The organism is Microvirga antarctica (assembly GCF_017921815.1).
In the GTDB taxonomy this organism is placed as follows: Bacteria; Pseudomonadota; Alphaproteobacteria; order Rhizobiales; family Beijerinckiaceae; genus Microvirga; species Microvirga antarctica.
Window position 1 is genome coordinate 114,129 of the sequence record NZ_JAGEMM010000008.1, and the last position, 91,082, is coordinate 205,210.

Genomic DNA, 91,082 nt, shown 5'->3' on the forward strand with positions numbered 1-91,082 from the left:
ACCGTGTCCGACACGCGCGTCATCGAAGAGGACCGTTCGGGCGCAACGCTCGCCGACCGGCTTCTGGCGGCTGGTCACACGCTCGCCGACCGGGCGATTGTGCCGGACGACGTCGTGGCCATTCGCCAGACGGTCAAGGCGTGGGTAGACAGCGCGACCGTCGACGTGGTGATCACCACGGGCGGCACGGGTTTTACCGGCCGCGATGTGACGCCGGAAGCGCTGGAGCCGATGTTCGACAAGCGCATGGACGGGTTTTCGGCGGTGTTTCACCGCCTGTCCTTCGACACCATCGGTACCTCGACCGTGCAGTCGCGAGCGACCGCCGGGTTGTGCGGCACCACCTTCGTGTTCGTTCTTCCCGGCTCCCCGGGGGCCTGCAAGGATGCCTGGGACGGCATCCTGGCCGACCAGCTCGATTATCGGCATCGCCCGTGCAATTTCGTCGAGATCATGCCGCGGCTGAACGAGCACCTGAAGCGCGGCTGAGCCTGCGCTCACCCCTCAACTGAAGGCCGGGTCGCGCTCGATCGCGGCCGTGAGGCGAACCGGTTGGCCGGATTTTGCCTCGCCGAGGAGGATGCGGCGGTGAATGAGATCGCCGCTGCGGATCGCGCGCGGCGCGAACCTGTCCCTGATCCGGTGGACCATGTCCCTGAAGACCCCATGGCTGCGCTTGAAGCGGGCGCGCCCGGGTCGATCGGCGTTCAAACCGACGAACCGGTCGAGGACGCGGATCCAGCCCTCCTGCGGCAGATCGCCGTCATCGAGGCATAACAGCCAGTCGTGCCGGGCCAGTCGGCCCGCCTCCGCCCAATGCCCTGCCGGCGAGAGCCTCAGGACCGCACCGGCCGCCTCCGCCACCTGCGCGATCCCCTCATCCTCACGATCCGCAAGAATCACCGCATCGGCGATGAGGCCGGCAGTCACGGCCGGAACCAGGGAACTCAAGGTGACTGCCAGGGCTTCAGGTCCATGGGTGACGCGGATGAGAACAGTGATCATGCGCACACCATAACGTTTTTTAGGAACAGTGTCGCCTCGAAGAAGACTTGATTTCGTTCCACTTATGTTCTCTGTTCTTGAAACGTTCTCATTCCTGGATCGGGAGGTCGTCCATGTCCCTTCGCGGCACGCAAAGCACCGGCGCTCTCCCGTCCGCATCGACGGGTCCCCTTTCCCGCCTCGATGCGGCCGATGCGGCGCGCCGGCGGATCGTCGACCCGGCGCACCGAATCGATTCCGAGCGGCGACGGGGACGGGGCGCGGTGACCAATCCGACCGGCCGCTTCGAGCCGGCGCAGCGCGAGACCTTAGAGGACGGCTGGGCGTTCGAGGACGAATTGCCCCCGCTGACCACCGAGGTGATCATCGAGAAGCCGCGCACCATCATTGCGCGCAACGATTCGCCCGATATCGGCTTCGACCGCTCGATCAATCCCTATCGCGGCTGCGAGCATGGCTGCTCCTATTGCTTCGCGCGCCCGACCCATGCGTTTCAGGGCCTGTCCTCGGGTCTCGATTTCGAGACCAAGATCTTTGCCAAGCCCAGCGCGCCCGATCTCCTCGAAAAGGAACTGCGTGCCAAGGGCTACAGCCCCAAGACCATCGCCATGGGCTCGAACACCGATCCCTATCAGCCGCTGGAGCGCCGCCTGCGCATCACCCGGTCGATCCTCGAGGTTCTCAACCGGACCAACCACCCGGTGGGGATCGTCACCAAATCGGCGCTGGTGACGCGGGACATCGACATCCTCAGCCAGATGGCCGACCGGCAGCTCGCCAAGGTGGCGATCTCGATCACCACGCTCGATCCCAAGCTCGCCCGCAAGATGGAGCCGCGGGCGGCCTCGCCCGCCAAGCGGCTGGAGACCGTGCGTCGATTGTCGGAAGCCGGCATTCCGGTCACTGTTCTGGTGGCGCCGATCATCCCGGCCATCAACGACCACGAGATCGAGGCGATCCTGAAAGCGTCCTATGCGGCCGGCGCCCGGGAGGCGGGCTACGTGCTGCTGCGCCTGCCCTACGACCTCAAGGAGCTGATGCGCGACTGGCTGGCCGAGCATTACCCCGACAAGCTCAATCACGTCTTCTCGCTGCTGCAGGAAGCGCGCGGCGGCAAGGATTATGATGCCGGCTGGGGCGTCCGCCAGAGCGGCGTCGGCCCCTTCGCCTGGATGCTCGGACGCCGCTTCGAGACCGCGACCGCAAGGCTCGGCATGAACACGCGCCGGGTCCAGCTGCGGACCGACCTGTTCGTGCCGCCGTCCAAGGACACGGGCCAGTTGTCGCTGTTCTAGAGGATTCTGAAGCAAGATCGATCTTCAACGCGCGCCGAGAAACGTGCTCGGCTTTAGCGCCCACTCGCCGCGTTCAGGACGCTGAGGATGTCGATCCCGACAAATTTGAGAACAAAGACCAGGCAGATCAAAAACACGCTGTAGGAAAAAGCCGCGACCACGCCGCCAGGAATTTGTTGATACCACCGCAGGGATTGTTCGATCTTTCCGGCGATCGCTGATTTCTGGATATCAGGGGTGGCGCTTGTGATGATCTGATCTGCATACGATCCAAGGATCGCTTCAGCCTGCTGGCGATAATCGTTGAGCCGAGAGCCCGTGGTCTCGCCGATGAGGTAGCTGCTGCCCTCGTCGTGATTGGGAACCCGCTTCTTCTGGCTCCTGAAATCCATCATCCACGAGCGTTTTCTCTGTTTGTAGAGCGCATATGAAATGAGCCCGACGAGATCGTCGTCTCGGGTCACCAGTTTTTCGTAGACCGTATTATACGGCGCTTCCGCTGCACTCATTTTCTGCGAACTGCATTCCGCAAAGTCGATTCCGCTGCCCGTAGCGCGTCCTGGTAGACATCATTCCGGATGGTCCGGCTGGTGACGCGTCCCGGGTAGTCGCGACGCGTGACGATGGCGTCCGACTTGCCCGCCAGTTGCCCACTTGCCTCGTCAGGGCGAATCAAGCTTCTTGCTTCAGACCGGTGATTTGACCGCCATTTGAGCCAAGACATGGCTATCTCCGTCAATGCGTTACAAACTTGCAACGGATGCGGTGCGATTGCAAGAACAGCCGGAGATATGCCGAGCCCATGAATCTCAAGCGCGAAAGACATTATCGGAAACTTGGGTACGCGTGCGTTGCCGGCCTCGACGAGGTCGGCCGCGGGCCTTTGGCCGGGCCCGTCGTGTCGGCCGCAGTGGTGCTCGACCTCAAGAATGTGCCGAAGGGCCTTGCCGATTCGAAAGTGCTTAGCGGCGAGAAGCGCGAAGCTCTGTTCGCGGAGATCCTCGCCAGCGCCCATGTGGGAATCGCCTCGATCGCCCATGCGGATGTTGACAGCATCAACATTCGCCAGGCCTCGCTCAGGGCCATGTGCCGGGCGCTCGCCGCGCTGCCGTGCACTCCCGACATGGCGCTGGTGGACGGCAACGATCCGCCCGATCTGCCCTGCCATGTGGAGGCGATCATCAAAGGCGATGCCAAGATCGCCTCGATTGCGGCGGCGTCCATCGTCGCCAAGGTCGTGCGCGACCGCCTGATGGTGCGGCTGGGCGCGATCTATCCGGTCTACGGGTTCGCCACCAATGCCGGTTACGGCACGCGGACCCACCTGTCGGCGCTCGCCAGCGACGGCCCATGCCCGTTCCACCGCATGACGTTTTCGCCTCTGCGCCAAGGGTTACTGGACCTGTAACCAAACTTAACGCGCGTTAACCTCAAAAACTCAATAATATCAATGAGTAGGCAAAGTTTGCCGACCTCACATTTCATGTCTTTTTGGTGGCTTGGAAACTTCGTCTTTACCCTAACGGTCCATGATCCGGATTGTCAGTTGCGTAAACGGTGATCACCCATGGGTACCTCGCGTACCGGGGCCGCCGGCGCCGCCTCCCGGATTGTTGTCTCGCGTACCGGGCGGCTTGCGTCGGCGCCTCGGACGGGGCTCAAAGCCCCTTCGTCCGCCTTGCCGCGTTCTTCGTCGAAAAAAGGTCCCGCCCTTACAAGCGTACCTGATGTCGATGCGGTTCTTCCCCTCAACCAGATCCTCCTCGGGGATTGCATCGCCTCATTGGCGAGCCTTCCGCCGGAGAGCGTGGACGTGGTCTTCGCCGACCCGCCCTACAATCTTCAGCTCGAGCAGGCGCTGACGCGCCCCGACCAGAGCCTCGTCGACGCGGTCGACGATGACTGGGACAAGTTCGCGAGTTTTTCCACCTACGACACCTTCACCCGCGCCTGGTTGCAGGGCGTGCGGCGCGTCATGAAAAAGAACGCGACCCTGTGGGTGATCGGCTCCTACCACAACATCTTCCGGGTCGGCGCGACCCTGCAGGATCTCGATTTCTGGCTGCTCAACGACATCGTCTGGCGCAAGGCCAATCCGATGCCGAATTTCCGCGGCCGTCGCTTCACCAATGCGCACGAGACCATGATCTGGGCCTCGAAAAGCGCCGATGCGAAGAATTACACGTTCCATTACGACGCCATGAAGGCCGCTAATGAGGACGTGCAGATGCGCTCCGACTGGTTCATCCCGCTCTGCACCGGCGACGAACGGCTGAAGGGCGAGGATGGCCGCAAGGTGCATCCGACCCAGAAGCCCGAAGCGCTGCTGGCGCGCGTCCTGCTCTCCTCGTCCAATCCCGGCGATGTGATCCTCGATCCGTTCTTCGGCACCGGGACCACGGGCGCGGTCGCCAAGAAGCTGGGACGCAACTTCATCGGCCTCGAGCGCGATCCGGCCTATGCGGCCGCAGCGCGAGCGCGGATCGACGGGGTGTCGGCGCTGTCCGGCGTCTCGATTGCCGCAGCGCCGGAAAAACGCGGTGAAACCCGTGTGCCATTCCTCGCGCTCGTGGAGGGCGGACATGTGCTGCCCGGCGAAAAGCTGGTCGACGAGCGCCGCCGGTTCGAGGCGATCGTGCGGGCCGACGGCACCCTGACGCTCGGTCCGATCATCGGCTCGATCCACAAGATCGGCGCCCTGACCCAGGGTCTGCCCGCCTGCAACGGCTGGACGTTCTGGCATGTGGAGCGGGGCGACAAACTCGTCTGCATCGACGATTTCCGCGCAACCGTCAGGTCCACGCTCGGCTCGTAGAGCCCTTCCCTGCCGGTGGATCGCCCCCGGCAGGACCTCTCCAGATTTGAAGATCGCCTGTCCTAAACTGACGGGCTGCCGCCCGAACGCGACCGGGGGATGGTGTGGGCCGCCACTATGGCCTCACATGCAATGGTTCCTCATGCCAGATCGTCCACAGACCTTTAGCATCGTCTCATGGCTCCTCCTCCTGTCGGCCCCTCCCGCACAGACGCCGCGCAACCGGCCTGGGACGATCTGCGGATCTTCCTGGGCGTGGTGGCTCATGGATCGATGAACGGGGCCGGGCGGGCGCTCGGCCAAAGCCAACCCACCATCGCGCGCCGGATCCGGGTGCTGGAGGACGTCCTCGGCGTCGCCCTGTTCGAGCGCGGCCCGAACCATCTGGCGCTTACGCAGGCGGGCCGCGCCGTGCTCGAGGCAGCGTCTCCCATGGCGGAAGCCGCCGGCGCGGTGCCGCGGCTCGCCGCCGCCTATCGGGGCGATTCGTCGGCCCCCGTGCGCATCACCGCCACCATGTCGCTGACGCTGTTCCTGTCCCATCATGCGGCAGAAATTGCAGCAGCCATCGGGCCGATCGCGCTTGCGTATCTGCCGACCCGCCGGAGGCTCGATCTCGCCACGGGCGAGGCCGACATCGCGCTTCGCATGCGAAGCCTGCCGGACAGCGACAGCCTCGTGGCCCGCCGGATCGGCCGCATCGCCTTTGCGGTCTATGCCCGCTCGCCGGACGTGGCAGCCGTCATCGTTCCGCCGGAAGACCCGCTTCTTTCGCAGCAGGCGGCGCTGATCGCGCGCTTTGCCGCCGGACGCCCAATTGCTGCCCGCATCGGCGACATGCCGATCCGCCACCAGGCGGCAAAATCAGGGCTGGGAGCAGCCGTCCTGCCCTGCTGGCTCGGCGACACCGATCCGGACCTCGTGCGCGTCCTGCCGCCCCCGGACGACATGATCGAGGACGCCTCCCTCGTGATGCACCGCCGCAGCCGCGACCTTCCCAACGTCAAGACCGTCGCGCAGGCCATCGTGGCCCTCTTCAAGACGCGGCGGGATCTTCTCGCGGGTCTCGCGCCACGTGATCGGGGCCCGGCTTCCTGATCGAACCGTCAGCGTTCGTCCTTGGCTTTCGGCGTTTTCACAGGCGCGGCGCCGGAGCCGAGCGCATGCGCCAGCACCTTCTTCATGACGCCGGGCAGCGCCTCCTCGTGAAGATCGCGCCGCAGGGTCCAGCGCAGGTCGGCCGGCGCCGGCGTGCCCTTGGGGACTTTTGCCAGAAACACCGTCAGTTCGAGCGGGAAATGGGTGAAGACGTGACGGACGATGCCGGGCAGGCGCTGCCAGCGCGCTTCCATGGGGGCGTCCAGCATGGCGTGGGCGGGCTCGTAGGATGGCTCCCAGGCGCTGGTCGGCGTCTCGACCATGCCGCCCAGCAATCCCTGCGGCGGCCGTGTGCGCAGCAGGATCCCGTCATCGGCCCGCAGCACCACGAAGGCCGCGCCGCGCCGCAGGTCGCCGCTGACCTTCTTGAGTTTCTTCGGATAGAGCTCCTGTGTGCCGGCAGCCCTTGCCTCGCAGGGGACCATCCACGGGCAGAGCGCGCAGGCGGGCCGTTTCGGCGTGCAGATCGTGGCGCCCAGATCCATCACCGCCTGGGCGAAATCGCCCGGACGGTCATCCGGCACCAGTTCAAGCGTCAACGCGCGAATCAGTGGCTTGGACTTGGGCAGAGCTTCTTCGATCGCAAACAGGCGGGACATGACCCGCTCCACATTGCCGTCGACCGCTGCCGCCCGCTGGTTGAACGCGATGGACGCGACCGCGGCAGCCGTATAAGCCCCGATCCCCGGCAGGGTCAGCAGCTCCGCCTCGGTTGCGGGAAACCGGCCCCCGTGCCGTTCCATGACGGCGATGGCGCAGGCGTGAAGGTTGCGGGCACGCGAGTAATAGCCCAGGCCTGCCCAGGCCTGCATGACCGCGTCGACAGGCGCCGCCGCGAGATCCGCAACCGTGGGAAAGCGGTCGAGAAACCGGAGATAGAACGGTTTGACCGCCATGACCGTGGTCTGCTGCAGCATGATTTCGGACAGCCAGACCCGATAGGGGGCGGCGATCTCGCCGGGCTCGGCCCGCCAGGGCAGGCTTCGACGGTGCCGGTCGTACCAGGTCAGCAGATCGGCAGCCGCTGGTCTGGCTTGGGGCTTGGTGGCGCGCGGCGCGGGCGTTAGCATGGGTTGTGGATAGCGATCCTGACCGAATAATCCAACGCTGCTTTGGATCAAATGACCATGCGTAAGCCAAGGCCGAGGGCAAAGCCCCTCGCCGATTTTCTTGATCTGTGTCTTGGCCCAAGTCTGGCCAGGCAGGGCTTTGCCACATCGGACATCATCGTTGCCTGGCCGGAGATCGTCGGCGAGCGCCTCGCGGCCTTCACCCAGCCGCTCAAGATCGAGTGGAAACGGAAAGGCCCGCATGCCGACCCGGACGCGAAGGCGGACCCCGCCACCCTGGTGGTGCGCACGGAGAGCGCCTTCGCGCTCGAGATGCAGCATCTGGCCCCCATCGTCATCGAGCGCGTGAACACCCATTACGGCTGGCGCTGCATCGGCCGCCTGATCCTGAAACAGGGACCCGTGCAGCGCACCGAAAAGATCAAGCGCCGTCCCCCCAGCCTCAGCGACGACGACCGGGCCCGGATTGCCGCCGCCACGCGGCCGATCGCCGAGGACGGTCTGCGCTCGGCCCTCGACCGGCTCGGCGTCGCAATTGTGGGCGATGCCCCGCCACGCACGAAAGCGTGACGCAGGGGGCGCTTGCCACACATCCGATCTCACTCTACCGCAAGACGCAATTTTCCTCAGGAGCACTTTCCCCGATGATCACCCGGCGCCAAACGCTTCAGCTTCTCGGAACCGCCGCTGCCACAGCCTTCGTGCTGACGAGCCTGCCTGCTTTCGCCCAGAACGTCGCGGTCTCGGACCTCGCCGTCCCCGGGCCCATGGGCGACATCGCCCAGGGTCCGGCTGACGCCAAGGTGACCATCATCGAATACGCCTCCATGACGTGTTCCCATTGCGCCAGCTTCCACAACACCACCTATCCGGAGCTGAAGAAGCGCTATATCGATACCGGCAAGATCCGGTTCATCCTGCGGGAATTCCCCCTCGACCCGCTGGCGACGGCCGGATTCATGCTGGCGCGCTGCGATGGCGAGGCCAAATATTACCCGATCACCGACCTTCTCTTCGAGCAGCAGAAGAACTGGGCCTTCACCGACAAGCCCCTCGATGCCCTGCGGCAACTGCTGCGCCAGGCCGGTTTTTCACAGGAGAAGTTCGACTCCTGCTTGCAGGATCAGAAACTTTATGACGCGGTGAACGCTGTGAAAAATCGCGGCGTCGAACAGTTCAAGGTGGACTCGACCCCGACCTTTTTCATCAATGGTCAGCGTCACCCCGGAAGCCTGTCAATCGATGAGATCGAGAAAGTCATCAAGCCTCTGCTGGGAGAGTAATCTCCCGCACCCCGCCTGGGCGGGGCAGGCCCGAGGAGCGCGTCGATGAAATTGACGCGCCTTCGCGTTGCGGGGTTCAAGACCTTCGTCGAGCCGATGGACTTCCTGATCGAGACCGGGCTCACCGGTGTCGTCGGGCCCAATGGCTGCGGCAAGTCGAACCTCGTCGAGGCCTTGCGCTGGGTGATGGGAGAGAACTCCCACAAGAACATGCGCGCCTCCGGCATGGACGACGTGATCTTCTCCGGCTCCGGCGGCCGTCCGGCGCGCAACACCGCCGAGGTGATGCTCACCATCGACAATGCGGAGCGCACGGCCCCCGCCGCCTTCAACGATTCCGACCAGCTCGAGATTTCCCGCAAGATCGAGCGTGACGAAGGCTCGACCTACCGGGTCAACGGCCGCGAGGTGCGCGCCCGAGACGTCCAGATCCTGTTTGCGGACGCGGCGACCGGCGCGCGCTCGCCCTCGCTCGTCCGCCAGGGGCAGATCAGCGAGATCATCTCCGCCAAGCCTCAATCCCGCCGCCGCATTCTCGAGGACGCGGCCGGCATCGCCGGGCTGCACGCGCGCCGGCACGAGGCCGAGCTGCGCCTGAAGGCCGCGGAGGACAACCTTCTGCGGGTCGAGGATGTGCTGCGCGAACTGGAGACTCAGGTCGACAGCCTGAAACGCCAGGGGCGGCAGGCCTCCCGTTACAAGACGATTTCGGCCGAGATCCGCCGCCTCGAAGCGCTGCTCTTCGCCATCGGATTCGCTGATGCCCGCGAGCAGGCGGCCGCGTCCGAGCGCCAGGCCGCCGACGACCTCAAGGCAGTGGCGGAGCGCACCGAGGAGCAGGCCCGTGCGGCGACCGCCCAGGCCATCGCGGCCCACGGCCTGCCGGCGCTGCGCGATGCGGAAGTGAAGGCGGCAGCCGCCGTCCAGCGCCTCACCCACGCCCGCAACGAGCTCGATTCCGAGGAACGCCGCGCGAAAGAGCGCGTGACGGAACTCGAACGGCATCTGGGCGACCTCCAGCGCGATCTTGCGAGGGAAACCGCCCAGCGGACCGATGCCCAGACCACGATCGAGCGGCTGCAGGACGAGTCAGCCGAGATCGCGCTGTCCACCGACGGGGCCGATGATGCCCGCGCCGAGAGCCAGGAGCGCCTGCGGATCGTCGAGGCCGACCTCGCCGAGGCCGAGGCGGCCCTGTCCGCCCTTCAGGCGCAGACGTCCGATCTCAACGCACGCCGCGCCGCCCTCGAACGGGCGATTCGCGACGAGAGGGAGCGGGCCGCGCGGTTCACCTCCGAAAAGGAGCGGGTCGAGCGCGACATCGCAGCCCTGTCCGCCTCATCCGAGGACGGTCCGCCGATCGATCTCCTGCGGGAAGACATGGCCATGGCCGAGGACGCCGTGCAGGAGGCGGAGGCGACCGTCGTGGCGGCCCGCGAGGATCTGGCTGCCGCCCGCGAGGCTGAAAACCGCCTGCGCCACCCGCTGAACGAAGCCGAACGCAAGGCGCAGCAACTGGAAACCGAGGCGCGGACCCTCGCCAAGCTCTTCACCTCGGCGACCGACGATCTCTGGCCGCCCGCCCTCGACCAGATCACCGTTCAGAAAGGCTACGAGACCGCGCTGGGCGCTGCCCTCGGGGACGATCTCGACGCGTCCACCAATCCGTCCGCGCCGGCCCACTGGGCCGATACGGGCACCGGTGAGGACGATCCCGCCCTGCCCGAGGGGGCAGCCCCGCTTGCCACCGTCGCCAGCGCCCCCAGCGCCCTTCAGCGCCGTCTGCGGCAGGTCGGCATCGTCTCGCGGGCGGACGGCCTTCGCCTGCGGGCGCTGTTGAAACCGGGCCAACGCCTGGTCTCCCGCGAGGGCGACCTGTGGCGCTGGGATGGGTTGACCACGGCCGCCGAGGCGCCGTCCGCCGCCGCGCGGCGGCTGGCCGAGAAAAACCGCCTCGGAGACCTGGAGCGGGACGCGGCGGAAGCGCGCGAATCGGCCGATCATCTGCGCGCCGAGGCCGAGGAGGCCCTTGCCGCCGTCAAACGGGCGGCCGGCCTGGAAATGCAGGCCATCGAGATGGCCCGCCAGTCCCGTCAGGCCATCGACGGCGCCCGTCAACGCCTTGCCCAGGCGGAACGGCGCGAGGCCGAATTGGGCCAGCGCCGCTCCGCGCTTCAGGAGGGGCTTGCCCGCCTGTCGGCGAGCGAAAGCGAAGCGGTCGCGCGCGTTCACGAGGCCGAGGCCGCCATGGAGGATCTGGCGCCGGCGCCCGATCTCGAAAGCCGGCTTCTCGAGGAGCGCACCCGCGTGGCCGAACGGCGGGCCGCAGCCTCGGAAGCCCGCGCCGCACTCCAATCCCTCGTTCACGAAGCCGATCTGCGTCGAAGGCGGCAGGATGCGATTGCAGCCGATACCCGCCTGTGGAGCGAGCGGGCCGCCCGCGCTGCCCGCGCGCTGGAGGATCTGGGCGAGCGCGTCGAGCGGGCCCAGGAGGAACACGAGCGCCTGCTCGAAGCGCCGGACACCTACCTGATGCGTCGCCGCGCCCTCATGTCCGAGATCGAGGAGGCGGAGGCCCGACGCAAGGAGGCCGCCGATCGCCTTGCCGATGCAGAGACCAACCTCGCCGAAACTGACCGCACCGCCCGCGCCGCACTGGAAGCGCTAGCCGCCGCCCGCGAGGCGCGTGCCGGCTCGCAGGCGCGCCTTGAGGCTGCCACCGCGCGACTCACCGACATCACCCACAGCATCGCCGAAACCCTTGAGACGACGCCCGCAGGCCTGATCGAACTCGCGGGGCTGCAGGAGGGGGTGGCCCTGCCGTCTCAAGGGGAGATCGAATCAAAGCTGCACGGACTGAAAAGCGACCGCGAGCGTCTTGGGGCGGTGAACCTGCGGGCCGATGAGGAACTGACCGATCTCGAAGGCAAGCACACCAGCATCGCCACCGAGCGCGACGATCTGGTCGAGGCCATCAAGCGCCTGCGGCAGGCGATCGGCAGCCTCAACCGCGAAGGCCGCGAGCGCCTGCTGGCCGCCTTCGACGTGGTCAATGCGCATTTCAAGGAGCTGTTCACGACCCTGTTCGGCGGCGGCACGGCCGAGCTGACGCTGGTCGATTCGGACGACCCGCTCGAGGCCGGGCTCGACATCCTCGCACGGCCACCCGGCAAGAAGCCCCAGAGCATGACCCTGCTGTCTGGCGGCGAACAGGCGCTCACCGCCACTGCCCTGATCTTCGCGGTGTTCCTCACCAATCCCTCGCCCATCTGCGTCCTCGACGAGGTCGACGCGCCCCTCGACGACGCGAACGTGGAACGCTATTGCGATCTTCTCGACAGCATGGCGCGCCAGACCGATACGCGCTTCGTCGTCATCACCCACAACCCCATCACCATGGCGCGGATGGATCGGCTGTTCGGCGTGACGATGGCCGAGCGCGGCGTGTCACAACTGGTCTCCGTCGATCTGCAGAGCGCGGAGCGCATTCTCGAAACGGCGTAAGGCTTTCAGCGCGTCACAGTTCGGCCTCAAAATGCGCGCCGCATTCCAACAAGGCTGTGATCAACCCGCCGTTTGTTAAATTATTTCAAATACTTAAACGTTTCCCGCGCTGCCTTGACAGGGTGGACCCCCGCTCATATGTTGCGCGCGGCTTTCGGGGCCAGGCCGGAAGACCTTTTCCCGCACTGCTTTCAGGAGGAAAACGCCATGGCGGATCCAACGAAGCGGGGCGACGAGAACGGTCAGCGGCCGGACAGCTCCGGCGACGCCGATCTTTCAGCGAGACTGAAGTCACTCGATGCCCGGCTCGAAACCGTAGCAGGGCAACGCCGGGAGACGACAGAAACGCAAACCCGCAAGACGTCGGATTCCAACGCGCTTGGCCAGGCCCTCAGGCTTTCGGCGGAGTTCATTTCCGGAGTTGTCGCGGGGGGAATCATCGGTTGGCTCGTCGACCGGTTGTTCCAGACGTCCCCTTGGGGGCTCGTCGTCTGCATCATCCTCGGCTTCTGCGCCGGGATGCTCAATCTGTTCAGGGCGGCTGGGTTGGCAAAACCCGCGCGCCCCGATCAGAAGCGGTGACGGGTTTCGACGAAGACTGCCTTTTGTGACGACGCAACAGCGAACTGAGAGTGGACCATGGCGAGCCCGATCGAACAATTCCAGATCAAGCCCATCATACCCGCCATTGGTTTCACCAATTCGTCCCTGTTCATGATCGGCGCCGCAGCTCTCATCGTCGGCGGCCTGATGTTCGCCAGCCGCAAGCGCGCGGTCGTTCCCGGCCGCTCCCAGTCGGTCGCCGAGATGCTGCACGAATTCGTCGCCGGCACCCTGAAGGACGCGACCGGACAGGAGGGCATGAAGTTTTTTCCCCTCGTCTTCTCGCTGTTCATGTTCGTGCTGACGGCCAACCTGCTCGGGATGATTCCCGGGTTCTTCACCGTCACCAGCCACGTCATCGTCACCTTCGCGCTCGCCATGCTGGTGATCAGCACGATCGTGATCTATGGCTTCATGAAGCATGGCACCCATTTCCTCGGCCTCTTCGTGCCGTCGGGCGTGCCGGGATGGCTGCTTCCCTTCATCGTCGTGATCGAGATCATCTCGTTCCTGTCGCGTCCGATCTCGCTGAGCTTGCGTCTGTTCGCCAACATGCTCGCGGGTCACATCGCGCTGAAAGTCTTTGCGGGCTTCGTCGTCTCCCTGCTGGCAGCAGGCGGCGCCGTGGCATTCCTCGCTCCGCTCCCGCTCGTCATGGCGGTTGCTCTCATGGCGTTCGAGTTCCTCGTCGCCTTCCTGCAGGCCTACGTCTTTACGGTGTTGACCTGCATCTACCTGAACGACGCGCTGCACCCGGGCCACTAGGGCCGCGCCGAGTTACACCCCCGACTTCCCGGTCAAACACCCCTCAAGGAGATCACGATGGATCCGGTTGCTTTCAAATACCTCGGCGCGGGCCTTGCCTGCATCGGCATGGGCCTCGCCGCTATGGGCGTGGGCAACATCTTCGGTAACTTCCTCTCGGGCGCCCTGCGCAATCCGTCGGCTGCCGACGGTCAGTTCGCACGCGCCTTCATCGGTGCGGCGCTTGCAGAAGGTCTCGGCATCTTCTGTCTCGTCGTCGCCCTCGTCCTGCTGTTCACCTAATTCCAAAACGGTGACCGGGAAGGCGGAGCGCCGTGGGCGCTTCGCCTCGAGTCAGGTGACGGCGGACACTCCGCCGTCATTCGACGTTTTTTGAAGACTCTTCCATCCGTTACAGGATCGGCTCCATGGCTCAGGCTCAGGCTCAAACCCCTCACGCGACGACCGAGGCGCATGGCGGCGCTCACGCGGATGTCGGCTTTCCGCCGCTGAAGACGGAAACCTTCGCCGGCCAGCTCGTCTGGCTCGCGATCACCTTCGTGCTGCTCTATGTCCTTCTGTCGCGGCTGGTGCTGCCCCGTCTCGGCGGCATTCTCGAACATCGCCGTGCGACCATCGCCAAGGATCTCGACGACGCCGCCGCCATGAAGCAGCGCGCCGAAGATGCCGGCCTTGCCTATGAGACCGCCCTGTCCGAAGCCCGCGGCCGCGCCCAGGCGCTGGCGCAGGAAACCCGCTCGAAGCTGGCAGCCGAATCGGACGCCAAGCGCAAGGTGCTCGAGGCCGATCTCGGCACGCGCCTCGCAGAGGCCGAAGCCACCATTCAGGCCAAGAAAATTCAAGCCATGTCCAACGTCCGTGGCATTGCGGCCGACACCGCGACAGCCATCGTCGAGCGTCTGACCGGCAAGGCTCCGAGCGCGCAAGCAATCGATGCCGCCCTCGACCACGTGAAGGCCTAAGGAGAAACCCATGCTCGCCAGCGCTGAATTCTGGGTCGCCGTCGCCTTTGTGATCTTCTGGGGCATCATGTTCTACTACGGCGTGCCGGGTAAGATGATGGCCTCGCTCGACAAGCGCGGCAAGCGGATCGGCGAAGAGCTGGCCGAGGCCAAGCGGCTTCGCCAGGACGCCGAGGCGCTGCTGAAGGAATTCGAAAAGAAGCGCGGCGCCGCCGAGCGCGAAGCCGCCGAGATCGTCTCCCTCGCCCGCGAGGAGGCCGAGCGCCTCGCCGCAGAGGCCCAGGTGAAGATCGCCGACTTCGTGAAGCGCCGCACCGCATCGGCCGAGGCCAAGATCACCCAGGCCGAATCGCAGGCCACGGCGGAAGTCCGAGCGGCTGCTGTCGATGCGGCCGTGAAGGCTTCCGAGCGCGTCCTGCGCGACGAGCTCAAAGGCCCTGCCGCCACCTCGCTGCTCGAGCGCAGCCTGGGCGACGTGCGCGCCAAGCTGCAGTGATCCTGATCCGCAACGACTGCATCAAGGCCGCCCCTCAGGCGGCCTTTTTCGTGCCGGGCCCATGAGGCCGCGATGCTGCTGATCTTCGATTGCGACGGCGTGCTGGTCGATTCGGAGGCGCTCGCCTGCGCGGTCGACGCGGAGGTGCTCACCGCCCTTGGCGTCCCCTTCACGGCCGACGAGATCGCCGCCCGGTTCATCGGCGTCAGCCAGAAGGACATGATCGCGCGCATCGAGGCCGAGCGCGCCTGCACTCTCCCGGCGGATTTCCCCGATCGCCTCAACCGCACCCTCTACGCCCGCATGGAAACCGAGCTGCGACCTATCGCCGGGATTCGCGAGGCGATCGCTGCCCTGCCCTTCCGCCGCTGCGTCGCGTCCTCCTCGCTGCCTGAGCGGATTGCCTTCTCGCTGCGCCTGACCGGGCTCGCGGATCTGTTTGAGGACATCTTCAGCGCCAGCGAAGTGGCGCACGGCAAACCGGCGCCGGACCTGTTTCTGCATGCCGCGGCACAGATGGGCTTTGCCCCATCGGCCTGCCTCGTCGTCGAGGATTCGCTCGCCGGCATTGCTGCCGCGCGCGCCGCCGGGATGGCCGTCATCGGCTTTGCGGGCGGCGGTCATTGCGGACCGGGCCACGCTGACAGGCTGCGGGCGGCTGGAGCCCAATACGTCATCGACGCCATGGCCAACCTGCCGGAGGCCGTCAGCCGCCTTCGCGCAGCCTGACAGCCTCTTATCCGGCACGCCGACAGCAAATGGCCGGGACGAGCCCGGCCATCAGGATCCCATGTGTGATGGGGGCCTACTCGGCGGCTTCCGCCATCGGCGCGGGCTTCGTCCATTTCAGCACCGGACTGCGGGCGGCGCGGGTCTCGTCGAGGCGACGTCGCGGCGCGTGATAGGGCGCGCCGCTGAAGCGGTCCGTCTCGCCGCGACCGGCCGCCATGGCGAGATCGCGCAGAGCCGCGATGAAGAGATCGAGCGACGCCTTCGATTCCGATTCGGTCGGTTCGATGAGCATCGCGCCGTGCACCACGAGGGGGAAATACATCGTCATCGGATGATAGCCCTCGTCGATCATCGCCTTGGCGAAATCGAGCGTGGTCACGCCCGTATCCTTGAGCCAGGTATCGTCGAACAGCACCTCGTGCATGCAGGGCTTGTCGCCGAACGGCTGCGAGAACAGATCCGACAGGCTGGCGCGGATGTAGTTGGCGTTCAGCACCGCGTCTTCCGATGCCTGCTTCATGCCGTCCGATCCATGCGACAGCATGTAGGTCAGCGCGCGCACATACATGCCCATCTGGCCGTGGAAGGCGGTCATGCGGCCGAACGGCGTCTCGGCCGCGTCGGCGGCTTCCTCGACGAGGGTCAGCACGCCGTCCTTGGCGGTGACGAACGGCACCGGCGCGAAGGGCGCCAGCCGCGCCGACAGCACCACCGGGCCGGAGCCCGGGCCGCCGCCGCCATGGGGCGTCGAGAAGGTCTTGTGCAGGTTGATGTGCATCGCGTCGATGCCGAGATCGCCCGGTCGCGCCTTGCCCACGATGGCGTTGAAATTCGCGCCGTCGCAGTAGAAGTACGCGCCCGCATCGTGGATGGCCTTGGCGATTTCCACGACCTGGTTCTCGAACAGGCCGCAGGTGTTGGGATTGGTCAGCATGATCGCCGCCACGTCGGGGCCGATCAGTTTCTTGACGTCCTCCACATGCACCCAGCCATCGTCGCGGGCCGGCACCGGACGCACCGTGAAGCCGATCAGGGCGGCGGTGGCCGGGTTGGTGCCGTGGGCCGAATCAGGCACGAGCACGACGTTGCGGGTCTTGCCCTCGCCTCTCGCCTCGATGGCGGCCTTGATGGCCATCATGCCGCACAATTCGCCATGCGCGCCGGCTTTCGGCGACAACGCCACGGTGGTGGTGTTGGTGAGCGTCACGAGATAGCGCGACAGCTCGTCCATCACCTCCAGCGCACCGCGCACGGTGGAGACCGGCTGCAGCGGATGCACATCGGAAAACCCCGGCAGGCGCGCCATCTTTTCGTTGAGGCGCGCATTGTGCTTCATGGTGCAGGAGCCGAGCGGAAACAGGCCGGTGTCGATGCCGTAGTTCATCTGGCTCAGCCGCACATAGTGCCGCATGGTCTCAGGCTCGGACAGGCCGGGCAGACCGATCGGATCCTTGCGCTCCAGACCACCGAGGCGGGGCGTGAACGCCGCCGGCTCGTCCATGTCGACGCCGGTGGTCTGCGCATGTCCGATCTCGAAGATCAGCGGCTCGATCTGCGCCAGCGCCTTGTTGCCGGTGAAGGTCGGATGCGCCTCGGCGCTCGTTGCGCCGGCATTCGTGGGACGTCCCTGACGGTTCAGCATCACAGAACCTCCTGCAAGGCGGCAACGAAGGCCGCGCGGTCATCATCGGTGTTCACCTCGGTGGAGGCGACGAGAAGGAGCGTGTCGAGACCCGCACCCGGCAGCAGGCGCGACACCGGCACGCCGCCAAGCACTCGCCTTTCGGCAAGCTTTTCGACGACCTCGGCGGCGGGCTTCGTGAGCCGGATGGTGAACTCGTTGAAGAAGCTCCGGTTGAGAACCTCGACGCCTTTCACGCCCGCAAGCGCATCGGCGAGTTTGACCGCATGGGCGTGGTTGATCCGCGCCAACCGCGTCAGGCCGGCCTCGCCCAGAAGCGTCATGTGAATCGTGAAGGCGAGGCAACACAAACCCGAATTGGTGCAGATGTTCGACGTCGCCTTGTCGCGGCGGATATGCTGTTCGCGGGTGGACAGCGTCAGCACGAACCCGCGCGTGCCATCCGCATCCACCGTCTCGCCGCACAGGCGACCCGGCATCTGGCGGACATATTTCGACTTGGTGGCAAACAGGCCCACATAAGGCCCGCCGAAATTCAACGCGTTGCCGATGGACTGGCCCTCGCCCACGACGATGTCGGCGCCCATGCTGCCGGGCGATTGCAGGAGGCCGAGCGACACCACCTCGGTGAACACCGCGATCAGCAGCGCGCCGTGCTGGTGCGCCTTGTCGGCAATCGGCTTCAGGTCGCGCACATTGCCGAACACGTCGGGCGATTGCACGACGACGCAGGACACGCTGTCATCGATGGAAGCGAGCAGATCTTCGGTGGCCGCGACATCGGGCGCCATCGCCACCACATCGTCGCTCGCCATGGTCGACAGGGTCTTGACCACGTCGACGTAGTGCGGATGCAGCCCGCCCGACAGCACCGCCTTGCGGCGCTTGGTGACGCGGTGCGCCATCAGCACCGCTTCGCCCGTGCCGGTGGAGCCGTCATACATCGAGGCGTTGGCCACATCCATGCCGGTCAGCGCTGCCACCTGGGTCTGGAACTCGAACAGATATTGCAGCGTGCCCTGCGCGATTTCGGGCTGGTAGGGCGTGTAGCTGGTGAGAAATTCCGAGCGCTGGATCAGGTGATCGACGGTGGCCGGCACATGGTGCTTGTAGGCGCCGGCGCCGACGAAGAACGGCACGGACGAAGCCGGGACATTCTTGGCCGCCATCCGCGAGAGGATGCGTTCGACCTCGATCTCGCCCTTGCGGCGCGGCAGATCCACCGGCGCCTTCAGCAGGGCGTTCTTGGGAATATCGGCGAACAGATCGTCGACGTGGTTGACGCCGATGCGCGCGAGCATCTCGCCGCGATCGGTGTCGGTCAGGGGAAGATAGCGCATCGGAAACAACCTTGTGCGTTAGTGCGAGGGAATGCCCTTCACGACGATCTCCGTGAGCACGGAATTCGCGATGAAGCATTCCTGATGGGACAGGTGGTGAAGTTCGGCGATCTGCTCAGGCGTCGGCACCTTCTCGCCCGAGAAAGCGATGATCGGATCGAGCGTGACCTGCGACACGAAGAGCTTGCCGGCGGCATTCTTCGTCATCAGGCCGGTCGCCCGATCCTCGTAGCGATCGACGGTGAAGCGTTTCTTGCCCGCGACGGCGAGGAAGGTCAGCATGTGGCAGCTCGACAACGCCGCCACGAACGCCTCCTCGGGATCGACCGCATCCGCGCGCGACATCGGCAGCGGCACCACCGAGGGCGAGGAGGACGCCGCGACCTCGATGCCGCCGTCGAACCGCCACACATGGCCACGGCTGTAGCGCCCGTCGGAGAAGGACTCTCCGTTGCGGCTCCAGAGCACCGTGGCTGTGTAGGCGTGCGACATGGGCGTGCTTTCGCTTACGAGATCGACTTCACGAATTCCTGGTACTGCTCTTCGGTCATCAGCGCCTCGAGTTCCGCCGGGTCCTTGACGCTCATCTTGAGAAACCAGCCGCGCCCGGCCGGATCCTCGTTGACGGTCGCAGGCGCGGATTCGAGTTCGGCATTGACCGCCACCACCTCGCCCGAGACCGGCGCGTAGATTTCGCTCGCGGCCTTCACGCTTTCGACGACGGCAGCCTCGCCGCCCTTGGTCAGGGCCTTGCCGACGCTCGGCAGCTCCACGTAGACGACGTCGCCGAGCTGGGCCTGCGCATAATCCGAAATGCCGACGGTGGCGGTGTCGCCCTCGAGGCGGATGTATTCATGATCCTTGGTGTAGCGCGTGGTCATGGTCGATTTCCTTGCAGGTTAGCGCTTGTAGCGATGGGGAGCGAAAGGCATGGGGGCGACGCGGGCCGGAATGGGTTTTCCGCGAACGATCAGGTGCAGTTCGGTGCCGGGGGCGGACGCGTCCCGCGACACGTAGCCCATGGCGACCGGGCCGTTGACGGTGGGGCCGAAGCCGCCCGAGGTGACAAGGCCGACCTCACGCCCGTCGGGCGTTGCAATGATCGCGCCTTCCCGGGCCGGCGCCCGTCCCTCCGGCTTGAGGCCGACGCGGACGCGGCTTGCGCCGTCGCGGATCTCCCGCTGGATGCGCTCCGCCCCCGGAAATCCGCCCTCTTCGCGCCGCCGCTTCTGGATTGACCAGATCAGGCCCGCCTCGATGGGTGAGGTGGTGGTGTCGATGTCATGTCCGTAGAGGCACAGGCCCGCCTCGAGCCGCAGCGAATCACGCGCGCCGAGACCGATGGGCTTCACCTCGGGATCGGCCAGCAGGGCCTGCCAGAGGGCAGCAGCGTCGCTGGCCGAAACGGAAATCTCATAGCCGTCCTCGCCCGTATAGCCGGACCGGGATACGTGGCAGGCGAACCCCGCTACCGTCATGGGGCGGGACGCCATGAACGTCATGTCGGCGGCCTCCGGCGCGAGCCGGGCCATGACATCCGCGGCACTGGGGCCTTGGAGAGCAATCAGCGCGCGATCATCCGCCCGGGTGAGGCTGACGCCCGCAGGCAGGCGGCCTTCCATATGGGCGTAGTCGGCATCCTTCATGGAGGCGTTGACGACCAGCAGCAGCGTCCCGGAATCGGCGGGATCGAGGGGCCGGCTCACCATCAGGTCGTCGAGGATGCCGCCCGTGTCGTCGAGCAATTGGGAATAGCGCTGCTGGCCGGGCTTGAGGTTGACGATATCGGCCGGGATGAGGCTCTCGAGCGCCCGCGCGACGGTCTCGTGGCTGCCGTCGGCTGCTTTCAGAACCGCCTGGCCCATATGCGACACGTCGAACAGCCCCGCATGCTCGCGGGTCCAGCTATGCTCGGTCAGGATGCCGGTGGGATATTGGACGGGCATGTCGTAGCCCGCAAACGGCACCATGCGGGCGCCCAGGGCCACATGGGCTTCATGGAGGGGCGTCGTCTGGAGCGTTGCGTCGGCGTGAATCGGCTCGGCCATGGACTTCCCCTGAAAGCGCGGTTCATCAGACCCTGCAAAGGCCTGCGTTCACGCCCCCTCTGTCCCATGACCTGAGAGATTTCCCGTGCCGCTTTCGCGGCCCGGTTACGCCCTTCGGTGTGCGGCGTCACACGACGCCGCCGCTTTCCAGAGTGCCATCTCCCCGCGGTCCGTTTGCCTGAGCGTTTCCGGGGCGGTTGCGCCTTCGGCGCCGGGCTCGAAGCCCGGTCTCTTCCGCGGGGATCAGCGGCTTTCAACCTGTGCCGCCGAATTGCCGGCCTGTCAATCGAGCCCGGCGCCGCGGCGGGTTGTCCACTTCACAATTGACGGCCCCCCGACCAAGCCTCATGGTGAATTCATCTTTTCACAGAGGGGGAGAAACGCGGCCTGATGTGGTCGGCAGCTCCGGAGATCGTTGTTCGAACTCATCATCGCTATCTGCCTGATCGCCCTCAACGGGGTTTTCGCCCTGTCTGAACTTGCCGTCGTTTCCGCCCGTCGCCCCCGCCTCAAAGCCATGGCCGAGAAAGGCCGTCCGGGAGCCAAGCTCGCATTGGCCCTGATGGAGGATTCGGGGCGCTTTCTCTCCACCGTCCAGATCGGCATCACCCTCGTGGGCATCCTGGCCGGCGCCTTCTCGGGGGCTGCTCTGGGTGCCCGGCTGACCGAGATCCTGGGCGAGAACGGTGTGCCGCAGGGCGTCGCCGAGCCGCTGGGTTTCGGCATCGTCATCGGCCTCATCACCTATTTCTCCATCGTCATCGGCGAGTTGGTGCCCAAGCAATTCGCGTTGCGTCACCCGGAAAGCGTGGCCTGTGCGGTAGCGCCCCTGATGATGCTGATTTCCAAGGTGGCCGCGCCCGCCATCTGGCTGCTCAACACCTCGACCCGCGGAATTTTCATGCTGTTTGGCGGTTCGGAAACCGACAACACGGTGACGGAAGAAGAGATCAAGATGCTCGTCGGCGAGGCCGAGAGCGCCGGCGTCATCGAGGAAGAGGAGCGCCGGATGATCGGCGGCGTGCTGCGCCTCGGCGACCGGCAGGTCCGCGCCCTCATGACACCCCGGACCGATGTGGACTGGATCGATCTGGCGGACGACGCCGATTCCATCCGCGACCTCCTCATCACGACCCCCCATTCGCGCCTCCCGGTCAGCGAAGGCGATGCTGACAACATGATCGGCGTCGTCCAGTCGCGGGAATTGCTGGCGGCGATCCTGGCCGGCGGCCAGCTCGATGTGCGCAAGCACGTGCGGGTCGCGCCCGTGATCCCCGATACCCTGTACGCGCTCGATGCCCTGTCGCTCTTGCGCGATGCGGAAGTGCCGATGGCCCTCGTCCATGACGAATATGGGCATTTCGAAGGGGTCGTCACGCCAGCCGACGCCCTTGAGGCGATCGTCGGCGTCTTCCGCTCAGACAGCGAGACTCCCGAGCCGGATGCCGTCCGCCGCGAGGACGGTTCATGGCTGCTGGCGGGCTCCATGCCCGTGGACGAGATGGAGGAGATCATCGGCATCTCGCTGCCGGACAGCCGCACCTACCAGACGGTGGGCGGTCTCGTGATCAGCGAGTTGCAGCACCTGCCGCACGAGGGCGAACACGTCGATGCGTTCGGTTGGCGATTCGAGGTCATCGACCTCGATGGACGGCGCATCGACAAGATTCTGGCCTCGTCGCTGATGCAGCGCGCGGGCGCCGCATCGCCGACCGGGTAACACGCAAAAGAAAGCGAGGCCCGAAACCGGACCTCGCGTTACGGCAGGATGATCGTGCGGGGCAACGGTTTCAGCGCCGTCGGCGCGCTGCCGGCTTCTGGGCGCCGCCGCCGCCGAGACCGACCTCGATCTCGAAGATGCTGGCCTCGGAGGCCGGCACGAGAATACCCTCCTCGACCACCGAGAAGGTGCCCTGCAGCTCGCCGCTGGGAATGGCCACGCTGAGCCGGCGATTGATGTTGGCGATCGTCCGGGTCGGGGTCTTCACGACGATATGGACCGGCACGTCATAGCGGCCCGCGGAGCCTCCCGAACCGAGGAGCGCGCGGCCCTGGACGCCGATCTTGACGATGGTCGAACCGTCGGCCTGGCCGACGCATTCGCGGGCCGTCTCGCCGAGCGCGATCTGGCTGCGCAGGCCCGCCGCGTCGCCGACCCGTCCCCCGGAAAACGCCTGGATGGCCGAGCCGCCCTCGCTGATTTCGACCGGTGGGCAGAAAACGTCCTCGATCACGCTCTTGGCAGCCGGCGGAACGGTCGTTCCCCCGAACAGCACCATGTTGCCCAGCGTCGATCCGCCCTCGCCCGGTGTCCCGCACCCGGCCAGCGCCGATGTGCCCAGAATGGCAACGATCCACGCGGCCTTTTGGCCAAATCCACTCATGACTTCCCCCAATTCACGACCGTCCGCGACCTTACGGAAGCGCGTCGAACCCGGCCCCAAAGCCGTTCAGCGAGACTGGAATTCCGATGCCTTCTTCGGGCGTCTGGAACACGATGAAGGTGGCGGTCTGCCCGGTCTTCATCTGATTGATCAGGGCTTCTTCCATCACCACCTCGGCGACGCAACCCGTGGTCAGGCAGCGGACGAACCCCGCCCGGCCGATATCGGCCTGATCGATTTTCAGGCCGAGACCCGACGGCAGCAGGATACCAAGGGGCGCCACGATGCGCAGGAGACGACTTTTGCCGTCTGCAGTTTTCAACACGATAATGACGAGGGTGATGTTGGGGCGATCCTCGGCGGCCACGTTCTGCACGAGCGCGCATTGCTCGGCGGTGGCGCCTGCAGGCGTCTCGCAGCGCATCTGCCAGTCGCCGAATGTGTTCTTGACCATTCCCTGGGCGTTGGCCTGACCGGCGAACGTCGCGGCCGAAAGACCGGCCCATGCTGCAAAGGCGCAGCGAACCCATCGTGACATGCTCACAGGCACCTCCGTTTGCGCGCCCGGCAGGACCGGCCTGCGCGGGCTGCGGCCCAAAAGCCGAGCCGATTCAATCGTTCGACCCGTTGGGACCATGTCCGGGGCGAGGATGTCAAGCGACAGGGCCATGCGGGACCACGGAAAGGGGGCTTTGGCCGTTATGACGCACAAATTGCGACGCTTGCACCGTTGCGCTCCTGCGCATCCTGTGGTCATACACCTGAACGATGGTGAGGGCGCAGGCTGGGCACCGCTTTTTTTGCGCGCGCTCGTCCCCGCCTCACTGGTTTCGTGGCCTCACGGCCACTCTATCTAGGAGCTTTGGAACACCGATGCGGATCGAGACCTCAGGACTTCGATCGGCGATCCCCCTCCTCTCGGTGGCGGTCGCATTTGTGTTGGGCATCAGTGCGGCATCGGCCGGCACCGGCGTACCTACCCCTTGGGAAACTGGCATGCAGGGCATGGTCACGGAAGTGGGCCGCAACCTGTCTCAGTTTCACACCTATCTTGTCTGGCTGATCACCGCGATCTGCGTGTTCGTGCTGGCCCTTCTCTTGATCATCGCGTTCCGGTTCCGCGAGTCCAAGAACCCGCTCCCGTCCAAGACGACCCACCACACCTGGCTGGAAGTCGCCTGGACGATCGTGCCGGTGCTGATCCTCATCGCCATCTCCATTCCGTCATTCCGGCTGCTGCGCCTGCAGCTCATCATTCCGCCGGCCGATATCGTCGTGAAGGCGACCGGGTATTCCTGGTACTGGGGCTACGAATACGCAGCCGACCAGGGTGGCGGATTCAAGTTCGATTCGAACCTCGTCGACGCCAAGGACCTCAAGCCCGGCCAGCTCCGCCTGCTGACGGTCGACAACGAGATGGTCGTGCCCGTGAACAAGACCGTCAAGGTCCAGGTCACGGCCGGCGACGTGTTGCATTCCTTCGCGATGCCGTCTTTCGGCATCAAGGTCGACGCCGTTCCGGGCCGTCTCAACGAGACCTGGTTCCGCGCCGAGCAGGAAGGCATCTATCACGGCCAGTGCTCCGAGCTTTGCGGCAATGGGCATCCCTACATGCCGATCACGATCCGCGTCGTCAGCGAGCAGCAATATGCCGCCTGGCTGACCGAGGCGAAGCAGAAGTATGCTTCAACCGACGGCACTGCCCCGATCAAGCTCGCGACCGCACAGTAATTCCGAAAGAAGGACCACAGAGGTCTCATCATGGCACATGCAGCTGACGCCGCTCACGCGGATCACCACGATCACGTCCCGACCTTCTGGCGCCGGTGGTTTCTCTCCACGAACCACAAGGATATCGGCACGCTCTACTTCATCTTCGGCTTCACGGCGGGCCTTGTCGGCGCCGCCCTGTCGATCGCGATGCGGCTCGAGCTGCAGCAGCCGGGCCTGCAGTTTTTCTCCAATCCGCAGGCCTTCAACGTCTTCGTGACCGGCCACGGCCTCATCATGGTGTTCTTCATGGTGATGCCCACCCTCATCGGCGGGTTCGGCAACTGGTTCGTGCCCCTGATGATCGGGGCGCCGGACATGGCCTTCCCTCGCATGAACAACATCTCGTTCTGGCTGACGGTCGCGGGCTTCCTGCTGCTGATCTGCTCCCTCTTCGTGGAAGGGGCGCCAGGGTCGCTCGGCTTCGGCGGCGGCTGGACCGTCTATCCGCCGCTCTCGACCACCGGCCATCCCGGCCCGGCGCTCGATTTCGGCATCCTGGCCCTCCACCTTGCCGGTGCGGCCTCGATCCTGGGCGCGATCAACTTCATCACCACCATCCTGAACATGCGCGCTCCTGGCATGACGCTGCACAAGATGCCGCTCTTTGCCTGGTCGATGCTGGTCACCGCCTTCCTGCTGCTGCTGTCGCTGCCGGTTCTGGCGGGCGCCATCACCATGCTGCTGACGGACCGTAACTTCGGCACGACGTTCTTCGACCCGTCGGGCGGCGGCGATCCGATCCTCTACCAGCACCTGTTCTGGTTCTTCGGTCACCCCGAAGTGTACATCATGATCCTGCCGGCCTTCGGCATCGTCAGCCACATCATCTCGACCTTCTCCAAGAAGCCGATCTTCGGTTATCTCGGCATGGCCTACGCGATGGTGGCGATCGGCGTCGTCGGCTTCGTGGTGTGGGCCCACCACATGTACACGGTCGGCCTCTCGCTCCAGACCCAGGCCTATTTCGTGTTCGCCACGATGGTCATCGCGGTGCCCACGGGCGTGAAGATCTTCTCGTGGATCGCCACCATGTGGGGCGGCTCGATCCGCTTCACCGCGGCGATGCTGTGGGCGGTGGGCTTCGTGTTCCTGTTCACGGTTGGCGGCGTTACCGGCGTCGTGCTCGCCAATGCGGGCGTCGATCGCTACATGCACGACACCTACTACGTGGTCGCCCACTTCCACTATGTGCTGTCGCTTGGCGCGGTCTTCGTGATCTTCGCCGGCATGTACTATTGGTTCCCGAAGATCACCGGCTACATGATGCCGGAATGGATCGGCAAGACGCATTTCTGGATCGCCTTCATCGGCTCCAACGTGCTGTTCTTCCCGATGCACTTCCTCGGCCTGTCGGGCATGCCGCGTCGTTATGCGGACTATCCGGATGCCTTCGCGGGCTGGAACATGGTGTCGTCGATCGGCTCCTACATCTTCGCCTTCGGCCTGCTCGTCTTCATCTTCGGTGTCATCTACGCCTTCATCCGCAAGGAAAAGGCAGCCGGCAACCCGTGGGGCGAAGGCGCAACCACCCTGGAATGGACGCTGTCCTCGCCGCCTCCGTTCCACCAGTTCGAGACCCTCCCGCGCATTGCGGATACCGGTCACTAACGGCCGTTGAGTCGGGCGGCTTTGGCCGCCCGCTCCTCCCCCGAGGGCTTGGCATTCAAGCCTTCCGGCGAGGAGTAACAGCCCGGAAGCGCTCCATGCCGGCCCCGGCGCGCTTCGAGAGTTCAGCCATATGACCCTTGCGACCAACACATTGACCGAAACCCCAACCGAGACGCTTGCCACGGCAGGCGTGTCGCAGGGCGACGTGTCGGATTTCTTCGCGCTGTTGAAGCCGCGCGTGATGTTCCTCGTGGTCTTCACCGCGCTGGTCGGCATGGTCGTGGTGCATCCCGACGTCAATCCGGTGGTGGCTTTTGCGTCGCTCCTGATGATCGCGGTCGGCGCCGGCGCGTCCGGCTGCCTCAACATGTGGTGGGATGCGGATATCGACGCCATCATGACCCGCACCCGCGGCCGCCCGATCCCCGCAGGCCGCATTGCCCCCAACGAGGCGCTGGCCTTCGGCATGACCCTGTCGGTCGGCTCGGTGATCGTGCTTGGCCTCGTCAGCAACGTGCTGGCGGCGAGCCTGCTTGCCTTCACCATCGTGTTTTACGCCGTCATCTATTCCATGTGGCTGAAGCGCTCGACGCCGCAGAACATCGTCATCGGCGGGGCTGCGGGCGCGCTGCCGCCCATCGTTGGGCAGGCCGCTGTCGCCGGCTATGTCGGCTGGGAAAGCATTATCCTGTTCGCCATCATCTTCATCTGGACGCCACCCCATTTCTGGGCCCTGGCGCTGGTGAAATCGGCCGATTACGCCCGCGCCGGGATCCCGATGATGCCCAACGTCGCCGGTCCCGACTCGACCCGTCGCCAGATCCTCGCCTACACGGTCGTTCTGGCGCCGCTGGGCCTCGCCCCGGTGGCGTTCGGCTTCGGTGGGCTCGCCTACGCGATCATCGCGACCATCGGCGGGCTCGGCATGCTGGCGCTCGCCTTCCAGGTGTTCCGCGTCCGGAAGGGCGAGGCGGCCATGCGCGTGGCGCAGCAGCTTTTCGCCTTCTCGATCCTCTATCTTTTCCTGCTGTTTGCCACCCTGCTCGCCGAGCATGGGCTTGGGTTCTTCCGGCCGGTTTTCGGTTGATTCCATGAACAAGCCCCTGCCCGCACGCCGCCTCAGCCCTGAAGAACAGAAACGCCGCCGCAAGCGGTCGCTCGCGCTGGCGCTCAGTCTCGGCGCCCTGGTGCTGCTGTTCTACGTGGTCACGATCGCCAAGCTCGGCCCCGGCGTTCTGCAGCGGCCCTTGTGAGGTTCAGATGACGGCTCCCGACCCGCTTCAACGCCAGATCCGCCGCACCGTCGTCGCCTGCGGGGCGATTGTGGTCTCGATGGCCGGCCTCGCCTATGCGTCGGTGCCGCTTTACGACCTGTTCTGCAAGGCCACGGGCTTTGGCGGCACGCCGGTGCGCAGCGCCGAGAACACCTCGAACACGTCGGACCGGGTCATGTCGATCCGCTTCGACGCCAATGTGGTGCCGGGCCTGAACTGGGTCTTCGCGCCCGAGCAGCCCGAGGTGAAGGTGAAGCTCGGCGAGACCACCACGGTGCTCTACAAGGTCACCAACAATGGCTCCAAGCCGACGACCGGGATTGCGACCTACAACGTCCAGCCCGATCTCGTCGGCTCCTATTTTTCGAAGCTGGAATGCTTCTGCTTCACGGAGCAGACCCTGCAGCCCGGCGAGACCCTCGAATCGGCCGTCGTCTTCTATGTCGACCCGCGCATTGCGCAGGATCCGGACGTGAAGGACATCGATTCGATCACCTTGTCCTACACCTACTTCCCGTCCAAGGGCGGGCAGCCGGTGGCCCAGGCGGCAACGCCGAAGGCGACGCAGATCGTCCGATAACGGACGTGACAACCCCGGCGGAAACGCCGTAGAGCAGGTGGAGGAGAGATCGTCTGATCTTTCCGCCATCGACAGGCTCGAGCGTGACGATTTGGAGCGGATTCTTGTGGTTCGGATGTTCCATCCGACGACAAAGCGCTCTAAAGCGTTCACACCTTCGAGGCACGGAGACGAGACGACATGGCCGAGGCCCACGCCAAACATCACGATTACCACCTGGTGGACCCGAGCCCGTGGCCGCTCATCGGCGCGATGAGCGCCTTTGTGATGGCATCGGGCTTCATCGTCTGGTGGAGGGGCATGGCGATCGCCGGGACCCATCCGGGCGCGTTCATCTTCGGCGCCGGTATCATCGGCGTGCTGTTCACCATGTTCAGCTGGTGGACCGACGTCATCAACGAGGCCAATAGCGGCGAATTCCACTCCCGCGTGGTCCAGCTCCACCACCGCTACGGCATGATGCTCTTCATCGCCTCGGAGGTGATGTTCTTCGTGGCCTGGTTCTGGGCCTATTTCGACGCCGCGCTCTATGCCGGCGACCCGATGCAGTACACCCGCCTCGAAAGCCTCGGCGGCGTCTGGCCGCCCAAGGGCCTCGAGACCTTCGATCCGTGGCACCTGCCGCTCCTCAACACCCTGATCCTGCTGACGTCCGGCACCACCGTCACCTGGGCGCACCATGCCCTGCTCGAGGGTCACCGCAAGGACGTCAAGATTGGTCTCTGGCTGACCATCGCGCTTGGGATCATCTTCAGCTGCGTGCAGGCGATCGAGTACAGCCATGCGGGCTTCGGCTTCAAGGGCAACATTTACGGCGCCACCTTCTTCATGGCGACGGGCTTCCACGGCGCCCACGTCATCATCGGCACCATCTTTCTGATCGTCTGCCTCCTGCGGATCTATCGGGGCGACTTCACGCCCAAGCAGCATCTCGGCTTCGAATTCGCCGCCTGGTACTGGCATTTCGTCGACGTGGTCTGGCTCTTCCTCTTCGCCGCCATCTACGTCTGGGGCTATGGCGGGCCCGTTGCCGGCGCCCACTAGGCGCCGCTTCCCCATCAAACGATCGAGCGGGGGCGGCGAGAAGCCGCCCTTCGTTTTTTCAGGCCTCGCCCCCATGTGAGGCCTCAAGCCTTTTCGCATACCGGAGCACCTGCCGTGGCGCATGACATGCCTGCCGTCCCGCCCATCCTGACGGGCCTCAAGGGACGCTGCCCACGCTGCGGGAAGGGTCACATCTTCAAGGGCTTTTTGAGCATGCGCCCCTCCTGCGAGGTGTGCGGGCTCGATCTCACCTTCGCCGATACGGGCGACGGCCCGGCGTTTTTTGTGATGTCCATCGTCGGCATCATCGTGGTGGGTCTGGCCCTGTGGGTCGAATTCACCTTCGAGCCGGCGATCTGGCTTCATCTCGTCATGTGGTTTTCGCTCACCGCCATCCTCAGCCTCGGCCTCGTGCGCCCGCTGAAAGGCGTGCTGGCGGCCCTGCAATATCACCACAAGGCCGAGGAAGGGCGTTTCGAGAAGTGACCTCCGCCTCGTCCCGCTGGCGTTCCCTGCTGGTGCCGGGCCTTGCGACCCTTGTGGCGCTGGCGATCCTGTGCACGCTCGGGATCTGGCAGTTGCAGCGCAAGGCATGGAAAGAGGATCTCATCGGGCAGATCGAATCGCGCGCTTATGGGGAAGCGGGCGAGATCCTGCCGCCGGAACGCTGGACCGCCTGGGATCCGGCGCGGGACGAATTCCGAAAGGTGCGGGTGAGCGGCACGCTGCTCAACGAACTGGAAACCCCCGTCTACGGCCTCGCGCCCGGGCAGCGCGGCGCGCCGGTTCAGGGCTTCTATCTGATGACGCCTTTGCGCCTCGCCTCCGGGTCCGTCGTCATGGTCAATCGCGGCTTTGTCCCCACGGAGCTGCGCGAGCCCTCGAGCCGGCCCGACAAGCCGCCTGAGAATCCGGTGACCGTGACCGGGCTGGTGCGCGCACCGGAAGAGCGCAACGCCTTCACGCCCACCGACGATCCGGCCCGCAAGAGCTGGTATTCGCGCGACCCGCAGGCCATCGCCCGCGCCAACGGCCTGGAGCGCGTCGCGCCGTTCTACATCGAGGCGGATGCGTCGCCCAATCCTGGCGGCTGGCCGAAGGGCGGTCAGACCCGGCTGGAATTGCCCAACAGCCATCTGCAATACGCCGTGACGTGGTTCGGCATCGGTCTCACGCTCATCGGCGTGTTTGGTGCCTTCGCGTTTCGACGGCTCAAGGGCCCGGTCGCCCCCTCCGACACTCCGGATTTTCGATAGGCTGATCGCCCCACCGGCCCCGCCTCGACTCGCTAAAATTATTCAACCTATCAGTTGACTATTCCGTCCCTCGCCGTCATTCTCAACCACATGGTTGAATTACATGCCTCCCGGCTCGACGCCGTCTTCCACGCCCTCGGCGATGCCACCCGCCGCCGGATGCTGCGGGCCCTTGCCGACGGGGAGCGCAGTGTCGGCGATCTCGCCGCCCCCTTCGACATGTCGCTCGCCGCGGCCTCCAAGCACGTCAAGGCACTGGAGCGCGCCGGGCTGATCCAGCGCCGGGTCATGGGCCGCACCCATGTCTGCCGGCTCCATGCGGCCGCTCTCTCGGAGGCGCATGCGTGGATCGGATTCTACGAGACGTTCTGGAGCAACCGCCTCGACATCCTCGAGGGCCTGCTCCGGGAGGAGACACCCCCCAACAGCAAAGGAGACGACCATGAATGACGTTGCGACACTCAGCGATTACGGCGTTCAGACCGCGCCGGCCACGGTGCGGATCCAGCGCCTGCTGCCCGGCACCATGGAGCGGGTCTGGGCCTACCTGACGCAAAGCGACCTGCGCCGTCAGTGGCTGGCCTCCGGGCCCATGGACCTGAAAGTCGGCGGCGCGATGGAGCTGGTCTGGCGCAATGACGACCTGAGCCCGCACCAGGAAACGCGGCCGCCGGGAATGGAGGCCGAACACAGCATGAAGAGCCACATTACGCGGATCGATCCCCCGCGTCTTTTGACCTTCGACTGGAACAGCGGCGAGGTCACTTTCGAGCTCGAGCCCAAGGGAGGCGACGTCCTGCTCACCGTCACCCATCGCCGCCTGCCGGATCGGAATGCCCTGCTCAGCGTCAGCGCCGGCTGGCACGCCCATCTCGATGTCCTGGCCGCGCGCCTGGCAGACCGCGATCCCGGCCCCTTCTGGAGCGCCTGGACGCGGCTCCGCACGGAATATGACGAGCGCCTCGCTCCGTAACGACCACGAAACAGACCCGGCCGGCGCAAGGAACTCGCCCTGCGCCGGCCAGCTCCTCAGAGCTGGAACAGCACGAAGAAGCCGAAGCCGAGAATGACCATCCCGGCGCTGATGATCTTGGCGACGCCGAGATAGGCGAGCAGCCGATCCGATTGCGCGTGGTGCTCGGCCCGCTCGGCACGGCTCATGGCCTGCCGGGCCTTGAACTGCTCGGCATAGAGCGACGTGGTCATGTCACCGCTGGTGGCGCCGTCCTTCTCGATCTCGATCCGTTGCGCCATCAGGCCGACGAGAAGGCCTAGCACTCCCAGCCCCAGAAACCCCGCCACGGCAAAGACCACCACCAGGAGAAGGGCGATCGTCCCGACAAGGAACGGCAGCAGAATCCAGTCGATCCGCGTCATGCGCATGGAAGTCGCCTCCACATCCCGATTGCCTGTCTGATCGGAATCTGTATCATTTTCCCCATGTTCGCGCTTGCCATGACGACCGCCCATCTCACCACGTGCCTTGCAGGGCGCGGGGGAGAAAGGTCGCGCGCCGTCTAGCGTGGACTTGCCCCCGAAGCCCTGCGGAGACGCGCAGGGCTCGCAGGGTCCGTGCCGTCTCCGCCTCCTCAAGGAGAGACACCATGGACCCGAAGCCCCCCTTGCCATCCCGATTGCCCGACCGACAAGACGACGATTTGATCATCCGCGCCGCCGGGCCGGACGACAGTGACGGGCTGGCAAGCCTCGCCTGCCTGCCGGGCTACCGCTGGGGCACGCTGCGGCTGCCCTACCAGAGCCCGGCGCAGACGCGCGCGCTGATCGAGAAGCGCCCGGCGGGTAGCGTCTTCCTCATCGCCTTGCGGGGCGGCGAGGTCGTGGGAAGCGCGGGTCTTGACCCGCAATCGGGGCGCCGCGCCCACGCGGCTTCTCTCGGCATGGGCGTGCATGACGATCATCAGGGACGCGGCATCGGCTCGCGCCTGCTGGCAGCCCTTCTGGACGTCGCCGACGACTGGCTCAACCTGCGGCGAATCGAACTCACCGTCTTCGTCGACAATGCGCCCGCCCTCGCGCTCTACCGGCGCCACGGCTTCGACATCGAGGGCACGCTTGCCGATTACGCGTTTCGCGGGGGCGCCTTCGTCGATGCCTACACGATGGCGCGGCTCCGGCGCTGAGCGCCATCGTCCCTTAGTCCTTGTCCTTGCCGGTCGTGGCTCATAATGTCCGCGAAATTTCAGGAGATCTGACGTGCTCCACGTTTCGACCCGGGGCGATGCCCCCGCGCTCGGTTTTTCCGACGCCCTGCTGGCCGGTCTGGCGCGGGACGGCGGCCTCTACATGCCCGAGCATTTCCCGACCCTCTCCGAGGCCACGATCCGCGGGTTTTCCGGCCTGCCGTATGCGGAGGTTGCCAAGGCCGTGCTCGGTCCGCTGATCGATGGCGACATTCCCGAGGCCGACCTCCATCGGATGATCGACGAGGCCTATGCGGGCTTCCGGCATCCCGCGATCTGCCCGCTGGTGCAGCTCGACGACAATCTGTTCGCGCTCGAACTCTTCCACGGCCCCACGCTGGCGTTCAAGGACGTGGCGATGCAGCTGCTCGGCAGGCTGATGGACTATGTGCTGCGGGCACGCGGCATCCGCGCCACCATCGTCGGGGCCACGTCGGGCGATACGGGTAGTGCCGCGGTCGACGCCTTCAAAGGGCTCGATCAGGTCGACATCTTCATCCTCTACCCGCATGGCCGCGTCTCGGACGTGCAGCGCCGGCAGATGACGACGGTCACCTCGCCCAACGTCTACGCGTTGGCGGTCGAAGGCACTTTCGACGACTGCCAGTCCCTGGTGAAGGGCATGTTCAACCATGCGCGGTTCCGCGACGAGCTTCACCTGTCGGGGGTCAATTCCATCAACTGGGCGCGGGTGGCAGCCCAGGTGGTCTATTATTTCACGGCCGCGGTGGCGCTCGGCGCGCCCGACCGGCGGATCTCGTTTTCGGTCCCCACCGGCAATTTCGGCGACATCCTGGCCGGCTGGGTCGCCAAGCGCATGGGCCTGCCGATCGAGCGGCTGATGATCGGCACCAATGCCAACGATATCCTGGCCCGCACGCTGGCCACCGGCTCCTACGAGATCCGTGGGGTCACGCCCACCGACTCGCCCTCCATGGATATCCAGATCTCGTCCAATTTCGAGCGGCTGCTGTTCGAGGCCTTCGGCCGGGATGCGGGCGCGGTGCGGGCCGCGATGGCGGGCCTGACGCAATCGAAATCCTTCACGATCCCCGAGACGCCCCTCAGCCGCATCCGGGCCGAGTTCTCCGCCAGCGCCGTCGACGAGGCGGGCGTCGCGGCCGAGATGGCCGAGACCTATGCGCAAACAGGCTACGTGCTCGATCCGCACAGCGCCGTCGGCACACGGGCGGCCCGCACGCTGCTCGCCGAACGGCCGGAGGTTCCGGTGATTGCGCTGGCGACCGCCCACCCGGCCAAGTTTCCCGATGCGGTCGAGCGCGCCACCGGCCAGCGCCCTGCCCTGCCGCCGCATATGGCCGACCTGATGACGCGGGAGGAGCGGTTCACCGTCCTGCCCCTCGACCCGACGGCGGTCGAGGCCTTCATCCGCCAGCGTGCCCGGTCAGCCTCGGGCGTCGCGGCATGACGCGACACACTCTCCTGCCCGGGCGGATCAACATCACCCAGCTCGAAAACGGCCTCACGGTTGCCACCGAGCGCATGCCAGAGATCGCCACCGCGACCATGGGTGTCTGGGTCGGGACCGGCTCGCGCCACGAGCAGGCCCACGAACACGGCCTGTCCCACCTCATCGAGCACATGGCCTTCAAGGGCACGACCCGCCGAAGCGCCCGGCAGATCGCCGAGGATATCGAGAATGTCGGCGGCGACATCAACGCCGCCACCAGCGTCGAATACACCAGCTATACCGCCCGGGTCCTGGGAGAGAATGCCGATCTGGCGCTCGACGTGCTGGGCGACATCCTGATCCACTCGACCTTCGATGCCGCCGAGCTGGCGCGCGAAAAGGGCGTCATCCTCCAGGAATACGCGGCCGTCGAGGATACGCCGGACGATCTCATCTACGACGCGTTCATGGAATCGGCCTATGCGGGCCAGCCCATCGGTCGCCCGATCCTCGGCACCCCGGATACCATCAAGGCGTTCGACGAGGCGACCATCAGGGCTTTCCTCGCCCGCGAATACACCCCCGGCAAGATGGTGATCGCAGCGGCCGGCGACGTGGAGCACGCCCAGATCGTTGAAGCTGCCGAACGCGCTTTCGGGTCCATGCCGGCCGTGGGAGCGCAGGAGCCGGAACCGGGCCTCTATACCGGCGGCGAACGCCGGATTTCCCGCAAGCTCGAGCAGGCCAATATCGTGCTGGGCCTGCCGGGCCTGTCCTTCAAGGATCCGGGCTATTACGCCGCCCATCTGTTCGCCCATATCCTGGGCGGCGGCCTGACCTCGCGCCTGTGGCACGAGGTGCGCGAGACACGGGGGCTTGCCTATTCCATCGACGCCTTCCATTGGCCCTTCTCGGATTGCGGCCTGTTCGGCGTCGGGGCCGGGACATCCGGGGCGGACGTGGCCGAACTGATGGATGTGACGCTCGCCTGCATGCGGCAGGCCGCCGAGGATATCAGCGATATCGAGATGGTGCGCGCCAAGGCGCAGATGAAGGTGGCGCTGTTGACGGTGCTGGAGACGCCCGGCGGGCGGATCGAGCGGATGGCGCGCCAGCTCCTGTCCTGGGGTCGGATCGTTCCCAGCGAGGAGATCGTCGCCAAGGTCGATGCGCTGACGGCGGCGGACGTCCATGAGGCGGGGCGGCAGCTTCTGCGCGGCACGCCGACCATTGCCGCCATCGGACCGATCAAGGGCCTTCCGTCCATGGCGAAAATTACCACCCGCCTGAGAGGGTAGGACAGCCATGAACGGTTCGGTTGGGAGCGGCCTCCTCAATCCCGCCGCAAACGGCCCCCATTGCCTAGTCGCCAAGCTCGATTCCGGAGTCCTGCGGACAAGTCGACCCCGTCTCCCGGGAGCGCCTTGCCCTCTGGGCTCCTGACCGATACCAATCCCGTTCCATTCATGCGTCACGGACGAAAGACGGAAGCGTTGCGGATCGTTTCTTTCGCCATCTCATTGCTGATCGCCGCTTTCCTGTGCGTGTCCGTGCCGACCGCCGGTCAGGCCGTGGAATCCGTTCGCGTGGACCCCGACACCAAGGCGATCGATCTCGCCCCCATGGTCGACCGGTACAAGTCGGACGGCGACGAAATCCGCATTTCAACGGCGCCCGGCCGCGACGGCATCGTGCGTCGCATTGCCGTCAAGGCCCGCGAATCCGGCACGCGGCCGGACTGGATCGTCTTCGCGCTCACCAACGATACCGACGAACAGGTCGACCGGCTCCTGGTGGCCCCCCATTTCCGCCTCACGGGGTCCGGCGTGATCTGGCCGGATCTCGGCTCCACCCGCATCGAGGCGATCACCGCCAGCCAGGGCATTCGCCCCGAGCGGGACGATTCACCGGACGCCGACCTCTTTCTCATCACCCTCGATCCCGGCACGACCGTTACCTTCGTGGCCGAGCTGCGCTCCGCCGAGCTGCCGCAGCTGCAGCTCTGGAACGCCGATTCCTACAAGGACCGCATCAACGGCCTGACCCTCTACAAGGGCATCATCATCGGCATTGCGGGTCTGCTGGCGCTCTTTCTCACCATCGTGTTCGTGGTGAAGGGCGCGCTGATCTTCCCCGCGGCCGCGGCGCTGGCCTGGGCGGTGCTTGCCTATGCGTGCATCGATTTCGGGTTCTTCCAGCGCATCTTCCCGATCACCGAGAAGGCCGAGCAGGTCTATCGCGCCGGTGCGGAGGCGGTGCTCGCCGCCACGCTGCTGGTCTTCCTCTTCGCCTATCTCAACCTCAATCGCTGGCACGTGCGCTACAGTCACGTGACGGCATTCTGGCTGGTCTTCCTCGGCGCGCTGGTCGGCCTCGCGGTCATCGACCCGCCGGTGGCCTCCGGCGTGGCGCGGATTTCCATCGCGGCTGTGGCTGGAATCGGCTTCATTCTCGTGCTGCATCTGGCAACCCACGGCTATGACCGCGCTGTCATGCTGGTGCCGACCTGGCTGTTGCTGATCGCCTGGGTGACGGCCGCGACCTTCACGGTGACAGGCCAGCTCGGCTCGGATCTGGTTCCACCTGCGCTCATCGGCGGCCTTGTTCTGATCGTCATGCTCATCGGCTTCACGGTCATGCAGCACGCCTTTGCGGGCGGGGCCTTCGCGCATGGTCAGGTCAACGACACCGAGCGACGGGCGCTGGCGCTCTCCGGCGCGGGCGACATCGTGTTCGATTGGGATGTGACGTCGGACAAGATCTATGTGAGCCCAGAGGTGGAGCAGCAGCTCGGCCTGAAACGCGGCGCGCTCGAGGGGTCCGCCACCGATTGGCTCGACCTCATTCATCCCTTCGACAAGGACCGCTACCGCCTGTCGCTCGACGCCGTCATCGAGCAACGACGCGGGCGGCTGAACCAGGATTTCCGCCTGCGCGGCTCGTCCGGGGCCCATCATTGGTTCCGCCTCAGGGCCCGGCCGCTGGTGGGGACGGACGGCGAGGTCATTCGCATTGTCGGCACCCTGTCGGACGTCACCGAATCAAAAACCGCCGAAGAGCGCCTGCTCCACGACGCCGTGCACGACAACCTCACCAGCCTGCCCAACCGGCAACTGTTCTACGATCGGCTGGAGGCAGCCCTCACCTATGCGAGCCAGGACGATTCACTGCGTCCCACCGTGCTCGTCATCGATATCGACCAGTTCAAGACCACCAACGACGCGGTCGGCTACGCGGCGGGCGACTCGATTCTCCTCACGCTCTCTCGCCGCTTGAGCCGTCTGCTGCGGCCGCAGGATACGCTGGCGCGCATTTCGGGCGACGAATTCGCCATGATCCTGCTCTCCGAGCGCGAGCCAGACCGCATCATCGCTTTCGCCGACATGGTGCGGCGGGCGGTGACGACGCCGATTACCTATGCCGAGCGCGAGATCTTCCTCACTGCCTCCATCGGGCTTGCCCTGCACGATCCGCAGATCGCCGCCCGGCGCGAGGAAGTGCTGCGCAATTCCGAAATCGCCATGTCGCATGCCAAGCGCAACGGGGGCGATTGCATCGAGGTGTTCCGGCCGAACATGCGCTCCGACCGCAGCGACCTGTTCACCATGGAGAACGATCTCCGGCGCGCGTTGGATCTCAATCAGATCAAGGTGCTGTTCAAACCCATCGTCCGGCTGGAAGACCGGACCATCGCGGGTTTCGAATCGATGCTGCGCTGGGACCACCCGCGCCTTGGCCGCGTCGGCCCCGAAGACTTCATGTCCATCGCCGAGGAAACCGGCCTCATCGTCAATCTCGGCTTCTTCCTGCTCGAGCAGACCGCGCGGGAGCTTGCCGCCTGGCAGGATGCGCTCGAGGTCGAGCCGCCGATCTTCGCCAGCGTCAACATGTCGAGCCATCATCTGCTCCGGCATGACCTGCTGCAGGACGTCAAGGCCGTCATCGCCCGAACGGGCGTTCTGGCCGGGTCGCTGAAGCTGGAGATGAACGAGAGTCTGGTGATGGAGAATCCGGAATACTCGGCCCAGATCCTGTCCCGTTTGCGTGACCTTGGCGCCGGGCTGTCGCTGGACGATTTCGGGACCGGCTATTCGGCCCTGTCCTATCTGCTGCGCTTCCCCTTCGACACGATCAAGATCGACGAATCCTTCGTTCGGCAGATGGCGGACAACAAGCCGATCATTCTGCGCTCGATCATCAAGATGGCGCACGAACTCGGCATGGAGACGGTGGCGGAGGGAGCGGAGACCGAATCGGAGGCGATCGAGCTCTATCAGCTCGGCTGCGAATATGCCCAAGGGCCGGTCTTCGGAGAGCCGATGTCGATGTTGCAGGCCCGTCAACTCGTCGGAGCGGCGCCAGAAGCGGCCTGACCGGCAATCGTCCCTAAGCGTGACCCGCTTCACTCGACAGCATGGCGGGCTCGATGCCGATCCGCCTCAGAGCCTCCTCGTACCGGGCATCGACCGGCGTGCCGAAGAGGAGATCCACATCCGCCGGGCAGTTCAGCCACCCATTGGCCTGGATCTCGCCCTCGAGCTGGCCGGCGGACCACCCTGCATATCCCAGCGCCAGAATCGCATCCTTGGGGCCCTCGCCCCTGGCGATGGCGCGCAGGATGTCGACTGTCGCGGTCAGGCACACGCCGTCGTCGATGGGGAGGGTGGACTGATCCATGTGGAAATCGGGCGAATGCAGGACGAAGCCCCGGCTGGTCTCGACCGGGCCGCCGATGAGGACCTGAATGGCCTCGAGGGTCTTCGGGAGGCTGATGCGCTCGGATTCCGGTACAATCTCCAACTGGACCAGGAGATCCGGCATGCTCACGTTGGGAGCGGGCTTGGTCAGCACGATCCCCATGGCGCCCTCCGCCGAATGGGCGCACAGATAGATCACTGACCGGGCAAACCGCTCATCCGTCATCCCGGGCATCGCCAGCAGAAGCTGGCCATCGAGATACCCCTCGGACATATCGGACTCGGTCGGCAAAACGGACATAGTGGCCTCTATCGGGACAGGCCCTCGCCATCACGGGAACGTGGATGGCCTTGGGCTGCTAAAATCTTGTATGGGGAAGCCTCACGAACAGTCATGAGTTCCATGGTATTTCGGTTACGTTCCATTTCGAGCCTTTTTTGTCTCGGCCTCCTTCTGCTCCCCTCGCTTGGGGTGGCGCAGGGCATGCCGGGTTGGTCGCAGGGCCTGCATTCCCGCGTGCGGCTCGTGTCCGGGGACCGCACAGGTACGCAATGGCTCGCCGGCATCGACATGGCGCTCGACCCCGGCTTCAAGACCTATTGGCGAAACCCGGGCGAGAGCGGCCTGCCGCCGCGATTCGACTGGGCCGGATCCGAAAACGTCGCCTCCGTGGACGTGAAATGGCCCGCACCCTCGCGGTCCGAGGACGGCGCAGGGGTGTCCTACGTCTATCATGACAACGTCCTGCTGCCGCTGGTCGTCCAGGCAGTGGACGTCGCAAAGCCGGTAAAGCTCGTCCTGTCGATCGAGTATGGCATCTGCAAGGATATCTGCATCCCGGCGAATGCAACGCTCGCGCTGACGCTCGGGGCCGGGCCATCCCAGCAGGCCGAGATTGCGGCTGCCTTGCACGACAAGGTTCCGCGGGTCCAGGCCATCGGCGCGCCGGGGCCTGTCTCGATCCTCTCGCTTGGACCCAACACCGACGGCAAACCCGGCTTCTCCGCGACGCTCAAAAGCCCACCCGGGGAGGCGCCGAACCTGTTCGTCGAGGCACCTGAAGGCTGGTATTTTTCCACCGCAAAACCGGACGACCACAACCGTGTCTCGGTGAGCCTCGACGAGAAGCCGAAGGATGCGGCTGGCCCGGTCACGGTGACCCTGACGCTGGTGGCCGGGCAAAACGCCGTCGAGAGCGAGGTCAAGCTCGACGCCACCGGCAAGCCGCGATAGGGAAGAGGCACCTTTTGCTCACGCTACCGGAGAACTGCCGATGACCATCCAGGTCGGAGAAAACCTGCCGCAAGTGACCTTCCGCGTCATGACGGCGGACGGGCCCGTGGCCAAGACCACCGACGATCTCTTCAAGGATCGCAACGTCGTCCTCGTGGCGGTTCCGGGTGCCTTCACGCCCACCTGCCACCGCAACCATCTGCCCGGCTACGTCGAGAACCTGCAGGCCATCAAGGCCAAGGGCATCGACGCGGTGCTGGTCACCGCCGTCAACGACGTTTTCGTCATGGAGGCCTGGTCGAAGGCCGCCGGCGGCGAAGGCATCGAGTTTATCTCCGACGGCAACGGCGATTTCGCCCGCGCGATCGGCCTCAGCATGGATGGCTCGGGATTCGGCCTCGGCACCCGCTCGCAGCGCTACTCGATGGTGGTGGAAAACGGCGTCGTGAAGTCCATCAACCTGGAAGACGCCCCCGCCAAGGCGCAGATTTCGGGTGCCGAAAACCTGCTCAAGAGCCTCTGAGAGATCACGCCGGGCGCCCCTGCGCCCGGCCGCCAGCCCTATGACTGGGCTGCGTCCTTGGCCAGTTGCTTGAACGGCTTCATGGCCGCCACGGCGAGTTCGTCGACCCGGATGTTGGTCGGATCGTCCGCGTGGCCCTTGACCCAGTGCCAGGCAACCTCATGCCGCGCCGTGACGGCCTCGAGGTCGCGCCACAGATCCTCGTTCTTGACCGGCTTGTTATCGGCCGTCCGCCATCCCCGCCGCTTCCAGTTCGCCATCCACGACGTGATGCCCTGCCGGACATATTGAGAATCGGTGTAGAGATCGACCGGACAGTCGCGCTTCAGGCTCTTCAGACTTTCGATGGCGGCCCGCAATTCCATGCGGTTGTTGGTGGTATGCGCCTCGCCGCCCGAGATTTCCTTCTCGCTGCCCCGGAACGACAGGATCGCGGCCCAGCCGCCCGGTCCGGGATTGCCCGAGCAGGCGCCGTCGGTATAGATTTTGACCCTGTCAGAGGTTGTCATACGTCCAGGCCGTATTCGCGCGCATTGCGCGCATGCTTGTGGAAGTTGAGCTTGCGGTCATATTCGAGCGGGTCCTTGGGCTTCACCAGCGCGCCGGGCGGCACGTTCAGCCAGTCGACCAGCCGGGTCAGCATGAACCGCATGGCAGAGCCCCGGCACAGCACCGGCAGGGCGTCGATTTCCGCCGGTTGAAGCGGGCGCACCGCCTGGTATCCGGCCAACAGACTTTGCCCCTTTGTCAGGTTGAACGAGCCGTCGATTTCAAAGCACCACGCGTTGAGGCAGATGGCCACGTCGTAGGCGAGCGCGTCCGTGCAGGCGAAGTAGAAGTCGATCAGCCCCGACACCGCAGGCCCGATGAAGAAGACGTTGTCGGTAAACAGGTCCGCATGAATGATCCCGGCCGGAAGATCCGTCGGCCAATCACGCTGCAACGCCGAAAGCTCCCGCCGCGTGCGTTCCGCAAGCCCGGTCGAGACGCGATCGGCCTCGGCCTCGGCTTGCGCGAAAAGCGGCGGCCAGCCGGCAAGCGACAGGGTGTTGGGGCGCACCATGACAAAATCCGCCCCCGCCACATGGAGCCGCGCCAGCGCTGATCCCAGCGCGCCGCAATGCGGGGCGGTCGGGCGGCGGACCGCGATTCCGTCCAGAAAGGTGAAGATCGCGGCGGGCCTGGAGGCGAGCCGACCGAGGGTCTCGCCGTGCCGGTTTTCGAGCGGCAGCGGGCAGTTCAGGCCCTTGCTGGCGAGATGGCGCATCAGGCCGACGAAAAACGGCAGGTCGGCCTCGTTCACACGCTTTTCGTAGAGCGTCAGGATGTACGAGCCGCGGCTGGTGTGGAGGAAATAATTGGTGTTCTCGACGCCCTCGGCGATGCCCTTGTAGGACAACACCTCGCCGATCTCGTAGCCGGCCACGAAGGCGACCAGCTCGTCGTCCGGAACTTCCGTATAAACTGCCATGACTTATTCTGCCGCCTGCTCGCGCAATTCGCGCGGGAGCGGAAAGAACACGCTCTCATCGGCGGTCGAGACCGTCTCCACCGTGACCTCGAAGCGGGCCGCGAACGCGTCCATGATTTCCTCGACCAGGACTTCCGGCGCGGATGCCCCGGCGGTGATGCCGAGGGTGGCGATCCCGCCGAACACCGACCAGTCGATATCGTCCGCACGTAACAGCAGACGCACCACCGGGCACCCTTCCCGCTCCGCCACTTCACGCAGGCGCTGGGAATTGGAAGAGTTGGCCGAACCCACCACGATCATCGCCTCGACGAGGGGCGCCACCCGTTTGACGGCGCCCTGGCGGTTGGTGGTGGCGTAGCAGATATCTTCCTTGTGCGGGCCGACGATGGCGGGAAAGCGCGCCTGCAGCGCGCGCACGATATCGCTGGTGTCGTCGACCGACAGGGTGGTCTGGGTGACGAAGGCGAGAGCCGACTCGTCGGCAAACGACAGGGTTGCGATATCTTCGAGCGTCTCGACCAGGGTCGTGGCGCCTTGCGGGAGCTGCCCCTGGGTGCCCACCACTTCGGGGTGGCCCGCATGCCCGATGAGGAGAATGTGCCGGCCGCGCTTGTGATGCAGCAGTGCTTCCCGATGAACCTTGGTGACGAGGGGACAGGTGGCGTCGATGCCAAACAGCCGGCGGGCCAACGCGGCCTCGGGCACGGATTTGGGCACCCCGTGGGCGGAGAAGATCACCGGCGCATCCCCGTCCGGAACCTCGTCGAGTTCCTTGACGAACACAGCGCCCTTCCGCCGCAAGCCCTCGACCACGTATTTGTTGTGAACGATCTCGTGCCGGACATAGACCGGCGCCCCATACAGCACGAGCGCGCGCTCGACCGCGTCGATGGCGCGCACGACCCCGGCGCAGAATCCGCGCGGAGCGCACAGGAGGATGAGGAGAGGCGGCTTGGTCATAATCCGGCGATGTGGCGAGACGAACCCTGCTCTGTCAAGCCGCGAGCGGCGCTATTCGCGCCGGTGGGAGCGGCAAGAATCGCTCGCACTTGAGCCCGAGACACCCTAGAAAGGTGGGCATTCCTTCTCCTCTTGCGAAACCATAATGGCGGATTCAGTCTCTCACGTCAGTTTTCTGCCGCCGATCCTGACATTTTGCGGCGCTGCGGTTGTGGCGGTGCCGCTCTTTCGTCTTCTCGGCCTGAGTGCGGTCCTCGGTTATCTCGCGGCCGGCGTGGTTATCGGTCCGTTCGGACTGGGCCTCGTCGGCGAGCCCGAGACCATTGCGACCGTGGCCGAACTGGGCGTGGTGCTGCTGCTCTTCATCATCGGGCTTGAACTGAAGCTCACGCATCTGTGGTCGATGAAGCGCGACATTTTCGGGCTCGGTCTCGCGCAGGTCGTCTTCACCGCCCTGTGCCTGGGAAGCGCGTCCTACCTGATCGGTTTCCCCACCAACGCCGCCATCGTAACCGGACTCGCCTTGGCGCTGTCCTCGACCGCCATCGGGCTGCAGATGCTGGACGAGCGCAGCGACATCCAGACCGCCTACGGCCAGCGCTCCTTTGCGATCCTGCTGTTCCAGGACCTCTCGGTCGTCCCGATCCTGGCCATTCTGCCGGTTCTGGCGACCGGTGCCGCGGCGCTTGAGACCGGATCGATGGCTGACCGACTCGTCAGCCTCGGCACGGCGGTCGCCGCCATCGTTGCGGTGATCCTGATCGGGCGCTACGGCCTGAACCCATTCTTCCGGGTGCTCGCGCGCAGCGGCGCCCGCGAGGTCATGACCGCGTCCGCCCTGCTGGTCGTGCTGGGCGCGGCCTTGCTTCTGCAGGAAGTCGGCCTGTCGATGGCCATGGGGGCCTTCCTGGCCGGCCTCCTTCTCGCAGAATCGAATTTCCGCCACCAGCTCGAGGCCGATATCGAGCCGTTCCGCGGCATCCTGCTCGGCCTGTTCTTCATGAGCGTGGGCATGTCGATCGACCTCTCGTTGCTGCGTCAGCAATGGCTCATCCTGGCGATCGCCGCGCCTGCGGTCGTCATCGTCAAGTCGCTTCTGGTCATCATTCTTTCCCGGCTGTTCGGCGCGAAAGGACGGGATGCGTTGCGCTCGGGCGCGCTGCTCTCGCCTGCCGGAGAATTCGCCTTCGTGCTGCTGCCCGTCGCCCTCGGCCTCGGCCTGCTGGACCCCGCGACCGGACAGCTGGTGACGGCGCTGGCCGCGATCACGATGCTGCTTGGGCCGATCGCCGCCACTCTGCTGGAGAAGGCCATGGGGAACCGCTTCGAGGCGGAGCCTGAAGAGGGCGCCGCGCCCGGCCAGCAGGGCGAGCTGTCGAGCCGCGTCCTTGTGATCGGGTTCGGCCGGTTCGGCCAGATCGTCAACCAGGTTCTTCTCGCCCAGGGGATCGACGCGACCGTCATCGACAACGACGTGGAGCGCATCCGCGATGCGGGCCGGTTCGGACTTCAGGTCTATTACGGCGATGGCACGCGGCTCGACGTGCTGCGGGCGGCGGGCGCGTCGAGGGCCGAGATGATCTGTGTCTGCACCGACCATCCCGACGCAACCGTCAAGATCGTCGAGATCATCCACGAGAACTTCGCCAATGCGCGCAGCTTCGTGCGCGCCTACGACCGCATCCACGCCGTGGATCTGTTGAACATGGACGTGGACTTCCAGGTTCGCGAGGTCTTCGAATCCGCCGTCACGTTCGGCCGCGCCGCGCTCGAAGAACTCGGCGTCGAGCCTGATGCGGCAGCACTGACGGCCAATGACGTGCGCAAGCGTGACACAGCCCGCCTGATGTTGCAGAAGGGCGGCGACACGATGGGCGGCGCCGAGCTCATCGTGGGTGCCAAGATCGCGCCGGAACCGCTCGTAACGCCGGCCGGCAAGGCGCGCGGTCTCAACGCCGAGACCCGCGATATCCTCGGCGAAGGCGTGTTCTAGTGGACCAACCCAAGACCGAGACGGCGCCTCCCGACGATGCGGGCACGCCCCGCTTCGTCGTCGGCTCGACCATGCGGCATGTCTTGGTGATGTCGAGCACCGGCGCTGCCGGACTGATCGCCATCTTCCTCGTCGACCTCGTATCGCTCATGTACATCTCGTGGCTGAAAGACCCGAGCATGACGGCGGGTGTCGGGCTCGCCACGGTGGTGATGTTCCTCACCATGTCGATGAATGTGGGGTTGATGATTCCCATCGGCGCGCTGGTGTCGCGTGCGCTCGGCGCCCGCGACCACAAGCGGGCGCGGGAACTCGCGACGTCGGCCTGCGTCCTGATGGTGCTGGTCTCGACAGGAATCAGCGCCCTCCTCCTGCCTTTCGTGCCGCGTCTGCTGACCCTTCTCGGCGCCACGGGACAGACCGGCGAGGTGGCCAAGCATTTCCTCTGGATCATGCTGCCCACCAACGGTTTGATGGCCCTCGGGATGGCCTTTTCCACGCTCCTGCGCGCCGCAGGCGACGCCAGGCGCAGCATGTTCGCCAGCCTGTCCGTCGCCATCGTCACGGTGCTGCTCGACCCGATCCTGATCTTCGGCCTCGACCTGCGCTCGAACGGGGCAGCCATCACCATCAACGTCGCGCGGATCGTCTATGCGTATGTCGGGTATCGCTATGTCATCGGCCATTACGCGCTTCTTTCGCGCCCGACGGTTGCGGGCGTAATGCGCGATGCACGGCCCTTCTTCGCCATCGCGATCCCGGCGATCCTGACCAACGTCGCGGCGCCAGTTTCGTCGGCGTTTTTCACCGGCATCATCTCGCGGTTCGGCGATGAGGCGATCGCCGCCTCGGCGATCATCGACCGGGTCACGCCGGTGGCCTTTGGCGGGCTGTTCGCGATGGCGGCGGCGATCGGGCCGGTGATGGGCCAGAATTGGGGCGCCCGGCGCTTCGGCCGGGTTCGCCAGACCCTGCGCGACACGCTCCTGGTCATGGTTCTCTACATCCTTGCCGTGTGGCTGATGCTCTATCTCATCCGCGTGCCGCTGACGCAGGCCTTCAACGCGCCGCCGCTGACGGCCGATATCGTGCAGTTCTTCTGTCAGATCAGCGGGCTGATCTGGTTCTTCATCGGCCTGGTGCTGGTGTCCAACTCCGCTTTCAACAATCTCGGCTTCCCGCTGTTGTCGACGTTCTTCAACTGGGGCCGGGCGACGCTCGGCATGATTCCCTTCGCCTATCTGGGCGCGCAGATGGCGGGTCCCAAAGGCGCGCTCGTGGGAATCGGCGCGGGGTCGGTTGCGTTCGGGATCGGGGCGGTCATCACTTCGTTCTGGACAGTCAGGCGATTGGAGCGCCAAGCTCAGGTCCCGCTCTAGCGCGGTCCGACACAGGAGGCGGCGATGTTCGATTGGTTCGACTTCATGCGCCAGGCGCAGATGAACGCCGCCACCGCGCTCCTCGGGCGCCAGTTCAACGTCAGCGGCGATCAGGCCCAGCGGGCTCTGGCGGCGTTCCTGCCGGCTTTCGCCATGGGGATGCAGCACACGATGGGCGCACCCTCGCCCAACCCGATGATGGCGGGACTGTTCGGCGGCGCCTATCAGTCCCTGTGGCTCAACGGCGCCCAGGCGTTCTCGCCGGATTCCCGCCGCAACGGCGAGCAGATTCTCGATCAGCTGTTTGGCTCGGACGACGTGAGCCGGAAAGTCGCCCAGCAGGCGGCGTCCGTGACAGGCGTCAATGCCGACGTCATGCGGCAGATGCTGCCGGTGCTCGCAGGGATCTATGCCGGCGGCCTGTATCACTGGCTGTCCGGCCAGACTCGCGCCATGTCGCAGAAGGCAGAGCCGGCGCCGTCCCTGACGCCGAAGAGCATGGCCGAGTCATGGAGCCGCCTGTGCACGGCCTGGACCGGGGCAGCCCCCGTCGAGGCCAAGCCCGAGGTCTCGCCCTTCGAGGCGATGATGGCCGGATTCAAGCCAGCGCCCGCCGACCCTCGGGAGCGTCACGTAAATGCGAACGCACCTCCGGCCTGGGAGGACATGATGGAAAAGGGACGCGATCTGCAGAAGCAGTATCTCGCGTCCCTCCAGGCGATTTTCGACGAGGCGCAGAAGGCCGGCGCAGACAAGAGCTAGCCCGCGTATCCTGAGCGGGGCGCGAGGGGAACCATGGGCCGCTGGCCTGAATCATGCCTTACCGCCGGAGAACGGGACTGTTTCTCGTCCCATCGATGCAGATTAACCGCATTGTCCCGGAGAAATATCTCGGCAAGCGCCCCCTCGACCTCGCCGCGCGTCAGCCCGATGTCTTTGAGCATGCGATCGTCGAATTGGGCCAGGTGACGGATTTCACGGCGGCTCTGCCAGCGATTCATCACCACCGTCGCGCCGGTGCCGAAAGCCGCGACGACGCGCTTCAGCGCGGTCAGGTTCAGGGACATCGAAACGGTGGAGCTGAGGTGGGTCATCGCGGGTCTCCAGACATGGCGATTTTTGCTGAGTGTCACCTTCGGCGGAGAATGCAGAGAACAATCAACCCATTCATCGACTTGCGAAATCGAGACCGATCAATCGCCCTCGTCATGCGACGCGGAAGCATTCCGTTTGGGAAATCAACAGACTTACCAACGGCTTGACAAATCTCTACCACAAGGCGTTTCATCACTTGAAACGATTGTTTGAGATAGATATCATTCGTTTGATTGATGATGCAGGAAACGACCATGCACCTCCTTGATATCGACCAGTTGCGCACCTTCGTGGCGATTGCTGACACGGGCTCGTTCACCCGCGCGGCCGATGTGGTCCACAAGACCCAGAGCGCGGTGTCCATGCAGATGAAGCGGCTCGAGGAGCGCGTCGGCCGGGTGATCTTTGAACGCGACGGCCGTCTGTCCAAGCTGACGGATGAAGGCGAGCGGCTGCTCGATTATGCCCGCCGGATCGTACGCCTGAACACCGAATGCATGGCGGCCTTCAACGACAACGAGCTGAGCGGCCGGGTCCGCTTGGGGCTGCCCGACGATTACGCCGACCGTTACCTGCCGGAGATCCTGGCGCGGTTTTCGCGCTCCAATCCCAAGGCCGAGGTCACGGTCATGTGCGAGCCGACGCAGAACCTCATCGAGCGCGTCCAGCACGGCGATATCGACCTTGCCATCATCACCCATGTGGATCGGCGCGGTCCGTCGGAAATCGTGCGCATCGAACAGCTGCTCTGGGTCACCTCCGCTCGCCATTCCGTGCATGAGGAAACACCGATCCCGCTTGCCCTCGGGCGGCCCAATTGCGACTGGCGTCATTCGGCCACGGAAGTTCTCGAGGCAGCCGATCGGCCGTACCGCATCCTTTACGTGGCTTGGCACTCCACCGCGGTCGGAGCGGCAATTCTGGCCGGGCTCGCGGTCTCCGTTCTGCCGGAGAGCGCCGTGCGGCCGGGCATGCGCATCCTCGGTCCGTCGGATGGATTCCCCGCGCTGCCGTCCTGCAAGATCGGCCTCATCCGCGCCCGGCAGCAGGAAAATCCGCTCGCCGATGCGCTGGGTTTTCACATCAAGCAATCGCTCGACAATCTCGGCTCCACGCGGCCCCTGCTGGCGCCGGCTGCCGAGTGATCAGGCTTTCAAAGCGGGCCTGCGCAGCACGATGACGTTGCCGACGAGCGCGAGGACGACGCCGAGCGCTGCGATCGGCGTCCACGCGTAGCCTTCGACCAGGGTCGACACGCCGAGGGCCACGATGGGAAACAGCACCGTCGTGTAGCCGGCGCGCGCGGGCCCCAGACGCCGCAGCAGGGTCAGATAGGACGCAAAGGCCAGGACGGACGCTCCGATGGCGAGGTAGAGCAATGCCCCGAGATAGACGAGCGTCGGCTCGACGATGAAGGCATTGCCGCGCACCAGGTTGATCACCAGCAGGATGCCGGTGCCATAGGTCATCCCCCAGGCATTGGCCGAGATGAGCGGGATGCCGCGTCGTTGCAGAGATGTCGAGACCATGTTGCCGCTGCAGAACAGCAGCGTCCCAAGGGCGCACAGGCCAAGGCCCAGGAGCGCCCCGGCATTGAAGCCAGCGCCGGTGATCTCCGGCAGGAACAGCAGGCCGATTCCGGTTGCGCCGAGGCCTGCGCCGAGCGCCACGCGCAGATCGATCGCCTGGCGAAAGACCAGAAAGCCGAGGATCAGGTTGAAGATCGACGTCAACGAAAAGACGACCGACAGAAGCCCCGACGGGACGGTGAGCCCGCCATAGTAGAAGCAGAGAAAATTCAGGGAGAACAGGCAAAAGCCGGTCGCGATGAATCGCAAATGGTCCGCAAGCGGAAACGCCACCGGCTTGCCGGCGACGCCCACCCAGCCCCACATGCAGGCAGCCGCCAGCACGAAGCGCCACAGCACGGACATTTCGGGCGCCACGACGCCGAGCTGACCGTGAATGGCAATCCAGCTCACCCCCCACAGGAAGATGGTGGCGGCATAGATGGCAAGCGTCGACCCGTCGAGGCGGGCGCCGGCCGGCGGTTCCCCGCTGCGGGAGACCGGCGCAGGCGACGACAGCGAAAGCGATCGGGGATGTTCCGTCGGCTGCGGCATGAAACGATCCAATGTTTAGATCGTTCCTTACCGATCCTGATTTATCAGTTCCAATGATAAATTATCATTGGAATGCCACGGAATGCTGATGCCTCACGCCGGCCCAGGCCCTTAGCGCCTTTAGCCGAACGGTCCGAGAAAATCGCGCTTGCCGATGACGACGCCCTTGTGGCGCAGGATGTCGTAGGCGGTCGTGAGGTGGAAATAGAAGTTGGGCAGGCCGAACGAGAGCAGATAGGCCTCCCCGGACATCGAGGGCTTGAGGCCGCCGGCATTGATCGTCACCACGCGGGATTCGCTCCCCTCGAACGACGCCGCATCGACGCCCTCGATATAGGCGATCGTGCGGGCGACGCGATCGAGCAGTTCGGGGAACGAGGTTTCCGTATCGGCCATCTTGGGCGAGGCGACGCCGGTCAGCCGTTCGATGGAGAGTTTCGACGTGTCGCTGGCGCGCTGGACCTGTCCGGCGAGTGCGATCATGTCGGGGGCAAGCCGCGCATCGATGAGTTCGCTCGGCGCGATCTTGTGCTCGGCCGCGTGGGCGGCGCCTTTTTCGAGGATGGTCGCGAGGATGGTGAGGCCCCGGGTGAAAACCGGCACCGAGGCCTGGTACATCGAGAGTGGCATGATTGTCCTGCTCCAAAAAAGCCGCACCGCGCGGCCCGCCCGTTCCGGCCGGCGCGAGGTGCTCCTCGCCGGAACCGTTCCCCGCAGGTAGGCCGCTTTCAGGGCGGTGAAGTCAAGGCCGCCGCCCCGCCTGGACGGGATGGCAGCATCGCGAAAATGTGCCTTGGTGGCGCACCCGCGATGGGGCTAGCGTCCCGCGCATGGACAGCAGCAGGGGACGATGACGATGGACCTCGATCTGAAAGGGCGGCGCGCACTGGTGACGGGATCCACCGCGGGAATCGGCTTTGCAATCGCAACGCAATTGTCGCGCATGGGCGCCAAGGTGGCGATCAACGGACGGACCGCCGGTCGCGTCGACGAGGCCATCGCCAAACTGCGTGCGGCGATTCCCGACGGACAGTTTGTGGCCGCCCCCGGAGACGTGGGGACGGATGACGGCATGGCGGCCGTCACGGCGGCGGTGCCGGCCCTCGATATCCTGGTCAACAACGCGGGCATCTTCGAGCCGAAGCCGTTCTTCGACATCCCCGACGAGGATTGGCGGCGGTTCTTCGACGTGAACGTGCTGAGCGGCATCCGTCTTGCCCGGCACTACACCTCCGCCATGGTCTCGCGGGGTTGGGGTCGGGTGGTGTTCATCTCCAGTGAATCCGCCGTGCAGATCCCCGTCGAGATGGTGCATTACGGCATGACGAAAACCGCGCAGCTTGCCGTCGCGCGCGGACTTGCCGAGACGGTCTCTGGCAGCGGCGTGACCGTCAATTCCGTGCTCCCCGGCCCGACCCTGTCGGAGGGTGTCGAGGTGTTCATGCGCCAGATGGCGGCTGGCGGCGGAGAGCAGGATCTCGATGCAGCGGGCGCGGCCTTCATTCGCGAGAACCGCCCGTCCTCACTGCTGGGACGGTTGATCCGGCCTGACGAGATTGCAAGCCTCGTGGCTTATCTGTGCAGCCCGGCAGCCAGCGCCACGACGGGGGCAGCCATGCGGGTCGATGGCGGCGTCGTGCGCTCGATCCTGTAGGCCCGTCCGGCGCATTCGCGGAGATCGTGATGGAACTTGGCCTCTACACATTCGTCGAGACAACGCCCGATCCGCAAACGGGATTTCTCGTCAGTCCGGCGCAGCGCCTGCGCGACCTGATCGAGGAGATTGAACTCGCCGATCAGGTCGGTCTCAACGTGTTCGGCATCGGCGAACATCACCGCGCCGATTATGTGGCATCCTCACCGGCGGTGGTGCTCGCAGCGGCGGCGGCGCGCACCAAGACCATCCGCCTGACGAGCGCCGTCACGGTGCTGAGTTCGGACGACCCGGTGCGCGTGTTCCAGGATTTCGCCACCCTCGATCTTCTGTCCGGCGGGCGGGCGGAAATCATGGCGGGGCGCGGCTCCTTCATCGAGTCGTTTCCGCTCTTCGGCTATGATCTTGCCGATTACGACGCGCTGTTTTCCGAGAAGCTCGACCTGCTGCTGAAGATCCGCGACAGCGAGCGCGTGACATGGTCGGGCCAGCATCGCCCCGCGCTGTCAAACCTCGCCGTCTATCCCCGGCCGGAGCATGTGATCCCCATCTGGATCGCGGTCGGCGGAACGCCGCAATCGATTGTCCGCGCGGCGAGCCTCGGCCTGCCGCTGGCGCTTGCCATTATCGGCGGAGAACCGGAGCGCTTCGCGCCCCTCGTCGCGTTGTATCGCGAAGCCTCGCGTCGCGCAGGCTTCGATGCGAACCACCTGCAGGTTGGCATCAACGCGCACGCTTTTGTGGCCGACACCGCGCAGCAGGCCGCCGACGCGTTCTTTCCATCCTATGCGGACGTGATGACGAAGCTTGGACGCGAGCGGGGCTGGGCGCCGACAAGCCGGCCGCACTTCGATCAGCTCATCGGCCCGCGCGGCGCGCTGATCGTCGGCACGCCGCAGCAGGCCATCGACAAAATCCTGAAACAGCACAGCGTTTTCGGAAACACGCGGTACATGATGCAGCTCAGTGTCGGCACCATGCCGCATGCGCAGATCATGCGCGCCATTGAGTTGATCGGCACGGAGGTGGCACCCGCGGTGCGCATGGAGGTGGCCCGCCGCAACGCCGAAAACGTCCCGGTCTAGGTGCCTGAAGGTGGCGTCTGGACGACGCCTTGAGCGGTGCGTGCGGGCGCGCGCTCATACCAGCCCTGGCTGCGGTTGACGATCCACACGATGGTGAGCATCACCGGCACCTCGATCAGCACGCCGACGACGGTCGCCAGCGCCGCGCCGGACGTGAAGCCGAAGAGGCTGATGGCGGCAGCCACGGCCAGCTCGAAGAAGTTGCTCGCGCCGATCAGCGCCGACGGCCCCGCAATGGCATGCGATTCGCCCGCGACGCGGTTGAGCCAGTAGGCGAGCCCCGCATTGAGGTAGACCTGGATCAGGATCGGCACCGCCAGCACGGCGATGATGGCGGGCTGCGCGATGATCTGTTCGCCCTGAAAGCCGAACAGCAACACCAGCGTCGCCAACAAAGACACCAGCGAGAGCGGGCCGAGGATCTGCTGGGCCTTTTGCAGGGCGCCGTCTGCGCCCCGTGCGATCAGCCAACGCCGCAGCCACTGGGCGGCAATCACCGGGATCAGGATATAGAGCGCGACCGACAGGACCAGCGTGCCCCACGGCACGACGATGGCCGACAAACCGAGCAGCAGGCCGACAATCGGCGCGAAGGCGACGATCATGATCACGTCGTTGAGCGCGACCTGCGTCAACGTGAAATGCGGATCACCTTTCGTCAGGTTGCTCCACACGAACACCATGGCGGTGCAGGGCGCGGCGGCGAGAATGATGAGCCCGGCCGTATAGCTCGCGATCTGGTCGGCGGCCAGATACGGTCGGAACAGATGGGCGATAACGAACCAGGCGAGCAACGCCATCGAAAACGGTTTGATGGCCCAGTTGATGAACAGCGTCACGCCGATCCCGCGCCAGTGCCGGCCCACCTACCCCAAGGCGGAAAAATCGATCCGCAACAGCATCGGGATCACCATGATCCAGATCAGGACCGCCACCGGCAAGTTGACCCGCGCGATCTCCGCCGCGCCGATCGCCTGGAACACAGCCGGAAAGGCGTGGCCGAGCGCGATTCCGGCAACGATGCACAACGTGACCCAAACGGTCAGATAGCGTTCGAAAATCGACATGCGGCCGTCCTCACCCGTTCGCCGCAGCGGCTCTCGTGTGGCCCTCTGCGGCGCCGATGGCCCGCACCCGCGCGTGGAGCGAAGCCTTGTCGAGGCTCGCGATCGGCAAACTGGAAAAGGCCTGGATGCGGTTCTTCAGATAGCGATAGGCGGTAAGGAATGCCGCCAGCTTTTCAACGTCGGAGCCCTCCACCGCGGCCGGGTCCTCGATGCCCCAGTGGGCGGTGACCGGATGGCCGGGCCAGACCGGGCAGGCCTCGCCGGCGGCGTTGTCGCAGACGGTAAAGACGAAATCCATAACCGGCGCATCCGCAGCCGCGAACGCGTCCCAGTTCTTCGACCGCAATCCCGCCGTCGGATAGCCGGCATCATTCAGCACCTTGATGGCAAACGGATTGACCGTGCCCTTGGGATGACTGCCCGCCGAATAGGCCCGAAACCGCCCCGCGCCGTCCGTATTGAGGATGGCTTCCGCGAGGATCGAGCGGGCGGTGTTGCCGGTGCACAGAAACATGACGTTGTAGATGCGCTCACTCATGGGCAGAGGCCTCCGGCTGGCAGCAGGGCGTGAGATCGGCCACGAGCGGGATGCAGATCTCCGGCCGCCCACCGCAGCAATCCTTGAGCAGAAAGGTCGCAACGGCGCGAAAGCGATTGAGATCAGCCCGGTAGACGATGGAGCGGCTCCGCCGCTCGGCCCGGATGAGCCCGGCGCGGCAGAGAATGGCGAGGTGGGACGACAGGGTGTTGTGCGGCACCGCAAGGTCCCGCGCGACCGTCCCCGCCGGCAGACCGGCAGGCTCGTGCCGGACCAACAGCCGGAACGCGTCGAGCCGGGTCGGCTGGGCCAGCGCCGCAAGGGCAATTATCACATCGGTGTTGTCCATATGTCGAGACTTATCGAAATACGGATCGCTTGGCAAGCCGGGGGATGACGGGATTTCGAAGCTGCGCGAAGACTGACGACTTCACGCCCTCGGAAGTAAGCGCTCGTGGCTGGGCGGGTGCCGTCTCCCAAGCTGCGGCACTTGAAAACCCTTCCAGAGACCGGCGCGGGCAATCCCGATGAGCGGGGTCGCCTCGAAGGAGCCGGGACGGCCCACGCCGCGGCAAGCGACGGGCCGTCAACCCTTGGCTCCATGGTGTCAAGCCAGTTGTGACGCCGGCAAAATCAGTCTACCGAGGCACGCGTTCTTTGTGACCTCCCGCGAGTACTGATAAAACCGACACATCCGCGGGTTATGGCCAGCCTTGTTCGGTACGTTTTGAGACAAAGCAACGATTTGCATTGTCAATCTCCCGGATCGGGATCATCTTTCGTCAGCTCCGATGGCGGAGCGCCGGGTCCGCCCCGGGGCACACGCGATCGGAATTAAGAGAGCGGATCATTCAAACCGCGCGCGCCTGATGGGACCCGGGCGCGTTCAGGTTGCGGAACAGCGAGGCCAGCAATGGCACTGGTTCTGAGCACAGCGGATGATCAAGCGAACTGTCGTCCGTCTGGCAGCTTTGAGACGGACATCCACCGCCTCGCGCGCATCCTCGATAGCGTCGAATGCAAGCGCGGGACACTCCTCGGCAAGACCTGTGGATCGGTGATCGCAATCGAGAGGTGAGACCAGCCATGACTGACGAAGAGATCGAAATCGTTGCTCAGGAACTCGCCAAAGTGGGAGGGACCTCCTGGTATCCGGGCCGGCAACACGGCGGCATGGTTCGCGTCGTGTCGGATCGCTATCGGGATCAGGCGCGACTCATCATCGAGGCCTTTGATCGCCTGCACGTCTGCGGCGCGATCGTCTTCTCATCCGCGGCCCGCCGTCCGCCCGCAACCCTGTCGAGACAGACGCCTCCGTAATTCCCCGGACGTCACATGTTCGCGCAGAGAACGATCAGTCCCCCGAGAACGATCATCGCGACAGCCGCGAAGCCCGCATCCCGCCATTCGAAAGGCGGCACGGCCATGATGGTGCGCGGGCCATGCGCATCAAGACCGCGAGCCTCCATGGCAATGGCGGTGCGCCCGGCGCGGCGGATGGCGAAGGCCAGCAGCGGGATAACGAGGCTTCCCGCCTCGACCGGTCCGGGAAGACGGCGCAGGACCCGCCCGGATTGCATGGCCCGGGCAAGGCGCATCTGTTGCGCTTCCGCAGCCAGATCCGGCACGAGCTGGAGCGCCGCAAACAGCGCGTAGCCAAAGCGCGGCGGCAAGCGGGCATGCGCCATCAATCCCCTCACAAACGCGCCGGGATCTGTCGTCAGGGCAAAGAACGCCGAGATCATCCCGCAGGCAACAGCGCGCAGGAACAGAGTCACGCCAGCCGAGGCAGCCGGTGAGCCGAACACCGACTCGCCTGCCACATGCAAGGCGAAGGCGCTGTCCTCACGAAACAGGAGCGCAGTGGTGAGAAAGCCGAGCCCGAACAGGCTGAACGGCACCATCAGCCCGAGCAACAGCAACGGCGAGGTTCGCTCGAGGGCCACAAGGACAATACACACGATGAGGATCGCGCCGATCTGGAACCGCGCATCGAAGATCAGAATAGCGGCGACGAGCCAGACCGCGCAGACCGCGACCTTGCTCAGTGGATTGAGTGTTCTCACCATGACTTCGTCGCCTGCAACCAGCGGCGGGCCGCAGCCGAGGAAGGCTCGCTCAGATTGGCCCGGGCGCAAAGGTCTGCGTCCGCGAGGAGATCCGGCGTCGGCCCGTCGGCGATGATGCGCCCCTCCGCCACCACCACGCTGCGGGGGCAGACCCGCAGGGCGAAGTCCATATCGTGGGTGACGACCGCGACCGCGCGTCCGTCCGAGCGCAGATCGTCGATGCGCGCCGACAGCGCAGCAGCGCCGGCAGCGTCCAGGCCCGCCATCGGCTCGTCGAGAACGAGCAATGGCCATCGGTCGGTGATGGTCAGCATGGCCAGCGCGAGACGCCGCTTCTGGCCCTGCGACAACTCGAAAGGATGGCGCAGGGCGAGACCGGCCAGTCCCCATTGATCGAGCGTTGCGGCGACACGGCGTTCGCGCTCATCATTGTCCATTCGCCGCGGCAGCGCGCCGCTCAGTTCGTCACGAACCGTGCCGCCGACGAACTGACTTTCCGGGTTCTGAAACGCAACGCCGCCTTTCGCGCCCTCCCGCACGCCGCTCTTAAGCGGCAGGAGCCCGGCCAGGCACGCCGCGAGAGTGGACTTGCCGGCACCGTTGGCGCCGAGGATCCCCACGACCTCGCCCTGTCGAACACTGAGCGACACGCCGCGCAGCACCACCGGACCGAGGAATGGCGCACAATCCGCTCCAACCAGAGCAGCGATCACCGGCGCATCCGCAGCCGCAGCGGGCGCTTCCGCGCTGGCTTTCGCGACGAACGCCGCCACGATGGGACGCGCCCGCGCGAGATCCTCAGGCGGGGCCGTCTCGGGGTTGAGATGCGCAAGCGCATCCGCCACGGACAGGGGCGCGACCGGCGCGCAGAGTCCGACCCGCGCGAGGCCTTCATCGAGGTCGCCTGCTGCCGGGCACCAGATTCCGAGAGCTGCAAGCAGGGATCGCTTCTCGCGAAAGATCGCGCGGGGCTCGCCATCGGCAACGATGGTGCCGTCCGGTCCGAGCACCACCAGCCGATCCATGGCGTCGATCAGCCCGTCGAGCCGGTGATCCACCACAAGCATGGTGCGGTCCGGCCGGCCTTCCGTCAGCAGCCGGTGCAACCGCGTCGCCGCGACGGGCGCAAGATGCGCCGTCGGTTCGTCGGCCACGAACAGGCCCGCATTCTGAACGAGGGTGGCGGCGAGCGCCACCAGTTGCCGCTCGCCGCCGGAGAGCGTGGCGGTGCGCCGCTGACGCCAGGCCTCGGGCAGGCCGACCTCCTCCATCGCCTGTGCGACCGCGTTCCGGATTCGGGCCACGGGCACGGCCTGGTTCTCGAGCGCGAAGGCGATCTCGTCCTCGACCCGCATGCCGCACAACGTGCGGTCGGCGTCCTGGAAATACTGCGCGACGTCCGCTGCCCAGCCCGAGGGAGGGCGTGTTTCGATCGGCACGCCGTCAATGGCGATGCGTCCCTCGACCTTGGCCGGGATGCTGTGCGGCAGCAGCCCGGTGAGCGTGAGCAGCAGGGTCGACTTGCCGGAGCCGGAGGCGCCAAGCAGCAGAACCCGCGTTCCCCGGCGAATGGCGAGATCGACCGGACCCACGGCGGCCGCCCCGGCGAAGGGGTAGCGCACGCTCACCGCCCGCCATTGCGCGGCGGGTGGACCCTCAGGCGAGAGCGGATCGGACGTCATGGTCGATCGCAAGGCCGGACAGCACGCCGGTCCGGTAGAGCGCGCGCACGATCAGGTGGCCAAGCAGGCCGCCGAGCAACGCACCGCTGAGGCAGCGCAGCACAAACATGCTGAGCACGATCGTCGGCTGCAGCGCCCCGTAATCGAACCGGATCCAGGTATAGACAAAGGAGAAGATTGCGGCGCCGACACCGGCCGCCATCAGGACCGGAAGCGAATAATTGCGCCACCGCGTCGCCGCGAACACGGCCTCGGCACCGGCTCCCTGGACGGCACCCGTGACAAGCAGCAACAGGCCCGCCGGACTGCCGAGCAGGATCTGCACGAGAGCTGCCAGGACCTCGGCCGTGAAGGCCACGCCGGGCTTTCTGATGATGGCTGCGGCCACGATCGAGACGATGAACCAGAAGCCCATCACCACATCCATCGTGAGGGAGCCGAACACCGCCTGGGCGATCAGCCACACCTGCACCCAGCCGAGATAGAGCACCGCGAATACCGCGCCCAGCACCGTCACGATGAGGGTTTCGCGCAGGGTCCAGCCTTGTTTGTCGGTCATGTCGACGATCCAATCGTTGAGGAGCGGGAATCGAAAAAGCGGGCGTGAGAAATCGCCGGCCGTTGTCAGGCGGCGCTCGGGCTGTTGGCCGAGACCTTCAGGTCGAGCGCCACATGGCCTTCCGGCGCGCCAAACCGCAGAAAGGCTTCGCTCAGCGTCGCGAAAACCGGTCCCGCATCGCCGCGCAGCTTGGTGCAGAAATTCTTCGAGCGGTCGAACACGCCGGATTGCTTGAGAAAGTCGATGCAGCCGTAGATCTCGTCCATGTGATGCCCGTCACCGAGCGGATAGAGCGAGAATTGCGCGGCCACTGACAAGCCCGTTCGGGGCGCGTCGGCCACATGAAGGCGGGCGGCAGCGATGCGCTCGGTGAGCGATTTGTCGTGACGCGTGGGCCCGGTCGGCGTGCAGATCGGATCGTCCGGCTCGCCGGGGCACCCGCGCGAGACGGTCGCGGCGAGTACGCAATGGACGCCGCCCGTCGATGCCCTCACCAACAGATCGCGCATGGCGGGAAAGAGTTGCTCCGGCGGCCCCACGATGAGCGTGGAGACGTCGTCGGTCTCGATGCGAAACGTCGGCCGATAAGGCTCGAGCGCATCGATCGCGCCGAGGATGACCCCGACGAAATCGTTCGTCATGGGATACAATGAGATTTGTGCGCCGGAAAACATCAGTCGCCTCGCTCCGCTGGTATTACCCAGATCAGCTGTAGGGTCCGCTGGCATTGCGCCATCATCTCAGCCCCGGCGATACGGAGCACCCCTGTCGAAGTCCAAGGCTTAGCACCCTTTCTTTTGGGAATGCAAGCACAGGTCAGGAAACGTGACCGCCGCCACCCCTGGCTCATCTGCTCCCGTTTGAGCGCGACCATTAGCCCCAATGCGCTGCGGCCTCCCCTCGACAGGCGCCTTCAACAATGCTCCCATTGCGGCGGAGGGTTCAGCGCGTGTCGAGCAAACAAGCGGCCGCTCCCGACGAGGCATGTCGGTACGCCATGGGCATTGACCACAACGAGGCAGCGGACGTGCGTGCCATCGCGGTCGCGCCCTCGGCTGAACTCCGCACGGTCACGGTCCGCGATTTCGATGGGTTGGCGCCGCATCGGGCCGCCTGGGACAGGCTGGCCTGGAGTGCGCCGCAGCAAGTCGCCAACCTCCTGCCCTCCTGGGTCGAGGCCTTTCTGCGTCACCGGCTGAAGCCCCGCGAAAAATGGTTCTGCAGCTTTGCGTATCGGGGCGACGCGCTGGTGGGCGTGCTTCCGGCCGTCGTTGCGCCCCACCCGGTGCTGGGCCGCTTCCGTCCGCTGCTATCGACGCCCTTTGATGCGCTGACGCCGTCGGGGGATCTCCTGCTTGATCCGGCCCATGCGGAACTCGCCCTGCAGGCTCTGCTGGCGGAGGCCCGGGCGGCCGAGCCCGCCCATCTCGGGCTTGCTCTTCGCGCCGTGCGCCGGAGCTCGCCATTGTGGGGCGCTCTGACAGCAGCCGGCGGCGACCATGTCAGACACGGCCTGCGGGCACGATTTTCATTCCTGGACGTGTCGGGCGACGCGGAGACCTATTTCGCCAGCCTCGGAAATCTCAGGCGCAACCTGAAACGCTACCGCAAGAAGCTCGACGGTCGCGGTGCGGTCACTGTCGAGATGCGCAGGGGCGTCGCCCCTGGAGACCCGTTCCGCGACGAATTTCTTGCGCTGGAAGCGGCAGGCTGGAAGGGCCGCAATGACACTGCCCTTCTCAACCATCCGGGAGCGCTCGCCTTCTACATCGCGCTTCTGGACAACATCGCCGCGACGGGACGGCTCGAATGGCAGGGTATTCGCCTCGACGGAAGGCTCGTGGCCGCGGGGATGGGCATCCGCTGCGGACGCTCGCTGATGCTCCCCAAGATCGCGTTCGACGAGGATTATACCGATTGCATGCCGGGCAACCTGCTCAGCGCGGAGGTGATCCGCGATGGATTTGCCCGTTCGGATGTGGACGAGATCAACCACATGAGCAACGCCGCCTGGCATCAGTTCTGGCGCATGGATTCAGACGATTATACCGATATCCACCTCGTGCGCCCCGGCCTCGTGCCGATCCTGTTTCAGCTCTCGCGCGTCGGCGCGACGGCGTTCTACCAAGACCACATCCGGCCGCGCATTCCCGCCGCCCTGAAAGCCGCCCACCGCAAGTTCCGCAGGCGTGGCGACCGCAAACCGCGCCGCGCCGCCGAGACGCGGACCGCCGATCCGCTCAGGACTTCAGCCGGTAACCGGTCCTGAAGATCCACGACACGGCAACCAGGCAGGCGACGAGGAACACGAGCGTCATGGTCAGGCTGATGCCGACGCTCACATCCGACACGCCATAGAAACTCCAGCGAAACCCGCTGATGAGGTAGACCACCGGATTGAACAGCGTGATGGTGCGCCAGACCGGCGGCAGCATGTCGATGGAATAGAAACTGCCGCCGAGAAATGTCAGCGGCGTCACGATCAGCAGCGGCACGAGCTGCAGCTTCTCGAAGCCGTCGGCCCAGATGCCGATGATGAAGCCGAACAGGCTGAACGTGATGGAGGTCAGCACGAGAAAGCTCAGCATCCACAAGGGATGATTGATCTGCAGCGGCACGAAGAGGCTGGCGGTCGCAAGCGTGATGAGACCCAGAATGATGGATTTCGTCGCGGCCGCGCCGACATAGCCGATGACGATTTCGGCATACGAGACGGGCGCCGACAGGACCTCGTAGATGGTCCCGGTGAATCGGGGAAAATAGATCGCGAACGACGCGTTCGAAATGCTCTGCGTCAGCAGGGTCAGCATGATCAGGCCCGGCACGATGAACGCGCCGTAACTCACGCCGTCGATATCGGCCATGCGCGACCCGATGGCGGCACCGAACACGACGAAATACAGGGACGTGGACAACACAGGGGACACCACGCTCTGCAGCAGCGTGCGTCCCGCGCGCGCCATCTCGAACAGATAGATGGCGCGAATGGCGTGGAAGTTCATCGATTGTCCTTTACGAGGCTGACGAAGATATCCTCGAGCGAACTCTGCTCGGTGCGCAGGTCCTTGAATGAAATGCCCTCGCGGGCGAGATCCTGGAGCAAGGCCGTCATCCGGCTGTCCTCGCCCGCATCGTAGCTGTAGACGAGTTCGGTGCCGTCCGCGGAAAGCGTCAGCGCGTAGGGGGCGAGGGAAGCGGGAACCTCCGCCAGCCGCGACGGCATTTGCACCGTCAGCGTCTTCTTGCCGAGCCGGCTCATGAGCGCGGTCTTTTCCTCGACAAGGATGAGTTCACCCTTGCTGATGACGCCGATGCGGTCCGCCATCTCCTCGGCTTCCTCGAGGTAGTGGGTGGTGAGGATGATGGTGACGCCGGAATCGCGAAGGCCGCGCACCACGTTCCACATGTCCCGCCGCAACTCCACGTCGACGCCGGCGGTCGGTTCGTCGAGGAACAGGATCTGCGGCTCGTGCGACAGCGCCTTGGCGATCAGCACGCGGCGCTTCATGCCCCCCGACAGGGTCATGATCTTGCTGTCCTTCTTGTCCCACAGCGAGAGCTCACGAAGGATCTTTTCCACATAGGCCGGATTGGCGCGCTTGCCGAACAGCCCGCGGCTGAAGGTGACAGTCGCCCACACGGTCTCGAAGGCGTCGGTCGTCAGCTCCTGCGGCACCAAGCCGATCTTGGCGCGCGCCGCGCGGTAATCGCGCACGATGTCGTGGCCGTCGGCCGTGACCGTCCCTTCGCTGGCCCTCACGAGACCGCAGATGATGCTGATCAGGGTGGTCTTGCCGGCGCCGTTCGGCCCCAGCAGCGCGAAAATCTCACCCGGGCGGATATCGAGGTCGATCTCCTTGAGGGCCTTGTAGCCGGACGCGTAGGTCTTCGACAGGCGGGAGACGGAAATCACAGGGTTCATGCAGGGCTACTGACACAATCGGGGGTGGCGTCGGGGTCACATACCTAAGCGCTTCCGCCGCCGTTGCAAGGTTGCGATGCGGCATGAAACGCAGCTCGACCGGGATAACGAGGCCTGCGCGGTGGCCGACGGCGCGACAGCAGGGCGCGTCGCTGCCGCTGGTCGTGGTCTCTAGGACCGCCTCTAGGCGGGCTGACTGGCCGCCGCAACGCGCTTGTAGGCTGGTCGGTCGGTGATGGCCGTGATGTAGGCATCGAAGACGGGATCGCCCTTGAGGCCGGGCGCATCGAACATGCGCGCCCAGTTGATCTGCGAGCCCACATACACATCCGCTGCCGAAAACATGTCTCCGAGCAGGTAGGGACCCTTCTCGAGCGTGATCTTGAGGGCGTGGATCACATCCTCGTAGCTGCCGTAGCCGACGGCGGATTTCCGCTCGACCGGCGGGCGCTTCAACATGGTATCGAGGAGCGCCGGCTCGAAACACCCGGCCCCGAAAAACAGCCAGCGATAATACGCTCCGCGCCTCGCATCGCCGATCCCCGGCGCGAGGCCGGCCGCCGGAACGATATCCGCCAGATAGGCGATGATGGCCGCCGTCTCGGTCACGACCACGCCGCGATGCACGATGGTCGGCAGCTTCCCCATGGGATTGATGGCGAGAAATTCCGGGGTCTTGTGCTCGCCCTTCTCGAAGCTGATCGGGACGATGCGATACGGCGCGCCGACTTCCTCAAGCATCCAATGAGCCATCTGGGCCCGCGATTGCGGATTATGATAGAAAACGATCTCGTCGGTCATGAATGGAGGCCTCCCTGAACCCGGCGGCGAAGAGCGTCGACGGGTTGAACCTGCGCCCGGTTTGTTGCCGCATGATGACCCTCCCGTTCCCGGGCCGCAAGCGGATGGCGGGAATGACCTGTGCGGCGTCGAGGGGCAGTGAGCCCGGTCGGGGTCAGACCACTTGGCCTGCCGTCCAGCCGGATGACCACGCCCATTGGAAATTGTAGCCGCCCAGCCAGCCGGTCACATCCACGACTTCGCCGACGAAATACAGCCCCGGCACGGCAACCGCCTCCATCGTGCGCGAATCGAGATCGCGCGTATCGACCCCGCCCAGCGTCACTTCGGCGGTGCGGTAGCCTTCAGACCCGGAAGGCTTGAACCGCCACGCCTTCACCGCATCGGCGACCCGCCGCAGGGCCTTGTCGGAGAGATCCGCAAGGTTGCCCCGCGCGCCGTCCTGCTCGGCGATGGCCTGCGCCAGGCGCTTGGGCAAATGCGCGCTGAGCGCAGTGTGCAGCGCCTGCCGGCCGTTCTCGGCCCGGGCGCTGCGCAGCGCCTCGAACAGATCGGTTCCCGGCAGCATGTCGAGGCCGATCTCCTCGCCCTCGCGCCAGAACGACGAGATCTGCAGGATCGCCGGACCGCTGAGGCCCCGATGGGTGAACAGCATCGCTTCCGCAAAGCGCGTCTTGCGGTGGGACACCACCGCATCGACCGCGACTCCCGCGAGCGGCGCGAGGCGTGCCAGCATGGTGGGCTCGAGGGTGAGCGGCACGAGGGCCGGGCGGGTCTCGGTCACGCGCAGGCCGAATTGCGTCGCCAGCTCGTAGCCGAAGCCTGTCGCGCCCATCTTCGGGATCGACTTGCCGCCGCAGGCCACCACGAGCGCGCCGGCCTGCACACGCCCCTCCGACAGGGTGAGGGCAAATCCCGCATCGTTCTTGGCGACGGCGGTGACGCTGGTGGAGAGCCGCAGGCGTGCGCCGGCAGCCTGAAGGTCGTCGACCAGCATCTCGACGATCTGTCGGGACGAGCCGTCGCAGAAGAGCTGCCCCAGGGTCTTCTCATGATAGGCAATGCCCTGCCGCTCGACCCGGGCGACGAAATCCGCCTGGGTGTAGCGGCGCAAGGCCGAGATGCAGAAACCGGGATTGGCCGACAGGAAGTTTCGCGGCGCGGCGTGCAGATTCGTGAAGTTGCACCGGCCGCCCCCCGAGATCCGGATCTTCTCGCCGGGCGCGCGGGCATGGTCGAGCACGAGGACGGAGCGTCCGCGCTTGCCCGCCTCGATCGCGCACATCAAGCCAGCGGCACCTGCGCCGATCACCACCACGTCGAACTGGTCCAAGGAATGCCTTTCGGGACAACACCACGGCCGTTTGGCCCTGCCCCGTCCCGATGGCACGGAATGACGGGGGCATCAACGGGAGGCTTCGGGGATCGTCGACCCGGGAACCTCTCAGCGCAAGTTCGCTTTGCGCTCAGGGTCCCTGGACGCTTGCCCAGATCTCATCCAGCTGGTCGGGGGTCACAATCGTGCCGGAGGCAGCCCGGATCACCGCATGACGGGCGGCCGGAGGCTCGTCGGTTACGGCCCGATGCAGGGCCTCGCGCAGGGTCTGGCAGGCCATGCCGCCCGACCAGTCGATGCGGTCGAGATCGAGTTTTGCACCCTGGACGACGTATGCCAGACGTGCCGGCGATTTCAGATCAGCCTCGGTCAACATGGCGCACCCATCCGTTGAACGGTCTCGAGACAACGGCCTGATCGGATCGACGTTCCGACCGGTTCAGATGATGAAGAAGTCCAGCGCCGTCAGTTTCTGCTTCTGCGCGAACGACACGATGGCCACCGCCTTGCCGGCCCCGGACCCATCCACGTCGTAGAACAGGGTTTTCTTCGTCCCGTCGTAGACGAGGTAGTCATTCTTGTCCTTGGCCTCGCTGCCAATGGTGAAGAATGCCTTGTTGAGTTTGCCGGGCTTCGTGAGCGTGCCGCCGCCCAGCTTCTTGAACACCGCGTTATCGAGATAGACCGAGTCGTCCTTCACGATAAAATCCGCAATCCGGTCGATTGTTGCGGCCGAAGGCTTGGCGTTGAACACGAAAACGTCGCGTCCCGCGCCGCCCGACAGGGCATTCTTGCCGCTCTCGCCCCAGAGCTGATCGTTGCCGGCGCCGCCGCTCAGGCTGTCATTGCCGAGCCCGCCCCGCAGGATGTCGTTGTGGTTGCCGCCATAGAGCTTGTCGTTGCCGGCCTCGCCCCAGAGGGTGTCATTGCCGTCGCCCCCGTCGACCCAGTCGTTGCCAGACAGCGCATGCACGACGTTGTTGCCGATATTGCCCACCAGCTTGTCAGTGCCCGCCGTACCCCGCATCTGGAGCACGAGGGTACCGCCCGTGGACGGCGTGGGGGTGGGCGTCGTTGTCGTCGGGGTCGTTGCCGGCGACCCCGCGAGGAGATCAACCGTCTGGTCGCTGAACCTCGCGTACCGGATATCGGTCAGCACATCCGTGCCGTCCTGGTCGGCGCGCAGATCGCTGATCGTCACCGTGCCGCTGGTGCTCTTGACGATGGTGTAGCTGGCCTTGGCACCGGAAAAGACCGCCTGGTTGTCGCCCGCACCGCCTTGCAGGAGATCGTCGCCGCGTCCGCCGGTCAGCGTGTCGTTGCCGTCGCCGCCGTTGAGCAGATCGTGGCCTGCTCCGCCCCACAGGACGTCATTGCCGCCCGCGCCGTTGAGAACGTCGTTGTGATAGCCGCCGTCGAGCTTGTCGCCTGAAGCCGTGCCGGTGCGGGTCAGCCCGGTCACGTGGGCGGGGCTGGAATAATTGGCCACGATCACCGCGTTGGCGGGCTTGTCCTGCGTGGTGTAATCGTCGGTGTGGATCCCCGCGTCGGTCGGATGCTCAAAGGGGTGGTAGCTCCACAGGAACGCCCCATCGAGCCATTGCCCCCCATAGGTGGTCATGACCTTGAACAGGGCCTCGTAGGCGTCTGTCTGCTCCTGCTGGTCGACCGTCCCGTTGCCGGACCAGACACCCGGGTCCTTGTTGGTCCCGTCGAGGCTGCGATAACCGACCTCGGTGAACAGGATCTTCTTGCCGTATTGCTCGGACAGGGCCTGATAGGTCTCCACGACCGATTTGCCCTGATAGATCGTCTTCACGTAATCGTTGACCGGGGTCTCGGTCCAGGCCTTCACCAACTGGTCGACGGTGGGCGCGTTGGAGGTTGTCAGCGGCACGTAGGCGTCGACGCCGATGAGGTCGACTTTGTCCCAGAAACTGACCGACTTCGCCTCGTCATAGGTGGCCGCATAGGTGATCTGCCCGTCATAGACGCCACGGATCGAGTCGATCAGGTCGACCCACTTGTCCCGATAGGCGGCGCCGCTCATGCTTTTCATTTCGGTGCCGATGCAGAACAGCGGCGCGTGGGTCTCCTGCGCCAGCGCCGCATATTGCAGCATCATGGCCTTGTAGTTGGCGAACCACAGATTGGGGTCGCTCGGCGCGATCTCGGCGCGCCAGGTCCCATCGCCCGATTCCACATGGGGCTTCAGCATGACGTTCATGCCGCGGGAGGTGACGTCCAGCATGGCGGCCTTGGTCTGCGCCAGAGTCTCGCTCTGATTCGCGCGCAGGCCCATCGTATTGCTGGTTTTGTTGTCCATGTAGAAGTTCGGGATGATGGCCACCGAACTCGCCCCGGTGTCGCGAATCTGGTCGAACGCTACGTCAGCCGTGGCCGAACCCCAGTTGCCGCCCCAATAGGATGGCAATGAAATTCCTTCCCAGGTGAAGATCTGTTCGTTGGCCATGGAGAAGCTTCCCTTCAGTTCTCCCTATCGAATCAGGCGGTAGAGGCAATTCTTCATTAGGGATAGGCGCTATCTTCGGAGTTATTATTTAAGAAACTTTATAACATCTGCGACGCCTTCTGGCTACCGGTTTCGGCCCGGTGTGGCCCGGCTCGCTCATCCTGCAAAAAAGGTCGCGCCGGGACCCTGTTCAGAACGCCCGTCTGCCTGTATGAAGCGCGCATGAGCCTGCCCATTGTCGGCGGCACTTGACCGGAACGGCGTATATCGGCGTTAAGCCTCGAGAACGCCCCGACATCAGAAGGAAGAGCCATGTACATCCTTGAAATCGCCGGTAAGGCGATCGCCATCACCAATGCGGACCAGGATCAGGCCCATGAATTGTTCATGAGCGAAGACTTCAAGGACGACCTCAAGTCGTTCTCGAGCGAGGGCAAACCCCTCTGGGATGGCTCGACCCAGCTGACCATTCGCCGCGCCACGGACGATGAGATCGAAGCGTTCGACGAGGCGATGGAAGACGACGAAGAGTTCGACGATGAGGACGACGAGGAAGATGGCATCGACGTGATGTTCCTCGCCCTGATCGACGAGATGGACGACGACACCGACGACGCGTAATTTCGCGCATGACACCCGGAGCTTGCACACAGCTCCTTTGACAAGGAGCGGCTCCGCCGCGCTCATATGCCGTTTCCCAAAACAAATCCCAGCCTCGAACGCGCGCTCAGCGATCGGGGCTACCTCGAACCGACCTCCGTCCAGGCTGCCGTCCTGCAGGCTGACGCCGAGGAACGCGATCTTCTCGTCTCGGCTCAGACCGGCTCGGGCAAGACCGTGGCCTACGGGCTTGCTCTGGCCTCGACCCTTCTGGGCGAAGCCGAACGCTTCGACACCCCACGCGAACCGCTGGCCCTCATCATCGCGCCGACGCGCGAACTGGCCCTGCAGGTCCACCGCGAGCTGATCTGGCTCTATGGCCCTGCGGGTGCGCGCGTCGCGTCCTGCGTCGGCGGCATGGACGTGAGACGCGAGCAGCGCGCGCTCGCCGATGGCTGTCATATCGTGGTCGGAACCCCCGGCCGCTTGCGCGACCATCTGGAGCGTGGCCGTCTCGACACCTCGAAGCTGCGCGCGGTCGTCCTCGACGAGGCCGACGAGATGCTCGACCTCGGTTTTCGCGAAGACCTCGAGTTCATTCTCGACGCCACGCCGTCCGAGCGCCGCACCCTGCTGTTCTCGGCCACCATCCCGCGCAACATCGCGGCGCTCGCCCGCAAGTTCCAGAAGGATGCCCTGCGCATCGACACGCTGGTGTCGAACCAGCCGCACGGGGACATCGAGTATCGGGCGATCCGCATCGCGCCCAACGAAATCGAGCACGCGGTCGTCAATGTCCTGCGCTTTTATGAAATGCGCGCCGCCATGGTGTTCTGCAGCACCCGCGAGGCGGTGCGTCACCTTCAGGCAAGCCTGCTGGAGCGTGGCTTTTCGGCCGTCGCCCTGTCGGGCGAGCTGAGCCAGAGCGAGCGCAACCACGCCCTCCAGTCCCTGCGGGACGGCCGCTCTCGCGTCTGCGTCGCGACCGATGTCGCGGCCCGCGGCATCGACCTGCCGGATCTCGGCCTCGTCATCCATGCCGACCTGCCCAACGATCACGAAACCCTGCTCCACCGTAGCGGCCGCACCGGCCGCGCGGGCCGCAAGGGAATCTGCGTCCTGCTGGTGCCCTATACCCGTCGCCGCAAGGCGGAAGGGCTGGTCGCATCGGCCGGCGTGGACGCCGAATGGGCGGGACCGCCCTCCGCCGAGGAAATCCGCAAGCGCGACCGCGAACGGGTGATGTCCGACCCTGCCTTCACCGAGGAGTCGACAGAAGAAGACGTCGCCATGGGGCGGGCGCTTCTGGCCGAACGCTCGCCGGAAGAAATCGCCACCGCCTTCGCGCGCTTCCACCGGGCGCGCCTGCCGGCTCCGGAGGAGATGGTCGACGTGGCGGTCGATCGCGGCCCGCGTGAGCGGCTCGACAAGCGCGCCCGCGAGGGCGAGCGCGACCACCGCAGCACCCGCGCCGGCCGTGACGAGAGCTTCGGCGGCGGCGAGGACATGGTGTGGTTCCGCATGAATGTGGGACGCCGCAACAACGCCGATCCGCGCTGGCTGTTGCCGATCATCTGCCGGCTCGGCCACGTCACCAAAACCGAGATCGGCACCATCCGGATCTTCGACGGCGAGACGAAATTCGAAATCGTGAAGTCGGCGGCCCCGAAATTCACGACCGCGGTCCGCAAGACCAACGACGAAGAGATCCGCATCGAGCCCGCGGGCTCGCCGGGCGCTGCCCGCGACGACAAGGCGTTTCCGCCCAAGAAGAGCTTCAGCAAGGATCGGCCGAAGAGCACCTTCAAGGAGGGTTCCTTCAAGGACGGCCCGAAGCCTCCCTTTAAGGACAAACCCAAGGGCGATTTCGCCGATCGCCCGAAGCGGGACTTCAAGGACGGCCCGAAGCCCGGCTTCAAGGGTCCGCCGAAAGGCGAGTTTAAGGGAAAGCCCGGTCCCAAGAAGCCTTACGCGGATGCCGGAAAGCCGCGCGGCTTCGAGGGCAAGCGGCCCAAAGCCGATTGAGCGCGAGGCGGCAACGCCTGGGTCTTGAGGGCCGGCACGCAGCGCGGCCGGCCTTGACGAAACACTATTACCTGCGCTTTTGTGCGGGGATGAGGATTCGTCGTGGCGCCTTTGCCTTGGGTCGATCCGTGGCCTTGGCCGCGTTGGCGCTGGGCGTTCTTGCGCCCGCTCAGGCGCAGACGGAGCCGGCCGGCAAACCCATGACTCTGACGGTCAGGCCGTCGGCCTACGAAAATCCGGACGATCCCCGGGTGCGGCAGGAAAAGCTGCTCAAACGCCTCGAGCGGAGCGATTACTGGGTTCGGTCGATCTGCACCCATTGCGGCGATTCCTGGAAGCACCAGGTGTATGCCCCCTTCAATCCGCTGGATGCGCTCAGCGGCGCGAGGAGCCGACCCGATCCTGAGCCGACGCCGCAGGCCGTTGCCCCCCAATCCACCGAGGCGGCGCCCCCCTCGCCGACGACCGACTAGCCGCCTCTCAAGCGAGCGCTGCACGTCGGTACTTTTGAGGCGGGCGTTGGATTTTAGGACAACTTGAGCCGTCGCGGGCAATCCTCTATAGCTGGAGGGGCACGCGGGACGACCCCGTGTTTTCCCGAAAGGCGGTGGGGACGACCCTGCCAGTGACGGAGGTCCTGTCATGGCATGGACTTATCTTGTGCTTGCCGGGTTGTTTGAAATCGGTTGGGCGATCGGCCTGAAATACAGCGACGGCTTTTCCCGCCTGATCCCATCGGTCCTGACCGCCATCAGCATGGTCATCAGCGTCGTTCTCCTCGGTCTCGCGCTGCGCTCCCTGCCTGTCGGCACCGGCTACGCCATCTGGACCGGCATCGGCACGGTGGGAACCGCCATCCTGGGGATCGTCCTTCTCGGCGAGCCCGCAACGGCCCTTCGGCTCGCCTGCATCGGCCTCATCATCGTGGGCATCCTCGGCCTCAAATTCGCAGCCGGCTGACAAGACAGACAAGGGCCAACCTCTCCATGGTCTCCACCCGATGATCCCGCCCCGCCCCATCGCCTCGATCTCCTCCGCCAGCTGGCTGAAGGCGTTCGTGGTGGTGGTGTGCCTGGTGATCGTGTTCCTGGAGGGATGGCGTGACTGGAGCGAGCGCGAGGACGAGCTTGTGCGCACCGAGAGCGCGATGGCGAGCCTCGCACGCTCCCTGGCGCAGCATGCCGACGACACGTTCGAGCTGGCAGACGCCGTCCTGGTGGACCTGGTGGACCGGGCAACGGCCATCGACTGGAGTCCAGCCCGTACGGCGCGGCTGCGCGATTTTCTCGTCGAACGCATCAAGACCCTGCCCCGTCTCAAAACCCTGGCGATTTACGGGCCGGACGGCATGCTGGTGACCAGCTCGCTGGCGGTGGAACCCGGCAACGTGAACGTCCGGCAAAGCGAATTCTTCGACCATCACCGGACGGACAAGGATGCCAAGTGGTTCTTCGGCCCGCTGATCCGCGACCCGCTCGAGGGGTCATGGGTGCTCACCCTGTCACGGCGTTTCGACGAACCGGGCGGCGGCTTTGGCGGCGTCATCGTCGCCAGTATCGAGTCGCGCTACTTCACTGAGTATTACGGAAAATACGACGTCGGCGCGCAGGGGTCCCTGGTGCTCTTCACCGCCAAGGGCACGCTCGTCTCGCGCTACCCGCTCAATGAACAGGTGATTGGCCGCAGCGGGGCCTCCGACCGGCTGTTCACGCAATATCTCCCGGAGGCTTCGTCCGGATCGTACCGGTATGTGTCAGCGGTCGACGGTGTGGAGCGCCTGAGCGGCTATCGGCGGTCGGAGACCTTTCCTGTGGTCGTGCTGGCAGCCTCGTCTGAAGAGGAATCCCTCACGCTTTGGTATCGCGCGTTTGTCTATCGGCTGATCGCCGTGATGGCCTTGGTGGTCACCATCGCGTCGCTGGGGTGGAGCCTCGCCCGGCAGCTGCGACGCCGGGATCGGGCCGAGGCGGAGCTGTCCATTCTGGCGGCGACCGATGGCCTGACGGGGCTCGCCAACCGCCGCACCTTCGACAGTCACCTGGAAAGCGAGTGGCTGCGGGCGGCGCGGGAAGACACCGCCTTGTCGCTGCTGCTGGTGGATATCGACTGCTTCAAGGCCTTCAACGACGCCTATGGCCATCAGGCCGGCGATCACTGCCTGAAATCCATCGCGCAGGTGCTGGCGGAGGGTGTCAGGCGCCCCGGGGATCTCGTGGCCCGCTACGGCGGCGAAGAAATCGCCGTTCTGCTTCCCGTCACCAGCGCCAAGGGTGCGGCCAGGATCGCCGAATTCATCCGCTCGGGTGTGCAGGGCATGGGCCTTCCCCACAAGCACAGCCTGCCGGCCGGTGTCGTCACCATCAGCATCGGGGCCGCCACCCTATTTCCTGCCTCCGAGCCCATCAGCATCGGTCCAAAGGACCTGATCGCCATGGCCGACAAGGCGCTCTACGGCGCCAAACTCGACGGACGCAACCGGGTGGCGGTCTCGAAGGCCGCGTGACGCCCGGCCATCAGAACACGCAGGCGTCGAAGGCCGGCCGCACCGACCCACGCCAGGTGCCGTGATACAACTCAAGCAACCGCTCGGCGGCGGTCTTGCCCGAATCGACGACGGCCTGCGCATAATCCAGGTGATGGGTCTCGTCCCGGCCTGCGCCGTCGCGAAATCCGCGCCGCTCCAGCCCGCCGCGCGACAGCACGAGCGCATCGCGGGCCACTTCCCGCAATGTCCGCCCGCCCACGCGGGCATTCAGGGCGAGGCGCGGAACCTCGGCGCGCACACCGTTGCGATCACCGGCGCTCCAATCTTTGATGATGTCGAAGGCCCCATCGAGGGCCTCCTGATCGTAGAGGAGGCCGGTCCAGAAGGCCGACAGGGCCGTGATATGGTCGATCCCGCCCACATCGGCTCCACGCATTTCCAGATAGCGCTTCAGACGCACCTCGGGGAACACGGTGGAAACGTGGTTTGCCCAGTCGGACTGGGTCGCCCGCTCGCCCGGAAACTGGGCAAGCTTGCCGGCAAACAGATCCCGGAAAGAAGCCCCGGCGACGTCGTGATAGACCGCCCCGCGTTTGATGAAATACATCGGCACATCGAGGACCCAATCCACATACGCCTCGTAGCCGAACCCGTCCTCGAAGGCGAAATCCATCATGCCGGTGCGATGGCGGTCCGTATCGCGCCAGATCTCCGAGCGCATGGACAGGAAGCCGTTGGGCCTGCCGTCGGTGAACGGCGAATTGGCGAAGATCGCCGTCGCCACCGGCTGCAGCGCGAGCGAGACCCGGAGCTTTTTCACCATGTCGGCCTCGGACGCGTAGTCCATGTTCACCTGCACGGTGGCCGTGCGGTACATCATGTCGAGGCCGAGCGTGCCGACCTTCGGCATGTAATTGGTCATGATGCGGTAGCGCGCTTTCGGCATCACCGGCGTTTCTTCGCGCGTCCAAAGCGGGCTCATGCCCAGGGTCAGGAAGCCCAGTCCGAGGGTGTCACCCACCGCCTTGGCGTCCGCTATGTGGCTGACCGTCTCCTCGCGGGTCTCGTGCAAGGTTTCGACCGGCGCGCCTGACAGCTCGAACTGTCCACCCGGTTCAAGGGAAATCGCCCCGCCACCGACCTCGTCGAAAAGGCCGATCGGCCTCCCCTCCTCGAGGATGGGATCCCAGCCGGTGCGCGCCTGGATGCCGTCGAGCAGCGCCCGAATCCCACGCGGCCCCTCATAGGGAACGGGGGTGGCGTCGGCGGTGTAGAACGGGACCTTCTCATGCTCGGTGCCGAGGCGCCAGGCAGCCCGGGGCTTTTCACCCGACGCCACCCAATCCACGAGTTCGGACCGCGCGCCGAGCGGGGTCGCATCGGAAACGTCGCGCGCCATGCATCACCTCATGAAAAAGGCGCGGACGGGTCCGCGCTGAAACAAGTCCGGTGTAGATAGCGGCGCCGGGGTCAAGCTGCAATGAGCGCGTCCGACAAAGCCTCATCAGTGACGAACGGTTCCCTCGCCCACGGTCTCGGACGACAGCCAGTCGACCACATCGGTCAGGGCCTCGCGGCTCGATCGGCCACGCCCGAGAGCCTCCGTATAGAGCGACAGCTGGCGGTCGGCGCTGGTCCCGCGGGCCAGAATCCACCGGCTCAGGTCGAGTTCGCTCTGGCAGCCGAGTTCCTTTGCGTCGTCCGCCACAAGCGCCAGCGTGTCTTCGAGGTTCTGGCGGACCGGCAAGGCGCTGCGGGTCGCCTCGTCGACGAAGCTCCCGTGGATGCCGTAGCGTTGGGCGCGCCATCCGTTTTCCTCGTTGATGGCGCGGGAGGCGCCCGTCTGCCCTGCATTCAACGCAGGGTCCCGCACCAGCCGGCGCACCAGGCACCGATACAGCGCCGCGATGGCAAGGGTGTCGTCGACGCGGGTGCAACTGTCGGCCACCCGCAATTCGAGCGTTGGATGCTTCAGGGACGGACGGATGATCCACCAGACGTAGCTGGAATTCTCGATCGCGCGCGCGGCCATCAACGTGTCGATATAGCGCTGGTAATCGGCCGCATCGTCGAACAATTCGGGGAAGCCCGTGCGGGGCAACTCGCGATAGGCAGCAAGCCGGTAGCCGAGAAGCCCGGTTCGCTGCGCCTGCCAGAAGGGAGAGGATGTCGAGAGCGCGAGAAGAAGCGGCAGATAGGGCTGCATGCGGTTCATGATGTCGACCCGCGCCGCGAGGTCCGGCACTTCCACGTGAACGTGCATGCCGCACACGATGGTGCGGGCTCCGACCATCTGGAGGTCGTGCATGACCTTGCCATAGCGCGGCTGCGCCGTGGCGCGCACGCGCGTCCACATCGCCAGGGGATGCGTGCCTGACGCCATGATGGCGAGATTGTTCTCGCGCGCGATTGACCCCACGGCCGTGCGGAGATTGACCAGTTGCCGGCGCGCATCCGCAAAATCGGTCGTGGGGGTCGAGGCGATCTCGACCTGCGGTTCCAGCATCTCCGGCTGAATGTCTCCTGACAGATGTTCGCGACAACCTCTGAAGAACTCCCTAATCCTTCCCTTGGCGATATCACGTTTAACGGCATCGTTGATGAAGTATTCTTCTTCAATTCCGAACTTGTAATCTTCGTTCATCAAAGACGTTCCCTGTGATTATTTTCTGCGGGTTAGTATCCGCTTTTGATTCGATTATCCATCAACGCGCCCAACCTGCCTCTAAAGGCGGCGAGAATGCGGCAATGCCTTTCTAGCCCGCCAAGGTCATGAGGCGGTGCGATCGTGTAAGGTGAGTGAGCGGCGGCGAAGACCCATGGAGGGCACTATGTCCAGTCGCCGAGCACTGCCTGGACCAGGGCGAGCGCTGCGACGGCGGCCGTGTCAGCGCGGAGGATGCGCGGTCCAAGGGACACGCGAACACATCTCTCGTGGGCGGCAGCAAGGGCTCTCTCCTCGGCGGTGAAGCCTCCTTCGGGGCCGACAACAACGACGCATCGCAGAGCGCGGTTCCCGCTTTCCGGGGCGGCGGTGGCGAGGGCCGCGATCGGACTCGAGAGGGGGGCGTCCTCGTCGCAGAACACAAGCGCGCGATCACCTTCCACCCCCTGCATGAAGGCAGCGAAATCAATCTCCGGCCGGATCTCCGGGAGGGTGAGAATGCCGCATTGCTCGGCGGCCTCGATACCATTGGCGTGCATCCTGTCCAAATTGACTCTTGTACTCTGGGTGCGCCGCGTCCGGATCGGCTGGAGGATGCCTGCCCCCATCTCGACGGCCTTCTGGACCATGTAGTCGAGGCGGGCATGTTTGAGGGGCGCGAAGGCGTAGATGAGATCCGGCCGGGGGGTCTGCGCGCGCGTCTGCTGGACGCAGACGAGATCGGCCGCCTTTCGGCCCTCCACGGCGATCTCCACCCGCCACTCACCGTCCTGCCCGTTGAAGACCAGGACTGCGTCACCCCCCTTCAGGCGCAGCACGTTCAACAGGTAATTGGCCTGGGCGCGATCAAGGCCGATCCGGTGACCCGCGATCAAGGGCGAATCGACGAACAGGCGCGGCGCGTTGAAGTCGTGTGAAGCCATGGGACCCCCGTGTGGAACGGCCGCAGACCTATCACAACTCGGCGATCTGCACAGGCGACCGGCGCCTCCGCCGGCCGGTCACCCGCGCGCTCGCCTGCTTTTCGCCACACCGACCCGCCAAGGCTCCGCGACCTTGAATGCAGGGCGAAACGGTCAATCGCCCCTTGGCCTCACGCCCCCGATTCTGTTAACAGAGCCATTGCGCACGAGACGTCGCGCGCATCTTACTGAGGATCTTGCCGATGATGCACATCCGTTCGTCGATCGCAGCCGCCCTCGTGGCTGCCGGTGTTCTTGTGGCTGCGCCCGCTTTCGCCCAGTCCAGCGATTGCCAGGAGGCCCAGAAATTCCTTGGCGAGCGCCAGAGCCTGATCCAGCAGATCAACAAGCTCGGCGGCGGCGGCAAGAAGAAGACGGTCGACCCCCGCGCGGCCTGCGGAATCTTCACCAAGCTGGTCAATAACGGCTCTGCCGGCGTGAAATGGATCGCCGCCAACAAGGATTGGTGCCAGGTGCCGGACCAGTTTGCCACCAACTTTTCCGATGACCACAAGCGGGCTGTCGAGATGAAGGGCAAGGCTTGCGATGCGGCAGCCAAGATGGCCCAGATGGAAAAGCAGGCGCGGGAAGGTGCGAAGAGCGGCGGCGGCGGCGGCGGCGGATTGCTGGGCGGCGGCGGCCTGACCGGAACCTACTCGATGCCCAAGGGCGCGCTCTAGAGACGGCGCGGCCGTGAAGCCGACAGGCGCTGCGGCGCTCCCGGATGCGGTGCGGGGCCACTGGGCCGACCGGATCGCGCCGCCGAGCCTGAGACCCTATCTGCGACTGGCCCGCATCGAGCGGCCGATCGGCTGGTGGCTGCTGCTCCTGCCGTGCTGGTGGTCGGCGGCTCTGGCTGCTATCGCCGCAGGCTTACCGTGGCCCGATCCGCTCCACTGTCTGCTCTTCCTTATCGGTGCCGTCGCCATGCGTGGCGCGGGCTGCACTTACAACGACATCGTCGACCGGGACCTCGACACGAAAGTCGAACGCACCCGTCAGCGGCCGCTTCCGTCGGGGCAGGTGCGCCTCAGGGGCGCGGTCGCCTTTCTGGTCGCGCTCGCTCTGATTGGCCTCACGGTCCTGTTGCAGTTCAACCCCTTCGCCATCGGCACCGGGCTCGCATCGCTCGGCATCATTGCGCTCTACCCCTTCATGAAGCGCTTCTTCTGGATGCCGCAGATCGTGCTGGGGTTCGCCTTCGCCTGGGGCGCCCTCATGGGCTGGGCCGCTGCCTTCGGCAGCCTCAGCCTCGCGCCTGTGCTTCTCTATGCGGGCAGCATCGCCTGGGTGGTTGGGTACGATACGATCTACGCCCTACAGGATATCGAGGATGACGAAGTGGTGGGAATCCACTCCTCGGCCCGTTTCTTCGGTGCGAATGTGAGGCTGGGGGTTGGCATCTGCTACGCCCTGACCGCGCTCTTCCTCGGTGGCGCACTCTCTGTGGCGGGCTCGCGATGGGTGGGCTTTGCCGGCCTCGTCGTCTTCGTGCTGCACCTGGCGCGACAGGTGGCGCGGATCGACCGCAACGACGGCGAGGGTGCCCTTCGCCTGTTCCGGTCCAATCGCGATGCAGGGCTCATGCTGTTTGCCGCCCTTGTGCTCGACAGTGCAATCCGGTTTTTCCCCGGCTAGAGGCGTGTTGCCTAACCGCCCTGCCCCTCGCGCGGGTCGAAGGCCGGCACAGGGCCGCGTCCGATCTTGCGGCTGGCGAGAAAGCGGGGACGGCGCCCTCCAACGATACCCTTACGATAAGCCGGCTCGGCTGGGCCGACCCGCACAGGCCCGATCTGCGGCATCAGCGTCAGCGTCGCCCCATTTGCAAGCCTGACCATCAGGGGAAGGCCTGTCTTGTCCCCGAGGCTGCGCCACTCCGCCACCACGTCCTCCTCCGCGTAGGGCCCGAGACTCATCAGCGCACGGGCGCCGTTCACGAGAACGAGGTGGAAGCCGGGACCTTGCGGATCGACCTGCATCGCGAGGCCGGTCGCCGCCCGTCCATAGGGGCCGACCACCCGCGGAGCGGCTCGCCGCGCGTCGAGGATGCGGACCAGTGCGGAAGGCGAGGCAGTCTGTGTCATGGTGGGCGCCTTAAGGAGAGGAGGCCGGTGTCGATCCGACCCATTCCGGCCGAGCCCAAAATGTCGCATGCAAGTCTCGGGAAGACCTTAAGAGCTTCGGTTAAGGGTTTGTTGCTTCGATGTTTTCGTGGAGGATGCTCAACAGAACCTTAGCCGGGTGAACCTGACCGCCCCCAAAACCGCCCGCGTTATGGTATTCCGACGCGACCGAACCCATCTTGGAAGTCCATGCTCGCAACCGTCCCGCCTCTTGCCCCGACCTTGATCCATGCCGTTCGCGAGGCCGCCCGAGAGGCCGGCGCCATGGCGGCCGCATTCTTTCGCCCCGGCGCAGACACGGCCGCCCGGGTGTGGATGAAGGCCGGCTCCTCGCCGGTCACCGAGGCCGACATCGCCGTCGACACCTTCCTGAAATCCCACCTGTCGGGCCTTCTGCCCGAGGCGGCTTGGCTCTCGGAAGAGACCGCCGATGATCCTGCGCGCCTTCGGCATTCTTCTGTTTGGATCGTCGACCCGATCGACGGAACCCGCGCCTTCGCGGGCGGCCATCCCGACTGGTCCGTCTCCATCGCTCTTGTGCATGAAGGGCGACCCATCCTTGGCGTCGTTCATGCGCCCGTGCATGACCGCCTGTACGAGGCGACGTCGGGCGGCGGTGCGTTCTGTAACGGCCAGCCCATGGGGCTGTTGCCCGCCACACCCCCGCTGCGCGTCGCCGGCCCCCGTCCCCTGGTGGAGCGGTTTGAGCGTCGCTGGGGCGCTGCCGACCACCTCCCCAAGGTCCCGTCTCTCGCCTTGCGGCTGGTCCGCGTCGCCGAAGGATCAATCGATCTTGGGCTGGTTTCGGCGAATGCCGCCGACTGGGATGTGGCGGCAGCCGATCTCATCCTGCACGAAACCGGGGCGATCCTGTCGGATTTCGCCGGGCAGCCCTTGGCCTACAACCGTCCTGCCCCGCACCATGGCGAAATGCTTGCCGCTGGGGCATGGTTGCATCCGCGCGCTATTGAGGCCATGAGAGCTTAGAATTCTGGTCCCGGACCGCGATCGATTTGACACCCTATCCATTGAGACCTGATGCCATGACCGACACTGCAGGCAAGCAACTCCTTCACCTCGTCTTCGGCGGGGAACTCGAGAACCTCGACTCCTACGATTTCAAGGATTTGTCGAAGCTCGACATCGTCGGGATCTTCCCGAACTACGCCAGCGCTTCGGCGGCCTGGAAGGCCAAGTCGCAGGCGACGGTCGACAACGCCCAGATGCGGTATTTCGTGGTGCACCTGCACCGCCTGCTCGAGCCGCATCAGGGCTGAGCGCCAAGCACCCATGGGTCTCCTCAAGCGCATCACACGGTCGCGGGTCGTCCAGGAGAGCCTTGGTCTTTGCGTGGCTGGCTATCTGAGGCTCGTGCACCGCACCAACCGCCTCGTGATGGAGCCGCCGGACGCCTATGACCGGATCGGCCCGATGATGCCGGTCATCGCCGCCATGTGGCACGGCCAGCATTTCATGATTCATTTCGCCAAGCGGCCGCAGGACCCTGCGGCCAGCCTCGTGTCGCGCTCCGGCGACGGCGAGTTCAACGCCATCGCGTTGCGGCACCTGGGCATCCGGGCGATCCGCGGCTCCGGCGCACGGGGACGCGACATCCGGAAGAAGGGCGGGGCCGCGGCCATGCGTGGCATGCTGCGCGCGCTCTCCGGTGGCGAGATGGTGGTCATGACGGCCGATATCCCGAAAATCGCGCGGGTCTGCGGCGCTGGAATCGTGACGCTTGGGCAACTTTCAGGCCGGCCCATCGTCCCGGTCGCCGTGGTGACGAGCCGCCGCATCGATTTCAAGAGCTGGGATCGCGCCAGCATCGGCCTGCCCTTCGGACGCGGCGCCATCGTTTTGGGCGAGCCTATCGCGGTGCCGCGCGATGCCGACACTGACACCCTCGAAACACTGCGCGTGCGGGTCGAGCGGGAGCTCGACCGCGTTCACGCCCGCGCCTATGCCCTGGTCGGCGCAACGGATCCCGGCGCGCACCTTGCCGCGTCCGGCGAGGCGGACCATCTGGCCGGAAGTGCGCGGCCATGAGCCTGCCGTTTCTGATCAAATCCTACCGGACCGCCACGACCATTCTCGAACCGGCCGTCCTCGCCCTGCTCTACTGGCGCCAGCGCCAGGGACGCGAGGACCGGACGCGCCTGGGGGAACGGCGGGGGCATCCGAGCCGGACGAGGCCTGCGGGCCATCTGGTCTGGGTGCACGGCGCGAGCATCGGCGAAACGCTCTCCCTGCTGCCGGTGGTGGAGCGGCTGACCCAACGGGGTCTCGGCGTGCTCGTCACATCCGGCACCCGCACCTCGGCTGCTCTCATCGCACGGCGGCTGCCGCCGGGCGCCACACATCAGTTCGTTCCCGTCGACGTGCCGCGCTACCTGCGCCGGTTTCTCGATCACTGGCAGCCGGACCTTGCCCTCGTGGCCGAGTCGGAGATCTGGCCCAACACCATTTTGGCCCTGGATCAGCGCAGCATTCCCCTCGTGCTCGTGAATGCCCGCATGTCCGATCGCTCGTATCAGCGCTGGCTCAAGGTGCCGCACATCATCGGCAGTCTGCTCGACCGGTTCGCGATCTGCCTCGCGCAGACTCACGACGACGCCGACCGGCTGTCGGCTCTCGGCGCGCCCCGGGTGCTGGTGACCGGGAACCTGAAGTTCGACTCGCCACCGCCGCCGGCGGATCCGAGGCTCGTGGCCCATCTATCGGGGCTGGTTGCCGGCCGGCCGGTCTGGTTTGCTGCCAGCACTCATCCGGGCGAGGAAAGCGCCATCCTCACGGTCCATCGGGCGCTTGCCCAGCGCCACCCGCACCTGCTCACCATCATCGCGCCCCGGCATCCGCACCGCGGCCCGGAAATCGCAGCCCTTGCGGATCGAGCCGGCTTGCGGGCCGGACGACGGTCCGAAGGCGTTCCGCCCGACCGGGCGATCGATGTCTATATCGCCGATACGGTGGGCGAGATGGGCCTCTTCTATCGGCTGTCTCCCATCGTCATCATGGGGGGATCGCTTGTGGCCCATGGCGGGCAGAATCCCATCGAACCGGCAAAGCTCGGCGCCGCGATCCTGCACGGCCCGCATGTCCACAATTTCGAGGACATCTATGCCAGCATCCGCGCAGCGCGCGGCGCGATCATGGTCGAGAACAGCGCGGAGCTAGCCCGAAATGTCAGCGAGTTGCTCGCCAACCCTGCGGTCACGCGGGACATGGCCCGGGCAGCGGCCGATGCGGTCCAGGCCCTCGGCGGGGCGGTCGAGCGGACCATGCAGTCCATCGAGCCCTTCATCGTGCAGGCCAAGCTCGGAGCGCGCCGCTGATGCGCGCGCCGGCCTTCTGGTGGCGCACCGGCTCCTCCCTGCAAAGCCTTCTCCTCTACCCGTCGAGCCTGATCTATGGCGCCGTAGCGGGAGGACGGATGCGACGGCCCGGACTGGAAGCGCCCCGCCCCGTGATCTGCATCGGCAATTTCACCGCAGGGGGCGCGGGCAAGACGCCGACCGCCATGGCGGTCGCGGCCATCCTGTCCTCGGCGGGCGAGACCCCGGCGTTTCTGTCTCGCGGCTATGGCGGGCGGGAGCGCGGGCCGATCCTCGTCTCGCCGGCGCTGACCGCGCGGGATGTGGGCGACGAGCCTGCGCTCTTGGCCCGGTTCGCTCCGACCGTCGTGTCGCGCGACCGGCCGGCAGGCGCGGCGCTTGCCGCTCAGACGGGCGCCAGCGTCATCATCATGGATGACGGCCTGCAGAACCCGTCTCTCATCAAGGATTGCGCCATCGCGGTCGTGGATGGCGCGACCGGGATCGGCAATGGCCTGACCTTGCCGGCCGGACCCCTGCGTGCTCCGATGGCTGCGCAATGGGCCGCCATCGACGCGGTGCTTGTGATTGGCGAAGGGGAAGCCGGGGCGCGTGTGGCGCGCACCGCCGCGAACTTCGGAAAGGCCGTCTTTTCGGGCCGGCTCGTGCCGGATGCGCGGGATCTGACCGCCCTGGCGGACCAACCAGTCCTGGCGTTCTCGGGAATCGGGCGGCCGGAGAAATTCTTCACCACCCTGCGGGAGGCGGGGATCGTCATTGGCGAGACGCGCAGTTTCCCGGATCACCATGACTTTACGGCAGCGGACATCGCGGCTCTGCGCCACCTCGCCGAAAGCCGGGGCCTCACCCCAGTCACAACCGAGAAGGATCTCGTTCGCCTCGAAGGCGACTGGCAGGGGCCGGCATGGAAGGCGCTTTCGGCGCTGGGCGTGAGCCTCGTCATCGAGAATGAAAGCGCGTTTCGGGCGCTCCTGCTGGCCCGGATCGCCGAAAGACCGGCCCGCGCGACAGCATGAGCCGTCAGGTTTTGACGGGGGCTTGCCCCGTGACGCGGGCCATGACCGCCTCGGGCGTTGCGTAGGCTTCCTGCAAAGCCACGCTCCAGTATTTCAGATCGTCGAGCGCAATGGCCTCGCCCGTCACGGCGCAGCGCACGAACGTCCCCGGCTTGAGGATGCGCAGATCCGCGTCGAGATATTGGATCAGCGCCTCGCCACTGCTGCGTTCGATCTTGTTCATGGTCTCGGCATCGCTGCTGTTTCAAACATCCCACTTCCTTTCATATGGAAGCGGCCGCCTCAAGTTTTAATCCCCTGTCAGAACAGGGCGCCCTGTGCGGCAGGCGGGGTGCGGGTCTTGGCCCCGCCTTTTGGCTTTGTGCCCCGCCCCCCGGTCGCCTCGGCCGTCCCGTCGACGAATTCCAGAACCAGCGCCTGCCCGTCCGTGACGGCGGAGGCCTGACGCAGCATGCGTCCGTCGGCGTCGCGGACGATGGCAAAGCCCCGTGCGAGCACGGATTTGTAGTTGAGGCTGTCAAAGAGTTGCGCCGATGACCCATAGCGCGTCCGCTTGCGCGCCAATTGGCCCGACAGCGCGGGGACCAGCCGCTCGGTCAGGCGCAGAACGGTCTCGCGCTGCTGGGCAATGCGGCCGATCTCAGCCCGCACCACGACAGCCCGTCCGGCGGCAAGGCGCGTGGCGAGTTCGGCAAGCCGCCCTGTCCGATGGTCGATCAACCGTCCCACCGCATCCTGCGGCCGCGTGCCGATTCCATCGAGCCTCGCGCGCAGGCCGGCAAGCCGGGCCGCCGGCGAGAACGCCGCAAGCCGCCCGGACACGTCGCGCAACCGGATCTCGTGATCGCGCGCATTCCGAGCGAGCGCCGGCGCGAGTTTGGTCGCTGCCAGATCGAGCTTCTGCCGCTTGGCGGCAAACAGCGCATCGGGACCCGGCAGGCCACGGGCGACGGACCGCAGATCGGTTTTCCGGCGATCGAGCATGCGCAGCACGGATTCCGCGTGGCGTCGCGCCAGATCGTTGACGCCGGCCAACAGGTCGACCCGCACGGGCACCACCATCTCGGCCGCCCCCGTGGGAGTCGGCGCGCGGCGGTCGGCCGCGTGGTCGATCAGCGTCCAGTCAGTTTCGTGCCCGACGGCGGCGACCAGCGGAATCGCGCTCTCGGCAGCCGCGCGGACGACGATTTCCTCGTTGAATCCCCACAGGTCCTCGATCGAGCCGCCGCCGCGGGCGACGATGAGCACATCGGGGCGCGGGATGGCCCCGTCCGCCGAGAGGGCGTTGAAGCCGCGAATGGCGGCCGTGACCTCGGCCGCACTCGTCTCGCCCTGCACGCGCACTGGCCAGACCAGCACATGGACCGGAAAGCGATCCTCGAGCCGATGCAGAATATCGCGGATGACCGCTCCGGTGGGCGAGGTCACCACCCCGATCACGCGCGGCAGATAGGGCAGCGGCCGCTTGCGGGCGGTCTCGAACAGACCCTCGGCGGTGAGCTTGCGGCGGCGCTCTTCCAGCAGCGCCATCAGCGCGCCGATGCCGGCGGGCTCGAGCGAATCGACGACGATCTGGTAGGTCGATTTGCCCGGGAACGTCGTGATCCGCCCGGTGGCGATGACCTCGAGCCCCTCCTCCGGCTTGATCCGCAGGCGCCCATAGGTGCCCTTCCAGATCACCGCATCGAGGCGCGCGTTCTGGTCCTTGAGGCTGAAATAGGCATGGCCGGAGGAATGCTGTCCCCTGAAGCCTGAGATTTCGCCACGGACCCGCACATGGCCGAACGAATCCTCAAGGGTGCGTTTGAGCGCGCCGGCGAGATCGGAAACCGACCATTCAGACGCGTTGGAGGGAGGCGAGTCAGCGATCATGCGGCGAAACTATCCGCACCTGCGACGATCTGCAAAGGCGGCGGATGAGGCAAAAGCGCAGATCGGGTGTTGTGTACGTTACGTTATGACGTTAGTGAGGTGTCATCGCACAGGAGCGGGACAGCGTCATGACGGCTTATGATCTCACGAATTCGATCGCCAAGCATCTCACGGCTGAGCATGCTGTCGCGTTGGTGACTGGTGACACGGTTCTGGTGCACGCCAACGTCACGATCCTGGCTGATGGTTCGGACGCAAACGGGATCAATGCGTCAGGAACCGGCAACAGTCTCACGATCGACGGAACAGTCACAGGCGGTGGCCTGCGGGGAAAGGGCATCGTGCTGATCGGCGACAGCACGCTCACGGTCAGTGCCACCGGTTCGGTCAGCGGCACCATCGGTCTCGACCTCACCGGCAAGAACACCGTTTCCAACGCCGGAACGATCAGCGGCACCGGGGGCTCTGCCATCGCAGCGGCCGGAAACAGCGCTTCCGATATCCTCACCCTCGACAATACCAGCAAGATCATCGGCAGCATCACGAATGTGGGCGGGGTGAGCCACATCACCAACAAGGGATCGATCACAGGCTATCTGAGCCTCGGCAACCTCGACGACATCTACCACGGCGAAAGCGGCACGATCGGCGGCACGATTCATCTGGGATCCGGCAATGACGAGGCTTATGGCGGCGCTGGCGCCGAGACCATCGACGGCGGGCTGGGCAACGACACCCTCATGGGCGGCGGCAGCGCCGATCGCCTCGATGCGGGAGCCGGCCATAACCTGATCGACGGCGGCGACGGCAATGACTTCATCACCAAGGCGACCATCAGCGATGGCGACACCATCACGGGCGGCGCGGGTTTCGACACGCTGGTCTTTTCAGGCCTCGTGGGCGCCACCCTCGATCTCTCGATCACGACCGCCCAGGCGACAGGCTACGGCAGCGACACGGTGACCGGGATCGAGAATGTGACGGGCTCGAGCCTCGCGGACATCATCACCGGAAATGCGCTGGACAACGTCCTGAACGGCAATGCCGGTGCGGACATGCTACGCGGCGAGGACGGGAACGATTCCCTCAGCGGTGGCGACGACGCCGACAACCTCGCGGGCGGCATCGGCAACGACCGCCTCGATGGCGGAAACGGGACCGACGTTCTGGTCGGCGACGATGGCAACGACACGCTCTATGGCGGCGCGCAGTCCGACACCCTGTCGGGCGGCGGTGAAAACGATTTTCTCGACGGAAGCTCCGGCGCCGATGCCATGCAGGGGGATGCGGGCAACGACACCCTCCTCGGAGGAGCCGATGCGGACAATCTTGTGGGTGGCTCCGGCAATGACATCATCGACGGAGGAACCGGCGCGGATGCCCTCCGCGGTGAGGCTGACAGCGACACCCTCACGGGGGGCGCCGACAATGACAGCCTCTGGGGCGGCGACGGCCATGACAGGCTCGACGGCGGCATTGGCAGTGACCTGCTGTTCGGCGATGCCGGCGACGACACCCTGGCCGGCAGCGACGGCAATGATGTGCTCCATGGCGGCATGGGGAAGGATCAACTCGACGGGGGAACCGGCAGCAACCTCCTCTTCGGCGAGGCCGGAAACGATCAGCTCATCGGTGGCTTGAACAACGACACACTCTCGGGCGGCGCAGGCCAGGACTATCTGGTCGGCGGAAAAGGCAAGGACATCTTCGTCTTCGACACCAAACCGAACCTGCGCACCAACCTCGACACCATTGGCGATTTCAACGTGCGGGACGACAGCATCTATCTCGACAATGCCGTGTTCAAGGCCCTGGGCCGAAAAGGCACCCCCGCGAAGCCCGCAGCCCTCGACAAGAAGATGTTCTCGCCGACGATGAAGGTGGACTCCAAGCTCGACCACATCCTCTACGACAAGAAGACCGGCGTCCTGTATCTCGACGATGATGGCAACGGCCGGCACGCGGCGGTCCCGATCGCGTTCCTGCCGAAGAACCTGAAGCTGACCTGGCACGATTTCTTCGTCATCTAGCACCACGCGCCGAAGGCTGCCGCGCGAAGCGTTTGCGCGAAGCCTTCAGACGATCTAATGCGTCCTCTCGAACGCGCAGGGGATCTCGCATGGACATTCTTCTCATCGGTGCCGGTGGCCGCGAACACGCGCTTGCCTGGAGCCTGTCGGCGAGCCCGCTCTGCGACCGCCTGTTCGTCGCACCCGGCAATCCCGGCACCGAGCAGCATGGCACCAATGTGGTGCTCGACATTGCGGACGCGCAGGCTGTCATCGCGTTCTGCCGGACGATGGGAATCGCTTTCGTGGTCATCGGTCCCGAGGGCCCGCTGGTGGCGGGACTTGTGGACGATCTCAAACAGGCCGGGATCAAGGCCTTCGGTCCGAGCAAGGCGGCAGCGCAGCTCGAAGGATCAAAGGCCTTCACCAAGGATCTCTGCGCCGAGTTCAACATCCCGACCGCTGCCTATCGGCGGTTTACTGACGCGCAGGCGGCGAAAGCCTACATTGCGAACCACGGCGCGCCCATCGTGGTGAAAGCGGATGGCCTGGCGGCCGGCAAGGGCGTCGTTGTCGCCAGCACCATCGAAGAAGCCCAGGAGGCCGTCGACATGATGTTCGGCGGCGGCTTCGGCGAGGCTGGCGCGGAAGTGGTGGTCGAGGCTTTTCTCGAGGGCGAGGAGGCGAGTTTCTTCGCCCTCTGCGACGGCACGACGGCTTTGCCGTTCGGCACCGCGCAAGATCACAAGCGGGTGGGCGACGGCGACGAGGGTCCCAATACCGGCGGCATGGGCGCCTATTCGCCGGCGGCCGTGCTGACGCCCGAGTTGCAGGCGCGCGTGATGCGCGAGATCATCGAGCCGACGCTCGCCGGCATGCGCCAGCGCGGCACGCCCTATACGGGAATTCTCTATGCCGGGCTGATGCTGACCGAGTCCGGCCCCCAGCTGATCGAATACAATGCCCGCTTCGGCGATCCGGAAACGCAGGTCTTGCTGCCGCGCCTGTCTTCGGACCTTTTGACGGCACTTCTCGCGGCCGTCGACGGCGCGCTCGACACCGTATCGCTCCGTTTCACGGACCGCGCGGCGCTGACGGTCGTGATGGCAGCGCGCGGATATCCCGGCACGGTCGAGAAGGACACAGCCATTCATGGGGTGGCTGACGCGGAAGCGCTGCCCGATGTGCTCGTCTTTCATGCCGGCACCCGGCAGGATGGCGATCGGTTGCTGGCCAATGGCGGCCGCGTGCTCAATATCACGGCAATGGGCCGGACGATCACCGAGGCCCAGCATCGTGCCTACGAGGCCGTCGGCCGCATCGACTGGCCCGAAGGGTTCTGCCGCGGCGATATCGGCTGGCGGGCCATCCAGCGGGAACGCACCTGACGGGCAAACCGTCTTGTCCGACGACGCCGCCATTCTGGAGCACACCATGAGCGACGACCTTTTCCCGGGCTTTGACTCCCACTGGATCGACGCCGAAGCGGGCCGGATTTTCGCACGCTCCAAGGGCGAGGGACCGCCGCTGGTGCTGCTGCACGGTTTTCCGCAGACCCATGTGATGTGGCACCGCATCGCTCCCGCCCTGGCCGAAACCCACCGCGTGGTGCTGATGGATCTGCGCGGGTATGGCTGGTCCACCGCCCCCAAGGGCAACGCGGACCACGAGACCTATTCCAAAGGCGCCATGGGCCGCGATGTGGTGAGCGTCATGGAAGCCCTCGGTGCCGTTCGCTTTGCGGTGGTCGGCCACGACCGGGGCGCGCGCGTCGGCTACCGTCTCGCGCTTGACCATCCCGGCCGCGTCGAGCGCCTGGCGCTGCTCGACATTCTGCCGACCTCCTATGTCTGGGCGCAGATGAAAGCCGGCAAGGTGCCGGCCGCCCACTGGGCTTTTCTGTCCCGCCCCGAACCGGCGCCAAAAGACGAGATCGGACGCGATCCCATCGCCTATTTCGAGGGCCTGATGAAAGCCTGGTCGGGGACCGGCGATCTCAGCGCCTTCGACCCGCGCGCCATGGCGGCCTATCGACAGGGTTTCAACGAGCCGTCGCGGATTCACGCCTTCTGCGAGGATTATCGGGCCGGTGCGAGCCGTGACATCGAGGCCGACGAGGCGGATCGCGCGGCGGGCCGCACGATTGCCTGCCCGACGCTGCTGCTCTCGAGCGACTTCTACCTGGTGCGCGGCACCAGCGGTGAGACGACACCCCCCCTCGCTGTGTGGCGCGACAGCTTCGCACCCGCAGCCACCGGCCAGGGCATTGCATCCGGTCATTTCGTTGCCGAGGAAGCACCAGACGCAACATTGGCGGCGCTGACCGCGTTCCTGTCGACTTAGCGCCTCTGCGCAAAGAACTCCCGCAACAGGTCGGCGGCTTCGCTCTGGCGGATGCCGCCATAAACCTCGGGGGCGTGATGGCAGGTCGGTTGGGCGAAAAACCGCACGCCGTTCTCGACCGCCCCGCCCTTTGGATCGGCGGCGGCAAAATAGACCCGCCGGATCCGCGCAAACGAGATCGCCGCCGCGCACATGGTGCAGGGCTCCAGCGTCACGTAGAGATCGCACCCGGTGAGGCGCTCGTCGGCCAGGGCCTCGCAGGCGAAGCGGATCGCCAGCATCTCGGCATGGGCGGAGGGGTCGCGCATTTCGCGCGGGCGGTTGCCCGCCGCAGCGATCACGCGACCGTCCTTGACGATGGCCGCGCCGACCGGCACCTCCCCGCGAGCGAAGGCCGCGCGTGCCTCAAGAAAGGCCACGCTCATCGGATCGTCGGCGGGGCTCTCGGAGCTGTCCATCGTACTCGCTTCTCCTGCGCTCCTCTGCTATCAGGCTGGCATGACCGACAGCAATGACGATGGCAAGAAAGGCCGTCCGCGAGGACGCCCTGGCCAACCCGGATCACCCGGCGACAAACCGTACCGCAAACCCCGCGAGGGCAGCGCCCGCCCGTTCCGGGCAGCAGGCTCCGACAGCGAGCGCCCGCGGCGTGAGACCGGCGACAAGCCGTTCCGCGCCCGCCCGACGAGCCACCGCCCCGAGACCGCTCGGGATTCCGGTGACAATCCCTTCAACAGCCCCGAGGCCGACGCCAAGCCGTGGGCGCCCCGCGAAGGCGGCGAGCGCTTCGCGCGGCCCCGCGGCGAGACCGGCGACAAGCCGTTCCGCCCGAAGCGTCCCGAGGGCGACCGCGCCTTCAAGCCGCGCGGCGATTTCAAGCCCCGGTCCGAGGGCACCAGCCGTCCCATGCGGCCGCGCCCGGAGACCGGCGATGCGCCGTTCCGCCCCCGCCGCGAGGAGAGCGACCGGCCGGCACGCGGCCGTGATTCCGCGAGCCGCACGCCCCGCGCCGCGCCGCGCGCCGCCGAGGCTCCCCGCTCCGCCCGCGAGGTGCAACTCGCAGCCCAGGCGATGGAGCCGGTCGAGGACCGGATCGCCAAGGTGATCGCCCGCGCGGGCATCGCTTCGCGCCGGGACGTGGAGGCGATGATCGCCGAAGGCCGCGTCACCCTCAACGGCAAGGTGCTCGAGTCGCCCGCCATCAATGTGACGCCCGCCGACCTGATCACCGTGGATGGCGAGCCGCTTCCGGTGAAGGAGCGCACCCGCCTGTGGCTCTACCACAAGCCGCGCGGTCTCGTGACGACCGCCCGCGATCCCGAAGGCCGCGCGACGGTGTTCGACAACCTGCCCGAGGATCTGCCGCGCGTGGTGGCGATCGGCCGGCTCGACATCAACACGGAAGGCCTGCTGCTGCTCACCAATGACGGCGGGCTGGCGCGCGTGATTGCCCATCCCAATACCGGGTGGCTGCGCCGCTACAAGGTGCGCGCCCACGGCGAGGTCAACCAGGCCGAACTCGACAAGCTGCGCGACGGCATCACCATCGACGGCATGGAATACGGCCCCATCGAGGCCCGGCTCGATCGCGTCCAGGGCGACAATGCCTGGATCTCGCTCGGCCTGCGCGAGGGCAAGAACCGAGAGGTCAAGCGCATCCTCGAGCATCTCGGCCTCCAGGTGAACCGCCTGATCCGCCTGTCCTTCGGTCCCTTCCAGCTCGGCGAACTCGAGGAGGGAATGGCCGAGGAGGTCAAGACCAAGATCCTGCGCGACCAGCTCGGCGAAGCGTTGGCGATTGAGGCCGGTGTCGATTTCGAAAGCCCGGTTCGCGACCTCATTGCGCCCTTCGGCAGCCCGTCCAAGGACGAAAACCACGAGCACGCCGAGCGCCCGGCCCGTCCGGCTCGCGAACGCAGCGACGACCGCCCGGCCCGTCCGTCGCGCGAGCGCAACGAGGACCGCCCGGCCCGTCCGGCGCGCGAACGCGGCGACGACCGTGCGGCCCGGCCATTCCGGGATCGCAGCGAGGATCGCCCTGCCCGGCCGCGCCAGGACGACGATCGTCCCCGTCGCGGCCGCGACGAGGAGGAGGCCCCGCGCAAGTTCCCGTCCCGTCTCGAGAACAAGACGAGCATCTGGCGGGCCAATGCGGACGAGGATGCCGGCAGCAAGAAGATCCCCCGCCGAGGCGCGGATCCCCGTGCTGCCCGCACGGCCTCGGGCGAACGTCCGCGCGAGCGCATGAGCGCGATCGAATCCGGCGAGGGCCGCAAGGTCATGGTCGAACGTCTGGTCAGCGCACCGCGCGAGGAAGCGCCGGCGGCGGAGCCCCGCCGGGTGAAAGTGCGCGGCGCCTTCGGCAATCGCGCCCCCAGCGGCGATGACCGTCCGCGCCGTCGTCCCGAGCGGGACGAATCCGCGCCCCGGCGTGATTTCACCAGCAGCGATAGCCGTCCGCCACGTCGCGACGACGACCGCCCTGCTCGGCCGAGCGGCGAGCGCCCCCCGTTCCGCGCCCGTCCCGAGGCAGGTGAGCGCGCTCACCGACCCGCAGGCGATCGTCCGTTCCGCAGCCGCGACGGTGACAGCGAGCGGCCGCGCGGGCCCCGGCCCGAAGGTGGCAGGAGTGAGGGTGGCAGGCCGCCGTTCCGCGCCCGTCCCGATGTCGGCGAGCGCGCCCACCGACCCGCAGGCGACCGTCCGTTCCGTGCCCGCGAAGGCGACAGCGAGCGGC

92 protein-coding genes, 1 pseudogene and 3 riboswitches (1 of these 96 only partly in view) are annotated in these 91,082 nt (G+C 65.7%); of the genes and pseudogenes, 55 read left to right on the plus strand and 38 right to left on the minus strand.

Going from position 1 to position 91,082, the window contains the following annotated elements:
* A protein-coding gene (moaB, locus tag J4G32_RS19545; protein ID WP_210497238.1) for a molybdenum cofactor biosynthesis protein B crosses the window boundary here: on the plus strand, positions 1–489 show its 3' portion. It extends 54 nt beyond the left edge of the window; 489 of the gene's 543 nt are visible here — the last part of the coding sequence; the start codon falls outside the window, past its left edge; its stop codon occupies positions 487–489.
* 15 nt (positions 490–504) lie between these two features.
* Here moaB and J4G32_RS19550 read toward each other — a convergent pair whose 3' ends face one another.
* A complete protein-coding gene (locus tag J4G32_RS19550; protein WP_210497239.1) occupies positions 505–1,005 on the minus strand; it encodes a glycosyltransferase family 2 protein in 501 nt (166 codons plus the stop codon).
* Positions 1,006–1,118: 113 nt separating this feature from the next.
* On the opposite strand from J4G32_RS19550, the gene J4G32_RS19555 reads away from it, so the two are divergent.
* Positions 1,119–2,300, plus strand: coding sequence for a PA0069 family radical SAM protein (locus tag J4G32_RS19555; protein ID WP_210497240.1), 1,182 nt, complete (start codon positions 1,119–1,121; stop codon positions 2,298–2,300).
* 53 nt (positions 2,301–2,353) lie between these two features.
* On the opposite strand, the gene J4G32_RS19560 is transcribed toward J4G32_RS19555, so the two are convergent.
* Positions 2,354–2,809 (minus strand): hypothetical protein, encoded by a 456-nt coding sequence (locus tag J4G32_RS19560; protein ID WP_210497241.1) that lies wholly within the window; start codon positions 2,807–2,809, stop codon positions 2,354–2,356.
* 293 nt (positions 2,810–3,102) lie between these two features.
* Here J4G32_RS19560 and J4G32_RS19565 point away from each other — a divergent pair, with 293 nt between their 5' ends.
* The 3 genes from J4G32_RS19565 (at position 3,103) to J4G32_RS19575 (ending at position 6,213) form a co-directional block, all read left to right on the plus strand.
* Positions 3,103–3,708, plus strand: a complete 606-nt coding sequence (locus J4G32_RS19565) for a ribonuclease HII (protein WP_246505340.1) — start codon at positions 3,103–3,105, stop codon at positions 3,706–3,708.
* Between the two features lie 159 nt (positions 3,709–3,867).
* A complete protein-coding gene (locus tag J4G32_RS19570; protein ID WP_246505341.1) occupies positions 3,868–5,115 on the plus strand; it encodes a site-specific DNA-methyltransferase in 1,248 nt (415 codons plus the stop codon).
* Between the two features lie 177 nt (positions 5,116–5,292).
* Complete coding sequence (locus J4G32_RS19575) at positions 5,293–6,213, plus strand: LysR family transcriptional regulator (protein WP_210497243.1); 921 nt, start codon at positions 5,293–5,295, stop codon at positions 6,211–6,213.
* 8 nt (positions 6,214–6,221) lie between these two features.
* Here J4G32_RS19575 and mutY read toward each other — a convergent pair whose 3' ends face one another.
* Positions 6,222–7,343, minus strand: coding sequence for an A/G-specific adenine glycosylase (gene mutY / locus J4G32_RS19580; protein ID WP_210497244.1), 1,122 nt, complete (start codon positions 7,341–7,343; stop codon positions 6,222–6,224).
* 57 nt (positions 7,344–7,400) lie between these two features.
* On the opposite strand from mutY, the gene J4G32_RS19585 reads away from it, so the two are divergent.
* The 9 genes from J4G32_RS19585 to J4G32_RS19625 all read left to right on the plus strand — a co-directional run bounded on the left by J4G32_RS19585 (position 7,401) and on the right by J4G32_RS19625 (position 15,685).
* The gene (locus J4G32_RS19585) at positions 7,401–7,913 is read left to right on the plus strand and encodes a DUF721 domain-containing protein (RefSeq protein ID WP_210497245.1); all 513 of its coding nucleotides are present in this window, start codon (positions 7,401–7,403) and stop codon (positions 7,911–7,913) included.
* Between the two features lie 74 nt (positions 7,914–7,987).
* Positions 7,988–8,626, plus strand: coding sequence for a DsbA family protein (locus tag J4G32_RS19590; protein WP_210497246.1), 639 nt, complete (start codon positions 7,988–7,990; stop codon positions 8,624–8,626).
* Between the two features lie 45 nt (positions 8,627–8,671).
* Entirely contained in the window at positions 8,672–12,130 is a 3,459-nt protein-coding gene (gene smc / locus J4G32_RS19595) for a chromosome segregation protein SMC (protein ID WP_210497247.1), read from the plus strand.
* A gap of 207 nt (positions 12,131–12,337) precedes the next feature.
* Positions 12,338–12,712: an AtpZ/AtpI family protein gene (locus J4G32_RS19600; RefSeq protein WP_210497248.1), complete on the plus strand. Its 375-nt coding sequence runs from the start codon at positions 12,338–12,340 to the stop codon at positions 12,710–12,712.
* Between the two features lie 57 nt (positions 12,713–12,769).
* Positions 12,770–13,498 (plus strand): F0F1 ATP synthase subunit A, encoded by a 729-nt coding sequence (locus tag J4G32_RS19605; RefSeq protein WP_210497249.1) that lies wholly within the window; start codon positions 12,770–12,772, stop codon positions 13,496–13,498.
* A 57-nt stretch (positions 13,499–13,555) separates the two neighbouring features.
* A complete protein-coding gene (locus J4G32_RS19610) occupies positions 13,556–13,780 on the plus strand; it encodes a F0F1 ATP synthase subunit C (protein WP_150949349.1) in 225 nt (74 codons plus the stop codon).
* Between the two features lie 125 nt (positions 13,781–13,905).
* Positions 13,906–14,460 carry a F0F1 ATP synthase subunit B family protein gene (locus J4G32_RS19615; RefSeq protein ID WP_210497250.1) on the plus strand — a complete coding sequence of 185 codons (555 nt, stop codon included), beginning with the start codon at positions 13,906–13,908 and terminating at the stop codon, positions 14,458–14,460.
* Between the two features lie 10 nt (positions 14,461–14,470).
* Complete coding sequence (locus J4G32_RS19620; protein ID WP_210497251.1) at positions 14,471–14,956, plus strand: F0F1 ATP synthase subunit B family protein; 486 nt, start codon at positions 14,471–14,473, stop codon at positions 14,954–14,956.
* A 72-nt stretch (positions 14,957–15,028) separates the two neighbouring features.
* Positions 15,029–15,685: an HAD family hydrolase gene (locus J4G32_RS19625; RefSeq protein WP_210497252.1), complete on the plus strand. Its 657-nt coding sequence runs from the start codon at positions 15,029–15,031 to the stop codon at positions 15,683–15,685.
* A 76-nt stretch (positions 15,686–15,761) separates the two neighbouring features.
* On the opposite strand, the gene gcvPB is transcribed toward J4G32_RS19625, so the two are convergent.
* From gcvPB to gcvT, 5 genes are read right to left on the minus strand one after another with little or no spacing between them, the layout of a single operon-like run.
* Complete coding sequence (gene gcvPB, locus J4G32_RS19630; protein WP_210497253.1) at positions 15,762–17,330, minus strand: aminomethyl-transferring glycine dehydrogenase subunit GcvPB; 1,569 nt, start codon at positions 17,328–17,330, stop codon at positions 15,762–15,764.
* Positions 17,330–18,670 carry an aminomethyl-transferring glycine dehydrogenase subunit GcvPA gene (gene gcvPA / locus J4G32_RS19635; protein WP_210497254.1) on the minus strand — a complete coding sequence of 447 codons (1,341 nt, stop codon included), beginning with the start codon at positions 18,668–18,670 and terminating at the stop codon, positions 17,330–17,332. The genes gcvPB and gcvPA overlap by 1 nt, the downstream gene beginning before the upstream one ends.
* Positions 18,671–18,688: 18 nt before the next feature.
* Positions 18,689–19,162, minus strand: coding sequence for an OsmC family protein (locus tag J4G32_RS19640; RefSeq protein WP_210497255.1), 474 nt, complete (start codon positions 19,160–19,162; stop codon positions 18,689–18,691).
* A 14-nt stretch (positions 19,163–19,176) separates the two neighbouring features.
* Positions 19,177–19,551, minus strand: a complete 375-nt coding sequence (gcvH, locus tag J4G32_RS19645) for a glycine cleavage system protein GcvH (RefSeq protein ID WP_210497256.1) — start codon at positions 19,549–19,551, stop codon at positions 19,177–19,179.
* 18 nt (positions 19,552–19,569) lie between these two features.
* Positions 19,570–20,718, minus strand: coding sequence for a glycine cleavage system aminomethyltransferase GcvT (gene gcvT, locus J4G32_RS19650; RefSeq protein WP_210497257.1), 1,149 nt, complete (start codon positions 20,716–20,718; stop codon positions 19,570–19,572).
* A 55-nt stretch (positions 20,719–20,773) separates the two neighbouring features.
* A riboswitch (glycine riboswitch) is annotated at positions 20,774–20,873 on the minus strand.
* 1 nt (position 20,874) lies between these two features.
* Positions 20,875–20,965: riboswitch (glycine riboswitch) on the minus strand.
* A 168-nt stretch (positions 20,966–21,133) separates the two neighbouring features.
* Here gcvT and J4G32_RS19655 point away from each other — a divergent pair.
* A complete protein-coding gene (locus J4G32_RS19655; RefSeq protein WP_210497258.1) occupies positions 21,134–22,438 on the plus strand; it encodes a hemolysin family protein in 1,305 nt (434 codons plus the stop codon).
* A 70-nt stretch (positions 22,439–22,508) separates the two neighbouring features.
* Here J4G32_RS19655 and J4G32_RS19660 read toward each other — a convergent pair whose 3' ends face one another.
* Complete coding sequence (locus J4G32_RS19660) at positions 22,509–23,102, minus strand: hypothetical protein (RefSeq protein ID WP_210497259.1); 594 nt, start codon at positions 23,100–23,102, stop codon at positions 22,509–22,511.
* 31 nt (positions 23,103–23,133) lie between these two features.
* The gene (locus J4G32_RS19665) at positions 23,134–23,640 is read right to left on the minus strand and encodes an invasion associated locus B family protein (RefSeq protein ID WP_210497260.1); all 507 of its coding nucleotides are present in this window, start codon (positions 23,638–23,640) and stop codon (positions 23,134–23,136) included.
* Between the two features lie 335 nt (positions 23,641–23,975).
* On the opposite strand from J4G32_RS19665, the gene coxB reads away from it, so the two are divergent.
* The 10 genes from coxB to J4G32_RS19715 all read left to right on the plus strand — a co-directional run bounded on the left by coxB (position 23,976) and on the right by J4G32_RS19715 (position 31,610).
* Positions 23,976–24,833 (plus strand): cytochrome c oxidase subunit II, encoded by an 858-nt coding sequence (gene coxB, locus J4G32_RS19670; RefSeq protein WP_210497261.1) that lies wholly within the window; start codon positions 23,976–23,978, stop codon positions 24,831–24,833.
* Positions 24,834–24,863: 30 nt separating this feature from the next.
* Entirely contained in the window at positions 24,864–26,483 is a 1,620-nt protein-coding gene (gene ctaD / locus J4G32_RS19675; protein ID WP_210497262.1) for a cytochrome c oxidase subunit I, read from the plus strand.
* A 130-nt stretch (positions 26,484–26,613) separates the two neighbouring features.
* A complete protein-coding gene (locus J4G32_RS19680; RefSeq protein WP_210497263.1) occupies positions 26,614–27,570 on the plus strand; it encodes a heme o synthase in 957 nt (318 codons plus the stop codon).
* A gap of 4 nt (positions 27,571–27,574) precedes the next feature.
* The gene (locus J4G32_RS19685) at positions 27,575–27,736 is read left to right on the plus strand and encodes a hypothetical protein (protein WP_210497264.1); all 162 of its coding nucleotides are present in this window, start codon (positions 27,575–27,577) and stop codon (positions 27,734–27,736) included.
* Between the two features lie 7 nt (positions 27,737–27,743).
* Positions 27,744–28,337, plus strand: coding sequence for a cytochrome c oxidase assembly protein (locus J4G32_RS19690; protein WP_210497265.1), 594 nt, complete (start codon positions 27,744–27,746; stop codon positions 28,335–28,337).
* 180 nt (positions 28,338–28,517) lie between these two features.
* Positions 28,518–29,381: a cytochrome c oxidase subunit 3 gene (locus J4G32_RS19695; RefSeq protein ID WP_210497266.1), complete on the plus strand. Its 864-nt coding sequence runs from the start codon at positions 28,518–28,520 to the stop codon at positions 29,379–29,381.
* Between the two features lie 126 nt (positions 29,382–29,507).
* Complete coding sequence (locus tag J4G32_RS19700) at positions 29,508–29,867, plus strand: DUF983 domain-containing protein (RefSeq protein ID WP_210497325.1); 360 nt, start codon at positions 29,508–29,510, stop codon at positions 29,865–29,867.
* The gene (locus tag J4G32_RS19705; protein WP_210497267.1) at positions 29,864–30,637 is read left to right on the plus strand and encodes an SURF1 family protein; all 774 of its coding nucleotides are present in this window, start codon (positions 29,864–29,866) and stop codon (positions 30,635–30,637) included. Before J4G32_RS19700 ends, J4G32_RS19705 begins: the two co-directional genes overlap by 4 nt.
* A 90-nt stretch (positions 30,638–30,727) precedes the next feature.
* Complete coding sequence (locus tag J4G32_RS19710; protein ID WP_210497326.1) at positions 30,728–31,087, plus strand: ArsR/SmtB family transcription factor; 360 nt, start codon at positions 30,728–30,730, stop codon at positions 31,085–31,087.
* The gene (locus tag J4G32_RS19715; protein ID WP_210497268.1) at positions 31,080–31,610 is read left to right on the plus strand and encodes an SRPBCC family protein; all 531 of its coding nucleotides are present in this window, start codon (positions 31,080–31,082) and stop codon (positions 31,608–31,610) included. The genes J4G32_RS19710 and J4G32_RS19715 overlap by 8 nt, the downstream gene beginning before the upstream one ends.
* Positions 31,611–31,666: 56 nt before the next feature.
* On the opposite strand, the gene J4G32_RS19720 is transcribed toward J4G32_RS19715, so the two are convergent.
* Positions 31,667–32,020, minus strand: a complete 354-nt coding sequence (locus J4G32_RS19720; protein ID WP_210497269.1) for a hypothetical protein — start codon at positions 32,018–32,020, stop codon at positions 31,667–31,669.
* A gap of 221 nt (positions 32,021–32,241) precedes the next feature.
* On the opposite strand from J4G32_RS19720, the gene J4G32_RS19725 reads away from it, so the two are divergent.
* The 4 genes from J4G32_RS19725 to J4G32_RS19740 all read left to right on the plus strand — a co-directional run bounded on the left by J4G32_RS19725 (position 32,242) and on the right by J4G32_RS19740 (position 38,622).
* A complete protein-coding gene (locus J4G32_RS19725; protein WP_210497270.1) occupies positions 32,242–32,778 on the plus strand; it encodes a GNAT family N-acetyltransferase in 537 nt (178 codons plus the stop codon).
* Positions 32,779–32,851: 73 nt separating this feature from the next.
* Entirely contained in the window at positions 32,852–34,267 is a 1,416-nt protein-coding gene (gene thrC / locus J4G32_RS19730) for a threonine synthase (protein ID WP_210497271.1), read from the plus strand.
* Positions 34,264–35,547, plus strand: a complete 1,284-nt coding sequence (locus J4G32_RS19735; protein ID WP_210497272.1) for a M16 family metallopeptidase — start codon at positions 34,264–34,266, stop codon at positions 35,545–35,547. Before thrC ends, J4G32_RS19735 begins: the two co-directional genes overlap by 4 nt.
* 195 nt (positions 35,548–35,742) lie before the next feature.
* Positions 35,743–38,622 carry an EAL domain-containing protein gene (locus tag J4G32_RS19740; RefSeq protein WP_246505371.1) on the plus strand — a complete coding sequence of 960 codons (2,880 nt, stop codon included), beginning with the start codon at positions 35,743–35,745 and terminating at the stop codon, positions 38,620–38,622.
* A 13-nt stretch (positions 38,623–38,635) separates the two neighbouring features.
* On the opposite strand, the gene J4G32_RS19745 is transcribed toward J4G32_RS19740, so the two are convergent.
* Positions 38,636–39,247, minus strand: coding sequence for a YqgE/AlgH family protein (locus J4G32_RS19745; RefSeq protein WP_210497273.1), 612 nt, complete (start codon positions 39,245–39,247; stop codon positions 38,636–38,638).
* 93 nt (positions 39,248–39,340) lie between these two features.
* Here J4G32_RS19745 and J4G32_RS19750 point away from each other — a divergent pair, with 93 nt between their 5' ends.
* Both J4G32_RS19750 and J4G32_RS19755 read left to right on the plus strand, forming a co-directional pair.
* Positions 39,341–40,180, plus strand: a complete 840-nt coding sequence (locus J4G32_RS19750) for a protein-disulfide reductase DsbD domain-containing protein (protein ID WP_210497274.1) — start codon at positions 39,341–39,343, stop codon at positions 40,178–40,180.
* Positions 40,181–40,220: 40 nt separating this feature from the next.
* Positions 40,221–40,703: a peroxiredoxin gene (locus J4G32_RS19755; RefSeq protein ID WP_210497275.1), complete on the plus strand. Its 483-nt coding sequence runs from the start codon at positions 40,221–40,223 to the stop codon at positions 40,701–40,703.
* 38 nt (positions 40,704–40,741) lie between these two features.
* Here J4G32_RS19755 and rnhA read toward each other — a convergent pair whose 3' ends face one another.
* Genes rnhA through ispH form a run of 3 tightly spaced genes read right to left on the minus strand, consistent with a single transcriptional unit; the run spans position 40,742 to position 43,137 of the window.
* Complete coding sequence (gene rnhA / locus J4G32_RS19760; RefSeq protein ID WP_210497276.1) at positions 40,742–41,212, minus strand: ribonuclease HI; 471 nt, start codon at positions 41,210–41,212, stop codon at positions 40,742–40,744.
* The gene (locus tag J4G32_RS19765; RefSeq protein WP_210497277.1) at positions 41,209–42,174 is read right to left on the minus strand and encodes a homoserine kinase; all 966 of its coding nucleotides are present in this window, start codon (positions 42,172–42,174) and stop codon (positions 41,209–41,211) included. The genes rnhA and J4G32_RS19765 overlap by 4 nt, the downstream gene beginning before the upstream one ends.
* A gap of 3 nt (positions 42,175–42,177) precedes the next feature.
* Positions 42,178–43,137 (minus strand): 4-hydroxy-3-methylbut-2-enyl diphosphate reductase, encoded by a 960-nt coding sequence (ispH, locus tag J4G32_RS19770; protein ID WP_210497278.1) that lies wholly within the window; start codon positions 43,135–43,137, stop codon positions 42,178–42,180.
* Positions 43,138–43,282: 145 nt separating this feature from the next.
* Between ispH and J4G32_RS19775 the strand changes: the two genes are divergently transcribed.
* From J4G32_RS19775 to J4G32_RS19785, 3 genes are read left to right on the plus strand one after another with little or no spacing between them, the layout of a single operon-like run.
* Positions 43,283–45,130: a monovalent cation:proton antiporter-2 (CPA2) family protein gene (locus J4G32_RS19775; protein WP_210497279.1), complete on the plus strand. Its 1,848-nt coding sequence runs from the start codon at positions 43,283–43,285 to the stop codon at positions 45,128–45,130.
* Positions 45,130–46,509, plus strand: coding sequence for an MATE family efflux transporter (locus J4G32_RS19780; RefSeq protein ID WP_343232692.1), 1,380 nt, complete (start codon positions 45,130–45,132; stop codon positions 46,507–46,509). The genes J4G32_RS19775 and J4G32_RS19780 overlap by 1 nt, the downstream gene beginning before the upstream one ends.
* Positions 46,510–46,533: 24 nt before the next feature.
* Positions 46,534–47,271 carry a DUF937 domain-containing protein gene (locus tag J4G32_RS19785; protein WP_210497280.1) on the plus strand — a complete coding sequence of 246 codons (738 nt, stop codon included), beginning with the start codon at positions 46,534–46,536 and terminating at the stop codon, positions 47,269–47,271.
* Here the strand turns inward: J4G32_RS19785 and J4G32_RS19790 are convergent.
* Positions 47,268–47,603 (minus strand): DUF1127 domain-containing protein, encoded by a 336-nt coding sequence (locus J4G32_RS19790; RefSeq protein WP_246505342.1) that lies wholly within the window; start codon positions 47,601–47,603, stop codon positions 47,268–47,270. The two genes, J4G32_RS19785 and J4G32_RS19790, sit on opposite strands and share 4 nt — an antisense overlap.
* Before the next feature lie 255 nt (positions 47,604–47,858).
* Between J4G32_RS19790 and J4G32_RS19795 the strand changes: the two genes are divergently transcribed.
* On the plus strand, positions 47,859–48,749 hold the full coding sequence (locus J4G32_RS19795; protein WP_210497281.1) for a LysR substrate-binding domain-containing protein: 891 nt from the start codon (positions 47,859–47,861) through the stop codon (positions 48,747–48,749).
* On the opposite strand, the gene J4G32_RS19800 is transcribed toward J4G32_RS19795, so the two are convergent.
* Together J4G32_RS19800 and J4G32_RS19805 are read right to left on the minus strand one after the other, a co-directional pair.
* Positions 48,750–49,727, minus strand: coding sequence for a DMT family transporter (locus J4G32_RS19800; RefSeq protein ID WP_210497282.1), 978 nt, complete (start codon positions 49,725–49,727; stop codon positions 48,750–48,752).
* A 120-nt stretch (positions 49,728–49,847) separates the two neighbouring features.
* On the minus strand, positions 49,848–50,357 hold the full coding sequence (locus J4G32_RS19805) for a DUF1993 domain-containing protein (RefSeq protein ID WP_210497283.1): 510 nt from the start codon (positions 50,355–50,357) through the stop codon (positions 49,848–49,850).
* Between the two features lie 226 nt (positions 50,358–50,583).
* On the opposite strand from J4G32_RS19805, the gene J4G32_RS19810 reads away from it, so the two are divergent.
* Together J4G32_RS19810 and J4G32_RS19815 are read left to right on the plus strand one after the other, a co-directional pair.
* The gene (locus tag J4G32_RS19810) at positions 50,584–51,381 is read left to right on the plus strand and encodes an SDR family NAD(P)-dependent oxidoreductase (RefSeq protein WP_210497330.1); all 798 of its coding nucleotides are present in this window, start codon (positions 50,584–50,586) and stop codon (positions 51,379–51,381) included.
* Positions 51,382–51,410: 29 nt separating this feature from the next.
* Complete coding sequence (locus tag J4G32_RS19815; protein ID WP_210497284.1) at positions 51,411–52,466, plus strand: LLM class flavin-dependent oxidoreductase; 1,056 nt, start codon at positions 51,411–51,413, stop codon at positions 52,464–52,466.
* Here the strand turns inward: J4G32_RS19815 and arsB are convergent.
* The 3 genes and pseudogenes from arsB to J4G32_RS19830 form a co-directional block, all read right to left on the minus strand.
* Positions 52,463–53,533 (minus strand): annotated as a pseudogene (gene arsB / locus J4G32_RS19820) (ACR3 family arsenite efflux transporter). The gene J4G32_RS19815 and the pseudogene arsB overlap by 4 nt on opposite strands.
* 10 nt (positions 53,534–53,543) lie before the next feature.
* Entirely contained in the window at positions 53,544–54,071 is a 528-nt protein-coding gene (locus J4G32_RS19825; RefSeq protein WP_210497285.1) for an arsenate reductase ArsC, read from the minus strand.
* On the minus strand, positions 54,064–54,420 hold the full coding sequence (locus J4G32_RS19830) for an ArsR/SmtB family transcription factor (RefSeq protein ID WP_210497286.1): 357 nt from the start codon (positions 54,418–54,420) through the stop codon (positions 54,064–54,066). The genes J4G32_RS19825 and J4G32_RS19830 overlap by 8 nt, the downstream gene beginning before the upstream one ends.
* A 737-nt stretch (positions 54,421–55,157) precedes the next feature.
* Between J4G32_RS19830 and J4G32_RS19835 the strand changes: the two genes are divergently transcribed.
* Positions 55,158–55,391 carry a hypothetical protein gene (locus J4G32_RS19835; RefSeq protein ID WP_210497287.1) on the plus strand — a complete coding sequence of 78 codons (234 nt, stop codon included), beginning with the start codon at positions 55,158–55,160 and terminating at the stop codon, positions 55,389–55,391.
* 11 nt (positions 55,392–55,402) lie between these two features.
* On the opposite strand, the gene J4G32_RS19840 is transcribed toward J4G32_RS19835, so the two are convergent.
* From J4G32_RS19840 to J4G32_RS19855, 4 genes are all read right to left on the minus strand, one after another.
* On the minus strand, positions 55,403–56,140 hold the full coding sequence (locus J4G32_RS19840; protein WP_210497288.1) for an energy-coupling factor transporter transmembrane component T family protein: 738 nt from the start codon (positions 56,138–56,140) through the stop codon (positions 55,403–55,405).
* On the minus strand, positions 56,134–57,822 hold the full coding sequence (locus tag J4G32_RS19845; RefSeq protein ID WP_210497289.1) for an ABC transporter ATP-binding protein: 1,689 nt from the start codon (positions 57,820–57,822) through the stop codon (positions 56,134–56,136). The genes J4G32_RS19840 and J4G32_RS19845 overlap by 7 nt, the downstream gene beginning before the upstream one ends.
* A complete protein-coding gene (locus tag J4G32_RS19850) occupies positions 57,797–58,381 on the minus strand; it encodes an ECF transporter S component (RefSeq protein WP_210497290.1) in 585 nt (194 codons plus the stop codon). Before J4G32_RS19850 ends, J4G32_RS19845 begins: the two co-directional genes overlap by 26 nt.
* 65 nt (positions 58,382–58,446) lie before the next feature.
* Entirely contained in the window at positions 58,447–59,055 is a 609-nt protein-coding gene (locus J4G32_RS19855; protein ID WP_210497291.1) for a YkoF family thiamine/hydroxymethylpyrimidine-binding protein, read from the minus strand.
* Positions 59,047–59,158: riboswitch (TPP riboswitch) on the minus strand. It overlaps the preceding gene by 9 nt.
* A gap of 172 nt (positions 59,159–59,330) precedes the next feature.
* Between J4G32_RS19855 and J4G32_RS19860 the strand changes: the two genes are divergently transcribed.
* A complete protein-coding gene (locus J4G32_RS19860) occupies positions 59,331–60,650 on the plus strand; it encodes a GNAT family N-acetyltransferase (protein WP_210497292.1) in 1,320 nt (439 codons plus the stop codon).
* Here J4G32_RS19860 and J4G32_RS19865 read toward each other — a convergent pair.
* The 6 genes from J4G32_RS19865 to J4G32_RS19890 form a co-directional block, all read right to left on the minus strand.
* Positions 60,622–61,383 (minus strand): ABC transporter permease, encoded by a 762-nt coding sequence (locus J4G32_RS19865; protein WP_210497293.1) that lies wholly within the window; start codon positions 61,381–61,383, stop codon positions 60,622–60,624. The two genes, J4G32_RS19860 and J4G32_RS19865, sit on opposite strands and share 29 nt — an antisense overlap.
* The gene (locus J4G32_RS19870; protein ID WP_210497294.1) at positions 61,380–62,303 is read right to left on the minus strand and encodes an ABC transporter ATP-binding protein; all 924 of its coding nucleotides are present in this window, start codon (positions 62,301–62,303) and stop codon (positions 61,380–61,382) included. The genes J4G32_RS19865 and J4G32_RS19870 overlap by 4 nt, the downstream gene beginning before the upstream one ends.
* Positions 62,304–62,486: 183 nt before the next feature.
* Positions 62,487–63,104: a glutathione S-transferase family protein gene (locus J4G32_RS19875; RefSeq protein ID WP_210497295.1), complete on the minus strand. Its 618-nt coding sequence runs from the start codon at positions 63,102–63,104 to the stop codon at positions 62,487–62,489.
* 154 nt (positions 63,105–63,258) lie between these two features.
* Positions 63,259–64,437 carry a BaiN/RdsA family NAD(P)/FAD-dependent oxidoreductase gene (locus tag J4G32_RS19880; RefSeq protein ID WP_210497296.1) on the minus strand — a complete coding sequence of 393 codons (1,179 nt, stop codon included), beginning with the start codon at positions 64,435–64,437 and terminating at the stop codon, positions 63,259–63,261.
* Between the two features lie 133 nt (positions 64,438–64,570).
* Entirely contained in the window at positions 64,571–64,816 is a 246-nt protein-coding gene (locus J4G32_RS19885) for a hypothetical protein (protein WP_210497297.1), read from the minus strand.
* Between the two features lie 63 nt (positions 64,817–64,879).
* The gene (locus J4G32_RS19890; RefSeq protein ID WP_210497298.1) at positions 64,880–66,913 is read right to left on the minus strand and encodes a glycoside hydrolase family 113; all 2,034 of its coding nucleotides are present in this window, start codon (positions 66,911–66,913) and stop codon (positions 64,880–64,882) included.
* Positions 66,914–67,225: 312 nt separating this feature from the next.
* On the opposite strand from J4G32_RS19890, the gene J4G32_RS19895 reads away from it, so the two are divergent.
* The 5 genes from J4G32_RS19895 (at position 67,226) to J4G32_RS19915 (ending at position 72,041) form a co-directional block, all read left to right on the plus strand.
* The gene (locus J4G32_RS19895; RefSeq protein WP_210497299.1) at positions 67,226–67,534 is read left to right on the plus strand and encodes a hypothetical protein; all 309 of its coding nucleotides are present in this window, start codon (positions 67,226–67,228) and stop codon (positions 67,532–67,534) included.
* 66 nt (positions 67,535–67,600) lie between these two features.
* Positions 67,601–69,538 carry a DEAD/DEAH box helicase gene (locus tag J4G32_RS19900; RefSeq protein WP_210497300.1) on the plus strand — a complete coding sequence of 646 codons (1,938 nt, stop codon included), beginning with the start codon at positions 67,601–67,603 and terminating at the stop codon, positions 69,536–69,538.
* Positions 69,539–69,666: 128 nt separating this feature from the next.
* On the plus strand, positions 69,667–70,011 hold the full coding sequence (locus J4G32_RS19905; RefSeq protein ID WP_210497301.1) for a hypothetical protein: 345 nt from the start codon (positions 69,667–69,669) through the stop codon (positions 70,009–70,011).
* 169 nt (positions 70,012–70,180) lie between these two features.
* On the plus strand, positions 70,181–70,498 hold the full coding sequence (gene sugE / locus J4G32_RS19910; protein ID WP_210497302.1) for a quaternary ammonium compound efflux SMR transporter SugE: 318 nt from the start codon (positions 70,181–70,183) through the stop codon (positions 70,496–70,498).
* A 40-nt stretch (positions 70,499–70,538) separates the two neighbouring features.
* Positions 70,539–72,041 (plus strand): sensor domain-containing diguanylate cyclase, encoded by a 1,503-nt coding sequence (locus tag J4G32_RS19915; protein ID WP_210497303.1) that lies wholly within the window; start codon positions 70,539–70,541, stop codon positions 72,039–72,041.
* A gap of 10 nt (positions 72,042–72,051) precedes the next feature.
* On the opposite strand, the gene J4G32_RS19920 is transcribed toward J4G32_RS19915, so the two are convergent.
* The 3 genes from J4G32_RS19920 to J4G32_RS19930 form a co-directional block, all read right to left on the minus strand.
* Positions 72,052–73,422 (minus strand): glutamate--cysteine ligase, encoded by a 1,371-nt coding sequence (locus J4G32_RS19920; protein ID WP_210497304.1) that lies wholly within the window; start codon positions 73,420–73,422, stop codon positions 72,052–72,054.
* 105 nt (positions 73,423–73,527) lie between these two features.
* Positions 73,528–74,667, minus strand: coding sequence for a carboxylate-amine ligase (locus J4G32_RS19925; protein ID WP_210497305.1), 1,140 nt, complete (start codon positions 74,665–74,667; stop codon positions 73,528–73,530).
* Positions 74,668–74,852: 185 nt separating this feature from the next.
* Positions 74,853–75,611: a 16S rRNA (uracil(1498)-N(3))-methyltransferase gene (locus tag J4G32_RS19930; RefSeq protein WP_210497306.1), complete on the minus strand. Its 759-nt coding sequence runs from the start codon at positions 75,609–75,611 to the stop codon at positions 74,853–74,855.
* 242 nt (positions 75,612–75,853) lie between these two features.
* Here J4G32_RS19930 and J4G32_RS19935 point away from each other — a divergent pair, with 242 nt between their 5' ends.
* Positions 75,854–76,330, plus strand: coding sequence for a hypothetical protein (locus J4G32_RS19935; protein WP_246505343.1), 477 nt, complete (start codon positions 75,854–75,856; stop codon positions 76,328–76,330).
* A gap of 13 nt (positions 76,331–76,343) precedes the next feature.
* Positions 76,344–77,288, plus strand: coding sequence for a 4-hydroxybenzoate octaprenyltransferase (gene ubiA / locus J4G32_RS19940; RefSeq protein WP_210497307.1), 945 nt, complete (start codon positions 76,344–76,346; stop codon positions 77,286–77,288).
* Between the two features lie 11 nt (positions 77,289–77,299).
* On the opposite strand, the gene J4G32_RS19945 is transcribed toward ubiA, so the two are convergent.
* Complete coding sequence (locus J4G32_RS19945) at positions 77,300–77,734, minus strand: DUF6101 family protein (protein ID WP_210497308.1); 435 nt, start codon at positions 77,732–77,734, stop codon at positions 77,300–77,302.
* 228 nt (positions 77,735–77,962) lie between these two features.
* Here J4G32_RS19945 and J4G32_RS19950 point away from each other — a divergent pair, with 228 nt between their 5' ends.
* Genes J4G32_RS19950 through lpxK form a run of 5 tightly spaced genes read left to right on the plus strand, consistent with a single transcriptional unit; the run spans position 77,963 to position 82,121 of the window.
* Positions 77,963–78,760: a 3'(2'),5'-bisphosphate nucleotidase CysQ gene (locus J4G32_RS19950; RefSeq protein WP_210497309.1), complete on the plus strand. Its 798-nt coding sequence runs from the start codon at positions 77,963–77,965 to the stop codon at positions 78,758–78,760.
* A 56-nt stretch (positions 78,761–78,816) separates the two neighbouring features.
* The gene (locus J4G32_RS19955; RefSeq protein ID WP_210497310.1) at positions 78,817–79,050 is read left to right on the plus strand and encodes a DUF4170 domain-containing protein; all 234 of its coding nucleotides are present in this window, start codon (positions 78,817–78,819) and stop codon (positions 79,048–79,050) included.
* A 13-nt stretch (positions 79,051–79,063) separates the two neighbouring features.
* A complete protein-coding gene (locus J4G32_RS19960) occupies positions 79,064–79,819 on the plus strand; it encodes a lysophospholipid acyltransferase family protein (protein WP_210497311.1) in 756 nt (251 codons plus the stop codon).
* The gene (locus J4G32_RS19965) at positions 79,816–81,105 is read left to right on the plus strand and encodes a 3-deoxy-D-manno-octulosonic acid transferase (RefSeq protein WP_210497312.1); all 1,290 of its coding nucleotides are present in this window, start codon (positions 79,816–79,818) and stop codon (positions 81,103–81,105) included. The genes J4G32_RS19960 and J4G32_RS19965 overlap by 4 nt, the downstream gene beginning before the upstream one ends.
* A complete protein-coding gene (gene lpxK, locus J4G32_RS19970; protein WP_210497313.1) occupies positions 81,105–82,121 on the plus strand; it encodes a tetraacyldisaccharide 4'-kinase in 1,017 nt (338 codons plus the stop codon). Before J4G32_RS19965 ends, lpxK begins: the two co-directional genes overlap by 1 nt.
* A gap of 4 nt (positions 82,122–82,125) precedes the next feature.
* On the opposite strand, the gene J4G32_RS19975 is transcribed toward lpxK, so the two are convergent.
* Entirely contained in the window at positions 82,126–82,344 is a 219-nt protein-coding gene (locus J4G32_RS19975; RefSeq protein ID WP_210497314.1) for a DUF2093 domain-containing protein, read from the minus strand.
* Between the two features lie 77 nt (positions 82,345–82,421).
* Positions 82,422–83,993 (minus strand): exodeoxyribonuclease VII large subunit, encoded by a 1,572-nt coding sequence (xseA, locus tag J4G32_RS19980; protein WP_210497315.1) that lies wholly within the window; start codon positions 83,991–83,993, stop codon positions 82,422–82,424.
* 128 nt (positions 83,994–84,121) lie between these two features.
* Here xseA and J4G32_RS19985 point away from each other — a divergent pair, with 128 nt between their 5' ends.
* From J4G32_RS19985 to J4G32_RS19995, 3 genes are all read left to right on the plus strand, one after another.
* On the plus strand, positions 84,122–86,023 hold the full coding sequence (locus tag J4G32_RS19985) for a calcium-binding protein (protein ID WP_210497316.1): 1,902 nt from the start codon (positions 84,122–84,124) through the stop codon (positions 86,021–86,023).
* A gap of 89 nt (positions 86,024–86,112) precedes the next feature.
* Positions 86,113–87,390: a phosphoribosylamine--glycine ligase gene (gene purD, locus J4G32_RS19990; protein WP_210497317.1), complete on the plus strand. Its 1,278-nt coding sequence runs from the start codon at positions 86,113–86,115 to the stop codon at positions 87,388–87,390.
* Positions 87,391–87,436: 46 nt separating this feature from the next.
* Positions 87,437–88,345 carry an alpha/beta fold hydrolase gene (locus tag J4G32_RS19995; RefSeq protein ID WP_210497318.1) on the plus strand — a complete coding sequence of 303 codons (909 nt, stop codon included), beginning with the start codon at positions 87,437–87,439 and terminating at the stop codon, positions 88,343–88,345.
* Here the strand turns inward: J4G32_RS19995 and J4G32_RS20000 are convergent.
* Positions 88,342–88,803 carry a nucleoside deaminase gene (locus J4G32_RS20000; protein ID WP_246505344.1) on the minus strand — a complete coding sequence of 154 codons (462 nt, stop codon included), beginning with the start codon at positions 88,801–88,803 and terminating at the stop codon, positions 88,342–88,344. The two genes, J4G32_RS19995 and J4G32_RS20000, sit on opposite strands and share 4 nt — an antisense overlap.
* A 448-nt stretch (positions 88,804–89,251) precedes the next feature.
* Between J4G32_RS20000 and J4G32_RS20005 the strand changes: the two genes are divergently transcribed.
* Positions 89,252–91,082 (plus strand): pseudouridine synthase (locus tag J4G32_RS20005; protein ID WP_210497333.1); only part of this gene is annotated, 1,831 nt, incomplete at its 3' end.

What these genes read in the sequence shown, in the direction of transcription:
- J4G32_RS19550 (WP_210497239.1), bottom strand. Translation starts at nt 1,005, where the DNA reads ATGATCACTGTTCTCATCCGCGTCACCCATGGACCTGAAGCCCTGGCA.
- J4G32_RS19555 (WP_210497240.1), top strand. Translation starts at nt 1,119, where the DNA reads ATGTCCCTTCGCGGCACGCAAAGCACCGGCGCTCTCCCGTCCGCATCG.
- J4G32_RS19560 (WP_210497241.1), bottom strand. Translation starts at nt 2,809, where the DNA reads ATGAGTGCAGCGGAAGCGCCGTATAATACGGTCTACGAAAAACTGGTG.
- J4G32_RS19565 (WP_246505340.1), top strand. Translation starts at nt 3,103, where the DNA reads ATGAATCTCAAGCGCGAAAGACATTATCGGAAACTTGGGTACGCGTGC.
- J4G32_RS19570 (WP_246505341.1), top strand. Translation starts at nt 3,868, where the DNA reads ATGGGTACCTCGCGTACCGGGGCCGCCGGCGCCGCCTCCCGGATTGTT.
- J4G32_RS19575 (WP_210497243.1), top strand. Translation starts at nt 5,293, where the DNA reads ATGGCTCCTCCTCCTGTCGGCCCCTCCCGCACAGACGCCGCGCAACCG.
- mutY (WP_210497244.1), bottom strand. Translation starts at nt 7,343, where the DNA reads ATGCTAACGCCCGCGCCGCGCGCCACCAAGCCCCAAGCCAGACCAGCG.
- J4G32_RS19585 (WP_210497245.1), top strand. Translation starts at nt 7,401, where the DNA reads ATGCGTAAGCCAAGGCCGAGGGCAAAGCCCCTCGCCGATTTTCTTGAT.
- J4G32_RS19590 (WP_210497246.1), top strand. Translation starts at nt 7,988, where the DNA reads ATGATCACCCGGCGCCAAACGCTTCAGCTTCTCGGAACCGCCGCTGCC.
- smc (WP_210497247.1), top strand. Translation starts at nt 8,672, where the DNA reads ATGAAATTGACGCGCCTTCGCGTTGCGGGGTTCAAGACCTTCGTCGAG.
- J4G32_RS19600 (WP_210497248.1), top strand. Translation starts at nt 12,338, where the DNA reads ATGGCGGATCCAACGAAGCGGGGCGACGAGAACGGTCAGCGGCCGGAC.
- J4G32_RS19605 (WP_210497249.1), top strand. Translation starts at nt 12,770, where the DNA reads ATGGCGAGCCCGATCGAACAATTCCAGATCAAGCCCATCATACCCGCC.
- J4G32_RS19610 (WP_150949349.1), top strand. Translation starts at nt 13,556, where the DNA reads ATGGATCCGGTTGCTTTCAAATACCTCGGCGCGGGCCTTGCCTGCATC.
- J4G32_RS19615 (WP_210497250.1), top strand. Translation starts at nt 13,906, where the DNA reads ATGGCTCAGGCTCAGGCTCAAACCCCTCACGCGACGACCGAGGCGCAT.
- J4G32_RS19620 (WP_210497251.1), top strand. Translation starts at nt 14,471, where the DNA reads ATGCTCGCCAGCGCTGAATTCTGGGTCGCCGTCGCCTTTGTGATCTTC.
- J4G32_RS19625 (WP_210497252.1), top strand. Translation starts at nt 15,029, where the DNA reads ATGCTGCTGATCTTCGATTGCGACGGCGTGCTGGTCGATTCGGAGGCG.
- gcvPB (WP_210497253.1), bottom strand. Translation starts at nt 17,330, where the DNA reads ATGCTGAACCGTCAGGGACGTCCCACGAATGCCGGCGCAACGAGCGCC.
- gcvPA (WP_210497254.1), bottom strand. Translation starts at nt 18,670, where the DNA reads ATGCGCTATCTTCCCCTGACCGACACCGATCGCGGCGAGATGCTCGCG.
- J4G32_RS19640 (WP_210497255.1), bottom strand. Translation starts at nt 19,162, where the DNA reads ATGTCGCACGCCTACACAGCCACGGTGCTCTGGAGCCGCAACGGAGAG.
- gcvH (WP_210497256.1), bottom strand. Translation starts at nt 19,551, where the DNA reads ATGACCACGCGCTACACCAAGGATCATGAATACATCCGCCTCGAGGGC.
- gcvT (WP_210497257.1), bottom strand. Translation starts at nt 20,718, where the DNA reads ATGGCCGAGCCGATTCACGCCGACGCAACGCTCCAGACGACGCCCCTC.
- J4G32_RS19660 (WP_210497259.1), bottom strand. Translation starts at nt 23,102, where the DNA reads ATGAGTGGATTTGGCCAAAAGGCCGCGTGGATCGTTGCCATTCTGGGC.
- J4G32_RS19665 (WP_210497260.1), bottom strand. Translation starts at nt 23,640, where the DNA reads ATGTCACGATGGGTTCGCTGCGCCTTTGCAGCATGGGCCGGTCTTTCG.
- coxB (WP_210497261.1), top strand. Translation starts at nt 23,976, where the DNA reads ATGCGGATCGAGACCTCAGGACTTCGATCGGCGATCCCCCTCCTCTCG.
- ctaD (WP_210497262.1), top strand. Translation starts at nt 24,864, where the DNA reads ATGGCACATGCAGCTGACGCCGCTCACGCGGATCACCACGATCACGTC.
- J4G32_RS19680 (WP_210497263.1), top strand. Translation starts at nt 26,614, where the DNA reads ATGACCCTTGCGACCAACACATTGACCGAAACCCCAACCGAGACGCTT.
- J4G32_RS19685 (WP_210497264.1), top strand. Translation starts at nt 27,575, where the DNA reads ATGAACAAGCCCCTGCCCGCACGCCGCCTCAGCCCTGAAGAACAGAAA.
- J4G32_RS19690 (WP_210497265.1), top strand. Translation starts at nt 27,744, where the DNA reads ATGACGGCTCCCGACCCGCTTCAACGCCAGATCCGCCGCACCGTCGTC.
- J4G32_RS19695 (WP_210497266.1), top strand. Translation starts at nt 28,518, where the DNA reads ATGGCCGAGGCCCACGCCAAACATCACGATTACCACCTGGTGGACCCG.
- J4G32_RS19700 (WP_210497325.1), top strand. Translation starts at nt 29,508, where the DNA reads ATGCCTGCCGTCCCGCCCATCCTGACGGGCCTCAAGGGACGCTGCCCA.
- J4G32_RS19710 (WP_210497326.1), top strand. Translation starts at nt 30,728, where the DNA reads ATGGTTGAATTACATGCCTCCCGGCTCGACGCCGTCTTCCACGCCCTC.
- J4G32_RS19715 (WP_210497268.1), top strand. Translation starts at nt 31,080, where the DNA reads ATGAATGACGTTGCGACACTCAGCGATTACGGCGTTCAGACCGCGCCG.
- J4G32_RS19720 (WP_210497269.1), bottom strand. Translation starts at nt 32,020, where the DNA reads ATGCGCATGACGCGGATCGACTGGATTCTGCTGCCGTTCCTTGTCGGG.
- J4G32_RS19725 (WP_210497270.1), top strand. Translation starts at nt 32,242, where the DNA reads ATGGACCCGAAGCCCCCCTTGCCATCCCGATTGCCCGACCGACAAGAC.
- J4G32_RS19735 (WP_210497272.1), top strand. Translation starts at nt 34,264, where the DNA reads ATGACGCGACACACTCTCCTGCCCGGGCGGATCAACATCACCCAGCTC.
- J4G32_RS19745 (WP_210497273.1), bottom strand. Translation starts at nt 39,247, where the DNA reads ATGTCCGTTTTGCCGACCGAGTCCGATATGTCCGAGGGGTATCTCGAT.
- J4G32_RS19750 (WP_210497274.1), top strand. Translation starts at nt 39,341, where the DNA reads ATGAGTTCCATGGTATTTCGGTTACGTTCCATTTCGAGCCTTTTTTGT.
- J4G32_RS19755 (WP_210497275.1), top strand. Translation starts at nt 40,221, where the DNA reads ATGACCATCCAGGTCGGAGAAAACCTGCCGCAAGTGACCTTCCGCGTC.
- rnhA (WP_210497276.1), bottom strand. Translation starts at nt 41,212, where the DNA reads ATGACAACCTCTGACAGGGTCAAAATCTATACCGACGGCGCCTGCTCG.
- J4G32_RS19765 (WP_210497277.1), bottom strand. Translation starts at nt 42,174, where the DNA reads ATGGCAGTTTATACGGAAGTTCCGGACGACGAGCTGGTCGCCTTCGTG.
- ispH (WP_210497278.1), bottom strand. Translation starts at nt 43,137, where the DNA reads ATGACCAAGCCGCCTCTCCTCATCCTCCTGTGCGCTCCGCGCGGATTC.
- J4G32_RS19775 (WP_210497279.1), top strand. Translation starts at nt 43,283, where the DNA reads ATGGCGGATTCAGTCTCTCACGTCAGTTTTCTGCCGCCGATCCTGACA.
- J4G32_RS19785 (WP_210497280.1), top strand. Translation starts at nt 46,534, where the DNA reads ATGTTCGATTGGTTCGACTTCATGCGCCAGGCGCAGATGAACGCCGCC.
- J4G32_RS19790 (WP_246505342.1), bottom strand. Translation starts at nt 47,603, where the DNA reads ATGACCCACCTCAGCTCCACCGTTTCGATGTCCCTGAACCTGACCGCG.
- J4G32_RS19795 (WP_210497281.1), top strand. Translation starts at nt 47,859, where the DNA reads ATGCACCTCCTTGATATCGACCAGTTGCGCACCTTCGTGGCGATTGCT.
- J4G32_RS19800 (WP_210497282.1), bottom strand. Translation starts at nt 49,727, where the DNA reads ATGCCGCAGCCGACGGAACATCCCCGATCGCTTTCGCTGTCGTCGCCT.
- J4G32_RS19805 (WP_210497283.1), bottom strand. Translation starts at nt 50,357, where the DNA reads ATGCCACTCTCGATGTACCAGGCCTCGGTGCCGGTTTTCACCCGGGGC.
- J4G32_RS19810 (WP_210497330.1), top strand. Translation starts at nt 50,584, where the DNA reads ATGGACCTCGATCTGAAAGGGCGGCGCGCACTGGTGACGGGATCCACC.
- J4G32_RS19815 (WP_210497284.1), top strand. Translation starts at nt 51,411, where the DNA reads ATGGAACTTGGCCTCTACACATTCGTCGAGACAACGCCCGATCCGCAA.
- J4G32_RS19825 (WP_210497285.1), bottom strand. Translation starts at nt 54,071, where the DNA reads ATGAGTGAGCGCATCTACAACGTCATGTTTCTGTGCACCGGCAACACC.
- J4G32_RS19830 (WP_210497286.1), bottom strand. Translation starts at nt 54,420, where the DNA reads ATGGACAACACCGATGTGATAATTGCCCTTGCGGCGCTGGCCCAGCCG.
- J4G32_RS19835 (WP_210497287.1), top strand. Translation starts at nt 55,158, where the DNA reads ATGACTGACGAAGAGATCGAAATCGTTGCTCAGGAACTCGCCAAAGTG.
- J4G32_RS19840 (WP_210497288.1), bottom strand. Translation starts at nt 56,140, where the DNA reads ATGGTGAGAACACTCAATCCACTGAGCAAGGTCGCGGTCTGCGCGGTC.
- J4G32_RS19845 (WP_210497289.1), bottom strand. Translation starts at nt 57,822, where the DNA reads ATGACGTCCGATCCGCTCTCGCCTGAGGGTCCACCCGCCGCGCAATGG.
- J4G32_RS19850 (WP_210497290.1), bottom strand. Translation starts at nt 58,381, where the DNA reads ATGACCGACAAACAAGGCTGGACCCTGCGCGAAACCCTCATCGTGACG.
- J4G32_RS19855 (WP_210497291.1), bottom strand. Translation starts at nt 59,055, where the DNA reads ATGTTTTCCGGCGCACAAATCTCATTGTATCCCATGACGAACGATTTC.
- J4G32_RS19865 (WP_210497293.1), bottom strand. Translation starts at nt 61,383, where the DNA reads ATGAACTTCCACGCCATTCGCGCCATCTATCTGTTCGAGATGGCGCGC.
- J4G32_RS19870 (WP_210497294.1), bottom strand. Translation starts at nt 62,303, where the DNA reads ATGAACCCTGTGATTTCCGTCTCCCGCCTGTCGAAGACCTACGCGTCC.
- J4G32_RS19875 (WP_210497295.1), bottom strand. Translation starts at nt 63,104, where the DNA reads ATGACCGACGAGATCGTTTTCTATCATAATCCGCAATCGCGGGCCCAG.
- J4G32_RS19885 (WP_210497297.1), bottom strand. Translation starts at nt 64,816, where the DNA reads ATGTTGACCGAGGCTGATCTGAAATCGCCGGCACGTCTGGCATACGTC.
- J4G32_RS19890 (WP_210497298.1), bottom strand. Translation starts at nt 66,913, where the DNA reads ATGGCCAACGAACAGATCTTCACCTGGGAAGGAATTTCATTGCCATCC.
- J4G32_RS19895 (WP_210497299.1), top strand. Translation starts at nt 67,226, where the DNA reads ATGTACATCCTTGAAATCGCCGGTAAGGCGATCGCCATCACCAATGCG.
- J4G32_RS19900 (WP_210497300.1), top strand. Translation starts at nt 67,601, where the DNA reads ATGCCGTTTCCCAAAACAAATCCCAGCCTCGAACGCGCGCTCAGCGAT.
- sugE (WP_210497302.1), top strand. Translation starts at nt 70,181, where the DNA reads ATGGCATGGACTTATCTTGTGCTTGCCGGGTTGTTTGAAATCGGTTGG.
- J4G32_RS19915 (WP_210497303.1), top strand. Translation starts at nt 70,539, where the DNA reads ATGATCCCGCCCCGCCCCATCGCCTCGATCTCCTCCGCCAGCTGGCTG.
- J4G32_RS19920 (WP_210497304.1), bottom strand. Translation starts at nt 73,422, where the DNA reads ATGGCGCGCGACGTTTCCGATGCGACCCCGCTCGGCGCGCGGTCCGAA.
- J4G32_RS19925 (WP_210497305.1), bottom strand. Translation starts at nt 74,667, where the DNA reads ATGAACGAAGATTACAAGTTCGGAATTGAAGAAGAATACTTCATCAAC.
- J4G32_RS19930 (WP_210497306.1), bottom strand. Translation starts at nt 75,611, where the DNA reads ATGGCTTCACACGACTTCAACGCGCCGCGCCTGTTCGTCGATTCGCCC.
- J4G32_RS19935 (WP_246505343.1), top strand. Translation starts at nt 75,854, where the DNA reads ATGATGCACATCCGTTCGTCGATCGCAGCCGCCCTCGTGGCTGCCGGT.
- J4G32_RS19945 (WP_210497308.1), bottom strand. Translation starts at nt 77,734, where the DNA reads ATGACACAGACTGCCTCGCCTTCCGCACTGGTCCGCATCCTCGACGCG.
- J4G32_RS19950 (WP_210497309.1), top strand. Translation starts at nt 77,963, where the DNA reads ATGCTCGCAACCGTCCCGCCTCTTGCCCCGACCTTGATCCATGCCGTT.
- J4G32_RS19955 (WP_210497310.1), top strand. Translation starts at nt 78,817, where the DNA reads ATGACCGACACTGCAGGCAAGCAACTCCTTCACCTCGTCTTCGGCGGG.
- J4G32_RS19960 (WP_210497311.1), top strand. Translation starts at nt 79,064, where the DNA reads ATGGGTCTCCTCAAGCGCATCACACGGTCGCGGGTCGTCCAGGAGAGC.
- J4G32_RS19965 (WP_210497312.1), top strand. Translation starts at nt 79,816, where the DNA reads ATGAGCCTGCCGTTTCTGATCAAATCCTACCGGACCGCCACGACCATT.
- lpxK (WP_210497313.1), top strand. Translation starts at nt 81,105, where the DNA reads ATGCGCGCGCCGGCCTTCTGGTGGCGCACCGGCTCCTCCCTGCAAAGC.
- J4G32_RS19975 (WP_210497314.1), bottom strand. Translation starts at nt 82,344, where the DNA reads ATGAACAAGATCGAACGCAGCAGTGGCGAGGCGCTGATCCAATATCTC.
- xseA (WP_210497315.1), bottom strand. Translation starts at nt 83,993, where the DNA reads ATGATCGCTGACTCGCCTCCCTCCAACGCGTCTGAATGGTCGGTTTCC.
- J4G32_RS19985 (WP_210497316.1), top strand. Translation starts at nt 84,122, where the DNA reads ATGACGGCTTATGATCTCACGAATTCGATCGCCAAGCATCTCACGGCT.
- purD (WP_210497317.1), top strand. Translation starts at nt 86,113, where the DNA reads ATGGACATTCTTCTCATCGGTGCCGGTGGCCGCGAACACGCGCTTGCC.
- J4G32_RS19995 (WP_210497318.1), top strand. Translation starts at nt 87,437, where the DNA reads ATGAGCGACGACCTTTTCCCGGGCTTTGACTCCCACTGGATCGACGCC.
- J4G32_RS20000 (WP_246505344.1), bottom strand. Translation starts at nt 88,803, where the DNA reads ATGGACAGCTCCGAGAGCCCCGCCGACGATCCGATGAGCGTGGCCTTT.